We start from the raw sequence: 83237 nt of genomic DNA on the forward strand, positions 1-83237 counted from the left end.
CAATTAAGTCTATATCACTAGTAAATATTTCTGTACCTCTACCATATGACCCTACATATAAACTATTATTCAGTTCTGAGGTACTCCCCCAATAATCTATATTAATTCTTTTAGTAATTTGTTTATATCTATTTTGAATTTTATTTACAGTATTGTCACTCATTCTTAGATTTGAACAGAATTGTTTAAAGTTCTCACTGACTGACATAGTTACTCACCCTTCATTTAAATAATTGCTTATTACCCACTCCCATTCTACCATTAAAATCCATATTAAGTAATAATTCTATACTAATTCTGAATCAAAAGAAGCTTGAAGCTTCTTTATAAGACGCCGCCCATTCACTTTATTAAATAAATAGTAGATGATAAGAAGTAAGGACCCCTATATAATCGGCTTTCCAACTTTACGGCATTGGTATGAGGTTAAATAAGATATCATTATGAATAAAGAAAATCCAGTCAATATCCAGTCGGAAGACCTGCTCAAACTTTTCACGAAACGACCTACAGCTTAGAAGGCTGTTGGAGTCCAAATGCTACCCACCAAAATAATGGAGTTAAATCCCATTATAACTCTCTGTTTATCGTTTATCATTTTTTAGGTGAACTTCAGATAAATGAAAAGCGGCTGGGAAATTCCTCAGCCACTACATTTAAAAACACCGTAAATTAAGACTTACTTTAACTCATCATCCAACGGTACGATTTGTTCATCCAGTACCTTTTGCCAGTCACGCTTCATCATTTGTGGGTACTTAAACGGTTTTATGTCTGGATGATCGGCTTTAAAGGTTTCATAGTCTTTACTCTCAATGATCCTCTTCATGTTTGGTACGTCATCCATCCCGATCATGTATTGAATCGCTGAAGCGTGCAGCTCGTTAATGGATACGCACCAGTAAGCACTGAAGCCTTCGACAATCTGCTCTTTTTTCTCGGTGAAGAACCGACGCTTCACGGCAAAGATATCTTCCTCTTTATCCACTTCCTTTTCATCGATGGCATTCAAGATACCCCGGTACACATCTTTAACCGTTTCCGATTTGTTTAATTTCTTCAGCGCATTTTCGATCTCTTCACGTACATCGGGATTGTTCGCCTCGTATGTCCCGAGTAACTGATCGATATAGCTTGAGTCAATGTCATACAGTTTCGTCGTCGCATCACTGAAGAACGTCAGGTCAGAAAAATCTGGTTCATCATCAGGATCCTCTTTACCGGCATCCTCCACCAACGAACCTTTCACCGTTTCATACACACCGACTTCCTCTTTCAAGATATTCACCTGTTCCTGCAGGGTTTTTGATGTGTACATGTCATTGTTATAGCTGTCATAGGTTATCAACGCCTCGTAGGAATTATTCAACTCCTGAAAGGCTTTTACATAGTCCACACGGGTTTCAAGAGGCGTTTGTTCATCGACCTCTCCCTCGTTCTCAATGATCGCCAAAAATTGTTTATGTGCCTTCTTGAAGCGTTTCTTGGCCGTATCATAGCTTGGATAGATTAAACCTGATTCTTCTTTCACTTCCGAATACAGCTTCGTTGCTTTCGTCACATTCTCTTCCATCTTAAACGGCTTACGAAACGTGACGATGAGCCCCTTCGTCTTTTCGGGATACGTTCGATTTGTTCTGGAAAAAGCCTGAATTAATCCAGCGTATTCAAGGTTCCTGTCCACAAATAACGTTTGAATGGTTGGGGCATCAAATCCTGTTAACAAGCGATCCACGACAATGACGAGATCCACCTGACGCCCGAGCTGTTTGAACTCTGCACGCTTTCTTGCAAGCCGATTGTTAATGTCCCCGTTGTAACGTTCGATATCTTGCAGTGACCACCCCGTCTTGTAATACCGGTTGTAGTCATCGATGATGTCCTGCATTTCCTGCTGCTGTTCCATAGCATTTCCCGTATTTTCGTCAAGTGAGTATGTAATGGCAATCCGTGGAAAGTCAGGATCATCCATCGTCCGGCCTTCTCGAATCGGTCGATCAGGGAAGACTTGCTCCATCCAGTTCCCCTCTTTCGTCATGGCTTTAATAGCCTGATAATAGCGCTTGGCCATGTCAATGGAACTGGTAGTAAGGATAGCTGATTTGGTCGGCTTTCCGTTCTTGAAATCGAACTTCGTATAAGCATTGTCAGGACGGAGAATTTTCTTGATGACTTTATCTATATGTTCATCCTTCTCATACATCGTTTTGTCTATGTAAGCTTCCTTATCCATGCCTGTCATCTCATCAATCTCCGTATTAATTTCTTCATCTGTCATATGAGCATAGTTTTCATTAATCCGGAGCTTTTTAAAAATCATATTGTCCAAAGAAGTCGGTTCAATGGTCGTTTCGTGTTCCACTTGAAAGCCGAGAACAGAACCATCTTCCAAGGCATTTTTAATCGTATACGTATGGAGGACTTCCCCGTACTGATCAAAGGTCGTTCTCGCCAATTTTCCTTTCGCCTGCTTCTTATTCTCTTCAAAGATGGGCGTACCGGTAAATCCGAACCACGTGGAATTCGGGAAGAATGCTTTGATATCTTCCATGTTCTCCGCACTCAATGCACGGTGGCACTCGTCCACGATAAAGACAATATGCTGCCCCATCAGTTTTTCGTATCGGTTGGATCCTTTTTGTTCTTCCTGCTTCTTTGCATGCTTTAACGCCGCATCCAGCTTTTGACGCGTTGTAATGATAACCACGTTTGAATTGGCATCGGCAAGGAGTGTTTTACTTAATTCCTGAGCACTGCCCGTTCCGACAATTAAGCTGTTGGCAGGAGTATTTCCTGACGAGATGCCCGTATTAAATTCCGATGCGAACTTTGTAAATTCACTTGTTGTCTGGTTGTCCAAGTCTTTCCGGTCAACGAGCATAATCGTGCGATCAATGCCTGACTTCTTCGCAAGGAGTTTCGTCGAGACAAAGCTTGTGAGCGTCTTCCCTGAACCTGTGGCGTGCCAGACATACCCGGACTGATGTTTGTTCGCTGCGGTAAATAACGCTTCAATGGCGTGAATCTGATAGGGATGCAGTACCATCAAGGTTTTGTTGTCCTGATCTTCACTGACGATCGTATAGTTGGCAATCAACCGGTGGGCATCCGGAATATTCAGTGCCTGTTTACAGAACTCATACAGGTTTTCCACTTTCTTATTGACCTTCGTTCGCCAACTGAACATGAACTTCCTGTACAAGTTTTTCGGCATGGCATTGGCGAAGTACCGTGTCGTCTGTTCATTCGATACGACGAATAATTGCAGTGTGGAGAAGATATTGTTTCGGAACATGCCTTCTTCGGCATATTTCTTAATCTGATTAAAGGCTTGATAGACACCGTCTTTTGCCGTTACCTTCTTCAGTTCAATTTGCACAATTGGCAAGCCGTTGATGAGTAACGTCACGTCAAAACGCCGGTCCCGTCCTTCTCCAGTGGCACTCTGTTTCGCAATCTGATTGACGACTTCATAGCTGGAGATCCCGCCCCCGATATCTTGATTGGAGTAGAGAACAAGGGAAACAAATCCCAGGTTACTGTCCTCACGTTCAATGGTGATCCGGGCAATGCCGTTCTCCCCTTTTAACCACTTCGCCGCATCAAAAGGCGTTTGTGTGCGGAAAAGCAGTTCCGTTTTAATCGCTTCAAATTCTTTATCTGTTAATGGCGTGTCACCGAGCTCAGCCAGATTGTTTTGTGTGATTTTTTGACGGAGGTTTTGCCAGAGATCAGCTTCGGATTTCAAATCATCACGAAACGTCCACTGGTTATGGCCTTCTCCTAACACTTGAATCAGATGGTTCTCAATTTCAGCTTCCGATCGATGAGATTGGCTCTGCACATGAATCACCTCCTAGACGAACATTTTTTGCAGGAATCCTTTTTTTGTCTCTTTTAAGAGTTCGAGTTCTTTTTCATGAGTAGCGATGGAATCATCAATCTTCTTGAAGAATTCGCCGATTTTTCGTTGTTCTTGAATATCAGGAATTTTAAATTTTAACGTTGAAAAGTCACTAAAACTTATACTTTTCCCATCTCTTATACCATAAGTTACTGTTTCTAATCTTTTTATAAAAGTCTTACTTGTCAAAACATATTTCCAAAATAGAAAGTTTTGTGACTCCTTATTTTGAAAGTCTAAAATAGTATAAGCCGGAGAGGTAATTCCCTCTATATTTGAATATGCAAATCCACCTTGAAAGGACCTCAAATGAATTACAAATTGACCAGGTTGAACACGTTTATATGTTTTAGTCGATTTTGCTTCATATTTTATATTAATACCAATATCATCACGAAAAACCATACCCTCTTTTTGTGATGCAGAAAGAACTGGGAGATCAGTATGATTTTTATCAGAGATGCTCTTAAAAATAGAATCAGCTTTTATATCATCCCACTCCCCACGAAACCCATCAAACCGAACTGCCGGCACACGTTCGCCATCCTTCGGAAACATCTTCTGCAAAAAGCCTTGTTTGCTTTCTTCTAATAATTCGATTTCGCGTTGCTGAAGAGCGATTCGATCGTCGAAGTTTTTAAAGAATTCTCCGATTATGGTTTGCTCTTTTAAGGATGGAAGATTAATAGGAGTATTTTTAGCCGGCTTTAAAGTAAAATGTTTTATTGTTAATCCGGTCGAAGCCCCTTCCATATATTTTGTCATCGAAGGAGAGGAAAAGAACACATTAAGATAAATACCACTAAGTTTTTTGGATGTTGATGTTTTAGCGTATAAAACACTTCCACCTTGAACATAAACTGGATTATCATCAATTTTATGATAAGTGACACCTACTTTCCCACCACTTGTAAATAACACATCACCTTTTTCAGGTGCACCTGTTTTATCCTTATACGATTGGTATGTCTCCTCAGAAATAAAGAGCTTCCCTAAAACCCCATTGTTTACCATGTCGCTTGAGCGTAAATATGGTACTCCCTTTGATAACCACAAGGTGTTTGGAATCCTAGCACTATCTTTAATTTCAACAACTTCTCCTAATTTATTTTGCACCCATTCTCCACTAAACCCATGAAATCGAATAATTGGTGTACGTTTATTTTCCATCAATAAACACCTCTAATGCACCTTGAATCCATTCCGCGTCTTCTTCGCTGTATTGCAGGGAAGAAATATCCTCAAACAAACTTTTTTGCAAGGCCTGTTTATTCTGTTGGATCTCTTTCATTTCGATGCCAACTGCTTTCATATCCACAGGTTCTTCTTCTTCAAAGGTATCCACGTATCTTGGAATGTTTAAGTTATAATCGTTCTCTGTGATTTCTTCAAATGTTGCAAGATGAGCATACTTATCGACAGTTTCACGACTATTGTAGGTATCAAGGATCTTCTCAATATTCTCTTTCGATAGTTTATTTTGATTTTTCCCTTTGATATATTCACGGCTAGCATCGATAAACAGGACATCGCGAGTACTTCGATTCTTTTTTAGAATTAAAACAGTCGTTGGAATCGATGTCCCAAAGAACAAGTTCGGTGGCATCCCGATCACTGCATAAATGCTGCCGTCTTCTAACAGCTTTTTACGGATGACACCTTCCGCAGCCCCTCTAAATAAAATCCCATGTGGAAGAACAATCGCCATCGTACCTGTTTCTTTTAAGTGATAATACCCGTGCAAGACAAAGGCAAAGTCTGCTTTTGATTTCGGAGCCAGCTTCCCGTAACGGTTAAAGCGTGAATCATCCAGGAATGTGTCATCCGCAGACCATTTAGCAGAATACGGAGGATTCATGACGACAGAGTCAAACGTGTAAGGTTCATCTGTTGGCCAGTCCTTATTCAGTGTATCCCCGTTACGAACTCTCATTTCTTCCGGATCAACGCCATGCAGGATCAGGTTCATCTTGGCCAAGTTAAACGTTGTTGTATTCAGTTCCTGCCCGTGGTATTTCACTTTATCCGGGTGATTGAGATAATTCCGCACATTTAACATCAGTGAGCCTGATCCCATGGTCGGGTCAAACACACTGAACCATTTCTTGTCTTCCTGACCAATGGCCACAATCTGTGACATCATGTCGGATACCATATGCGGAGTATAGAATTCACCGGCTTTTTTCCCTGCTTCAGATGCAAACTCGCCGATCAAGTACTCATACGCATCCCCAATGACATCACCTTCGTAATCAATAAGGTTCACATCATTCAACTTCTTAACTACGTCTGTGACTGTTACGTTACGTTGCTGATCATCAGAACCCAGTTTCTTTGACTGCAGATCTACATCGTCAAATAACCCACTGAAGGCATCATACTTAGTGGATAGCTGAATAAAAGCTTTGTTCAGATCATTTAACTGAAACACATTCTTCTTCGCTTGTTCTGCAAGTACGTTGAACAGATACCGAGGTTCAATGTCATACCCAAGCGTATCCACAACCGTTGCAACCAGATCTTCCTTTGTATCTTCATCTGACAAGAGCTCCTCATAAAGCTCCGTCTGTTTTTCTGGCGTATTATATGTATCCATCGATTCATCTGCCAGCTCAATGACTTTCAGTAATAACTTATCCGACAGATATTTATAGAAGATTAACCCCAATAAATAGTTCTTATACTCTGAGGCATCCATTTTGCTGCGAAGGTTATCCGCAGCACTAAATAATTTTTGATTTAATTCTGCTCCCATACTCACACACACTCCTATGTCTATTTCTTAAATCTAGTTTAATTCGATCAGTGACAGTCATTGTCAGCGTTCACACGTTATCATCACAAATCACTAACCTACATAAATTGTACTTCAATTCTATCAGATTCTAATCCTATTTTCCGTTCATTCTCCTAGTTATTCAAGTCTTGCCATATTCGAAAAGATGAAAGCAAGTTTGAAAGAAAAGGAGATCCGGTCATCTATGTGCCCCGAAAAAATCATAACTAAAGCATGCTTCAGTTTATGGCGGGGCGTTTGGCCTCATTCTCAATGGAAAAAACTAAATTAATTCATAAAAGACTAACTGACACTATTAAGTGGTTAAAAAAAGACCAATAGTAAAAGCCCTACCTCTGGCGGAAGGCAGGACTCTTTCATTACTTTGAAAAGTAAGCAAGCAGCAAGGATTCCATTATATTGATACTTTGAAAATATGCCTTTGCATCTTTGTTTTTTTTTTGCTAGCTTAATCTAACCTGATTCTTCTATAAGAAAAGTTTCATATTCTTATAGAAGAAAACTCCAATTTAAGCTTTTTTCCTAATGTCAGTACACCAGCATTAGTTCCACCTGTCCATACTCTTTCATAAACCTAATCTCTTCCTTTCAAATGATGATTCAAATACAACTTGTCCTTCTCTCCATTCTTAAAAGTGAATCCTAATTCTTGGCTACTCTCTTGAAGAATCCTTGTTCCGCCCTGATGATAATGTAACCTCATGTGATGTTGCGGACAAACAACAATTGTATTCTCATAAGTATCAATGTTTTCGATGTCTTCTTTTTGCTCAGCAGAGTTCAAGAAACTAATACTAGTGATATGATGGACCTCAACATACTTGAGTCTGTTCTCCTTGACAATCGGGAGAACTGGATTCTCTGGGTCACAAAGCTGACACTCGTGTTTATATAATGACTTAAGTTTGTTTACCAGTTGTCTTGAACGTACAATTCTTTCTTGTTTAACGCTTGTACGTTCTAATGAGCCTTGAATCATTTTAATTTCAATAAGCAATTCTTCTTTTAATACATCATCGTCTAATTCGTTAGTTTCGTACATGTCTGGTAGCTTTTTCTGTTGTTTATCTCTAATGGTATCTAACTCAACTTCTAATTCATCTACTTTGTTTTCGTTACCTAATTTTGAAAGTTTCATAAGGTTTTCAGAGTTCAAATGATAATAGTCCAAGTAAGATATATCGAAGACATTTATTTTAGGCATTATCTACACCCTTTTGAACACAAGACTTACAAACTAGCCACTTTGTCTCGTTCTCATCAATTGACATAAGAACCCAATTATCAGCCTGAAGTTCAACCTCTCCTTGACATCTTGGACAAGAAACAAAGTGTTTATCATGCGTATCATCTATATCAATCCATCTTACAACACGTCCTAACAACTCCCCCATATCATTTAATCTATATCTATGACCAGGTCTGACCGGACTATTAATGATTGAAGGGGCTTTTTCAATGAGAGAAGCTATATAATTATCAATGCGAAGTTTTTTATTTTTACCAATCCTAAATTCTTTAGTATTAGAATCATAGTTTTTGTTTGTACACTTCGCTAATTGGTTCCACTTTGCTGCGTGTCTATAAATCATTTCAAAAGTGAATAGCCTTTTATAATCTTGGTTCCGTTTATAGGTTTCCCTAATTAATACCACTTGTTCAATAGATAAAGGTACTGCACCTCCCTGAGTACTTTTTCGTACTTCACGAGTACTGAAAACTAGTGATCTAACTTTTTCTACATTAATTTTTAATGAAATGTTTTCGTGATTAACCAAGAAGTCAATGAAACTTCCCATCACATATACACGACCATTATAACTACTCTCAGTTTCAGCAATTCCTATAAAATCCTCGACTTGTGAAAAAGATAATTTATGTATGAGCTGATCTCGTGGGAGTAATTCCAAAAAGTTCAGCACTTTATTAGAATAGACATTGATTGTGCCTTTACTTTTACCAGACTTTTCTAAGTAATTAATATAACTTAAATATAAAGCTCTACTTCTATCATTCATCTTGTTCAATCTCCTACTCACATTTGCACTAACTTCTGGCATTACTTCTCCCCCTTATGTGTTTATTCCATATATTTCTATAAGTTTTATTGAAACCCCTCCATAAGAATGTAATTGCAAGTGATTTCTGGCTTAAGTATTTAGATTCCATTACCCAGGCGCAACTAATGATGGGCCACTTATTTCGATCTCGCCCATTTGGCCTTATGAAAAGAAGAGAAACAATTCCTACAAATAATCTTGGTGGAGATTGGTGAGAAAGAGATGCTTTTGATTTTCATACAAGTTAAAGAAAAACATGCTGAGACTATTAAAACATTAACAAACATAAGTATTATAACCACAACTACAAAAAGCACAGGAGTTTTAACAGACTATATCACAAAGAATCAAACTTGCCCCAGTACAAAGTATTTAATTATGGTGGGGTAAAACTAACACTCCGTATAAGACCAGTTTTAGTCGTGTTCATTAGACAAAAACTATGATTCAAATGAACACGAAGGTTCTCACCCCTTAATTTTCATTTGGTTGGTCGCTCACTCTACCTTTCTATTACTAATTCATTCTCTTTTCTAATTTCTCTATTCCAATCTTTATTTGTAGGTAAATCAATTTTAGATACTTCTTTACTCATTAACCTTCGAAATTTATTAGCAAACCCCCTCCCAGCCTTATCATTATCCGTACAAAACGTTATTTGCTTCACTTGATGACCTTCCTTGCCCATCCGTTTGATTTCATCAATCATGGTTTGCCGCTTAAGCCCAGACATGGAAACTAAGCGAGTATCTTGTAACTTCCCTTTCTTAATACTCCAGTACGACAACGCATCAATAGGGCTTTCAAAAAGATAAATCGAATTAGGTTTACCTATATCAACCGAGAAACCAGCCGAACCGTGGCTATTCCTATCAATACCTTTAAACATTCGCCCATCTTTCATGGGAGAAGTACCCTGTCGATCTGCCCCTACGACCTCTCCCTGGTGCTTCCACTTAAACACCACATTCCCAAGCTTGTCTTGGGCAATTAAATCCTTATTGGCCAACCAATCAACAATCTTAGGATGAATCTTCCGTTCTTTTGTAAGATAATCTTTAGCTTTTGTCCTATTGTTTACTTCATAATCAGAGGGATATTGATAAGGCTCCTTAGGCTTTTGCTCTTGGGCGTTGTCTTTCACTTTATAACCTTGCTCATTCAGATCAAGAACAGCTTCCGGAAAGCTCATGCCATAAAACATTTTGGCAAAGTTAATGACTCCAGCCCCTTTTTCGTCTCTGGAATTCCAAGCGTACATTTGGTCTTTAATCACTAAGCTGTCATGCACTTGGTGTCGGTAATATCTTCCCTCTTTCTTCAATGGCTCCCCTTTACGCTCAAGATAGTCTATGAGATCCACATTACGAGCAATCTCCACTTGGTCCGCGCTTACATGTTTGGCCATGCAGCACTTCCTCCTTTCTAAATTAGGTATAAAAAAAGACAGGGAGAAAACTCCCTGTCTAACGTTCAATCTCTACTTTTTCTTTTTGCTTTTCCTTCTGCTGAAAAGCCTTCTTATCCTCATTTCCATTCTTCATTTCCGAAGTGTTGCTTTCTTTTTCTTTCTCTCCATGAAACTCTCGATCCAGTTTACTTTCGATTTGAGATAGACGCTGCTTTCCACGATCTGTTAAAGGTAGCTCTTTTAATTCTTGAAGAGATTCCTTTTTAGTTTGGTACACCTCTTCTTTACTGTGAGTCTCTTGAAAAGCACGCATCTGATTCAAACGTTCTTGACGGTCATTGTTTTCTTCTTTGTCCAACTCTTTTCCGACTGTTGGTTCAATAAAGTTCATGAGCTCCTTTTTGTAATCGTCTTTGAAATCTTGATGAGAATATTCGTCATCGGCCTTTTCTTCCTTACCAAACGGCCCGTTATCCTTTTCAGCCTTGCTCACCTGGCTTCGGTACATCTCTCGAAGCTTTTCTGAAGGTAATATCTCTCTTTCTTGTTTCTCTTCTTCCATTTCATGTTTGTGTTCTTTAACACTCATATCTTTCTCCCCTTCCTTTTCTTGGCCCATAGATTCTTCAATGGTTGTAATAAACTCTTTAGCTGTTGACTGAACTTCTTGTAATAAGCTCTCATGGTCTTTAAATTCATGATCCTTGGTCCAGTGATGCAGATAGTCTAATGAGTAGTCACTGGTATCAATATTGAAATAAGAAGCAACCGTATAAGCTGTCATTTCCGCTTGAAATTCTTTCTCTGGTTTGGTGTAGTCATTCATATTTTCCTTCGTATGAAGCTTGGCGTGAGTCAATTCATGCAACAGAGTCTTTGTGTCCTGGCGTTCCGAATTACGCGGATTAAGAGCTACTTCTCCTAGCCCGGTATAACTCACTCCTTTGGCTGCTCCTAACTCTTCATAAGGCTCCACAATTTGAATATTGTTTTTATCAGCTATAGCCTTCATTCCTTCTCGAAGCTGACTGTAGTTTTCAATCTCCCCATCGATCCATTTGTTAGGAAAGATTTGAGGCAGATCTTTTTGAGTGGCGTTTGTCTGCGAAACATCGAAAACACTTCCAGTAGAATAAACAAGACGGCCATCTCGTTTATCGAGTTGACCGTCTTTGACTTGTTGCTTTTCTGTATTCGTCGCATATTTCAAAGGTTTCCATTCGCCTTCTTCATCTTGAAACTGTTTGCCTAACCGATTAGGGACGAGAACCTTTAAACTTTTCTCTCCTTTGTTTACGGAAAAACCTTTGTCTTTCCAGAAGGCGTAAGACCCTACAGCTTCTGCTCCTGGAAACTGTGAATCAATCAAGGCCGTATTACGTGGAGAATACCGGTGAAACTTTCCCATAAAGTCTAGATACTCTTTCATTTGTTCAGGAGAATGAAAGTGATTCGTAATACTCTTTTCCATCCCCTCTGTCAGTTGATTGATCTCCTCCTTGACCTTTTCTGGTGATTTCTGTTTATAAGATCGTTTAGTCTTCGCCATAATCCCCAGCTCCCTCACTAATGTTCATGAGTTCTTCCATTTCTTCCTCATCGTAATTGGGTTCTGTATTTAATATCAGTTCTTTTGTTTTCTTATGAAAAGGAATGAGTAGGTTCTCTTGATTCACTAAATGATGTTCAAGATCATCCATTTCCCCATCACTTAACGTTAAGGTATATTCCTCTTGTCCCACGTCCATCACGAGCTCATTATTTTCACTTAAACGCTTAAACACGCCTACTTCATAATTGCTATTAATCAAAAGCATCTCCTCACTCCTTTGTGAACTAATTCCTCATTATAACCCTCAGCTAGATGCTCGTTGAGTCTCTGTATCACTTATTCTCTTTTGGCGCTGATGACTGATTCTTTCTTCGACTGCTTCTCTCGCATCCTTCATCGCTTGGCTCTCAAAGATTGGGGTTGTAACACAAATTTCTAAGTTTTGATCCATCGCAAAACCGTTCATTAATTCCAGAAGGACTTGTGTATTTTTATCGCTTCGATTGGCTGCTAACCGCAACCGTTTCATTTCTTCAGAAAACACGTCTTGAAAATGTTGAGCCATCAAACTCATTAGATATTCTTGTGATTGTTCCTTCGCATTCTGTGCTTCCCATTCCTCAATCATACGATCCAAAGCTTCACCTGGATAACGAATATGGTACTGTTCCTGATACTCTTTAATTAACGCAATTGTCTCTTCATGCAACGTGACATTTTGACGTTTTCTCATTCATGGCCCCCTACCTTTCTCTTTCGATTTCTCGTTCCAACTTCTGGTGATCCAAGTCATTGATAAACTGGTCATACGTTTGCCCCAACGAACGTTGAATGCTTCTCAAGGAACGTTGCAATTGAATCCCTGAAGGCATGGACTTATAAGGGGCATTTGTATTGGTAGTTTGTCTAGGATACTGCTGACGATCGTACCGTTTCATTTCTTGTAAGAAAGCATTGCCCATTCGTTTATAGAGGTCATCCAACTTGTTTTGTTTGTAATGCTGATATCGCTTCTTATCCTTAGGTCCATCCCCAAAGGCTTGTTTTAATTCGTTGACTTCTTGATCCAATTTTTCATGTAGCTGGTTCATATCTTTGGCGTGATACTTATCTAAATACCTTGTCGTTAGTTCATCAATCTTCGATCGAATAGGATTCAGCGTTTGATAGCCATAGTGCCACTGTCGCTTATCCTTAGGCAAGTGATTATACACATCGAGGAACAGAGGTTTTATTTCTCTATTGCTCCACTTCATGATGCTATTCTCTTTCTTTGCATTCACCATATGGTCACGGATCAACGAATTAATTTGATTTCTTTCCTGCGTTCGATCTAACAATCCATTCACGACTTCACTTTTCATCGCGTCTAGCGTTTTCGGCTTTCGCTTTCCACGTTCACGAGTCGGGTTGGGTTCGACAGTGGCCACATGTATATGAATGTTATCGGTGTTATAGTGAATGGCCGCTGACCAAATAGCACTCTCTTGTAATCCCTCTTTTTTCATCATCGACTGCATGGATTTTCTTGTCACTTGCTTCAAAGCATCTTCATCTAAGGTGTGTGTCTTTGAATCATAAACACCTCGGTTTTGAAGCCAATCATTATCAAAGGTAATAACATCTTGCCACATGATACTATTCTTCTTTTGAGCTTGTTCAAACAAGGATTTAACGCCCTGCTTTCCTTCCACCAATAAATGGTCCGACTGCTGAGTAAACAAAGCAGATGTTTTATCTGGATCGTCCATATAGTGATTATATAAACTAAACATGGACCGATGACCATCGCCCTTTCCTTTGGCCTCTTCACGGTCTACGTATTGCACATAATCTTGGAATCCTTTTTTATTTGCGGTCACGAATTTTGTTTTTAAAACCACTCCAGGCGTTACCGTTTCACTCATGCTTCTTCACCTGGTTCTTCAATCTGCAAGAGATCATTCATTTCTCGAATGGCTGTGTAACAATGAGCCATCGTTTGAATGTTTCGATCCACTAATTGTTGGAGTCTTTGTTCACGATGGTTCTCTTCTTGATAGACAGCTAACTGTTGCAACTGAGCATGTAAAAACTCCTGTCGACTTAATCCTTTTTCTTCCGCAAGTTCGTCAATTCGTTGAACGGTTTTCGGATCCATATAACGAATTCTTACTTCCATTACAATCACTCCTTTTGATAAAGACACTAACACTAGTGAATAAAGAGAAGAGCATAAGGGGTTTTTGTTCCCACTTGGCGTGTGAATCCCGGCAGAGCCGGGCAAAACGAGGGAACAAGAAAATCTCCAGATGTGCGGTCGCTGTGCGGCTAAAACAGGAACGTTTATTCGTGTATTCGCCGTGATGTGTGGTCCCTACACAGGAGATGTGCGGCCTCTGTGTTGTACTTAATAACAACCTTAGTCCTTTTTAGTTCGAAATCATTTCTCTTTTTTCTTCTAACATCTCAATCTTTTCAACAATAGTTTGAATAGTTAGTTCATGTTCAGCTGCCTCTTGATTGATCTGGTCTTTCTCATTTTCCAGGTGATGAATTCTAGCCTCCGTTTGCTTTTTCTCTTCCTCCGTTTCGTAAAGAAGCTCTGATTCCAATTCAACGGTTTTCTGTTCAATTTCTTTGATTCGTTCATCAATCATTTGAATACTTTCCTTCTTCTCTTTTATTGTTTCTTTCGCTTCTTCGATCTGTTCAGATACAACAGCCACTTCATATTTCTGCTCCGTTAAGATGGTTAATTGTTTGTCCATTTCCACTCTACGTTGATCTGTATAAATACGTGCCAGCTCTTTCTTTTCCTCACCCCCTTTCAAGGAATTTTGAGTACTCTCTTGCGTTAAAAGCGTATTGGCATTTTCCTTATTTAAATCTAAGGCCATGACATCAAAGGAAGGACTTACCTGTTGGATGCTAATGACATATCTGCTTTCATCCTTATACTCAACGTGCGTTGGTAAATCGCGTTTTGGATGCTCTTTTTCCTGAGCCGTGAAGCTTAACTTTTCATCTAATAAAGTGGTTGATTTATTAAGGTTTAAGGTGACAACCATCAACTTTTTCGTTGGATTATAAACCCAGTCTTTTATTGTCAGTTCGCCTGATCCTTGTAAGTTCAGAGGTTCATTGATAGGCGTTTGTTGAACTTTACTCTGCTCTTCATCACCAAATATAAAACCAGAAAACAAGAAAAAAAGAAGCGCCATAGCCATGACGCTTAATCCAATAAGATATTTTTTTGAGGTTCCTTCCGTGATGTGTTTCGTTTGTTTCTTCATGAATAGCCCTCCTCTTCTACGTCTTGAAAATCTGTTATCATCCATTGGCCTTCTTCTCTATGAACATTTATTCTGAGAAACACAGGAGACACTTGTTTTTGATCGCTCTGCAAAGAATAGAGCGTGTGTTTAAACTTAACTAATACGCTAGCTTGATTGTTTGTGAGATTACCTGTTTTGATGAATATTTCTACTTCATCCACCTCCGTTTTCCTTTCTCCTTTATAGTTCTCTGTAGGAAAGAAGGTTGCTGCTAAATCTTTGCTCATCACCTTGTGTGCGTCTTTTTCCCTTTCTTGATAGGTCTCTTTATCCTGTTTAAAAGCAACCTCTATAAACGTAGAAACCTGCTTCACTAAAGCGTCATATCTCGCTTGAATGTCAGCAGGTTCCTGTTTTTGTAACGTCATTTCTAATTCAGTTTTTTCTTCCATAATCTTTTCGTTTTTCACTTCCAACTCGTGCAAGCCTTCCTGCAGATCGTCATTCGATGCCTGGCGTGTAGCATATATATTAACCGATGTGAGAACGATTAACAGAACGACAAACAGGACAAAAAGAACACGTCTATTCATCAACGTTCTCCTTTCTTAAAGTCCAAGATATGGGGCAGGATTCACATCAGAACGATACTGTTTTTTGGTACGAACTTCGAAATGTAGATGGGGACCTGTAGAGTTTCCTGTCGAACCACACTTGCCTACTTTTGTTCCTTTTTGAATCATCTCCCCGTTTTGTACACTTATCGTATACAAATGAGCATAGTGACTATAAAGTCCCTCTTCATGTTTCACAAGAACGTTATTTCCATATCCTGAGTTTTTTCTTACCACCTCAACCACTTGACCGTTATCTACGCTTTGAATAGGCGTTACGGCGTTCGTACAAGCAAAATCAATACCTCTATGCATGTCCGGTGTTCCATCAAAGGGATCTGAGCGCATTCCGTAATCAGATGTCTGTGTGAGTGCTCCTTCAATGGGCATAACCCAATCTCCCGTTGGTTGTAAATCTGCTTCAATAACTCCGCCTTTAAGGTAACTTAAAACGGCCTCAACATAACCAATATCCCCGTAACAAGCTCCTGTTTCTGCCGACTCAGGTCGAATGCAGGAATACATGCCTGTATGCTTCAATTCCTGGTACTTCATTCTTGAAAATTCGATTGCTAACTCTTTGCTGTATTCTCCATTATTGTGTTCGTTTGCGTAATCAATGAACCCTCCACCGAAGTTATAAGCTTGGAGTGTTAGCTTAATATCTCCCCCTGCTTTCTCCAGCATTTCAGAGAAGTATCGGATCCCGACATTAATACTTCTTTCAGGGTCCTCTATCGTGTTTGGAGGTAGACCGAGAGACTCACTTGCTTGCATCACATCATCCAAACGTCCACCAGATTCCTGCATCGTTTTGGCCAAGAGAAGCTCCACATACTTGGACACCCCATACTTTTCGGCATATTCTTCAAACAGAGGACGGTACTCTTCCAGTGCAGCTGAAACTTGCGCAGTTCCATTTACCACATCAACGGACCTCATATCCTCACTGGAGGAAGACTTTTGATAACCGATCAGCCCTGTAATGACAGAAGCATATAAGAGCATTTGTAGAAGGAAAAGAGCTACCAGAACACCAATTAACCATAGCCATACTTTCCGAGGGACTAACCCCAGGAGAAGGGACCAAGGCATCCTTATGCACCTCCTCCAAACAAGGCTAATTCTTCGTCCGATACCTCCACCTTGAAACGAATGTTTTCAACCGCACGGATGCTTAACATCGTCTCCCCTGTTTGTAGGTAAGGGATATCTTTTAATTCACTTTGGCTTAATTGCCCCATGAATATTTGCTGCATCATCTCTAAGTTGTTACTATCTTGCTGCATAATAATTTTGTATTGGGTCAGTTCAAAAAGCTTCTTGATTTCCTCTACCATACTCTGATCCGAACCCTCAGGAACAAAATCACGAATGGTGTGACTGGCATAGAGAAGAGCACCAAAATACTTCCTGGCCTCCCGGCTAAACTTTGTAAGAAAATCAAGAGCACTCTCACTTTTCTTCTTTGTATTAATGATGTGGTGAGCTTCATCCATCAAGATGAGATATCGTACAGCGTCTTCAAAAGCTAATTCTCCTCGATTATAAGCATCAAACTGAGGTGAGCCGTTCGTTAGCATGGAGTCCCATAGGAGGTTGAGTACATTAAACAATTGCGCTTGGAATACCTCTGCCCTCATTTGCGATAGGCCCCTCAGGGTAAAAGTAACGACCTGTTGTTCATCAAAGTGTTCGATGGTTGATACTCCATTGAAGAGATGCGCGTAAGTCTCTACAAGGTTACGAATGTTTAATTCGATGCTTTCCAGGCGACGTTTCCTTTCCTGACTCAGTTTCTCCTTTTGCTTTCCTTCCTTGATATTTTCATAGAGTTGTTCTTCGATAAAGGTAAGAAAATCGGTGAAGATAGGGTACTCATGGACAGATAGTTCGGTTATATTTGATTTTGAATCATCGTTCCATAAGCCAAGCTTTTCATAAAGCTTTCTTAATAGATTTTCATATTCTTTCAATTCACTATCATTCGCTTCAGGTGCTAAGAATTTATAGAATGTTGTCAGCTTGGATAAATGCTGAGTAAAGGACGTATATTCGTCCTCTGCCGTTCGATATACCTGCAAAGGGTTTATGACCCCATCTGAACCATCGAGTGCAATCTGCTTACCGCCTAAAGCTTCCGTTAACTCCACAAATTCTCCTGTGACATCAAAGGTCCGGACCTTATATCCTTTAATGGCATTATCCAGCATAATTTTCTTAAGCGTAGTAGATTTCCCTGCTCCCATCGCTCCGACCATGACTCCGTTATAACTTTTACGCTGCTGATCTCTATGAAAAAGATCAAAGACGACGTTTCCTCCGGTAAGTGTCGTGCCATAGAATGTACCGTAAGGATCGTTTAAGCTAGTAAAATGAAAAGGAAAGCCACCTGCTAACCCTAGTGCGGGTATCGGATGACCTTCCCTCTTGTTTCGATAAGTGGATTGTTCTGTATAATTCGTGAGTAGTGATTTCCATTCATATTCCTGTTCGTTTAAGAAGATGGATCCTCGAAAATTCTCGTCCTGTAACGTCGATAAGACGACTTTCACTTTGTCTTCCAGCTCTTCTCTTGTTGGTGCACTTACATAATGCCTAAGGTGAACACGTTTAACGATCTCTCCTTCTTCAGACACCTGATTGTACAGCTGCCGTAAATCATCGTAGTTATTTTGCGCTTCTATAATACCTGCATTATCTTTTTCATTAATAATTCTGGAACTCTGTTCAGCCATTCCTTTGTTTAAACCATCTCGGACTTTGTAACGATCGTCAGAGACAATATCCATCGTAGTAATGACATTCTCCATATTGAAAATAGGCTCTAACCAAAAGTTTGAAACATTTTTAGGGAAGGAATAGACATGGACACAAACTTCATAACCGTCTCCTTTTCGAGTAAAGGTTTCGTGAAATTTAATTCCTCCTTGCGGTTGGATATGGGCCAGTAAAAAAGGGTTATATCCTTTTTCTTGTGTTTCTTCGGCATCACTTTTCTTTTTTAGAAATGAGAACATTCCTTAACCCCTCTTCTCTAATTTAGAATTTTGATTATATAGCTTATAGAGCAAATCTAGCTTCTTTTCATCAGTTAACTCAATGACCGGAGCGACTCGACCAAGATAGCGCCGACAATTGTTTCTATACTCAGCAAGCTGTTTAAGGCTAGTCGCGTAAATGTATAAATAAAATTCTCTGTTTGTACGGTAGGTCTCTAAAAACTGCAGTTCCTCCCTTTTTCTAATTAAAAAACGTTCATAAAGAGGCGCCTTGTTCTGTGCAATCTTGTAATTAATCGCATCCAGTTGCTTTTTCATGTTAACCGGAAAATTCATAGACACGATCTTGATATCGGGTGCATACGATTGAAAGAACTTGGCCATTTTCATGATGTCGTATTCGGTTTCCTGGGTGGATGGAGAATAAATATCCTTACTCAGAAGTTGCACCACGTCCAAATAGCCCCCATCTCCTTTTAATTGAAAGGATCCTTCCTCGGTCATGTCCTGAATGGGAAGAACTTCAGCTATGGATGGAATGGCCACCTCTCTCTTTTTCTTTTTAACTTTCGACCTTTGCTGCTTCTTGTTTTTCTCAGTAGTATTTCGTTCATCAAAAAGAGCCATTTTTTCGGAACTGTCTTCTTTAAAGAAAGAGTGGTCTTTCTTATTCTTCTTCATTTAAAGGCCCCCTCATTTTTCTTTCCTGCTACTTCATGAATCAGGTCAAAAAATACGCCGACCGTCTCATGCTCCCATCCAGACAACCACCGAATCTTCCGTGCTTCTATTTGTGTTAAGTCTCGTCCAAGCTGTTCTTCAAGAAGTGCCTTAAATTTTTGAAACGCATATTCTTCATCATTTAACCCTTCATCTTTGATCATCATTCCTACCACCCTCCCCTTCTTTTTTATCGATAGCACAATAAGCAATTCGTTCCCTTGTGACAGCTAAGAACAAAGCTTTGGACATACGCAGTTTGGGGTTCGTTTTGGGCCGGATCAACCAAGCAACCATCAATAAGATCCAAAAGATCGCATAGTACCAAACGAATGAAGAATGAACGACATACCGGAGTGTAAAGCCTATGCCGCCCAGGATGAGGACCACAAGTAAGTCTGTAAGGTAAAATAGACGGTTGATCTTCAACTCACTTCCAATTTCAGATGGAATCTTGTATTGCAATAAAAACACTCCTTCATAACAAAACGCGGACCAAGTTAAGACTCAGGCCCGCGTTTCTTGATTTTATTTATCCAGTTCTCCGTAGTGTTTCGAGATAAGTTATACGTCCGTTTTGCACTTTGAACCTTAGGATTATTAGTAAATCGCTCACCCAATCGATCTTTCATATATCCTCCTAAAGTTCGCTGCTCTGTTCTATATTGATTCGGCATAGATATATCATTTGTACTTTCTGGAGCTTTCATATCTGATGTTTTTGTTTTTGTGCTTGCAGCTATTTGGTCTGTCTCTTCCTTAGGTTCATTATCGTTCGCATCTAAACGTTCACTTCCTTTTTCACTACTACCTATATTTCCTTGTCTTGTTTCTTTCATAGGTTTATTAGACAAAGGTTGCTCATAGCTGTGGTTTGAAGATGGGACATCCAATCCTCCTGGGAAGCCTTCTTGTAGAGATGCCATAGAGGATCCCTTCTCCGGAGAAGGCTGTGATTGCCCCTGATTTTCATGGGTAGCAGGAATATTTATTTCCTCAGATCTTCTGGTTTCCTTTCCTTCCAAAGAACCTTTTTGGCTTTTCTGATTGTATGTCATTGGACTTGGCTCTTTCTTTTGCGAGTTTCCTTGAATTCTATTTCCTTCTTTTGAAGAGAAACTAGATGACGGATCACTTTTTCCATTTGTCTGCGCTTTTCCTTCACCTTTGCGCCCATAGATACCAGCGGGTGCTCCAGCTGTTCCGGCACCTGTATTCATCAAGGCTGATACACCACCACTTGTAATAGCTCCTGCAGCTTTCTTCACGGGAGGTCCGAGTGTTTTAGAAGCTAGGTAACCACCCATCGCAACATGCCAGGCATTTTTCAATCCAGCATCAATTCCAAAGAGTTTTTGCACGATGTTAGGACCATCAATGACAGCCAAACTTCCTGCAATTAAAGCAATCAGATACCCAAGTCCTTCAAGATTATTATTTATAAAAGTTGTGTAATACATATACACACGTAAGCTTAAGAAAATCATGATAAGCGAAGCAAAAATGCTTCCAATATTCCTAATGATCGCTTTCAATCGCTGACCCGTGGATATATCCGAATACGCCATAATTAGCGCCACGATATGATTAAAGCCAAGCTCAAAACAGAGCTTGGCTACTTTAATCGATATTAATATCATGGTAAAAGCCATAACGGAAAGGGTTACGATGGCAGTAAACCAATCCACATGCCACCGGTAGTAATTTTCTGGAAGGAAATCAAACAGACCACTTTTCCCTAACTCAACAAGCCCTTCTTCGCCATTTGATTCCAATCCTACTTTGTTCATTACAAGCCTTTGTCCTTTATTTGATAGGCTATCGCCATTAGATTTTTCAAAACTATCGTCAATCGTTTCATTAATGGATATTTTATCAATTGAGTCTGGGCTTATATGATGTTGTTCTTCTACATCTGGATCTGTCCATTCTGTTTCTTCATAAATGACTATGTCTGTAATATGGTCTTCCATTACTCGATCGGAGGTGGTAAAAGAATCTGTTTGTACTTTCGCTACGTCCATCGCATCTCCAGTAAAGTCATTCACTTTCCCCATTCCAAAAGACAACAGAGTAATCGTCATTATAGATATAAATAGATTCATTGGAATGTCAGATCGATTCTTTTCTTTATTAAATATTAATCGAAAGCCGATCATTCCCAATGAGATGGCGAGCATAATGTAGAGAGCAGGCTGAATGGTTTCGAGAAAGTTAGTCACGGGATCGCTTGAAAAGAAATCCGTTAAGGTTAAGACCTGATCAACCATTCCTTCCAGACCATCAACAATCATTTTCAAGAATAATATCGTTCCCCACCCTACGATCCTTAACCCAGATGTAAAGATATTATTCGTTGATAAGACTTCGGAAAACCTTAACAATATCTCTAACAGTTCTTCATCGGACACTCCATCACCACCTTTATTATTATTCCCTTTTTCATCCCTGCTCTACTGGTGTTTCTTGTTCTTCAATTAACTTATCTATTTGTTTGCGAATGTGACTATACACTTGTCGGTTAATTTCTTGATGATCGCCTAAAAGCTTTAAGTTATAAAGAAAAGCTTCCATAGGTTCATCATTCATTTCCTCCTCACTGTGTTCTAAATGAGGAGCAATTTGTTGATGGATCAGGGAGAATGTGCTTTTATCAAAGAACTCACCGACTTTTTCCTTCCTCCACCATTCCATAGATTGTTCTGAATCACTGAATGGTCCATTTTGCGAGTGATTTTCCACATCCTCTACCGGCTCGTCTGTCTGTGCTTTATTAGAATAGCCAGTTTGAAAATCAATAACTAAGTCTGCTGGATGAACATGGCGGTGTGGGGTAGAAATCTCTTCTTCCGTAATTGATCTACCTGGACGGAATTCTGAACTAAGATACGTGTGAGCATATTTCATACTGTATTTTCCTGTATTATAAATAGGAAAGGCACGAATCTTTCTTCCTTTTTTATCACGACGTAATAGCACACGTCGCACCACCGTATCTCCTTCCTCCAATTCCTGCAGTTCATTAGCCGTTAGAAGGTCTCTTCCTTCCGTACTTTCTGTTTTCGACTTATCCAGGGAAAAGGTAGATCCAGACCGTGTTTCAGTATTTAACGTTTTCTTTCCTAACTTGGAAGAAAAATAGGAAGCAGAATCATAGTCAGCACTCAATATATAAATTTCATTTCCGCAGTTACCTCGGATTGTGGCTTGCCCATCTTCTCCATACAAATCTTTTAATTGAGCATAGGATTGAACAACTAAGTGAAAGCGAATGTTTCTTCCCAAACATACCGTAATTTTATTTTCCATATCTGCTATCGCAGGCATATTCCCAAACTCATCTAACATAAAGACCACTTCACGCAAGCATTTTTGCCCTTTAGCAATGGCTGCATTCTTGGATAGTACATAATACAATTGGCTAACGAAAATAGACGGTATAGCATGAGTAGACGTATCATAATCGGGTGTAACCATAAACACAGCAATAGGCTTAGTGGAGTAAGTAATTTCTTTCACTTCCATAGTGCTGCTGGCAGACGAGTAAGAGAAGTAAATCTTGCCCGTCTCCTCATCCACTTTGTCAATCCGAATGGTTGATCTATCCTTTTGAACTTCTTCATCTTCAGAAGAAGCAGGAGTGGATTCCTGAGACACAATTAAATGATCTCCTGCCCCTAATGAAGTTTTAAAGTTGATGGTCCATGTCCCACTCTCTCCTGCTTGATTGATCTCGGTTGATCCATCTGGAAAGGAAACCTTTACTTTGGAAAAAGCATGACCACGCCCCTTAATACTTTGACCGAAACCCACTCTTTTTAAATCTAAAGAGTTTTTAGCTGTCATCTTAGCTGTTTCACTCATTGTAAACTTCGTCAATCCATTCATAGCTGTCGTGAAAATGCTTGAACGAGTATTTCCTTTAGAAAAATTACTCGTGGCGTACTGACCTTTCGCTACATGGGATTGGGGTAGTTCTTGGAAGAATTGATCCAATGCATTGTACTCTTGGCCATCTTCATCCATTTCATTTCTAGTCCCTAACTCTGAGAGCATGTTGGCGACCGTGTACATCGTAATTTTCTCTTCCATCCCTTCGGTTATGCTTTTCTCTGTAACCGCAAGGATCATAGCATTCACAAGTGATTTAGCTGAATCATCCCACATAGGTTCTTTAGCATTCGGATTGTGGTAAAGCATATGAGTAATGGTTTCGCAAAGAGTTTGAGCTGTAGAATAATCCCCATCCTTATAAGATTGTTTAACCAACTCTAGCAAATTGAAGCTCATGCTTTGCATGGGATTCATTAAGTTTAAGACCTCAACCTCATAACCTCTTCTCTCCAGCGTCTCCCGGCTAGAAGCAAATAACTCGCCTTTAGGATCATTGATGACTAAAGAGGGCTGATATTCAGCACGAGAGTAGGCATCTATGGTTGGAATAACATAGGTTTGGCCCTTACCACTCCTTGTCGTACCAATAATTAGATTATTGACAGGTGACGGATCAATAAAAGCTTTGTCCCCTTTTCTAGATAACACAGGGCCTCCTTTACCTTTATATGGTTGTTTTCGATCAGGAATGGCCCTGTACTGTTGTTGAATTTCTTTTCTCGTTGCAAATCTCTGGGAACCTTTTTCGTCCGTGCCTACGGGTTTAAAGTTACTTCTAAGTTTGTAAATCATGTTGGCTATACCGACTAAGCCGATTAAGGCCGCTATTCCATAGTAGAGAGGTTGTTCTTGCATATGAAAATCTGTCAAAAATGAAGCTTTAATTTCTATTGGTTTACTGAATTCTGGGAAAGTCTTTAAGGTTGACCACATGGCATATCCCAAATTCCATACGAAAGTACTGACCAGCATCGTGGATATAAAAAAACAGATGCTTAGGAGAATAAGCACCTGTTTTTTAGCAATGACTGATTTCAAATGAATCACCCTCTTATATATTGTTCTTTTGGCCCTCCAGCTCATCTTGTTGTTCCTTAAGCGAATCGATTTTAGATTGATTTTGATCTTCCGATTTTTTCTCTGTTTCTATTTGGCTGTTTATCTTCGTCAACTGTTCCTCAATTTCTTGATACTCATTAATCTTTTTATTCAGTTCATCATTTTTCGCTTCACTGGCCATCTTTTTTGCATCTTCCAATTGACCAAGCCTCAAATAAGCGATCCCCTTTTGTTTATACAGTTCAGGAGACATCGCCATATCTTGAATATCCACCGCCTGTTTGTATTCCCCATTATGAAAGGCTATTTTAAATTCACCCAAAGGACTTGGATAAGCTTCTTGAAAGGAAATCAATTCTTCCAGACCATGAACTTTCATGACTTGCTCAGCCAGTGAAGAAGAGTTTTCCTTGCCTACATATTGCAAAGCTTGATCATACTTTTTAAGTTCCACCAGAAAATGAAGCAATGTTTTGCGCTCCGATTCCGTTAAGGTTTCCATTCCTTGTAACTGATCAACAGCTTTTTTCTGCTGACCTGTCCAATAACCTTCATAAGCCGTTTTTACATTCTCCGTTTTTTCCAGCTCTTGTGTTGTGGCTCTTAGATCTTTGCCTTGATTGCTTAGAAGTATAAATAGAGTGATGGATGTAACTATGGCTACCACTAATGTGGTACTGATCATACTCACAAAAAATTTGCCACGCTTACCAAGTTGCTTCCAACTCGATTTTTGTACTTCCTTTTCTTTCAATACTCCTGTCATATCAATTTGATAAGATGCTGGTGTATTAGAAGTTAATTGTTGAAGAAAGACATCCCTTTTTGTTTCTTCATTTTTATTTTGCATGGGTAACTCTAAAAGCTTTTGACAAACATGGTCATAAATATTTGATGTTCCTTCTGCTCCCATTTCATATGAGCCGTTGTACAGCTTGTCTCCTTCTTCATTAAATATCATGAAATCTAGCAGAATTGGCTTGGCATTTTTCTTCTTTAATTTAGCATCCAATTCTGCTGTTAGAACGACAATTTCCTGGAAGGAATAAGGGTGAAAGCTCGAAATTTCACCATCCATTTTTGATGTGAATAATACCCTCATAAACCTACACTCCTTTAAAAGATCACCTGACTGTCAATGTATTCAGCGATAGCTGTAGCTCCCATTAGAACGACAAGTCCAACGGCACCACCAATAAACCACACGATAGAGCTTTGGCGGCCTCTAACTCCACCCCAGATAAGATGGTAGGCTCCTATACCAAAAGCAATGGCAGCCGAGATAATACCCAAAAGCTGCATGGCGGTTAAAATTGATGCCCCTGTAGATTGTAAATTACTAATGGCAGCAAGCATGGAATAATCTGCAAAGTACTTCATTAAAATCTCCCCTTATTAAATATTTTTGTTTTTGTTTTCTTCATCCGCCCCTTTGTAATGGAGCAATGACTTCATAACGACATCTTGGTTTTGTTGAATGTAGTCTTGATGTTTTTCATGAAGCCACTCATTGTAAGAAATGTCTTGGATGGTTAGCAGTGTCTGAACTAAGTCTTTTGATTGCTTAAGTTCACGATTAGTAACGCCCATTCACCTTCACCCCCTTTCAAGGTTTTTATCCATAAAAAAAGAAGCGATCTATTAAAGATCACTTCCATTAGGATGAAGTTTCGTTGATGAATTTTTGTATAGCTTGATCCCTATCTTCAAGGGTTTGGTATTTCTGTGTTTTTAAGGAGATACGGTTCTGTAATTGTCCACCCTCATAATAACTTAGAGATTGGAAGAGTTCACTACCTTCCAAACCTATTTCATTCAGATCCATATCCCCATCAAGAATTTTTTGATTCTGAGCATTAATTTCTTTCACATTAATTTCTTCAATATTCTCTTCCACTACCTTGATATATTCATCTCTTTTTTCTTCCTCAGACGCATCAGTTACTAAAATATAAACATTGTCACTGTCTTGCAGAGTTTCTTTCATCTCACCTGGTGATAATGACTCGACTTGACCTGTGGCTCCTTGAGATCCGCAACCAACTAGGATTAAAACTACAACAAATCCAGCCAAACCACCGACCCAACGCTTTGCCATCAGATCAATCTCCTCTCAAGTGATTTGTATAACGATTCTAACACCTACTCAAATATAAATCCACATTATGGAAGATAGATCTTTATTATTAATGATTGTTTATGGCGAGATACAATCAACCCTATGTAGAAGGATTATTCTTTCTACAATGCACAACGTTTCTAGCCTATACGAAGAACTTTATGTATCTAGGATAAACTATACAAAGCTTCATCAGTTTATACCTCACTTTATATAAGTAAACCATAATAGATACAACGCTTACCGGGTCACAAGATGCGTTTCACGTAACACGCATCAAACGGTCATCGACTGTTAGGAAAGTTCTATGACCTTTCAGTTTCCTAACGTAGATATATAGTTTTCAATGTTCAATATGTGCTATTTAAGCACGTGTTAAAATCGTTATATTTACTTCACAGGTTTCAGCTCACTCATAGGGTTTTTGCGTTTAGCAATGGTTCTGAATTGATCATCTTTTACGGTTCGAATTCGATAATAGATACTAGCCAGCTTTTCAGTAGTACCATGACGATCAACCGCCCAAATACCACGCACATCATATCTTTTTCCTTCAAAGGTTTTTACATTGTCAGCTTGTGAAGCAATGTCATAATAAGCAAAGTGCTTTTTATTTGATTTCACCTTATCTTACCTCCCAAGTTTATGGTTCTCCCGCCACACTAAGCTTCAATTGTTCTAATAAAATGTCTATAGCTGAGCATTTACCATCCCTGATAGAAGCTATATCTTCTTCGGAAAGATTATATCGATCATCAATGGATTCAAGAATATTCTCTCTCGATCTTTTTAGCTTAATCGCTAACTCAATGGTTCGAGCTGTATCTTCGATGCTAGGTTTTTTATTTATATGATGCTTTTCTTGTTCATCACGGTTTTTAAACCATTCCGGTAATACCTCCTGACTTTGTGATTGTTTGGAATACGTAGCTTTATTAGCCTGCTTGTTCTTATATTCAACTTCTTCAGCATCCGCCTGTTCTACTGTTCGTATCCCTTTATTTATCCAGGATTGAAGGATGCTCTTAACGTAGCCCCATGTCGGTTTATTTCGGTCCAAGGAACGCTTCATAGCCTCCACAATTAATGGATCCCCAAGGTCTTCAACCCATTTCACTATTTCTTCTGAGATTTGAGGACGTATAATCCCAAAGTTGTTTTGGTAAAATTGAATGCTGTCACAATCCAATCGTTCAGAAGTTGTTGTAGTAATGAATTCTTTTACATTCTTAACTTCTTTAAGTTCTCTGCCATTCTTGTATGTGTCTTTCTGCTGTCTCTCTGATGACGAGGAGTTGTCGTCTTGTTGTTTTTCTGCTGTTGTTTTGTTGTCGTATTCTTCATCGTTAGATTGATAAATCCCCCAGTTTTCAACGGTTATTACACTATATTTGTTGGTGGTATTTATACTAATGACACTGTCTTCCTGAAGTATTTTTATATAGTCACGAACGGTGGATTCATTCATACTTAATTCAGAAGCAGCTTTTTTACGGCCAAATATAAATTGTCCAGGTTTAAGAGTAACCTTTTGCCTCCCTACTCTCGATTCTGTACTTTTATGGCTTGCCTTCGTCAGACAATAAATGAACACTTTTAACAACTTCTCATTTTCGAAAATTTCACTATGAAGAATTTTACGATGAAGCTTTAACCACCCCTGCACAACCTCACCTCCTAATTTAATAATCTCTTAGAATATAGAGTTTGGTGATGATTCTTCCAAAGCTTTAGCCAATTGATTTCATATCTTTCACAAACAGTAGCTAAATACAGGGTAGAGAAATGAATAACACCAGTCATAATTTCAGCTGATTTCCGTATGTCATGAATCTTAATAGAGTGCTTATCGTGTAATTTTGCAGTTAAATTTACATTAGCTAATACATTAATAGCCTTCTGTAGTTCTTCCTCTAATAGAAGTTGTAAGAGAAAATCATCCTCTTCTACTTCCGGTCCCTCTAAGCGAGAGATCCCCCACCCAACATATTCATTAACAGCTTCAAGTGCTAACCAAGGATTGTTATACTTCTCAATAAAATATTTAGTGGATACAGGAGGAATCTTCCGTTCTCCCCCTTCCTGTTTAGAGATATACTCTCTTGACTGAAACATATCTACAGCTAACTGTTGCTGGGTTTTATTTTTGTTTTTCCTTAAATCCTTCATTAACTGCGCTGATTTGCTTTTATTAATAGTTTCCCCCTCCTTACTTATTGATTTGTACCATTGATTGCTTTCTCAGAGGTATATACTAGATTCATAGAGTCAAACAACACCAAAGTTTCTTTCCGGAGCAATATCATCAGATACATCAACATGATTTCTAATCCATGTAATGACTAAATCCTTGGGGTAAAGTGTCCGGCCACCTACATGAACTTTTGGAAAGTCCTTGCGCTTTAATACGTGAGCATCAAGAGATTGTACACTGACATTAAACACACGCTCAGCTAATTTTGTTCGATCAAGTAAATAGGGTAATTCCATTTCTTTCTGAACATCTTCTTGTGCTTTTTTAGCAATATCATAAAAAATATCATAAACCTTGTTATTAAAATCAGATTCGGGTTGCAGTTTAGCTTCAAACATCTACAACATCTCCTTATAAGTTTTTTGTTCCTTTAAGGAACATTGGTTTTCAAAAAAATTTGTCCACTTGAACTCTAGGGCAAAAGCTATGTCCTTGGCTGTTTCTACTGTAGGATTTTTAACTCCTGATTCAATATGGGTATAATAGCTTCTCGATATGTTTGATTTAATAGCTGTTTGTTGTTGCGTTAAATCCTTCTGAAGTCGAATCTCTTTTAACCACATCCTCAATTTATTCACCTCCTAAAGTTCCTTTAAGGAACATCTTACAATGTATTATAAGTTCCTTTAGGTAACATTGTCAACAATATCCATATAATTCTTTTACACTTTTAGGAACTTTTCTTTAAGTTACTTTGAGAAACATTTATAATGAATACATAACACACTATAATCTAGTGAAAAGCATGGTGGTATTAACATGAATTTTTCAGACAGGCTGAAAAGATGCCGACAAATAAAAAAAGAGGAAAATCCAAATTGGACCCAAGATTATATTGCGAGGCAAATTGGAGTAGCTCGAACAACTTACACAGCTTATGAAAGAGGAACTAAAATTCCTACTTTAGATACTGTGAACAAAATAGCTGACCTCTTCGATGTATCCACTGATTACCTTTTGGGCCGATCAGATATTTCAGATCATCAAGTGGATAAAAGCAATGAATTTGATTCCATAAAAGAAGTGAATAAATTGATGGACCAATACGGAATCGAAGATGCAGCTTTTTTTGACTTGGAAAAGTGGAAGTCAATGAGTCCAGAGCAGATAAGAGAATTAGAAAGTTATTTTCAATATTTAGTGAAAAAATCTAAAGAACTTGAAGAAAAAGAAAATAAATAAAAAGCAGGGAACTTCACTTATAGGAAGTCCCTGCTTTTATGTTTAATCAGGATAGAGTGTACGAATCTCCATCTTCTCCCTTACTTTTAAGATTCGAAATCGAGATTACACGTTAAGTTAAAACTTTCAATAATTCAATTTCATCTCTTATTGGAATACCATCATTACCAATAAAGGGGATCTCTGGTTTAATTTCTCTGGCCTTCTTAACTGCATCGCTTAAAAGCTTAGACAAAACAAAACCTCGTTTTTGATAGAACTTTAGCGCTAATAAATTGTCGTTTGTTGTGATAAGTCTAACGAGTTTACACTTTTTCTTAATAGCGAAACTTTCCACTGCTTGTACTAACGATGTTCCTATTCCTCTTCCCTCTTCAATACTATCTAAGGATATAATTTCACATTCGTTATCTCTGATGATGTAAGTAATTAAGCCAATAATTTCATCTTCTTCATTTATAACAGTAAAGCCCTCTAATGTACTGCAATCATAAATTCCACTGGTAATTACCATTTCTGGACTTCCCCAATGCGAATTTAAAAATTTTTTCACTTTATCTTTTGATACCTCTTCAATTGCGGTTATATTCAAATAGACCACCTCAATTGTTATTACTGCTTTTTCCATAATCTAAAAGAGTCTGTCTGCCTTATTAAAAAATGCATCCATAATAATTTCCGTACTGCAAATTTTTTAGTGAAACTCAGTAACCAGTATCACTGTTTGAAGGACCGATAACTGGATCTAGTTCTCTCTCTAATATCTCCACTGGGATAGAAGTCATTGTATTAACTCCTTTCATATTATTTAAACACACTTTAGTTAGCTGTTTTCACCGCCGGTGTATCTTTTTGTGTTTTTTCCTTTAACCTAGGAACAATTGAATAAATTATTAAGGCAGGTGCAATACACAAACCTGCTGCTACAAAGGTTATTGCTAACCCGAACTGTGCTGCAATTAGTCCAAAAATTATACCTGATGAAATTTCACCTAGGGCACCGACACCGGCATTCAATGAAAAGAGTGTAGTTTTATAGGAGTCAGGGAAAAATTTATTCAAGTAACTTGTCTCAATTGGGTGTCTAATATCTTCCATTGCTAATACCATAGCTACTGAAGCTAACCCGACTGATCTAAAACCAGTAGCAATGATAATGGATAATACCATCCCTAAACCATCGACTATTGTCAGGGCTTTATACGGACTCTTCTCTATTTTCTTCTCTAACCTTATTGTTAACATCAGTAATAAAAACGATATAGCACCAGCAACTGCAAAAATGTATCCAAGGGTTTTTTCAGATACACCTATTTCTCCCATATAAGGTTGCCAATACCTGGAAATAGTGTCATATACTAAAGCTGTGAAAAATCCAGCTATCACAATCAAAAATACACGCCTTTGATTCATCATTATTTTCAGGCTACTTTTAAGAATATGGACAAACGAGGTGTTCTCCTGTTCCAAATCAATCTTAGGTACAGAAACGAAAAGTAACATCCACACAAATAAGACAAGATAAACTGTTACTACCAAGACAAATGGTAGGTAGGGGTTAACGGTATATAGATAACCACTAGATATACTTCCTAAAATTATTGTTAAAATCATTAATTGAGTGTTTTTCATTATTTCCTTTCCGAATTGTTCCTCTCCTGCTACTCTACTCATCCAAGTTTCATAAGCACCTGATATCAATGAGTCAGAAAGGGCCCACGCTACCAGTGCTGCAATACACACTATTAAGGATTCTATAAAAGGGAAAAACCCCCATGTAAGAATAGAAAATAGAAATGAACCGACTATAGAAACTTTTATACCAAACCGATCTGCAAAAGTGCCTGATGGTACTTCAAAAATGAACTTAGCTATCTCGAATAATGCTCCCAGTAAGCCGATTTCAAGTAAGCTATATCCCTGATGGACTAAGTAAATTATCCAGATAGGAGAGAAAATCCCCATTGCTAGTCCTCGTAAAACCGAAAATGAATAAAATATTCGCATCACAAGTTCCTTTCCAATAAAGCCTCTTTCACACAAATAATATTGTATTCTAAGGCTTCTAATAAATGATCTTCAATGTCTTCCCGCCCTAAACCTAAGGTGTTAAGAATCTCACTCATAGTGTTTTCACCATTTACTTTTAAAAGAAATTCAAACCAGAGTCCTACGTCTTCTCTCAAAAGTATGAATTCTACTTGTTCATTATTTAGAATATACATCTTTTGATCATTGGATTTTATTATTTCTATTCCTGGAGATAACTCAAAAACATCTTCTTCAATAATCTTAATTTGTTTAATCCCCAACTCCGTAGCTATTAGCCTTTCTTCACTAGACCAATCTTCAATTTCTAGACTGCTTAAGACAATAGATTCTCTTTGAAAGCTTTGAGTGTTTTCAGCAGCCATGCTCGACAATAACCCCATATTCACAATTCTTAGTAAGAATTCAAAATTCATTAAACTAGGGTCGTCATCCATGGATGAAAATATTGAATAAAGATGGTCAGGGTTAAGGATGTCTGTTGATCTACTAAGTGATTCACTAAGTAATTGATAGTCATTTGCCTTCAAAAGGTTATACATCATTCGGTGAGTCGACTTTACATCTTTACCATAAAAGAATGGAACTTTTTCTCGGAATCTATATGCGTCTCTTACTTTAGAAACTAAACCCTTTCTCAAGATTTGCTTATCCCATAATAATTCGCTTTTTAGCTCCTCGGGAATTTTTGCTAGAAACTCTACAATTCTATGATCTAAAAAAGGTACTCGGTTTTCTATGTTGTTTACTGCAGCAACTCGATCTTCATGCCAGCAATTGTACATCTGAAGGTCTCTATATTTGGTGAGTAAATATGAATCCAATGGACTTCCTTTAAACTTGTCATTACTAACCTCTTTTAAAAATGACTTAGCTATCGGTGATATCCCAAGGTTCTCCTCCCACACTCTTAAATTGGAAGTATCAGAATTTCTATAGATACGATTCTCATCCATCATGTCCAGAGATGATAAAAAACCTTTCCAGTCGTTTTCGTAAGCTGGCGACAATATTGTACTGTATCCCCCATTAAACTCATCACTGCCTTGGCCAGTCAGAATCACCTTTAAATTTGGATATAATTTTTTTGCAAATTTATGTAAGTGGAATTTATAAACTTGTTCGGGACCACAGTATGGCGTTTCACAAACCCACAATAGTTTTTTATAAGTATCGGGTTCAATAATAGAATAGTCGTCTTGGCGAAATAAGACTTGATGGTTTGTTAATCCCATTTCTTTTGAAATCATGTGAGCATATTTCGCATCTTCATTCGCATATGTGCTGGGGCTTAATACTGTAAATGTAGGTATATTTTTATGGGTGGATGCTAGTGCAGTAACTGCTACAGAGTCAATTCCTCCACTTAAAAAAGAGCCTACTTGTACATCACTTTGAAGGCACTTTTGAACTGAATCTTCCAATAGCGCGTGATACCCCTCAATCCAATACTTTTTGTCGTGTGCACGATCGGAACCAGAACGTAGAATTTCTTCTAAACACCAGTACCGCACTTCATTAAGTTCGTTGTTAAAGAGATTCACTTCAATGAATGAACCTGCTTGCACTTGGTGAATTCCCTTAAAGAAGGTAGAGGCACCACTCAAATGAGAAGAGCCTGCACCGCTAATCCATGGGTCGGTAAGTGCCTCTCTCCAGTTGAATTCTTTAGGACATTTAGGATGTTTCAATAAACTTTTTATTTCCGACCCAAAGACAAGTTCTTCAGGGGAATTATGATAAAATAAAGGTTTAATACCGAATCGGTCTCTAGCCAAGAAAAACTTATTTTCGTTCTGATCATAGAGAGCAATTGAATACATCCCAACCAAGTCATCTAAGAAGGCAATCCCCTTCTCTTCATATAAATGAACTAAAACCTCACAGTCAGAAGATGATCTGAAGGTGTGGTTTGATCTTAGTTGCCTTATTAATTCTTTAGAATTGTATATTTCCCCATTAACAGCGATAATAATGGATTTATCTTCATTGTAGATAGGTTGGGAGCCATTTTTTATGTCTATAATGGATAAACGTCTAAATAATAATGCAACTTTATCGTTAACAAAAAATTGTTCGTCGTCTGGGCCTCTGTATTCGATTTCATTTATCATATTCCTTACAATGTTTAGTCTGAATTCTCTAGAACTATTTTTATTATGGCTGATTATGCCTGCGAGTCCACACACTCCATTCCCTCCCTGATCATTTGAATATGTAGGCTTTTTCTAAGCCATCTTCTTTCTCAATTGTCATTTTAATTCCTATTTTTTTCGCATTTTGAATAGCTAAATTTGCTGCATAACTTCCAAAATCCGAAGGGTCTATATCAAAAAAGAAGAAGGACTCAGGTAATTGTTTTTCATACCATGTTTCAGTAATCACAATGTACATATCTTCTTCTTCTTTGAAGCTGATCTTATCGTAAAGTAAATTTCTCCCTCTTATAAAAAGTTTCACGAAGTTTTCAACCTTTAATTCATTGCTAAGGTTTGACCACTGTTCGTAATAACCTTTCTCTTCATATTTGCCTTGGACCCAATCAACCAAATTATCATGCGTCATACCCACTTCATTTGCCAACGATAGTAAGATCCCTATGTAATTAACTATTGAGTGGGCACGTACAGTAACTAATTCTTCCCCTTCTAACAGCGATATGTTTTCTTTTATATTCATAAAAAGTCACTTCACTTTTATCGCTTCTAGTTCTATAAGTTCTTTTACTAGGCCAGTCACATCGTTAATGCATTCATCCATTTCCACATTGTATTCACTAGTTATACGTTGGCATATTTCCTCTAAAGTGTTCTTTCCATCAATATTATTATAAACATCCGAAGCAAGTTCATTGAGGGTAATTCCGGCAGGCTCAATAATAGTACTCTTTAGATATTTGCGTGATTTTTGTTCATTGTTTTTCTCTAGGATTAAAGTTTTTTCAATCATTTTTTCACCTCATTTAGTAATAGTTAAGATCCATGTAACTGAAGGGGTTTCTTCCTTATCTTGGTCTCCTACCCATAAAGACTCCTGGTCTTCCAGTTCATCCATAGCTTCAATGAAATCTTCTGGTGTGAATTTGAAAGGTTCTAGAGTGTATTCAGTTATCTCAGCCTGCTCTAAGAATTGCTCGATTTCTTCAAAAGTATAACTTTCATCAAATGCTTCTTGTACGAATCTAAAATATTCGTCTTCCTTGATATTACGCTTCATATTCTTAAGATGGCTTTTATCGACTGGAAGTGTGTCTAGAATGACTATCTTACCTTTCGGCTTTAGAACACGGTAACATTCCCGTAACCCTTGAGCTACATCTTCCCAGTGGTGAAGACATGAATAAGAAACAATCAAGTCAGCGTAATTATCATCATATGAAAGGTTATGGACATCGTTTATGTCAAAAGAGATATTTTCTGCTAAACCAGCTTTATCTGCTTCATCTTTAGCTATAGAATGCATAGCAGGGTTAATATCAACAGCATGTATCCTAGCCCCCGTACGGTTTGCTAATTGGATACTTAAGTAACCAGGACCTGTGCCCATATCCAATATTACTTCATTCATTGGATTATAATATTTGCTAATATTAGCGCCCATTAATGGATATAAATATGATTGGTACTTATCGACAAACTCTTTATAAAGAATACATTCATCCGATGTGATCATTACTTTTCACCTGCTTGTATTATTGAAATAATAGGCGCGATAGCCTAGTTATTAATCTGTATTTAATTATTGATTAATGACCTCCTGCAACGATTGCACGACGCAGTTCAAAAACGCGTGGCTTTTTATAAGCTTTTTTCATATAAGTAACCCCCTTTCTCTATGTATTTTCGTCGGCTTGAATTAATGACCTCCTGCAACGACCGCACGACGCAGTTCAAAAACACGTGGCTTTTTATAAGCTTTTTTCATATGAGTAACCCCCTTTCTCTATGTATTTCCGTAGGTTTGAATTAATGACCTCCTGCAACGACTGCACGACGCAGTTCAAAAACACGTGGCTTTTTATAAGCTTTTTTCATGTGATTAGCCCCCTCTCTCCCTTGCTACCGCGCTTCATAAATAAATTATATTTTTTGACAATTTAAGTCAATAATTAATCTTATGCGCAAACGCATAAAAATTACAAAGAGAGAAGAGAGCACTCTGTTTAGGGTAACAATACTTCTGAGAAAAAAATTTGATTTTTTCGTTGTAATAGACAAAAGCCAAACAATCGTATAGGGTAAGCTTTAGTTTTATTTACCGGGAGGGATTTTAATGTCTATAAAATCAGAAGTGTCTATGTTAGAAGAAATTATTTCTCCAATCACATTAAGGGAATTTAAGGAGAAATATTGGCCACTGAATCCACTAGTATCACCAGGGAATTTGGAAAGGTTTAAAAGAATTAATGGTTTTGAGAAAATAACTTCCATTGAAGAAGCACTAAAAATATACTCTAATCCTGTAATGGTTGTTGGAGATGCAGTTATCGAGGAATTGGAAGGAATCTCAGATCGTATGCTAGTACCGCCTTCTGAAGCCTTAGAATGGTATGAGAAGGGTGCTGCATTAGAATTAGACTTTACGGACTTATTTATACCTCAGGTGAGACGGTGGGCTGATAAGCTGAAAGCTGAACTGGATTTACCTTTAGGCACAGGGGCTAAAGCTATTGTGTATGCTGCAAAGAACGGTGGTGGTTTTAAAGCTCATTTTGATGCTTATACAAACTTCATATTCCAGATTAAAGGGAAAAAAACGTGGAAGTTGCAAGACAATGTTAATGTGAACTATCCTGTTCAACATTATGATTTAGTAGAAGCCCCTTATTTACCCGAAGAATTAGATTCCTACTGGGACGGGTTACATCCAGAAGAAGAATTGCCTGAGGCTGATATAGTTGATCTAATACCTGGTACAATGTTGTACTTACCTAGAGGTATCTGGCATTCTACAGAATCTAATGAAGAGACCCTTGCCTTAAATATTACTCTAGGCCAGCCAACTTGGATGGATTTATTTTTGAGTACCCTTAGACAAGAAATGGTCAAAAACGAAGACTTCAGAAAACTAGCGTATAATTTTAATACTGTGCAAGATACAGATAAGGAAAAAATGAAAAAAAATCTAGAGAAAATGATTGAACAATTAGGCGAAATTGTTAATGGACTATCCTCTAGAGAAGTATTTCATAATCAAGATAAAGATTTTGACCCCTATCAAACTACTCAATTAGTTTTCAGGCAATTACTTACTGATTACAAGGAATAAAAAATGAAAAAAGGACGCTAATTTTCAATTAGTGTCCTTTTTTCATTTTTGTTTAAGCGATTTATTGATAGGAAAGTTATCTTTAAAGTAGTTTATTTCTTCATTTACTATACTTTTCAAGTGTTCTTTTGATTGTAAACTGTAGATCGTTTTTGCTTTTTCCAAGTAAGATAATCCATCCTCTATAGATAATTGGAAAAAATAATTACGCCCTATTTGATAATGAAATTCCGCAAATAAAAACATATCTTCATTCTTCTTACATTCAATGATTCCTTTTTCACAAACCTTCAAAGAGTCAACATACCTCTCTAGGTCAGTGTACACTTTAGAAAGATTATATGAGACCTTACTAAAAAGCCTTCTGTCTCTAATAGATGGAACCCTACCAACCATTTGGTAAGCGCTTCCCAAATGTTCAAGAGCTTTTTCAAGTAATGATTCATTCCTATAGATTATCCCTATGCTGTTTAATAGATTAATATCTAGTTCAGTAAATAATAAGCTTTTGTTTTGGTGTGAAAGACATGATAAGAGAGTTTTTATGGATTTTTCAAATTCCTTATCCAAATGATACTGATAGATACCTTTATGCCATAATAAGTAACTTCTTATAGGACCTTTTTTAAATAGAGGATTTTTTATTTCGAATTCCACAATGTTCTTAAGGAGTGAGTAATCTCTTTGCCTTCTGGCTTCAGCTAATTGAGACTTAACCTCAAGAAGGTAATCATTTCTTTGACTCTCTTCTTCATTCTCAAGAAAGTAATTTATATCAACGCCTAATCTATTGCTTAGTCTTAAGAGGACATAGTACGAGGGCAAATGTGTATTACTTTCTATTCTGCTTACTTCTGATTGAGAACATATGTTTTTAGCTAGTGCTTCTTGTGAAATCCCATATAATTTTCTTACGGTTTTAATTTTATCTCCGATTTTTTCTTCCATCTCATAATTCCTCCTTATGCATAAACACATAAGTTGTATCAAAAAAGTTAAAAACTCCCTCATAACTTCCAAAAATCTACTTTATCCAGGTGTATTGTACCATAATATGTTTTGTTTGCTCCAAAGATTTCATCTAATATTGGTTTGTAAAAATAAATAGAGGTGATTCCATTATGAAAAAAGTCTTAATAATCTTAGTGCTTGGATTAAGTTTATTGGGGGGCTTCTTGCAAGCTAATAATACCCATCAATCATCCGCTGACGAGATAAGCAAACAGGACTTACCAGATCAGCATTAAAAAATTATTGGGGGGATTGAAGCAGGAATTATTGAAACATGTGTCCTCCCCAATACTTTACCACTGCAAATGATGAGCGGTCAGTTACCACTCTTTTGTCTTTTAAACAGAACCTTCACTCTCTCCGGAAGTAGCAGCAGATAGTCCCCCTATAATATAGGATCCCTTAAAGACTATTTTTGAACCTTTTATGTAAGACATACTGATTAAATCCCTTCGGTTAACCCTCTCATAGTACCGATTCCTCTCTGATATCTAATATTTTATATCTAAGTTAGGTTGTTTCCAGGTATCTTGATTTTCTTCAAAAATATTGTAAAGAGCTTGATTGGGACTCCAAATTTTTGAAAAGTAAAATCAATAAAAAGGAGAGAAGATATGAAGTAGTTGGCATCTTCTCTCCTTTTCTATTTGCGAAATTTCACTTTTTAGAATGTTAGTTTAAAATAAACTAGAACTATATGAAGAGAATTACTTCATACCAATTCGTTCATAGATACCATTTAACCCTTTTTATTAGAATTGGAAATCACCATCTTTCATTAATAAAACTTCCGTTCCGTCTTCTTTCATCCCTACCACGTTCATATCTTCGGTACCAAAGGCAACATTGACTAACAAGAGGGACGTATTCAGTCCTGCTTCCTTCAACGCTTTCCCAGATAGGTTGTTGCCATGTTGTAGGTTGGAAGGAGAAGCGTTGCCGATGCCAATATGGCAGGTCGTATTTTCATCAAACAATGTGTTGTAAAAAAGCATATCCGCATTAGCAAGTGGTGAATGGTTAGAGACCAAGGCAATTTCCCCTAGATAATGGGAGCCTTCGTCTGTTTCGATCAAACTTTGTAACGGTTCCTGGCCAGTGGAGGCATCATAGGCCGTAATCCGTCCCTCTTCAAAAATGAGGGAGACATCATCGATGACACTTCCTCCATAGACAAGCGGTTTTGTGGCTACGAGTTTGCCATTCACCTCATCTTTATGGGGGGCTGAAAATATCTCCTCTGTGGGAATGTTCGGAAAGAAAGGGATTCCCTGGTTATCTGTCACCCCCCCGCCAATAAAGACGTGACTGTTTGGCATACCGACGACTAAATCCGTTCCTCGGCTATTGGTAAAATGCAGGGTGTCAAACTGGCAATCGTTTAGAAACGTTTTCCGAGACTCGAAGGCTTGGTCATGATTTTCCCAGTCTTTGATAGGATTTGTTCCATCTGCCCGCGCTCCACGTAAGATGGCTTGCCATAACGATTGCACGGCTTCTTCTTTACTTATTTGAGGAAATACCTTCGTGGCCCATGCGAAGGACGGGACAGCTAGAAGACACCAGCGTACCTCGTGGGACATAATCTTTGCATAATACTCCTCCAACTTGGTGCGGGAGGCCTTTTGAAAACGGCTGATCCGTTCTGGGGAAACATCCTTAAAGACATCGAAATCTTCAGAAATAACATGGATGTAAGCAGCATCCGCATTGTCCCATTCCTTAAAGCGGGCATGCTTCCAGTCTGGAAAGTGATCGATGGCAGCATCAGCGGCATGTATATAAAATGCTTGGGTAGACTGTTCGTCTGTCCAGTCCATCACCACATTTGAAGCCCCCGCTTCATAGGCTGCAGTTTGGATAAGACGAGCAAAAGTTGCGTTTTTTATGTCACTATGAATAACCACAAATTGATTTTTCTGTACATTTACACCAATTCGCACCGCAAGTTCGGCATACTTTTGCAATTGTTCTTCACTAACAAGCTCATATATTCCTTTCGTCATCACATATTCAGCTCCTAACTTTTTCCTTGATAGAATGTTAAATCGATGAAAGTAATTACACTCAAATGCTTTAGACCTTTTATGCACCCTCATTCTTTAAGCCAGACACTACAAGGATTTATTTAAGAAGGAAGCACTCCAGAAAGAATAGTGCAGCGCATTTCCTGGAAAGGTTCTTCTTTCCTTTCATCCATCCAAAAAAAGGATAGCCCTTCAGATTAATGAGGCGGTATCCTTTTCGATAGGCTCTGATAAAAGAGTTTTACCTGCAAAGGCACATTCGCAAATGGGTATTAATCGTCTAACGAAGAAGATGTTGTTACGTTCATTTGATTTATTCTCTCTATCCTATAAGCTTACTCTCCAACCATCCCATCTCCATCATTATCGCGAATATAAGGGTATAACCAATGTTATATTTTAGGTTAAAGGCTGTTACGCTTGGTATTAAAAGAACCACACATATTAGACATGTCTAACATGTGTGGCCTTATTTCGATCTCATCTTCAACAAATGCACCCGTTACTTGAAGACTTGATTTCGAGATGATTACACGAAAAAATATATCCATAACCATTCACTTTTTCTCTTTGCAACAGTTCTTGTTCGACTCTACCTCAGATGGTTCTTCTTTCTCTTCTCTGATCTGCACTTCACAACAAGAGTTTCCTTTCTTAGAGCCCATCAGTTTTTTCAACCATTCCATAATGGATCATCTCCTTTCATATTAAATAAAATAGGAAACCGGAAATCGTGGACATCATCAAAACGGAGCTCACGAACGCAATGACAAGTTTTCGTTTGAAGATACTGTGGAGAAGAGTAATTTCTGGTAGGCTTGCGCCAGCTGAAGCAATCATGAGCGCCATTACAGGTCCGAGAGCCATTCCCTTCGTGATGAGTATTTGAGACAATGGAATCATCGTAGCCAAACGGATATACAGAGGGATTCCGATGATAGCCGCAATAGGCACGAGCCACCAGTTCTCCCCTCCCATATATGTAGATATCCATTCACTCGGAATAGATCCATGAATAATCGAGCCGATTCCTGCTCCGATAATCAGGAAAGGATAAACGGTTTTCATCAATGATAACGTTTCTGCTAGAGCACATTTAAAATCGAACCTCTTTCCTGCCTCAGGATATGAAAACCCATCAACCATCACATTCTTCAATTGATTCTGGAAACCAAGTGAGCTTAAAGAGAATCCGATTATGACGGAAAATAAAACCGTCACCATGGTGTATGTTAGTGATACCTTCCAACCGAGTATTGCCGTCATTAAAGTGATGATCGTGATGTCCAAGACCGGGGATGCGAATAAGAAAATCATGACAATCGAAAATCTGACTCGATTACGTAGTAAGTTCACAACAATTGGAATGGTCGAACAAGAACAAAAGGGAGTCACAAAAGCAAAACCAACGGCAATCACGGCGCTGACAAGCGGATGACTCTTATCCATAAGCTCTTCCATTCGTCGATACGGAATGAAACCTTGCAGCAAATTGATGGCGAAAGATACGACCACAAACAGCAATGTCAGTTCTAGAGCAATACTCAGAAAGCTTTTTAATATATCCTCCATTACACACCTCCTTCATCAACCTTTTTTGATTAAAAACCCATATTGAATGAATCTTCAACAGCAACAACAAGCTTCTTCACTCTTTCTCTTGAAGAAGTCAGTCAAATGGGGATAGAATCTTCCTCTTTCGGATTTTTGAGTTTGAGTATCTGGTGGCTGACGGTAAAAGTGTATAGATTTTTTTATTTGTTCTCTGTTCATCTTCAGTAAATAAGGGTTCATCCTTCGACACACCTTTCATCAATTTTTTTTGATATATAGTGCAAAAAATTTATCTTCTGAACAAACAACAAAGCTCTTCAGACAATAGGTGGTTGATTTCGGAGTGATTCAACTTGTAATAACTCCAAGTTCCACGCGTTTCTTTCAGGATTATGTCTGCGTCCATCAAGATTTTCAAATGGTATGAAAGCTTTGACTGGGGTAAATGTAGCTTTTCCGATAGATCACAAACACAGACTTCACCAGACTCAGTAATTTCATGAAGAATGTGCAACCTCTTTTCGTCTGCCAGTGCTTTAAATTTTTTTTGATAGGTAAGAAATGTTGAATCCAATGAAATGTCCTTGTTCGCTATTTCTTTCTTCATATTCTCGCCTCCTTTAAATCAATTTTTTTTGATGTATAACAAGGATAAACTTTCCATAAGGAGAAGTCAATCGATAAATCAGTTTTTTTTGATTAATAATTCATTGCAGCACTCTTTATCAATCTTTGGGATTGCAAAAAGGACTTGAACAAATTAAACATCTTATCCGGAACCAGAGAGAAAAGCTTCATCATTTACAAAAGCCACGAAACTCAACTTTTTCTTTAGCTTTTCTGCACCGTTACTTTAACAAGAAGACAAGAAGAACTAATTTCCCTTATTGAAGTAAAGCCCCCGTTACTTGAATACTCGAAACTGAGATATCTTTAGACTATTTGTGCATCACACATTGAGCTTTAATGTGTTTAAACTTATTTCTTTCGTAAAAAGGAATTAACTCCTCTTCACAAAACAGGCTGATGACATCAATGTGAGAAAGCTCTTTTAATAGCCGTGAAACAATTTCCGTTCCAATACCTGACTTTTGAAATTTTGTATGTATTACAACATCTTCTATATAAGCCCTAAACTTTCCGTCTGAAACAGCCCTTGCAAAGCCTATAAGAAGATCTCCATCCCACGCACCAACGGATATTTCACTTTCTAAGATATTCTCTATGTCCTCTTCTTTTCTTTTTTCCCACCAGCCTGCCTCATTATAAAGTCTTTTAAGTTCAGCTGCTTTTATTGGTTTTTCTGTATAACTTTTAACTTCTATTTCCATACTTTCACCCGTTCATATTAAGATTCCCAAAAGTATTCTTAACCTTGGAAGGTATATGGTGCAGACGATTCCAGCAAACTTTCTACTCCACCATCATGGTAAGGCATTAGTTGGTTTGCGGTATTTATATCCATCCACTTAATATCATCTACCTCATCTTTATGTATTATTTGTATAGCACCTTTTACAATTTTCGCTTTGTAAGTAATGAATAGAGCATGATGGCCCTTATTTTCAAAAAACGCTTCATTTATAGCGACTATGTGTTCAGTTTTTATTATTAAATTTGTTTCTTCCTTACTTTCTCGCATAGCTGCTTGTTCAAATGTTTCACCTTTTTCAACAGCACCGTCAGGAAGGGACCAACCACTACTTTTATTCTTCACCATCAAATCTTTCTGTTCAATTTCATTAAAGATAAAGGCATAAGCTACGTCAACTCGTTTCACTTCAAATCACTCCTACTTAATACATTTGTTTCCGTCTAAATAATAATTGCTTATAGGACAAACGCCCCCGTTTCAGGAAGACTTGAAATCAAGATAATTCTGAGGTAACATTATGTCTCTATCAAGTGAAAATATGTAGTATCACTTTACATCACTCGTATATTTTTCAGGTAAAAGCTCTAACGAATTACATTTAACTAATTCTCCATTATACTTCAATATAACGTCCGTATCTTTACCATAATCACTAATTAATTCTCTGCACATTCCACAAGGAGCAACCACCCAACAGTTTTCTATATCCTCATGTGGGTGAGGATGAGCAACAGCAACAATCGTTTCAAATTCGTGGTCTCCCTCTGAAATAGATTTACCTATTACCATAGCCTCTCCACATACTGTAATTCTTCCAACGCCTGCCTCTACGTGAACAGATGAATAAACATTGCCGGTCTTAGTTCTAACCGCAGAACCAATGTGGTGTCGTCCATATCTGTAATTATCTTCAATCACCTTCTCTGCTGCTTTAATCAAATCAAAATCTCTATTTTCCAATGGTTTTGTCTTTAACATAACTATTCCCCCTATAATTTTCCACCTTACAAGTATTTCAAAATGAAGGTAATAACTCAATTACTATTTTCTAAAAAACTCAAAACCCTATTTCAGAATAGCCCCCGTTTGTGGACCAATTGAATTCAAGATAACCTTCTTAAACACCTCTAATTTGCTTCAATATAATGGTTGATAATTTTCAGAAGTCGATCAGAGCTTTCCGTTGGAACATTTTCAGAAAGCCTGGCTGCAGCAATAATAGGGGCCCATTCTAAGATTTCAGCTTTTGAGAGGCCGTTCTTCTTACAATATATATTCAAATACATTTCCGCCATCTCGCGCGAAAACTGAGTATATAAAAGATAAGTCCTACATACATCAGCCCGGATATTTCCAACACTTGCATCCACCCAATCTATAGTTGCCGCTCTATTGTCAGATATGATCACATTGTATATGTGATAGTCTCCATGACAAAGTCTACTCTCAAAGGGCATGGAATCTAACTTATCTAGTAACTTGGCTTTGAGGTTCATATTTAAATTTGGTGCATGTTCTATTTGTCGTTTTAATTTTGAAGACATAAGTTCAATAGTGGGACCTTCATATTGATGTATTTTTTGTTGAATATCTATAGAAATATCCAGATAATATTCTCTTTGATCCGGGTTGCGTGATATAAGCCCACCTATTGTCTCCCCAGGGATATACTCCATTAAAATAGCTTGCTTTCCACTTAATTGAGTAACATCCAATACCTTTGGAACCTGAAGTCCACATGAGTAAGCATAATCTTGCTTATAAGCTTCATTTATCGATTCAGTCTCAGGTAAATTGTCATTGAATACTTTAAATACCTTGTTCTCAAAGAGATAAAGCTTTGCTGTATTACCTACTGCTAATGGATCCCCTAAATCATCTATGTTCATATGGCACCTCTATTTTCGGTTTCGATATTATTAAACTAATGCCCCCGATACATGAAGACTTGATTTCGAGATATCTTAAGGACTTTCTAATACGGGACTAATAGATGAATATACTAAGTTACCTCTTCTACTTCAAATTCTAACTTATCTAAATCCCATACATCTTCTTCATATTTTTTTATAACTTTTGCCTGTACTTTTTGTCCTTCCTCATATTCTTTGGGATTGGAAACTCTTATAGTTAGTGACTTTGGTTGTTTTTCAAATTCATATAACTCTGTTAAGGATTCTGCATCATCAACTGTAAACGATCCTTCAATTTCGATTTCCATATTCCCACTTTTATCGTTAATTTCTGTTATATTCCCAAGAAGAAAAGTTCCTTCTTTATTTTGGGAACACCCCATCAAAGTAATAGCTAAAATCACAATAATGAAAGTCATCTTGCTTTTAGACATTAGGCAAACCCCTTGCAATTATTCTATAATCGCTCTTTTAAGCATTCGCCCCCTATACTTTAAGACTCGATATCAAAATATTATTCTAAAAGCTACGTAATTAATGGCACAACATTAATTACAGGTTCCTCATATGGATGAATACTTTTTATAATATTTCTAATCTCCTCTATTCTCTTGTAAGGCGACTTAAACTCCATTTTGCACTCTAACCCAAATGCTACTTTATTCTTTTCACCTGAATAAGGGTCTGAAGATTCTAGGGGCCTCCAATACCCTTTGGTCTCAGTATAAGAAACCACATGATCATACTCTCCAACAGTTAATACTCTATTTTTGTTCAATTGGTCACGTAAAGGTACTATGTATTCTTCTGGTAATAACACTTCAAACTTCACATAACTGAAATTCATTAAAATATCCTTTCCTCTATAATAATAAAGCCCCCGTTTCTATAAGACTTGAATTCAAGATATACTGAAACAGAACGTCCCTATCTAAAGCACTTAGTAGTACAAATATTCCTATTTAAAATAAAGATATATAAGAGAATAAAAATACCAAAACAATATACTTATAATCTATAAGGGATGATTCCTTTTTAGTCGAGCCATTCTTAAACACCCCTTCAATATAAAATGATACTTTCACTTTAATGGAAATTCCCACACCAAATTATATTTTTATTGAATAATCGCCTCCTTGAACAGAAAAATTGATCTCGAGATATCTTTTAGTAGGCCTTTAACTAAAGCAACCTATAACGGAACAATGGGCATACTCCAAATATTCTTGAATTGCGTCCGTTATTGAAATAGTAACCTATTTTTCCTTCTTCAATTTCTGAATTTAAGAAAAATAGCGTATAAGCCAATAATTAAACCAGGAATTCCATACAGAAGATTTTGGTTAAATGCAGAAAAGCTATATGAAATAAACATCAAACTATACATAACATGAATCCAGGATAAATGCTTATCTTCATTTTTAAAGGCTACTATTAGTTCAACAACCGCCAAAACAATGTTTAAAAAACCTATTATCCACCAAAACACCCCTAAACCTCCCTATAAATATCCTTTTATCCATTCTCACAAACCTGCTCCATTAGTAAAAAAGGGAGCGTCCATATTGAAAAATCGCCCCCGTTAGTTTAAGACTCAAATTCAAGATACCTTGTAATAGATCTCTAACTATCAAAGCACCCTTTAGTTCAATAAGCTATTTGTTTAATTTGGTTAATATTGTTTGCAGCTCTGTCAAATCGTCAATGACCATATCAGCCTGAGAAAGTTCATCTTCTCGTGCAAAGTCAAAGTTGCATCCAATTGAAACTAAACCATTATCTTTGGCTGCATTTATATCTGAAAGTCGGTCTCCAACTACTGCTCCATTAGTGATACCGTATTTTTTTATAATACTTTGGACTAAGTCCGATTTATTCAACGATTCTATTTGTTGGATACTGAATGTTTCCGTAACCCATTCATCCAAATGATAATAACTGACAATCGCTTTTAAATATTCCGTTAAACCATTACTTGCTATGTATATTGAAAAATCATTCTCTTTTAAGTAACTAAAAACTTCTTTTACGTTAGGATATAAAGCACCTTTACCACTGCTTATATTTTCAATTAGTCTATCTAGGAAATAAGTATCCATTTGTTCTCTTTCCTCAACGGAATGATTAGGTAACAAAGTCTCCCATACTTTCGGTAAAGGAACCCCCATAATTTCACGGTATTTACCAATAGGGGTTTCCTCATTCCATTTATTTAGTGATCGTAAACGCTTAAAAGCATCATCTAGTGATAATTCAAGTATCTTGTCTGTTTGAAATAGTGTTCCATCCATATCAAAGATTAGTGATTGTGCCATTATTTTCTCTCCCTTTTTAAAATCCTTAAACGCTTACCGTTTTTATCCTTGGAATATCATAACTCAAAAACAACCTCTTGTTGACTATCCTGCCACGTTAGTAAAATAGCGATCGTCTATATTGAACAATCGCCCCTGTTACTTTAAGACTTGAAGTCGAAGTGTTATTAGTATAATCATCGTTACAATACGACCTTTTTCACCAATACCATCTTATGATATAGCATAATGGTTACCGGATATTTTGAACTTTTATCAATTCTATAATTCCTTCATTTATTGTTGGATCAACTTGAACTAGTTCTGTATTTTCAATAATATCTTCGTAAAAATCTTTTCCAGCAGGGTATTTACCATCCCATCGTAAGGGAACCTTATATACATTAATTGTTCCATCTCCATTTCCACTATATGTAACGGATCCTTCTACCAATCGACTCCCTGCTAGTTGGATAACACCTTCTGGATAGTTAGCACTAGTTTCATCATCAGAATTAATCGGAGTACCAGCTGGTATATGTTTTATATTCAATTCATCAACTTGTCTCATTTCTCCAAGTTGCCACCATATTCGAGCATATTCAATCTCCTCAGAAGAATATGTATTCAATAAATCATCTTCAGGATTTGAGGTTTCTGTAGTCGTAGTTTTCTTAGAACCTTTATCTGCCGATTTATCTAAATCTGTAGTAGATTCCGATTGATATTCCTCATCCTCAATTTCACTGTTTTCTTTTGTCTGATCAATATCTTTGGAATCTGAAACATCATTATTACCAGATTTATCTAATTGCGCTTCTGACTTACCGTTAGCACTACTTGAACACCCTACGAGCAATAAAATAAGTATGAGTATGAAAGTGTTACTATTGAATTTTTTACCAAAATTATCCATCATACAGAGAACTCCTCTCAGAAACATATTAAATTTAGAATAATGAGCTTAAAATAGAACCTTTCATGAATTGGTTTTAGAGGTTTATTAATTGATTTTTCGCCATAAAATAGGCATGTGCTGTAAACAACTGAGTTTTCACTTTGTTAGTTGTTATTAACACTCCAAAATTATTAAAATCGTATAAATGTACCCCGATTTCTTCAGTTTCATCTAGAGTCTGCGTAGTTACTTTGGTTGCTTCTTGAATTAAATAGGTTTTCACTTTGTTATTTTGTGTTGCTGGATTGACCATAAATTCACCTAACAACACAGGTTTTATTGAAGAAACATATCCTGTTTCCTCTCTAACTTCTCTAATCAGTCCTTCCTCATGAGTTTCATTACTTTCCTTTTTTCCGGCTGGAATTTCTAAAAAGAAATCTTCCGCTGCATGACGATATTGTTCCACTAGTACCATTTGTTTTTCCTTAGTTATGATCACCCCATTTACCCAGTCAGAATATTCATTAACGAAATAATCATCAATCACTCGACCATCCGGTAGTTCACAACAATCTTTTCTAATATTACCGAAGGCACTTTTATGTAAATACTCTGATTGTAATGTTACCCACTTGTTCATAATATTCTCCTCGTCTATTTTCCAAATTATAACATAAAAGGGTTTGTTTCGAGTTGAAGTTTCTAACTTTCTGTCAAATTTTTAATTAAAAAAGGCGACTATTCTTATTGAATAATCGCCCCCTTTACTTGAAGACTCGAAATCAAGATATGTTATGTGTAATTTTCTCAAAGCATCTCAATTTCGCTTTTGTTTTAATGCGAGAGCTTTTTCTCGACGTTCCTTTAATTCTCTAATAGTTGTGTTGTTTACGCTATCTTCACGTTCAATCGCTTCATTAATGACTGCAACTTCATTGTCATAGTCTTTGAGTTTTCGATATGCCATTGCATATGATTTATATAATGCAGGTGCATTGTAGCCGTGGTATCGTGCTATATCAAATAACTCAATTGCTCTTTCAAGATTGCCAGCTTTTCGTTCCTGATCGCCTTCTTCCCAATGCAGCATCCCTTCATCAAACCCTTTTTCCCAATCGTAAAGATTCATTATTTCTTTAAGTGGAACTCTATTGTGGACTGGGTTAATCAAGATCTTATCTTTTGAGTCTGTTTTAACTTCACCAAACTTTTCTTTTAAAAACTTCCACAAATCAATTAAATGATAAGTTGGTATGTGCCGTCCCAGCTTCTCTAATGCTTGCTTTTGGTCATTCTCATAATTTGTGACGTAATCGTCACCAATATATATCCAAGCAGTAACAGATTTTGCATATTTGCTTTTAATTATTTTAATCCCGTTTGTGGACAATAATAACCTTGTTTCATCTTGATACTTGTCTAATTTCCCATCATAAATAACATTGACTTCATCCCTTATATTTCTATTAATAAATGCTACCGCTTTTAAGTTTTCGGACCTAACTTTATCAAATGAACGTGATTTCACTCCAAAATAATGTTCTTCTATCTCACTTGCATATAGAGTTGGAGCAGTTTCAAATTGCAATTCAGGGGTTTCAGGGCTACGGTCATATCCGTTACCTCTTTTAGAGAAGAGTGGTATTATGCGATTTGTTAGTCTGTCGTTTGTTTCATTTAATATCCGTGACATTTCTTTACTCTCTAACTCTATTGCTTGGTCTTCGGTTAATCCAATTCCAACAAAACGATATGAAGTATCAAACATTTCACGAATTTTTTCAGCTTCATATGCTCGTTCGTGGAACGTTTTATAACGGTTGCCACGCCCTTTTCCGACATAGAATATTTCGCCAGTATTTTTAATAAACCATTCATACACATAAAAATCCGTGACTGTACTACCAGTAGAAACGCCCACAGGGGATGAAGAAATAGAGATCCCATAGTTTTCATCAGAGGAAATATTGAAATTCACACCTAAACCTACATCGTTATCATGTTTAGGTGGTCTATTTTCTTTTTTTCGATTTAGTAATTCACCAATATCATTGAGCAATCTCATTTAGACATCCCCTTTTTACTTCTTAATATTATTAAACTAATGCCCCCGTTTATGTAAGACTTGATTTCGAGGAAATCATTATGATCAATAAAGGATTCCATATAGGTACGGTATACCGTTTTTGTTCTCTTGATCTTGGATAGATCAGGTCCCACCCAATCCTTACTAGAAGAAGTAACATTACAAGAATCATCCCATAAACAAAAGGTTTATTTAATATTTTAGAACCAATCAAAACTGAAAATATTCCGATGAAAGTCAAGATATTGTCAATCCTTTTATCGACCTCTTCGTCTATTGCATGTAAATATTTCTTCAAGAAATGCCCCCGTTTCTATAAGACTTGATTTCGAGATATCGATAATGAAAAGATAAAACTTCCCAATTAAGAAGGCAGTGTCTGCATTAAATCGTAGAAATATTTAGGGTCACCCGTATTAAAGTAGCTATACCACGCCTCAAGGGTCTCCTCAGAGAACACATCTAACTTAGCTAGTATAATTTGAGCGAATGGCAGCGCACCTGCAGAACTAGCTGTTATCAAGTTTTGGTCCGAAATAGCTTTAACATCTCTATAATAGGATCCTCCTTTATAACTCGGGCTTACCATCTTGAGATAATAAAGACTGTTGCTAGTATGTACACGTTTATTAAATACACCAGCTTCGGCGAGTACAGTTGTAGCACCGCAAATTGCAGCAACAATTGCTCCACATTCTAACAGTTCAGTTGCCTTTTCTATAATAGGTATATTCATGAATTGCGTCCGTCCGTTATTGAAATAGTAACCTATTTTTCCTTCTTCAATTTCTGAATTTAAGAAAAATAGCGTATAAGCCAATAATTAAACCAGGAATTCCATACAGAAGATTTTGGTTAAATGCAGAAAAGCTATATGAAATAAACATCAAACTATACATAACATGAATCCAGGATAAATGCTTATCTTCATTTTTAAAGGCTACTATTAGTTCAACAACCGCCAAAACAATGTTTAAAAAACCTATTATCCACCAAAACACCCCTAAACCTCCCTATAAATATCCTTTTATCCATTCTCACAAACCTGCTCCATTAGTAAAAAGGGAGCGTCCATATTGAACAATCGCCCCCGTTTGCAGAAGACTTGAATTCGAGATAATTTTATTTTTTACAACTCAATTTATATAAAATAGAAACAGTAATTATATTATCAAAGTGGTAGGTGCATTGCCCTTGTTGGATTATAAACGTCGAGCCACTTTTCTGTTTCCTTCTCTATCCAATTTCCAAAGTGATCCAAGAATTTCAATATTTCTTCTGGGCTTGATAAGGGATTGATTGCGTACCAAAGGGCTGTTCTCATCTCTTGCTCTTTTTCAGGATAATGCTTCGAAAATAGTTCATAGGCTGGGAATAAATCTCTTGTATACGACTGTTCTTGAACAATAACAAGCGCACCACCAGCCCTCACAACAATTCTCATGATCCATGAACAACAATCTTTAATGTCCTCAATGTCCTCATTTCCTATTAAATCATGCTTGGCTTTATCAATCAGAGATGTTAAGTGGATGAGGTGTTCATTCGCCAAGGAGCTGTTGGGTTTATAATCAGGGAGCTTGCTTATTAAGTTATCGCCATAAACACAAATACCATAGGTTTTTAGAATAAAAGGAATCATGGAGCAATATTGTGACTCCTCTACCTCACTTAAAGGGCTGAATCCTAATTCTACACCGTTAATAAAAGAGAATTTCTGATCAATAAATTTTTCTGTTCCCTCTACCCAATCAAGGTCAAGCTCTTCAGGATTGGAATAGGTGACGATTATTACGTCCACATCCGATACACCTTCAATGTCTAACCCTCTTGGCACAGAACCTCTTATGTAAATGCTGTGAATTTCCTTTGGTAAAGCAGAAATACAGCTTTCATTTATAAGTCGGATAACTTCTTGAAATTTATTATTGATTTTATTGTGATTTGACTGGTTTATGATATAGCCATTTTCGTCTAATGAACATAAAGATCCCATTCTTTTAATTTCAGCCATACCTTATTGATCCCCATTTCTAATTTTAATTGTAATTATTAAAAAAATCAGGTTTCACTTATAAAGAAGGCAAGTCTTATTCAAGATTTGACCCAATAGCAGAAGACTTGAATTCAAGATAAATTAAGAAATATTTTGGGAAGTTCTATATGTCTCTCATATTGCTGATTGTGTCATTTTGTTCATCTAAGATTTTAATGTTTTTTAACTCCTCATTGTCTTCCCAATTAGAAAAATAGAAAATTTGATTCTTCGTAATTACTTGCCTCTGTTCAGATCCATTTTCACCTATTGCTACAATACTGTCACCGTTTTTAGATAAGTTTTCACTAATCTTAATTATAAGGTAACTATTAGGCTGTTTTTTGCCCGCTGTTTGTATTGGACTACCAGAGGAATCTAACACATTTTTATTGGATAAAATCCCCTCGTTGTCTTGCATCATTAAAGAATAGAACCCCCAGGAATCTACCTTTTCAAAGATAATAACTGTCTCATTATTAATGCTTTCTATAAGTGAAGGTTCAAAGTTTTGTTTGGATAGGAATTCAGTTATTTCTTTATCAGTTAAGGAACTGTAAGCTACATCATTATCATTAAAAACCTCTTTTAATTGAGTGACCATAATATATACAAGGAAAATTAGAGCGAAGATCCAAAATATTTTCTTCATAAATTCACCTCTTACAGAATAGCTTCCAAATATCTATGGGCATTATAGGTCTTATCTGCATTAAAGCCCCCCTATACTGGAAGACTCGAATTCAAGACATTCCTAGTTTCGCTAAACTTTCTCTTCTTCGTTTATGCTTATAAACAGAAGGTAATAAGAAATACATAACAAAATGTATAATTGACATCCATTAATGTTTCAGTTTAAGGAGGAGAAAATAGTGTTTAGTATAAATAAGATGAACAAGCATCAAAAAAGAGCAGGAATGATTTTATTAGCACTTCTAATTATTCTATTACCATTTCTAAGTGAAAGGGTTAACTCCCTACTAATTTTAATTATCTATTTCGCAGTATATTGTGGAGTAATGTACAGTGTAGGGAAAATTACGAATGGAAAAGACTATTCAAATTTTTAATACAGTAGATCAAGAAGGGGCTGTTATTCAATTAACGCCCCCGTTTCTGGAAGACTCAGTTTCGAGATAATCTAGATCCACTCTTCAATACAATGGACTGATTTTGTCTTTATATCTAATTTTACTTTCTTTCCTATAGCTAAAGGATGCATGGGATGAGTATGACATGTATCAAATTCACCTAAAACAGGAATCTCTTTATTGTCTAATTGTTCCATTAGAATATCTACTGGTTTCATACCAGTTCCTAAATCGTCATATCCCTCATGTTTTCCTAAAATTATCCCTGAAACCTTGTCAAAGATTCCGTGCATTTTTAACATAGCAAAATTCTTTTCCAATATCGACGCGTTTTTCGCACAATCCTCTACCAGTAAGACATCCCCATCTTTTATAGGAGGGAAATACTCTGTACCAATAAAACCATACATCGCATTTACATTCCCACCTACTAATCTGCCTTCCGCAACACCGATATTTCTTGTTATCCATTCATTTTGATATAAAGTTTTATCTTTTGTTTTGTCTAACCAATTAACAGGTTCATCAGACCAATATGTAGGCATAGGAACTTCATAAGGAAGACTACTTTCAGCCATAAAGTAGTTTACAAAGTATTGATAAGTATCATTAACTAATGGTTCAAATTCACCAAATGAAGGAATGAGGGCGGGACCATAATATGTAGTTATATTTGTTTTATGATAAAGAGCAAGAATGATAGCCGTTGCGTCTGAATAACCTACCACGATCTTCGGATTCCTTTTTAACGCTTTGTAATCTATATATGGTAAAAGGCTGTTAGAATTGGTTCCGCCAATCGTGGACATCACCATTTTTATTTCTGGATCTCGCAATAACTCATTTAATTCATTTGCACGCGCTTTTGGTGAACCAGACCGATAGACTTCAGATTTTCCCGTCAAATTTCCTTCCACTATAATTAACCCTTTGCTTTCCAAGAATGATTTTGCCCGTTCATAACGTTTTCTTGCTGTAACCGTTGCTGGCGATGAAGGAGTGAAAATCCCCACCTTATCACCTGCGTTTAATTTGTGCATTGAACCCACCGTCCTTTATTTCAGGAAAAATTTCTTGGAACAATTTAATGTGATATTAAAGAATAGCCCCCTTTACAGGAAGACTCAATTTCAAAGTGTGCTGGAATTTATTTATGTTTTTTTTGCTTATTTCATACGTTCCCACTCATTTTCTAAGACACTCATTTCCCATAAACTCCAGTATTCGTTACCAATTCTTCTTGAATCTCTTAGTAATCCCTCTCTTTTAAATCCTGCTTTTTCATAACAGGCAATTGCAGAAGAGTTGAAATCAAATACACCAAGGCTTACTCTATGTAAATCTAGTTCATCAAATGCTATCTTAAGTATTTCTGTCATCATCTGTTGCCCAATACCTTTTCCTCTTACATTTTTATCTCCAACTAATACTTTCCCTACTCTTGCTGATTTATTTGTTCGGTCAATTTTGCCCAATGAAATATGTCCTATGATATTATCTGTTTCTTTTTCGATCACACTGTAAATTAAAACCTCAGAGTCCTTATCATTCGCACTCTTAAGGTAATTTTCAAGTTGTAACTCATCTAACGGGAAAGTAAAATTAGGTCCTCCCCATTGTAGTAAAAACTCAGGGGTTTCCATCCAATTAATAAGCTGTTGAAAGTCTTTACGTTCAAAAAAATTTAACTCGATCATTAAAACTACTCCTTTAATAATTTGAATCTTTTCAGCTTTTCTCCCTTTCTTTGAGACTTTAATTCGATATAAGTATATATCCTTTTACTGCTCTCGATTATCATTTTGATCTAATATTTAATACCATTTGGTCAGTCTGTTCAAAACCAAATGACTTATATAATTCTTTAGCATCGTTGCTAGCCAACAACCTAACTGTTTGGATCCCTTTTTTTGAGAACCAATCTATAGTTTTATTGGTTAGGGCTTGAGCATAACCTTTCCTTCTGAATTTATGATCAACATAAACATCACCAATAAACCCATATTCCGACTGTTCATAAAAGCAATATGGTAAGTCTTCTTTTATAAATGCGCCTGCGCAAGCAATGATTTTATTTTTGTCTTCTATAACGTAGTGAATAGCTTTTTTTCTTTTATATAATTCGCCATACTTCTTTTCAACCTCTTCAAGAAAATCCTCTCTAAGTAAATTTTCCTTTCCTGAATCTTGGAACATTCCTTTGCAATTTTATTTAGAGGTAGGAATACCGTACACCTTCAATCTATCCCACCTTTCACTCCAATTTTTTGTTATAACTCTATGTATGTAAAATTCTTTTCTTTCCTTTGTATCATAAACTGGTGTCGGTCTTACTTCTAAATTTATAACATCATCCATTCCCCAAGGAGCTGCTAATATTACATCATTATTTTCGTTAATCTTCACTCCCAAGGATGTTACTGTTTCAGGAAAATTCGAGATGCCGTCAACTGAAGAGGAATAGGGAGGCATACCACTTTTAGTATGCATTCGAGCCTGATTTTTTACTGACCAAGGGATACTTGTAATAATAGTTTTCAGCTTTTCCTCGATTTTTTCCTCCTCTGCTTCACATAAATTATTTGGATTAAAGTAAATCACATCAACATCTGGTAACGGAGTTCTCAAATTATAATTATGAATGACATCCCATATCTTTGAACGAACAAACCCTGCACAGATCCACCAATCAGGCAAATTCAACGTTTTTACAGCCTGTAGTATATCCATCATCCATTCATCTTCTTTTATCAATTTAATTACATCTTCCTCGTTCTTGATTCTCAATGACTAACCCCCAATTATTAATGATTGTATTCGCTTTGGCTGCAACTTCCTCTATTACTTTTTATTACTATTATTAATGGTTTGCCCCCGTTTTTATAAGACTTGAATTCGAGATAATTATTTTTTATACTTCAAAATGTTAAGTGTCAAACTTTAGTATTTTAGTCCTTGCCAACTAACTCCACTACCAGCTTATTCAAAAGAAAAACGCCTCTAAATAGACAACCGGCAACAATTCCAAAAGCAATAATTCCCCCAAATAATGGTCCAGCCATCATCAATAACCAACCTAATATTGCAGATAAAATGATAGAAAAGAATAAAAACAATTTGACTCGATCCTTTCTGTTCCCTAAGATTCAACTTACTCCAGTAATTAATTGATTTACTACTCAATTATTTAGCGTCACTGTTGTGGCAGTATTGCCCCCAATACTTGAAGACTTGATTTCGAGATATTTTATGCTATCACTCGGCTATTGGAAGCGTCTAATTTCCACTCTTTGTTTTTTATAAGAAAAAAAACTAAGGGAATTAATCCTTATTCTTTTTTCGTTTGAAAATTATCTCAAAAAAAGCAGACATTCCATAACTTTTAGTTCCCGGGGCAAATATTTGTACTAATTCCCAACCATCTTTCTCATGTTCATAGATGACTTCATGGTAATCTCCTTTTGGTTTATTAAAAGAAGACAATTCGATTCTCACAAATTTGTGCTCATACAAGATCAATGACCTCCTTTCATCCCTTACATTCGTTTACGTTGCTTATTCACGAAAGGTTACAAACATAAGTGATTTTGATTGCAGCTATTATGCATAAGAAAGTAGGTTTTAATCTATCGCCCCCGTTTCGTGAAGACTCTAATCCGAGATACTTTGGATTGTTTTAGAAAAGAACCCGAGGAAAGATTTGAACTCGAAGTAACTTTATTTTCTAATTTTTCTCAATGGTCTGTACCTACAATGAAAAATAATCCATAATACAGGAGATGGTTTCTATAACGATTGATCTGGATAATCCTTATATATGGAATGGAGGGAGTTCACAATGATGGCTTATATTCATAAACGTAAGAATAATAGAAGGCACAAAACATTCTATAACTATGTTGAATATCATAAAGATATGGTCTATCAGATTTGTTTTAGGATATTAGGGAGTCCTTTGGTTGCTGAAAAAATTTCTATTTCAGTTTTTCACCAAGCTTACATTGATCTAAGCTATGAAGAATCTCCTAGTGTTCAAAAAGATTGGTTACATAAAGAGGTTATATATCAAGTTTTTGATTATTTCGAACAAGAAAAAATGAGCAAAAAACATCCTGTTGAAATAAATGAATATAATAATACCACCTTATCAAACGAAAATCTGTCAAAAAATGAAGAAACGTTACGCAACTCTTTATTATCACTGCCACTTACTGATCGGATATTTGTTGTGTTGCGAAACACTTGCAGCTTATCTGCTAAAGAAGTCAATATAATTATGAACAAAACGGCTTGTTAACATTTTTTTATTGTTCTAACAAGAAGTTAAGAAAACCTAATCAAACAGTCAACATCTCCATAAGGTTAGGAAATGAATAGCATTGCATTTACTTTCTAGAAAGATACATAGAAAAATCGGTTCCCTTACAACATTTAGGAACCGATTTTTGATTTGCTTATTCAACTAAAGCCCCCTAATCAGTAAGACTAGGACTCAAGATAAACACTAGGTCTTATCCCACAAATAGTATTAATTTAGATTGATATTCCCTACATACTGGACATTTCCGCTGTCAGTAGAAAGATTCACTTCTAAGGTGTATTTTCCTTTTGAATCTGGGAATTTAAATTCGTTAAATTGATTAACATATAACTTAATTTCTTCATTGTCTTGCCATAGAGAGGCTTGAAGTTCTTCTAACTTAAAATCAGAATGTCCTAATATTAAAGATCCCTCAGAACCAGCGTTGACCTCAGTTTCCTCCTGGTCCCTACCAAGTGATTGGAAGTCATCCACGGTCTTTTTGTACTCTTGGTTGGCCCCTTCCCAATCCACGGAAGCTTTCTTTACCTCATAAGTATCATGATTCATTAAATAAGAATAAGAAACTGTCATCGTTGGTGGGGAAAAGTCGTAATTTTCTCCTATACAGGCGGTTAGTAATAAGATACAGCATAAACTTACCATAGATAAGAATGAACGAATCAATATACAACCCCCCTTTTAAATTAGATGCAAAAACCCACTTTTTATTGAATAATCGCCCCCGTTAGTTTAAGACTCAGTTTCAAGATACTTTTAGAAAGAGCTCTTTATTCATTGATTAACACACACCGGAACCGTTCAACTCCTGGATAATTTTTGTATAAACCAGGTTTAAGAGGAATTCCCATCGCTTCTAAACCGTCTTTATTCCCATCAGATACGGTTTCAAAGAATTATGAATACACTACACACTGATAGACCGATTCAACTAAAGAGTTTGTTTCTAGTGATATTATTGAACTACTCTTTTAATTCACTTTAATATTTATGGAAGGGTGTTTTTTTAAATCTTGTAATGCTTCATACATAGTTTCCAAAGAGAAAGATTCAGGGGACATTTTTGAGGGGTCTTTTAAGTCTTCTTCTTTTTCCACTTCTATCAACAAGAAGTCTGATTGTACTTCTTTATAAATTTTATTTACAGATCCAATTGCTTTAGTGAGCTTTTCACCGTATTCCACCATTAAAAGAAGATAAATTGCATCAACATTACCACGATGTTTTTTTACCATAGGGACAATATTTATATATTCTTGATCTATCTGTTCGATATCCTTTTTCACTTTCGCCCATCCATCTTTAAAAGTAAGTAAGTTGGACTTTGACATTAAAATAAAAGCCCCTTGATCATTTTCTATGTAATAATTAAGTGGGAACCCATAATGAGAAATGAAATTTCTCAACTTACTCATAAAACGATATTCAAAATTTTCGTGATCATCATAAAAGGTGCTTAAAAGGGCTTCCCAGCTCTTTCTCTTTTCTTCACCATAAAACTTCCCTATATTTTTTTTTGATTGATCCACATAAGATGAAAAGCTAGCAAGGAAATTAAGTAAGAGTCGATTGGCTTCCCAGAGAGCTTTTGTTTCATCATCTTCATTTGCTTTTTTATTGCGATAATCTTCTATAAAATTTTCTAATTCCATACCGTTTTTTTTGACCATTTCTTTGGTCTTTTTGTTGAACTCGTGAAATTCAAATATCTCTTGAGATAAAATAAGGTTTTCATATTCTTTGTCAGTAAATATTCTTATTATTTTTAAATCATGCTTTCCTTTGACTGATTGAATTTTTTCAGCTAAATATCTCAAATTCAACACTCCTCTTTCAATATTTTACCATCTTATTCGCAGGAAGTGTTTAAAGTAAGACATCTTTTTCGTTAACTGTTATAACAAAAGTTGTGTTTGGCATATATTCCATATATAAAATGGCAGTATGTTCCTTGAATATAAAAAGACCTTAAATATTATCATCAATGTATAAAATGATGTATAATAAAGGTCTTTTTGTTCGCGAAGTTTATTCAAGTAAAGCCCCCGTTAATTGAAGACTCGATTTCGAGATATTTTTAATTAATTTTATACTTAATGCTCCCTAACTCATTAAGTATCCTTCCATATTCTTTTACACTCAACTAAATTATTGTCATTGAAAGAAAGTCTAAATATATCTGGCATAGCAAGCTTTTTCCAAAATTCAAATCCGTATTTTTCATCAAAGTAATTCATTATAAGCACCATAATATTACCGTGGGTACCTATTACCACATTTTTGTTTTCGTATCTTCCTAACACGGTTTTAATTCCTCTTACTCCTCTTTGTTGAGCGACCTTGTTTGATTCTCCTCCATCCCAACTAAAACTTGGATCCCCCCATACTTTCCTAATAGCTTCCTCAAAGTCACTAGCAGCACCTTCCGTTAACTTCCTTTCCTTGAACTCATTAAAGATATGTATATCTTCACCTAGAGCAGAAGCTAATCCTTCAACAGTCTGCACTGCTCTTAAGTAAGGACTTGAAATAACGTTTTCTACGTTCTCTTCTAATAGTAGTTCTTTAACTTTGTCAGTATCTTTTAGCCCTTTTTCTGATAAAGGTCTCTTTAATTCCTCAGGTGTATATGTAGAATTGTCAAGGACGTTTAATTATATACAAAATCGTCGGGTTAAAATTATACAAGTCTGCCACCTTATTCGGCAGACTTGTTTTTCATCCGGAAGCTTGGACCGTCAATTGAAAATACTCTTGAATGATGAAGCAGCCGATCCAATATTGCTGTCGCAATAATCCCATCTCCCAACACTTCTCCCCACTGGCTGAACGTCTTGTTCGAGGTTAAAATAATAGAGCTATTCTCATATCTCCGGCTGATCACTTGAAATAAGTAATGGCCGCCGTTATCCGATAGATTTAAGTATCCCATTTCATCGATAATCAGGAGGGAGGGCTTAGCGATTCCTCTCATTTTCTTATCTAATTTCCCTTGGGCATCTGCTGTCTCTAGTGACGTAACGAGCTCCTGTGCTGTCATGAAATATGTCTTCAAACCTTTACTGATTGCCTCGAGGGCAATTGAAACCGCAAGGTGTGTCTTTCCTACTCCCGGAGGCCCAAGAAAAATTAGATTCTGGTTTTGTTCGATAAAGCTGAGATTCATGTATTCTTCGATGTCCCTTTTGGAAACACCATTAATACGTTGAAAGTCAAACGTATCTAAAGTTTTCTTAAAAGGTAAGCGAGAGAGCTTAAGTAGAGTTTGTCTACTTCGCTCTATTCGTGCTTGATTCTCCAATTCCAATAGTCGCTCAAGAAAGACGTGATATGGTATATTATCTTTAGAAGCTTCTTCCGTGAGGGTACGCCACTCTGATTGAATGGTAGATAATTTAAGTGAATCACAGTATGTATCAATGACTTGATTCATCACTTTCACTCTCCCTCTCGAAGAAATTGGTCGTAAACGCTTAGTGGGCGAACAGCGACCTCTATATCTGATGCAGCGTGGAAGGTGCCAGCCTTTGAACGCTGCTTTTTTCTTATCTGTTCGGAGAGTGGTAGGATCTTATCATCCTTTGTATAAGTTAATATGGCCTCCCCACGATGATGAACAGTGATCTTTCCATCTAGTGTTTCCTTAATCATTACTTCTTGTCCCGCATAAGGGGAGTTCATGAGTATTTTCCGAGCGTGATAATTCATGACGCCGTCTTTTCCTATCTTTCGATAGGTTAGATAACTCACTTCATATTTTGTTGGAAGAGAATCGAGAGATTCTTTCATCCAAAGTTCCACAGGCTTTCGTTCTGTTGTAGAGTGAACACGCTGGTTCGCTCTTTCTTCAACCCACCTCATTAGTGTACGATTCAATTCCTGTAATGATCGGACGGAAGACGTCTCTAACCAGCCATTCATATACCCTATGAACCGTTCCACTTTCCCTTTGGTTTGAGGGCGATAAGGTCGGTGGACCTTCGGTGTAAATCCATAATGATCGACGAAATCTAAGAACTTTTCATTCCACTCAACTTCAGAACCACTTCTTCGGTTTATTATTGTCCTCATATTATCGAACAGAACCTTTTCAGGAACACCTCCAAAGTATTCGAAAGCATCAACTAGACAGTGAAGCAGATGCTCTCGGTCCTGCCTTTCCGCAAAACAAACATAACTCATCCGTGAATAAGACAGTGTAGCCACAAATATCATTAACGGAATAATATCTCCATCAACCTGGTAAAGGCCAGCTTCTTTCCAATCCACCTGCATTTGTTCTCCTGGTTCAGTCTCATACCGTCTGGTATAACTTTCTTTAAAGGATTTGCGATATGGTTGTACAAATTCTTTAAGGATCGTTTTGCCTCCTGAATATCCCTGTTTTCGAATTTCCTGATATAGCTTTTCACAATTGAATACATGGTCTTCGAGTACTCGCCTTAATAGGTATTCTTTATAGGGATCTAATTTTGACCCTTTCTTCGTACGTTTCTGTACATGATTTCTTTCTCTTTCACTTAGAGCTTTCACCGTATGGCGATGCATTCCCAACATCTGTGCAATGTCCGTATAGGACATCCCACGTTCCAGGTATTCTTTCACTTTTCGTCGCTCTCCCTCCAGCTTCATGAACTAAATCTCCTCCCGTATGGATTCAATTTAATTATGAAGCTTGTCGAAATTTAAGGCGACGATTTTGTATGTTTTTATCCGGCTATATTGTCCATTTTATATGCGACTCTTTCAAGAATGAGCGTGACGCACTAAAAATATGTTTGTTGTCATACAGACCTCCTGGAATAATAAATAATTAATCTTCAAGAAATTAATTTTCGTCTTTTATAAAGACTTTCTTGAGTTTATCTAGAATTACTATCCCAATCACCCCGCCAATGCTCAATCCTGTAAAAGTTGCCCAATCAATCCCTTTCTCTGTCCATAAACTTAAGGCAATTTGGATAATGTATAGACTAACTATGTAGTAAGAAATATATTTTAGTGGATCTTTAATTGTTATACCCTCCAATAAATTTTCTTCAACCACCCTGCCCGTTAGCATAAAGGTAATTGCTCTTATTGAACAATCGCCCCCGTTACTTGAAAACTCAGTATCGAGTCTTTTTCAAATAGAGCTATGTACTAATTAACTGTATTAAGTCAACGTGTAAACCACCAAACAAAAAATAAAATTACTGCGATGATAAACCAAGTAAGTGCAACTATATGTTTTCTTTCAGTCTTCTTCTTAGAAGAGTTAGAAAAAAGTATTCCACTGATCAAGGCGATAGCAATTGCTATCCAGGTCCAAAAGCTCATAAAATCCTCCTTTCACCACCATTTAAGACATAATTTGCGATAGACATTATTTAATTTAAGCCACCATTACTTGAAGACTTGATTTCGAGATGTTTTGTATAAAACCTTTAAACTACAGCCTCTGGACCACTAATTTCTACTCGATAATTTCTATTTTTGATGCAGTTGCTTGTGATGGATTACTTTCAAGGGGTTGGCTAGCGTACCAAGTCTTAACCTTATCTCCAATAACAAATTCATTACGCTCTTTACCGTTGAAAACTGTATCACTTGTGTATTTCAAGTCTACTTCAATATCACTACCTTGAATTAAGAATGAATCATCCTTAATTTCTTCAATTTCACCAGTGACCCCTTCAATGTTTACGTTATCCTCGTCAGAAGAACAACCAAAAAACAATAACAAACCAAGAACAGATATTCCACTTATTAAAGTTCTACGCAGCATTATATCCTCCTTGAACTAATACCCAGTTTCCCTAAATCGTCTAATCTTTAAGGGTAACCACTTTGCAGCTATCGCCCCCGTTTACGTAAGACTCGGATTCGAGATATATCTTAACTGGTCTTTTACTTTAGCACCTGACACAATAAGCTAAATTTAAATTATCCTACGGTAGTTAGAGAATAATATGCAATAAAACCTATCACTGCAAAAATTTGAATAATAATTCCAACTGAGCTACAAACCAAACCCGAAGTCGCTAACCCTCTACCATCCTCATTAGTTTTTTCAATTTCTTTTATTGCTTTTCTTGATAGCACAAAACCTATAACACCAAGGACTAAACCAACTACCGGTATTAAAATCGAAAGAATTCCTAATGTCAAAGAAATTACTGCATTACTATTTGTATTAGCTTTTCCTACCATTTGAATCCCCCCTCACCTTATAACTTTACTACAAAACACCAGACTTCTTTCTAAACAAACCTGCTCCGTCAGTTAAATAGTTAATCCACTGATATTACTTATGCTTATGTAATAAAGGGCTAATACTCTATTGAACAATCGCCCCCTATTCATGAAGCGATAGCCACTGTGCAGCTATCGCCCCCGTTTGCATAAGACTTGATTTCGAGATATTTTATATAAACCAGCATTAAAAAGTTCGATTCCTACTCTATACTATTACTACCTTAATATTTCTAAGGTATAAGTCTCGCACAGAAAAGTAAGTCAATATCCAAATAAATAAGTAACAAGCAAGGTAAGTAATTTTAAACGTACTCAAATCTCCTGTCTGCATTATATTTATAGAAAAAAATGCAAATGGGAGTGCTAACACCGGAATCATTACTCTTCCTATTTTCCGAAGAGTATCTCCTCTTTTGTTTGTGAGTCTTGTTTTATAAAAACCAAACAATACACCAGTCCCTACTATGAATTGTAATAAAAACGGTAAATACAAACCAATGTCAATGTTCTCCATAATAAGTGGTAGAGCTAATGCACCAAAAGGAGCCACTACTGAAACAACTGTAACTCCAAACCAATAATCAGGTAATTCAAACTCTGTTTTTTGCTTTGAGGTTTGTTCTTCCAGTAGAATGTCTCTACTGAGTTGTTCAGGAGAAATAAATGAGTCGACAATTTGATCCTCTGTTTTTCCTTCTTCTGTGACTAATTCTATGAGATGATCTCTAATTTCATTAAGATGGGTACGTCTTTCATTTGCTGGCAAATCTCTTAATTTATGTTCCAACTGGCTTAGGTAATCCTCCAAGGCATGCCTTTTACTCATTCCCTTCTCCCCCTCCAGATTTCAAGTTATTTAAAAACGAATAGACACTTAGAAACTCCTTCCACCGAGCTTCTAAAATCTCCTTTCCTAAATCAGTTAAATAATAATACTTTCTGCTCCTTCCTTCATATTCTTCTTTAAATGAATCTATCCATTTGTTTGCACTCATCCTTCTCAAAATAGGGTAAATTGATCCGTCTGCTATTGGAAAACTACTGTCATCTTGCATTTTTTTCGTTATTTGATACCCGTACATGGAATCATTCTTCAGAAGCAATAGAATAGCTAATTCAAATGTTCCTTTTCTTAACTGAGTGTGCCATTTGTCATTTTTTGTATCCATAGCTATATGCTATATCAATGATATATATGTGTCAATGACACATATTAGTTTTTTTAAATCCCCGCTACTAATCATTCAGTGCAGGGAATAAAGTAAAGCTATACTTCGTTGAGGTAAATGTTAATCATTTAATTTCAGAATAGCCCCCGTTAGCGTACGACTAGGTTTCGAGAAACCTCTTACTTTTCTTTTACTTTAGCAGCCGTTAGTCTAGATGTTCCTTATACACATGCTTTATGTCCCAAAATTTCCGGAAAAAATCATTAAAACAATATACATCACTATGCACACAAAAAATACCATACCAACGGAAGAAATAATTAAAGCAATTATTTTTAAAAAACCTCTCTCGCTTTTCAGTGCAGTAATAAAAGAGGCTAGTAAAAGAGAACCCAAAAATAAAAATGACAAAGGTCCAAGTACCATACTCAATAGCCATGTATAAACCAAAAGTGCAACTATTGCAGCGACTATTAATAATAAAGAGACTAGAGCTAAATTTTTTTTCAACAAACACCACACCTCGCTATCATTTATTATGAGGGAACAATATACAACATTCTATTCTTCTTGTTCTTTTCTCTTCTTCCGTTAGCACAAAAAACGATGTCCACTATTACCTACCACCGTTTCGTTTAACTCTACTACATATACGATAAATGCCTGCAATAGTTTCAGTAACGTGTATTATCTTGAAACTGAGTCTTCCACAAACCTGCCCGTTTCTTGAAGACTCAGTTTCGAGATATCCCACCCAACTAATAATTACAATTATTTCAAATCATGTTCTTTTCCACAAACTTTTCTTACAATAAATAGGAGCCATGTCTTTTAACAAGCACGGCTCCTAAAAATATTTACTATAGAAATCTTGTCTTAACTTACCACTTAATTGAGCATATATCTTCGTTGTTTCACTTTTCTCATGCCCTAACAAGCTTTGGATTACTTCAATTGGCGCTCCATTATTAAGCATATGGGTAGCATAACTGTGTCTTAATTGATGAGGGTGTATTTCTTTATTAATAGCAGCGCGTATGGAGATCCGTTTAATAATATATCGGATAATTTCGATACTCATTCTCTTTTTAGGTCTTCTCTCGGTAATAAATAAACATTCATCATGATCCTTGCGTTCCTCTATATATCTTTGTAGCCATAGAGAACAACGAATACTAAAGTAGACTTCTCTTTCTTTATCTCCTTTTCCTTTTACAATAACCGATCTTGCAGAGAAATTGACATCCTCTCTATTCAGATTCACTACTTCTCCGATACGGCACCCTGTTGAATAAAAAAATTCGAAAAGTGCCTTTTCCATGGAAGTTAAGCATGAATCTCTAAGTTGTTCAATTTCCATCTCCGTTAGAAACTTTGGGATTCTCTTGCCAACTTTAGGTTCTTTTAATTTTATAGCTGGATTTTCGTTGATAACACCCTCTTCATGTAGCCACTTGAAAAAAGATCGAAGGAACCGAACCTTGCTTCCAAGACTAGAAGGCTTCAAATGTCCGCCCACCTCAACCAGGTAGCTCTTTAATTGATCAATAACTACCTCTTCTGTATCAACGTCTCCAAAGTATTTCACCAACATATTGAACTGTAAGCAATAGGTTTTCAAAGTTAGCAACGAATAACCTTCAATCTTTTTATCGACATAATACTTTTCCCAAGCTTCTGATAGGAACATCTTCTATCACTCTCCAAAACTATGAATCTTAATTTCATTATGGTTCTGAAGATGAATTCCTATACTTTAGGCTCTTACAGAAAAAGAATTCCAAATTCCCTTTACATTAACCCTACATATATCCAATTATTGTAATTAAACATTGATTAATAGAACATATGTTCGTATAATGCATGTAAGGATGGTGATTAGTTTGAGGTTTCCTTACTACACAACCACAATTCTAGAAGACCTAATAACTCAATGGTATAAAAACCACAAATTTACAGAGCCGGGCGATTTAAATGTTTACAGCATTGGATCCGAGTCTCAAATATTTGTGACTTGTAGACCTACTCAAGCTAGTTACATGAAGGTAGGGAAGTTTCAAGAGATCGTATTAGATAGTCGCCTCCCTTATATACACCAACGAGAGCAATTCTTTCACGAGCTTTGTCATGCTGTGAGGCATGCAGGTCGACAATCTTTCATGCCTTATTCTTTTTATGAACTTCAGGAAAGGGATGCTAGGCACTTCACTCTATACGCTTCGCTCCCCACTCACATGATCAATGATTATAACCTTTCCAATCCGGCTATTATCGATCAGTTGTCATATGACTTTATGATTCCAAGAAAAGTTTGTATTGAGCGATTAGAAAAAATTAAGAGTCGAATTGTACCGTCGGATAAGTCTAATTTGATTAATCTAAGGAAGGAGGGATAAATATGGCTAATTTCCGGAAAAGAGGTAACAAATGGTATTTCCAAATATATACGGGAGTAGATCCGTCTACTGGGAAAAAGAAATTCACATCTAAAGGAGGGTTCAAGACAAAAAAAGAAGCTCAGATGGCCGCAGCTGAAGTAGAAAAGGAAGTATTTGAAAACACATATGTTCAAGAGCAAAATATTACCTTTCAAGAATTTACTTTAGAGTGGCTTAAGACCTATCGTGATACCGCTAAAATTAGTTCTGTGAGAAATCGACAGCATAACTTGGATCACTTAAATAGGTTCTTCGGAAATAAAAAAATAAAAGATATCACGCGTAAACAGTATCAAGCCATGCTTGCTTCGCTTCATAATGCAGGCTATGCGTTTAATACTCTAGATGGTATTCATGCAACAGGTAGAATGGTTTTTAGGAAAGCTGTGGAATTTAACATAATTAAGGACAGCCCTAGCGACTTTGCGAAAATTCCACGCAAAGTTGAAACCGTTGAGGAGGTGGAAAGCAGTAAAGGTGAAATTAAATTTATGGAAAAAGAAGAACTTATTCGTTTTCTTAATGCTGCCAAAGAAAGTGGCATTGATAAAGACTACCCCATGTTTTTGACACTTGCTTATAGTGGGTTACGAGTAGGTGAGCTGATCGCCTTAAAATGGTCGGATATAGATATGTATAAAAAAACCTTAAGAGTAACAAAAACGTATTACAACCCCAACAATAGAACAAAAGAGTATCAACTCCTGACTCCCAAAACTAAAGGATCGATCAGAACGCTAAAAATGGACGCTGGAGTTATTGAGGTCCTTAAAAGACACAAAGAACACCAAGATGATCTCATTGATAAAATGAAGAACGAATATACTCAACTGGATTTTGTCTTTGCTAAGGAAGTTCAGAACCTTGGATACCCTGAGTTTTTAAAGACCGTAAACACCCATATGAGACGTTTATTAAAAATTAGTGGTATCCATAAGGAACTTACCCCTCACTCCTTGCGACACACCCACACCTCTCTATTAATTGAAGCAGGAGTAGGAGTTAAAGAAATTCAACAACGATTAGGTCATGGAGATATAAACACAACCATGAATATATACGCGCACATTACTGAAAACATGGAAGAAAAAGCCTCCCAAAAGTTCAGTGAACTTATGAGAGGCTCATTAGATTTATAGTGTTTTCCCCGCCAGGTATGTCAAAAGTATGTCATTTTGACTTTTGGGGTGAAGCTAAACCCTTGATATCAAGGGTCATGGGGGCATGATTACATCATGCCGCCCATTCCGCCCATGCCACCCATATCAGGCATGCCGCCGCCATTATCCTCTTCTGGATGATCAGCGACTACCGCTTCTGTTGTCAAGAACATAGCGGCTACGGAAGCTGCGTTTTGAAGCGCAGAACGTGTAACTTTAGTTGGGTCAACGATTCCTTGTTCAACCATGTTCACCCATTCGCCTGTTGCTGCGTTGAAGCCTACGCCAACTTCTTCTGCTTTCAAACGCTCAACGATGATGGATCCTTCAAGACCTGCGTTGTGAACGATTTGGCGAACTGGCTCTTCAAGCGCACGTAGAACGATGCTCGCACCTGTTGCTTCGTCGTCTACAAGACCAAGGCCTTCCACAGAGTTGATGATGTTTACAAGGGCTGTACCACCACCGGCAACGATTCCTTCTTCTACTGCTGCTCGCGTAGAGTTCAGGGCGTCTTCGATGCGTAGTTTACGCTCTTTCAATTCTGTTTCTGTTGCCGCACCGACTTTAATGACAGCTACGCCGCCAGAAAGTTTTGCAAGGCGCTCTTGTAGTTTTTCTTTATCGAATTCAGAAGTTGTTTCTTCTGCTTGTGCGCGGATTTGAGCAACACGGGAAGAGATCTGCTCAGGGTTTCCTGCACCTTCGACGATTGTTGTGTTTTCTTTTGTGATGACTGCTTTAGACGCGCGTCCAAGCTGGTCGATTGTTGTATTCTTCAGCTCTAGCCCAAGATCTTCTGTGATTACTTGGCCTCCAGTAAGTGTTGCGATATCTTCAAGCATCGCTTTACGACGGTCACCGAATCCAGGAGCCTTAACAGCTACAGCGTTGAATGTACCGCGAAGTTTGTTCACAACAAGTGTTGCAAGCGCTTCGCCTTCAACATCTTCAGAGATCAATAGAAGTGGCTTGGATTGTTGAACCACTTGCTCAAGTACAGGAAGAACTTCCTGGATGTTGTTGATCTTCTTATCTGTAATTAGAATATAAGGATCTTCAAGAACCGCTTCCATCTTATCTTGGTCTGTGACCATGTAAGGAGAAGCATAACCGCGGTCGAACTGCATACCTTCAACCACTTCTAGTTCTGTGTTGAAACCTTTAGATTCTTCGATTGTGATAACACCGTCGTTACCTACACGCTCCATTGCTTCAGCGATCAGCTGGCCAACTTCATTGTCAGCAGCAGAGATGCTTGCCACTTGTGCGATAGAATCGCGGCCTTCGATCGGCTTGGAGATTTTGCGAAGCTCTTCTGTTGCTACGGCTGTCGCTTTCTCGATTCCTTTACGGATACCTACTGGGTTTGCACCAGACGTTACGTTTTTAAGACCTTCACGGATCATCGCTTGTGCAAGAACCGTTGCAGTAGTCGTACCGTCACCAGCGACATCGTTTGTTTTAGAAGCTACTTCAGAAACGAGTTGTGCACCCATGTTTTCGAAGTGGTCTTCAAGTTCGATTTCTTTAGCGATTGTCACACCATCGTTTGTGATGAGTGGAGAACCGAACTTCTTATCAAGTACGACGTTACGTCCTTTTGGTCCAAGCGTAACTTTAACAGCATTTGCTAATGTATCTACACCACGCAGCATAGAGCGGCGTGCGTCTTCACTAAATTTGATTTCTTTAGCCATTTAAAATGCCCTCCTCATTAAAATCGTATCTCTTAAGTATTTTTATAGAAAAAAGTGACTACTGGATAACAGCTAGTACATCAGATTCGCGCAGAATCAAGTATTCGCTGCCTTCATACTTCACTTCTGTACCTGCGAATTTAGAATAGATCACTCGGTCGCCTTGTGCGACTTCCAGTGCTACTTTTTCACCGTTGTCTGTAATGCGGCCTGTGCCGACAGCAACAACTTTACCTTCTAGTGGCTTTTCTTTCGCAGAGTCAGGAAGTACGATTCCGCTCGCAGTAGTTTGTTCTTCTTCAACTAGTTCAATAACAATACGATCACCAAGTGGCTTTAACAATTAGGACACCCTCCTTGATATGGTTGTTTCAAATTTTTCTCGGTTATTAGCACTCGTCGATGATGAGTGCTAACACAATTATTATAATAAGCAATTCGCTATCGTTTTTCAAGTAGAAACTATAGAAATTTTGCACTTCTTTTTCGACAAAATTCTTACACTGACCCTTATTCCTTACGTCTGGTTTTGAAACTGTGATAGAATACATAAAGTATGTATATTGAAGCAATTAAAAGGGATTTATAAAAGGAGTCGTGCCTTTATGCCGAAACATTATTGGTACATTATCGTAACCTATCTCATCGCACAGATTTCTGCGATTCCAGCTGTCTGGTTAATTGTACAGGCGTCGGAAATTTCACGTTTTGATGCGATTGCCATATGGTCTGTGTTCAGCTTTACCATCGCGACCATCATCATCCTTCTCCTGCTCCGGCGGAATCCACAGGATGCTTTAGCCCGAAGCGGGGATAAAGCAGGACCGGGAAAAGTCGTGCTCTGGTCGATCGCCGGTGTCTTTTTAGCTTTGTTCGCCCAGGCCATCGCCGCGACCATTGAACGTGAATTGTTCGGTGTATCACCGGGATCTGAGAATACGATGGGATTGATGGAAATCGCCCGTGAATCGCCGCTGTTCATTCTCCTTCCTGTCGTGTTTGCACCGATTACGGAAGAAATTATTTTCCGTAAGATCATTTTCGGTACGATTTATAAGCGAACGAACTTCTGGCTGGCCGTTCTCGTATCCGCTCTCTTCTTTGGAGCATTCCATTTCGATTTCAGCCATATGTTAGTGTACTTCTCCATGGGAGTCGTCTTCGCCTTCCTATATGTCAAAACAAAACGAATTATTACACCAATCGTGGCTCATATGGCGATGAACTCGTTTGTTGTCGTTTCACAGTATTTCCTCACCGAAGAGGATATCCGCCGCATGCAGGAACAGCTGGAGACCATCTTTATTGGAGGCTTTTTATAATATGAGAACATCACCCTTATTCATGGCTTTTCTTTACATGATGATGGGCGTGGCATTCACCTACATCGCCGCACAGTCGGCAGAAGAGACGGTGTGGAATGCGATGACCATCATCCTGGCCATTGTCGCGACATTCAACATTGCCGTAGCGATTCGGCTTTTCAATCTACACAACAAGATTAAGAATGCAAAAAAGAAATAATGTCGCAAAAAAGCAGGTCCACGAGTGTGGGCCTGCTTTTTTCTATGCTTCCTGTTCCTCTTTGTCATCCTGTACACCTTTCAATATGAACGAAAATGGAATCGCGATGATCAGCACAATTGCAGAGACGAGAAATGCTTCATTAAGCGTCTGCAGGGTGGCTGCCTGCATATCGATATCCGGGTTCGCTGAAACCTGAGCGCGTCTCACTTCATAATAAATGGAGAAAAAGACGATCCCCAGCGATGAAGAAATCTGCCGGATGATGTTGTTCATCGCAGACCCTTGAGCAACCAGATGTTCCGGAATGCTGTTCATGCCTGATGTCGTCGCCGGCATGTTCCCCATTCCCATCCCAAGGCCTCTCACCGTATTCAACAAGAGAATCAGCCAGTATGGTGTTGACAGCTGTAAAAAGCTTAAGCCTAAGGTTGCGAGCGCCATGATCGTAAGGCCCGGTGGCACGACGTATTTCGGTCCTTTTTTATCGAGGATGCGTCCACCGATGGACATGAATACCCCACTCGCAGCGGCTGCCGGCAGAAACAACAGTCCAGTCATGACTTCATTCAATCCGTAAACGTTTTGAATCAATAACGGCAAAAGAAATATCCCTGAGAACAGACCAATGGATGCGGCTGAAGTGACGACGATTGAAACGGAATAGGTCGGCACTTTGAAAACAGACAAGTTCAGCAGTGGATCCTCCTGGCGGTTTTCGTAAAAGACGAAAAGGACGATGGCGATCAATCCACCTACAATCAATGCGATGTTCAAAGGGTCGAACAACGTCTCAAGCGTCCGCCCCCTCCCCAGGGCAAACAGCACTGAGCCGATCCCGGTCGCGATGATCAGGAAACCGACCAGGTCAAACCGCTTCGTCGGATCCGTTTCGGTACGTTCAAGAAATTTCGAAGATAAAATGAGTCCAGTCAAGCCGAATGGAATGTTGAAGGCGAACAACCACGGCCAGTCAAAATATTGAATCAGAAAACCACCAATCGTCGGTCCGATGGCCGGTGCAACCATAGCGGCGACTCCGTACACGCCGACCGCAAGTCCTCGTTCATAACGAGGAAACGAATTAAAGATGAGGGCCATGGCGATCGGCATCATCAATCCGCCGGCCATGCCCTGAATCGCCCGGGATAAGATGACCATACCGAGCGTCGATGAAAAGAATCCGAGTGTGGAACCTGCAAGGAAAATACAGAGCCCGACGAGGTACACTTTCTTTTTCCCGAACCGGTCACCGAAATAGCCGGTAAGCGGCATCGTCATCCCCATCGATACCATGAAGATCGTTAAAATCCACCCGACCGCTACGGCATCGGATTCAAAAATCTCGATGAACCGCGGCAGAATCGGGTTCAGCATACTATTGTTCAAAATGACCGTGAACGTCCCGAACAGGACAGACACGACCACGAGCCATTTATGAGGCAGTTTACTCAATCGTCTCACCCGCTTTCTTTCGATACACGAACTAGTATTTACTATACCACCTCCACTGTTCGTTAACCATGATTCCGCATGTTTCGACTGTAAGCGCCTTCTGTGCTGACAAAGGTTTACAACGATTCTAGAAGGGGGTAAGAGTCATACCAACGAACAAAAGGAGGTTCTATTTGATATGGGACGTTTAGATAATAAAACCGCCGTCGTCACCGGATCTGCAACAGGGATCGGTGCGGCGACCGTCAAACGGTTCGCAAGTGAAGGAGCAACTGTCATTTGCGGTGATATTAATGTAGAAGAAGTACAGAAAACGGTGGATGAAGTGAAGTATGAAGGTGGTCAGGCCGAAGCCGTCGAGCTTGATGTTTCCGATGTGGACAGTGTCCAGAAGTTCGCCAATTACGTAAAAGAACATTACGGGAAGGTCGACATCCTGTTCAACAATGCCGGCGTCGATCAAGAAGGCGGCAAAGTGCACGAATATCCGGTCGAACTTTTCGATAAAATTATTGCGGTCGACTTGAGAGGAACCTTTTTAACAAGCAAATACATCCTCCCGCTTATGCTTGAAAATGGAGGTTCTGTCATCAATACGTCGTCCATGTCCGGTCAGGCAGCGGATCTCGACCGCTCCGGATACAATGCAGCAAAAGGCGGTATTACCAATTTCACAAGAGCGATGGCAATCGACTATGCGCGCGAAGGCATCCGTGTCAATTCGATTTCTCCAGGTACCATCGAAACTCCGCTCGTCAAAGAGCTGGCAGGGACGAAGCAGGAAGAAGAAGGCAGAGAGTTCCGTGAAGCGAATAAGTGGGTCACGCCGATGGGACGCCTCGGACGCCCGGAGGAAATGGCGAATGTCGCTCTTTTCCTCGCTTCTGATGAAAGTTCGTATGTGACGGGGGAAGACATTACCGCAGACGGTGGCATTATGGCCTACACGTGGCCTGGGAAGATGCTTATGGACAAAAGCTGGAAAGAGAATACCGAGTAACATTAAAAGAAGCTCAGCATTGTGCTAAGCTTCTTTTTTATTCTGCATTTTTATAGTAGATCAAGTTGTCCGTCCATTCACCAAACTCGTGGATGAACCCTTTTCGGGTGCATTCATACACAAGACCTATGCTCTCTGCCATCTTGATGGAAGGCTCATTATCCAAATTGATATGGGCCTCTACCCGGTGGTAACTCAGTTGATCAAAAGCGATCCTTAATGCTTCAGCCACCGCTTCCTTCCCATAACCCTTCTCCCAATGCTGGTTATGCAGCGCATACCCGATTCTTCCCCACTGGAAGTCATATCTTACTAAAGTAGAGAAATCAATCATTCCCACGTGTGTTTGATCTCCTTTTAGAAAAACACCGAAGATATACGCGGTATCCTCCATCGCTAACTGTTGATGTTTCTCCACCAGCTCATCAAACCATTCTTTCGTACAAACACTCATATCAAGACGGCCTTCATCATGACGGCGCTTTGACGGAAAACGCCCCTCATATCCATGAAGCCAGCTTTCATAATCACTTTTTTCAAGCGGTCTAATTACCAATCTTTCTGTTTCTGAACCAAACGATAACGTTTCCAAAACCTTTCCTCCTAAAAAAAGAGTGAGAAACCAAAATGATTTCACACCCGTTTGTCTTTCTTATTGTTCTTCCTCTGCTTCCTCTTCGTTCAGTGGGTAATGCTTCAGGAAATAGACGAGAGCCTGCAGTTCGATGGCAAGGTCGATATGATGGACCCTGACATTCGACGGCACGCTGATCCTCGCTGGTGTAAAGTTAAGAATCCCTGAAATCCCCGCTTTTACAAGCCTGTCCGCGATCCCTTGAGCGGCAGAGGATGGAACGGTGAGAATGGCAACAGAAATGTCACCGAGCTTTTCTTCTAAATCGTCAATGTGCTCGACACCGACGCCACCGACCTCAGAACCGACCCTTTCCTCGTTGGCATCGAAGGCGATTTCGATTTTCGTATTGTTGTTTTTCGTAAAGTTGTAGTTCAAAAATGCCGTACCCAAATTCCCGACACCGATCAACGCGACACGTGTCGTTTCATCCTGGTCGAGCGTTTTTCTGAAAAAGGAAAGCAAATACTCGACGTTGTAGCCGTACCCTTTTTTGCCGAGTGCTCCGAAATAGGAGAAATCGCGGCGGATCGTCGCTGAATCGACTTTGACCGCATCGCTCAGTTCCTTCGATGACACACGCAGTTTGCCCTGGGTATGGAGGTTGTTCAAAAAGCGATAATAGAGCGGCAGCCGCTTCGCTGTCGCCTGTGGAATCTTCGTTTGTTCGATATCCATTAGCACCGGACTCCTTTACCTGTTTCTCGTATAGTCGCCGTTTTTCCCGCCTGTCTTTTCTTTCAAATAGGTCGGGCCGATGACCATTCCTTTATCTAACGCTTTGCACATATCGTAAACCGTGAGGGCTGTGGCTGAAGCGGCCGTTAGCGCTTCCATTTCCACCCCTGTGCTTCCCTTCGTCTTGACAGAAACCTCGATGTTTAATGTCGGCTGGTCTTCTGTTTCCCAATCGAAGGACACATCGATTCCTTTTAATGACAACGGATGGCACATCGGAATCCAGTCAGATGTCTTTTTCGCTGCCATAATCCCTGCGACCTGGGCCACAGAAAGCACATCCCCTTTTCCAATCTCATGGTTCGTGATTTTATGATAAATCTCTTCATTCACTTGTACACTCGTTGCTGCGACGGCCGTCCGCACGGAATCATTTTTGTCTGAAATATCCACCATACGGGCGCGGCCCTGGTCATTAAAATGACTGAACTCCGCCATTTTCTTCTACCCCTTTTTGTTAACAGTACTGATTGAAACACTACTCTTATTCTACCAAAAAATCAAACGTTAGTCGTTAAAGATTTCACATACTTGGAGACCATTGTGTTGCTAGGGGGCGCGCCTATGAGATACACTGATTTTATTGAGGTGAAACGACATGATTCTCATGCAATTGAACCAATTGACGAAGCGTTTCGGCGCCGAGTTGATTTTATCGAATATCAAATTGGAAGTGCAGATGAACGACCGGATCGCCATCGTCGGTCGGAACGGAGCAGGAAAATCAACCTTGCTCAAAATGATGGCTGGTGAAATGAGCCACGATGAAGGCAATATTTTCAAACCGAAAGAAACAACGATGGGCTACCTGGCCCAAAATACAGGGCTGCAGTCTGAGGAAACCATTTGGAACGAGATGGAGAAGGTGTTCACCCATCTGAAGGACTTGGAAAAAGAACTCCGCTCCATGGAAGTGCAGATGGCGGACCCAGACTTGCTCGACGATCAGAAACGTTACCAGCAGCTGTTGGCGGATTACGACCGCAAACAGGAATACTTCAAGACCGCAGGCGGGTATCAGTATGAAGCGGATATCCGCGGCGTATTGAACGGGTTGAATTTCAAAAACTTCGACTGGGATACACCGATCAACTCCTTGAGCGGCGGGCAGAAAACACGCCTGGCACTCGGAAAGCTTTTGCTCACAAGTCCTGATGTGCTCATCCTCGATGAGCCGACGAACCATTTGGACATCGATACGCTGAGCTGGCTTGAAGGGTACTTGCAAGGCTATCAAGGAGCGGTCGTCATTGTCTCCCACGACCGGTACTTCCTGGACAAGATCGTTAACACCGTGTATGAAATCGCGTTCCAATCATCCAAGCGATACCACGGCAACTACAGCGATTATTTGAAAAAGAAAGAAGCGGACTATGAGCAGGAACTCAAACGCTTTGAGAAGCAGCAGGAAGAAATTAAACGGATGGAAGATTTCATTCAGAAAAACATCGTCCGCGCGACGACAAGTAAGCGGGCACAAAGCCGCCGCAAGCAGCTGGAGAAAATGGACAAGCTCGAAAAGCCGAAGGACGACAACCAATCGGCGAAGTTCAGTTTCCAGACAGCGAAACGAAGCGGGAACGATGTGCTGAAGCTGCGTAACTACGCGTTCCGTTACAATGACAGCAAGGATTATCTTTTTGACAATGTATCCCTTGATTTGAACCGTGGCGATTCTGTGGCGCTCGTCGGACCGAACGGTGTTGGAAAGACGACGTTATTGAAGACACTCATCGGAGACTTGGAACAATCGAAAGGTGAAAAGCTGATCGGAACGAACGTGCAAATTGGTTATTACGATCAGGAACAGACGAAGCTGAACTCAACGAAAACCGTCTTGAACGAACTTTGGGACGAATATCCGATGAAAAATGAAAAAGATATCCGCACCATTCTCGGTAACTTCCTTTTTTCAGGAGAAGATGTGCTGAAGCCTGTCTCTGCGCTGAGTGGTGGCGAAAAAGCGAGACTTTCTTTAGCGAAACTGATGATGCAGGAAGCGAACTTTTTGATTCTCGACGAGCCGACCAACCACCTCGATCTCGACAGTAAAGAAGTGTTGGAAGCAGCGCTTGTGGACTATCCAGGCACCCTCTTGTTCGTCTCCCACGACCGTTACTTTATCAACAAGATCGCGACACAGGTTGTGGAAATGAATCCTGAAGAGACACGACTGTTTCTTGGTGATTATGACTACTATGTAGATAAGAAGCAGGAAGAATACGAGTTGCAGCAAATCGAAGAAGCAGAACGACTGCAAAACGAACCAAAACAGCAGGAAGTGCAGCAGAAGAACAGCTTTGAAGAAGACAAAGCGGCAAAGCGTGAAGAACGAAAGAAAAACCGCCGCATTGCTGAGATCGAAGAAGAAATTGAACAGCTGGAAGCGAGACTCGAAGAAAACGAAGAGCTCCTCTGTGACCCGGACATCTATCAGGACCACGAAAGATCACTCGAGATCACAGAAGACAACAACCAGCTCCAAACCAAACTCGAAGCCCTCATGGAAGAATGGGAAACCCTCCATGACTGATACTGAAAGAAACAGGTGTACCAGGTCATCCAGAATATGGATGACCTGGTACACCATTTTTTCCCAAACAGATAGTGTTAGAACGATATTCCGCTTTTAATGAACGGAAGTAAAGGTTTATTAATATCTACTTTTAATGATGAACCTAACGCAAATGCATAAGCGTGTATGAATGATGATTCAGTATCCACATAGTTTTCAACAGTTGAATAGCTTTATTAACAGTTTTCAACAGGGTTATACACATTATCCACAAAAATAATGAGATTTATCCACAAAATTGGTACCGTTTTCTTTACCATTTCTACTTATCCACTAATAAATTGTCCACTGTATGTTTATACACATGTGGATAAATCATTTTCTTAATCCATCCTCACACTTATACACACTCCCGTTAATAAAAGGGAAAAGCCCTCCTTATCTATAAAGGAGAGCTTTGATCGTTCTTGTTCACGACCTTATTTTTTTCGTCCACCAAAGAGTTCAAGATCCAGCCCTGGATTGGCATTCAAGTCCCATCCAGCCCGGTGTCCCTGATTGTACGCAACAGCTCCAGCTGCAGCAATCATCGCGGCATTATCTGTGCACAAATGAAGCGGTGGAATGAGCAATTCTGTTTCGCTGCCTTCAAACTTCTCCTGAAGCGCAGCTCTCAGTCCTTTATTGGCAGCTACACCACCTGCGACAATCATCTGCTTCACACCATACTCCTCCGCAGCGCGAATAGCTTTTGTGGATAGCACGTCCACAACACTTGCCTGAAAGCTTGCGGCTACATCCTCAGGTTTCAAATGTTCATCCCGCTGCTTCGCTTTGTGAAGACGGTTGATGACTGCTGACTTCAATCCGCTGAAACTGAAATCATAGGATCCATCTTCAAGCCAGGCACGAGGAAAATCGATTGTTTCTTCCCCTTCTTGAGCGAGACGGTCAATTTGAGGACCTCCTGGATATGGAAGCTTCAGCGTCCGTGCTACTTTGTCATACGCTTCCCCTGCGGCATCGTCCCGCGTTTCACCGATAATTTCAAAGGATCCATGTTCACGCATCAACACAAGCTCCGTGTGCCCGCCGGAAACGACGAGAGAAAGGAGCGGAAATTCAAATTCCTTTTCCAAACGGTTCGCATAGATGTGACCGGCAATATGATGCACGCCTACGAGCGGCTTTTGTTTTGCAAAAGCGATCGATTTCGCGGCATTGACCCCGACAAGAAGGGCGCCGACCAGTCCAGGTCCCTCCGTCACCGCAATGGCATCCATATCGTCTAGTGTCATCCCCGCGTCTTCCAGGGCTTCTTCAAGTGTAATCGTCATCTGTTCGATATGGTGTCTGGAGGCAATTTCCGGTACCACCCCTCCGAAACGCTTATGACTTTCAATTTGAGAGGCTACGATGTTCGTAACCAATTCTGTTTGGTTTCTTACAATTGCCACGGCCGTTTCATCACAACTCGTTTCAATCGCTATAATGTATTGATCTTCCTTCATTTTAATCCCACCCACATCACTAACGCATCTTCACCGTTGTCCGAATAATACCTTTTACGGATGCCTCCAGGTACCATGCCGAACTTCCGGTACATATGCTGCGCGGCTGTATTTGAAACTCTCACTTCAAGCGATAGTTGGATCGCTCCATGCTCGATCGCTTCGTTACACGTATGGCGGAACAATCGCTCTCCATACTTATTTCCTCTATGGTCCGGATGAATGGCGATATTCGTGACATGCGCCTCATCAATGATCAACCACAGACCACAGTATCCAATGATTTTGTCTGCTTTTTCTACGACATAATAATGCGCATAAGGGTTGTCTTCCATCTCTTTTTCAAAGGTTTCCCCGGACCATGGTACGGCAAAAGAAGCCTTTTCGACTTCCATAACAGCTTCTACATCATCCTTCGTCATTCTCCTGATCGTCGCCATTCTATTACTTCTCCTGCTGCTCCAGCCATTTGGCTTCCGCCTCAGGGATCCGCAAGTAGTTCGGGACAAGGTCATGCAACGGACCTGGTTCCTTTTCTTCTGCTACAGAAGCGATGATGGCAGGCCGTGCATAGTGGTAAGGAGCTTTCGGAAGAACCGCCTGATCACCAAGAATCTCGACGATCTTCTCTTCATGTACAGCTATATCCTGACTGAGGAAGAGAACGGGTTCGTCCAGTTCCTTCAATTGATGAAGCCAATCCTCCATTAATACGTTCGTCTCATCCTTTTCAATCGTCATGTCTGACCGATACAGACCTGTGTAGACGAGTCCCCGCCGCGCATCAAAGAACGGACAGACATATCCTTGGAAAAAGGCTCCCTGGCGTGCTACAGCTTCCAAGCTTGAGACACCTACGATAGGAATTCCGAGCGACCATGCCATCGTCTTTGCTGTCGTTAACCCGATCCGGACCCCCGTATATGACCCTGGACCATGAGCAACCGCAATTCTGTCCAAGTCACTCGGCTTCATCCCCGTCTCCTTCATGACCTGATCGATCGCAGGCATCAAACGGATGGAATGATTCTTTTTAATATTCGTCACATATTCACCGGCTACAGCCCCATCTCTAATGACCGCAACCCCCATGACATAATTCGAAGTATCTATCGCCAGTACATTCATTCTAAAATCTCCTTACATAACGCTTCATAATGACCAGAGGCAGCCTTTAATGTGAACAACCGCGTCGAGTCATCCAAATAACGAATCGTAATGTCCAACCGTTCATCAGGTAAAAACTCATGTATGAACTGAGCCCACTCCACGACCGTCACACCATCCCCCTCAAAGTACTCGTCGAAACCAAGGTCCTCATCACTCTCTTCCAGACGGTACACATCCATATGATAAAAAGGGATACGCCCCTGATATTCTTTCATAATCGTAAAGGTCGGGCTGTTGATTGTCCGTTTCACACCCAGTCCTTTGCCTAGACCCTTCGTGAACGTCGTTTTACCTGCGCCCAAATCTCCCTCTAACGTCAGCACATCTCCTGGCTGCAATCGTTGCCCGAGCTTTTCCGCCATCTGCTGCGTTTCTTCCGTAGAGGAGCTTCTCCATTCAAATGTCGTCATTCAATCACCCTTTTCCTTCAAATGAGTATAACCGGAAGAGGTTAAAATTTCCCACTCTCCGCTCTTGTTAACCTTCACCACTGGTTCCGGTCCCTCTTTCGTTTTTACATAGCCTATTTTACTTGCGGTCACACCTGCTTGTTCTGCAGCTTCTATCACTTGTGACCAATCCTTTTCTGGAACCGATCCAAGCAATTCAAAATCTTCTCCTCCTGATAATCCCCAATCTACATACTGCCCGGGAAATACCTTTTGAATCGCTTCAGAAAAAGGGAGAGCTTTCGAATCAATCCAAAGGTCAACTTCCGAGGCTTTTGCGATTTCATTCGCCTCATTCGCAATCCCGTCACTTACGTCGTTCAAAGTCAAGCGTTCCAGATGAGACAAATTAGAAGCAAAGGCTACCCTCGGCACGGGGGATTGATGTCGCTGCACCAGATATGTATGATCCTCGGATGCTTGCCCTTTTGGATTCAATAACCATTCCAGACCTGCACGGGAGTCTCCGAGGGTTCCTGTAACAAACAATACATCTCCCGTCTTAGCTGTCGATCGATATCGGGCCTTCCCTTTATGAACCATCCCAATGACGGTGACACTTATCGAAAGCTCACTTCCGGAAACAGTATCACCGCCGATTAAATCCATCTGATAAGAATCCCCGAGTCTCTTCATTCCCTCATAAATACGTTCAAGTTCTTCCTGACTCCAATCAGAAGGAATGGTAATTGAAACCATAAAAAAGGCAGGCGTACTTCCCATCGCGGCAAGATCGCTGATATTTGCAGCCAGGACACGGTAGCCGATCTGTTCAGGAGCCATCGTCTGTCTCGTAAAATGGACTCCCTCCACCATCGTATCCACAGCCGTAACGATATCATGACCCGATGGTCGGAAGACAGCTGCATCATCATCGATCCCTTTTATTAAAGAAGATTGCCGGTAATACTCCGGCTTGATCGATCGTATAAATGAAAACTCATCCATGTGTAATATCCCTTTCTCTTATGACCGCTTTCTTAATACGAAACCAGCCGAACGTATAATCGTAGTATTCCTATTATACCAAGAGAGAGGCATATTTAAAAAATTCCATAATAAAAGCCTTAGGAAAGGTTCCTAAGGCTGAACGTTTAATTTTAAGTAGTGGCGGTCCGGACGGGACTCGAACCCGCGACCTCCTGCGTGACAGGCAGGCATTCTAACCAACTGAACTACCGGACCAAAATTTTTCATAAAAAAAGAAAGTCTAATGACTTAAATAAAAATTGGTTGCACTTATTAGTACTACGATTTTCATTTAACTTGGATGATTACTCGACGTAGTTAAATGAAATTTGGTTGCGGGGACAGGATTTGAACCTGTGACCTCCGGGTTATGAGCCCGACGAGCTACCAGACTGCTCTACCCCGCGATAATGTGGGATTACTTTGATAAGTTCCCATAAGATTTAATTGTGTTCTATTTCCTATTGTACTACGTTTTAGAAAATAAATCAATGTGGCGGCGTCCTACTCTCACGGGGGTAAACCCGACTACCATCGGCGCTGAAGAGCTTAACTGCTGTGTTCGGCATGGGAACAGGTGTGACCTCTTCGCCTTCACCACCACATCAATATAAAGTTTGAGGTGAACCCTCAAAACTGGATAAGGAAACATCTTGTTTGAAAAAGGACAATCTTTTCACGAATGATTTGAATCAGATAGATAAGTCATCGATCCATTAGTATCCGTCAGCTCCACGTGTCACCACGCTTCCACCTCGGACCTATCAACCTCATCGTCTCTGAGGGATCTTATTTGCTTAAAGCAAAGGGAAATCTCA

General features: G+C 38.5%; 90 protein-coding genes, 2 tRNA genes, 2 rRNA genes and 2 pseudogenes. 9 read left to right on the forward strand and 87 right to left on the reverse strand.

Going from position 1 to position 83237, the window contains the following annotated elements:
• The 30 genes from DYE48_RS14815 to DYE48_RS14960 form a co-directional block, all read right to left on the reverse strand.
• A partial coding sequence (locus DYE48_RS14815) for an SMODS domain-containing nucleotidyltransferase (protein ID WP_425269305.1) occupies window positions 1-208 on the reverse strand: 208 nt, incomplete at its 3' end.
• 471 nt (window positions 209-679) lie between these two features.
• Window positions 680-3844: a type I restriction endonuclease subunit R gene (locus tag DYE48_RS14820; RefSeq protein ID WP_115824300.1), complete on the reverse strand. Its 3165-nt coding sequence runs from the start codon at window positions 3842-3844 to the stop codon at window positions 680-682.
• Between the two features lie 12 nt (window positions 3845-3856).
• A complete protein-coding gene (locus tag DYE48_RS14825; RefSeq protein ID WP_115824301.1) occupies window positions 3857-5074 on the reverse strand; it encodes a restriction endonuclease subunit S in 1218 nt (405 codons plus the stop codon).
• On the reverse strand, window positions 5064-6659 hold the full coding sequence (locus DYE48_RS14830; RefSeq protein WP_115824302.1) for a type I restriction-modification system subunit M: 1596 nt from the start codon (window positions 6657-6659) through the stop codon (window positions 5064-5066). The genes DYE48_RS14825 and DYE48_RS14830 overlap by 11 nt, the downstream gene beginning before the upstream one ends.
• Window positions 6660-7275: 616 nt before the next feature.
• On the reverse strand, window positions 7276-7905 hold the full coding sequence (locus DYE48_RS14835) for an HNH endonuclease (protein ID WP_115824303.1): 630 nt from the start codon (window positions 7903-7905) through the stop codon (window positions 7276-7278).
• Window positions 7898-8761 (reverse strand): hypothetical protein, encoded by an 864-nt coding sequence (locus tag DYE48_RS14840; protein WP_115824304.1) that lies wholly within the window; start codon window positions 8759-8761, stop codon window positions 7898-7900. Before DYE48_RS14840 ends, DYE48_RS14835 begins: the two co-directional genes overlap by 8 nt.
• Window positions 8762-9263: 502 nt before the next feature.
• Window positions 9264-10169 (reverse strand): toprim domain-containing protein, encoded by a 906-nt coding sequence (locus DYE48_RS14845; RefSeq protein ID WP_115824305.1) that lies wholly within the window; start codon window positions 10167-10169, stop codon window positions 9264-9266.
• 58 nt (window positions 10170-10227) lie between these two features.
• On the reverse strand, window positions 10228-11721 hold the full coding sequence (locus DYE48_RS14850; protein WP_115824306.1) for an ImmA/IrrE family metallo-endopeptidase: 1494 nt from the start codon (window positions 11719-11721) through the stop codon (window positions 10228-10230).
• Complete coding sequence (locus DYE48_RS14855) at window positions 11708-11989, reverse strand: hypothetical protein (RefSeq protein ID WP_115824307.1); 282 nt, start codon at window positions 11987-11989, stop codon at window positions 11708-11710. Before DYE48_RS14855 ends, DYE48_RS14850 begins: the two co-directional genes overlap by 14 nt.
• 39 nt (window positions 11990-12028) lie before the next feature.
• The gene (locus DYE48_RS14860) at window positions 12029-12457 is read right to left on the reverse strand and encodes a hypothetical protein (protein WP_115824308.1); all 429 of its coding nucleotides are present in this window, start codon (window positions 12455-12457) and stop codon (window positions 12029-12031) included.
• Between the two features lie 10 nt (window positions 12458-12467).
• Entirely contained in the window at window positions 12468-13631 is a 1164-nt protein-coding gene (gene mobP2 / locus DYE48_RS14865; protein ID WP_115824309.1) for a MobP2 family relaxase, read from the reverse strand.
• Complete coding sequence (locus DYE48_RS14870; RefSeq protein WP_115824310.1) at window positions 13628-13885, reverse strand: hypothetical protein; 258 nt, start codon at window positions 13883-13885, stop codon at window positions 13628-13630. Before DYE48_RS14870 ends, mobP2 begins: the two co-directional genes overlap by 4 nt.
• 250 nt (window positions 13886-14135) lie before the next feature.
• Complete coding sequence (locus tag DYE48_RS14875; RefSeq protein ID WP_115824311.1) at window positions 14136-14999, reverse strand: hypothetical protein; 864 nt, start codon at window positions 14997-14999, stop codon at window positions 14136-14138.
• Window positions 14996-15574, reverse strand: a complete 579-nt coding sequence (locus tag DYE48_RS14880; RefSeq protein ID WP_115824312.1) for a hypothetical protein — start codon at window positions 15572-15574, stop codon at window positions 14996-14998. Before DYE48_RS14880 ends, DYE48_RS14875 begins: the two co-directional genes overlap by 4 nt.
• A gap of 15 nt (window positions 15575-15589) precedes the next feature.
• The gene (locus DYE48_RS14885) at window positions 15590-16690 is read right to left on the reverse strand and encodes a lysozyme family protein (RefSeq protein WP_115824313.1); all 1101 of its coding nucleotides are present in this window, start codon (window positions 16688-16690) and stop codon (window positions 15590-15592) included.
• 2 nt (window positions 16691-16692) lie between these two features.
• Window positions 16693-18615, reverse strand: a complete 1923-nt coding sequence (locus DYE48_RS14890) for a VirB4 family type IV secretion system protein (protein ID WP_115824314.1) — start codon at window positions 18613-18615, stop codon at window positions 16693-16695.
• A 3-nt stretch (window positions 18616-18618) separates the two neighbouring features.
• The gene (locus DYE48_RS14895) at window positions 18619-19278 is read right to left on the reverse strand and encodes a hypothetical protein (RefSeq protein ID WP_115824315.1); all 660 of its coding nucleotides are present in this window, start codon (window positions 19276-19278) and stop codon (window positions 18619-18621) included.
• On the reverse strand, window positions 19275-19484 hold the full coding sequence (locus tag DYE48_RS14900) for a hypothetical protein (protein WP_115824316.1): 210 nt from the start codon (window positions 19482-19484) through the stop codon (window positions 19275-19277). Before DYE48_RS14900 ends, DYE48_RS14895 begins: the two co-directional genes overlap by 4 nt.
• Entirely contained in the window at window positions 19468-19791 is a 324-nt protein-coding gene (locus DYE48_RS14905; RefSeq protein ID WP_244199443.1) for a DUF5592 family protein, read from the reverse strand. The genes DYE48_RS14900 and DYE48_RS14905 overlap by 17 nt, the downstream gene beginning before the upstream one ends.
• A 26-nt stretch (window positions 19792-19817) precedes the next feature.
• On the reverse strand, window positions 19818-21728 hold the full coding sequence (locus tag DYE48_RS14910; RefSeq protein WP_115824318.1) for a pLS20_p028 family conjugation system transmembrane protein: 1911 nt from the start codon (window positions 21726-21728) through the stop codon (window positions 19818-19820).
• Window positions 21729-21759: 31 nt separating this feature from the next.
• Window positions 21760-24249, reverse strand: coding sequence for a VirD4-like conjugal transfer protein, CD1115 family (locus tag DYE48_RS14915; protein WP_115824319.1), 2490 nt, complete (start codon window positions 24247-24249; stop codon window positions 21760-21762).
• Between the two features lie 13 nt (window positions 24250-24262).
• Window positions 24263-25348, reverse strand: a complete 1086-nt coding sequence (locus DYE48_RS14920) for a hypothetical protein (protein WP_244199444.1) — start codon at window positions 25346-25348, stop codon at window positions 24263-24265.
• A gap of 38 nt (window positions 25349-25386) precedes the next feature.
• Window positions 25387-25650 (reverse strand): hypothetical protein, encoded by a 264-nt coding sequence (locus DYE48_RS14925; RefSeq protein ID WP_115824321.1) that lies wholly within the window; start codon window positions 25648-25650, stop codon window positions 25387-25389.
• Window positions 25651-25665: 15 nt separating this feature from the next.
• A complete protein-coding gene (locus DYE48_RS14930) occupies window positions 25666-25860 on the reverse strand; it encodes a hypothetical protein (RefSeq protein ID WP_115824322.1) in 195 nt (64 codons plus the stop codon).
• Between the two features lie 67 nt (window positions 25861-25927).
• Window positions 25928-26368: a hypothetical protein gene (locus DYE48_RS14935; protein ID WP_115824323.1), complete on the reverse strand. Its 441-nt coding sequence runs from the start codon at window positions 26366-26368 to the stop codon at window positions 25928-25930.
• A 411-nt stretch (window positions 26369-26779) separates the two neighbouring features.
• Window positions 26780-27013, reverse strand: coding sequence for a hypothetical protein (locus DYE48_RS14940; RefSeq protein WP_035551829.1), 234 nt, complete (start codon window positions 27011-27013; stop codon window positions 26780-26782).
• Window positions 27014-27032: 19 nt separating this feature from the next.
• Window positions 27033-28055 carry a DnaD domain-containing protein gene (locus tag DYE48_RS14945; protein ID WP_115824324.1) on the reverse strand — a complete coding sequence of 341 codons (1023 nt, stop codon included), beginning with the start codon at window positions 28053-28055 and terminating at the stop codon, window positions 27033-27035.
• Window positions 28056-28066: 11 nt separating this feature from the next.
• The gene (locus DYE48_RS14950; RefSeq protein WP_115824325.1) at window positions 28067-28558 is read right to left on the reverse strand and encodes a helix-turn-helix domain-containing protein; all 492 of its coding nucleotides are present in this window, start codon (window positions 28556-28558) and stop codon (window positions 28067-28069) included.
• 99 nt (window positions 28559-28657) lie between these two features.
• Window positions 28658-28981 carry a hypothetical protein gene (locus tag DYE48_RS14955; protein WP_008590613.1) on the reverse strand — a complete coding sequence of 108 codons (324 nt, stop codon included), beginning with the start codon at window positions 28979-28981 and terminating at the stop codon, window positions 28658-28660.
• A complete protein-coding gene (locus tag DYE48_RS14960) occupies window positions 28982-29212 on the reverse strand; it encodes a helix-turn-helix transcriptional regulator (RefSeq protein ID WP_035546713.1) in 231 nt (76 codons plus the stop codon).
• 190 nt (window positions 29213-29402) lie between these two features.
• On the opposite strand from DYE48_RS14960, the gene DYE48_RS14965 reads away from it, so the two are divergent.
• The gene (locus DYE48_RS14965) at window positions 29403-29825 is read left to right on the forward strand and encodes a helix-turn-helix domain-containing protein (RefSeq protein ID WP_115824326.1); all 423 of its coding nucleotides are present in this window, start codon (window positions 29403-29405) and stop codon (window positions 29823-29825) included.
• A 112-nt stretch (window positions 29826-29937) separates the two neighbouring features.
• Here the strand turns inward: DYE48_RS14965 and DYE48_RS14970 are convergent, their stop codons facing one another.
• The 6 genes from DYE48_RS14970 to DYE48_RS14995 all read right to left on the reverse strand — a co-directional run bounded on the left by DYE48_RS14970 (window position 29938) and on the right by DYE48_RS14995 (window position 35546).
• The gene (locus DYE48_RS14970) at window positions 29938-30417 is read right to left on the reverse strand and encodes a GNAT family N-acetyltransferase (protein WP_115824327.1); all 480 of its coding nucleotides are present in this window, start codon (window positions 30415-30417) and stop codon (window positions 29938-29940) included.
• Window positions 30418-30644: 227 nt separating this feature from the next.
• Window positions 30645-31832, reverse strand: coding sequence for an MFS transporter (locus tag DYE48_RS14975; RefSeq protein ID WP_115824328.1), 1188 nt, complete (start codon window positions 31830-31832; stop codon window positions 30645-30647).
• Window positions 31832-34063, reverse strand: a complete 2232-nt coding sequence (gene asnB, locus DYE48_RS14980) for an asparagine synthase (glutamine-hydrolyzing) (RefSeq protein WP_115824329.1) — start codon at window positions 34061-34063, stop codon at window positions 31832-31834. The genes DYE48_RS14975 and asnB overlap by 1 nt, the downstream gene beginning before the upstream one ends.
• A 16-nt stretch (window positions 34064-34079) precedes the next feature.
• The gene (locus tag DYE48_RS14985; protein WP_115824330.1) at window positions 34080-34553 is read right to left on the reverse strand and encodes a hypothetical protein; all 474 of its coding nucleotides are present in this window, start codon (window positions 34551-34553) and stop codon (window positions 34080-34082) included.
• 6 nt (window positions 34554-34559) lie between these two features.
• The gene (locus DYE48_RS14990; RefSeq protein WP_115824331.1) at window positions 34560-34823 is read right to left on the reverse strand and encodes a PqqD family protein; all 264 of its coding nucleotides are present in this window, start codon (window positions 34821-34823) and stop codon (window positions 34560-34562) included.
• Window positions 34824-34832: 9 nt separating this feature from the next.
• Window positions 34833-35546: a class I SAM-dependent methyltransferase gene (locus tag DYE48_RS14995; RefSeq protein WP_115824332.1), complete on the reverse strand. Its 714-nt coding sequence runs from the start codon at window positions 35544-35546 to the stop codon at window positions 34833-34835.
• 600 nt (window positions 35547-36146) lie between these two features.
• On the opposite strand from DYE48_RS14995, the gene DYE48_RS15000 reads away from it, so the two are divergent.
• Window positions 36147-37142: a JmjC domain-containing protein gene (locus DYE48_RS15000; protein WP_115824333.1), complete on the forward strand. Its 996-nt coding sequence runs from the start codon at window positions 36147-36149 to the stop codon at window positions 37140-37142.
• A 42-nt stretch (window positions 37143-37184) separates the two neighbouring features.
• Here DYE48_RS15000 and DYE48_RS15005 read toward each other — a convergent pair whose 3' ends face one another.
• The 25 genes and pseudogenes from DYE48_RS15005 to DYE48_RS15130 form a co-directional block, all read right to left on the reverse strand.
• A complete protein-coding gene (locus tag DYE48_RS15005) occupies window positions 37185-38090 on the reverse strand; it encodes a helix-turn-helix domain-containing protein (RefSeq protein ID WP_167449520.1) in 906 nt (301 codons plus the stop codon).
• 815 nt (window positions 38091-38905) lie between these two features.
• Entirely contained in the window at window positions 38906-40159 is a 1254-nt protein-coding gene (locus DYE48_RS15010; RefSeq protein WP_115824335.1) for an aminopeptidase, read from the reverse strand.
• 578 nt (window positions 40160-40737) lie between these two features.
• Window positions 40738-40866, reverse strand: coding sequence for a hypothetical protein (locus DYE48_RS21495; RefSeq protein ID WP_279629302.1), 129 nt, complete (start codon window positions 40864-40866; stop codon window positions 40738-40740).
• A 16-nt stretch (window positions 40867-40882) separates the two neighbouring features.
• On the reverse strand, window positions 40883-41752 hold the full coding sequence (locus DYE48_RS15015) for a permease (RefSeq protein ID WP_115824336.1): 870 nt from the start codon (window positions 41750-41752) through the stop codon (window positions 40883-40885).
• A gap of 271 nt (window positions 41753-42023) precedes the next feature.
• Complete coding sequence (locus DYE48_RS15020) at window positions 42024-42341, reverse strand: ArsR/SmtB family transcription factor (RefSeq protein WP_115824337.1); 318 nt, start codon at window positions 42339-42341, stop codon at window positions 42024-42026.
• A 331-nt stretch (window positions 42342-42672) separates the two neighbouring features.
• Window positions 42673-43065 carry a GNAT family N-acetyltransferase gene (locus tag DYE48_RS15025; RefSeq protein ID WP_115824338.1) on the reverse strand — a complete coding sequence of 131 codons (393 nt, stop codon included), beginning with the start codon at window positions 43063-43065 and terminating at the stop codon, window positions 42673-42675.
• Between the two features lie 38 nt (window positions 43066-43103).
• Window positions 43104-43514, reverse strand: a complete 411-nt coding sequence (locus DYE48_RS15030) for an NUDIX hydrolase (protein ID WP_115824339.1) — start codon at window positions 43512-43514, stop codon at window positions 43104-43106.
• Window positions 43515-43655: 141 nt separating this feature from the next.
• Window positions 43656-44087 carry a cytidine deaminase gene (locus tag DYE48_RS15035; protein ID WP_115824340.1) on the reverse strand — a complete coding sequence of 144 codons (432 nt, stop codon included), beginning with the start codon at window positions 44085-44087 and terminating at the stop codon, window positions 43656-43658.
• A gap of 149 nt (window positions 44088-44236) precedes the next feature.
• The gene (locus DYE48_RS15040; RefSeq protein ID WP_115824341.1) at window positions 44237-44998 is read right to left on the reverse strand and encodes a phosphotransferase family protein; all 762 of its coding nucleotides are present in this window, start codon (window positions 44996-44998) and stop codon (window positions 44237-44239) included.
• 113 nt (window positions 44999-45111) lie between these two features.
• Window positions 45112-45456, reverse strand: a complete 345-nt coding sequence (locus DYE48_RS15045) for a hypothetical protein (protein ID WP_115824342.1) — start codon at window positions 45454-45456, stop codon at window positions 45112-45114.
• 92 nt (window positions 45457-45548) lie between these two features.
• Window positions 45549-45869 carry a YqfO family protein gene (locus DYE48_RS15050; RefSeq protein WP_115824343.1) on the reverse strand — a complete coding sequence of 107 codons (321 nt, stop codon included), beginning with the start codon at window positions 45867-45869 and terminating at the stop codon, window positions 45549-45551.
• A 423-nt stretch (window positions 45870-46292) separates the two neighbouring features.
• Window positions 46293-46511, reverse strand: coding sequence for a hypothetical protein (locus tag DYE48_RS15055; protein ID WP_115824344.1), 219 nt, complete (start codon window positions 46509-46511; stop codon window positions 46293-46295).
• A 166-nt stretch (window positions 46512-46677) separates the two neighbouring features.
• A pseudogene (locus tag DYE48_RS15060) lies at window positions 46678-47352 on the reverse strand (HAD hydrolase-like protein); the annotation flags it as partial.
• 217 nt (window positions 47353-47569) lie between these two features.
• Window positions 47570-48235: a hypothetical protein gene (locus tag DYE48_RS15065; protein ID WP_244199446.1), complete on the reverse strand. Its 666-nt coding sequence runs from the start codon at window positions 48233-48235 to the stop codon at window positions 47570-47572.
• A 73-nt stretch (window positions 48236-48308) separates the two neighbouring features.
• Window positions 48309-48857, reverse strand: coding sequence for an NUDIX hydrolase (locus tag DYE48_RS15070; RefSeq protein ID WP_115824346.1), 549 nt, complete (start codon window positions 48855-48857; stop codon window positions 48309-48311).
• Between the two features lie 177 nt (window positions 48858-49034).
• The gene (locus tag DYE48_RS21430; RefSeq protein ID WP_244199447.1) at window positions 49035-50282 is read right to left on the reverse strand and encodes a GIY-YIG nuclease family protein; all 1248 of its coding nucleotides are present in this window, start codon (window positions 50280-50282) and stop codon (window positions 49035-49037) included.
• Window positions 50283-50667: 385 nt separating this feature from the next.
• On the reverse strand, window positions 50668-51039 hold the full coding sequence (locus tag DYE48_RS15085) for a DJ-1/PfpI family protein (RefSeq protein WP_115824348.1): 372 nt from the start codon (window positions 51037-51039) through the stop codon (window positions 50668-50670).
• A gap of 46 nt (window positions 51040-51085) precedes the next feature.
• On the reverse strand, window positions 51086-51304 hold the full coding sequence (locus DYE48_RS15090; RefSeq protein WP_115824344.1) for a hypothetical protein: 219 nt from the start codon (window positions 51302-51304) through the stop codon (window positions 51086-51088).
• Window positions 51305-51474: 170 nt separating this feature from the next.
• On the reverse strand, window positions 51475-52317 hold the full coding sequence (locus tag DYE48_RS15095) for a nucleotidyltransferase domain-containing protein (protein WP_115824349.1): 843 nt from the start codon (window positions 52315-52317) through the stop codon (window positions 51475-51477).
• Window positions 52318-52462: 145 nt separating this feature from the next.
• Entirely contained in the window at window positions 52463-52990 is a 528-nt protein-coding gene (locus DYE48_RS15100) for a hypothetical protein (RefSeq protein ID WP_115824350.1), read from the reverse strand.
• Between the two features lie 489 nt (window positions 52991-53479).
• On the reverse strand, window positions 53480-54469 hold the full coding sequence (locus tag DYE48_RS15110; RefSeq protein WP_115824352.1) for a S66 family peptidase: 990 nt from the start codon (window positions 54467-54469) through the stop codon (window positions 53480-53482).
• 126 nt (window positions 54470-54595) lie between these two features.
• Window positions 54596-55126 (reverse strand): GNAT family N-acetyltransferase, encoded by a 531-nt coding sequence (locus DYE48_RS15115; protein WP_115824353.1) that lies wholly within the window; start codon window positions 55124-55126, stop codon window positions 54596-54598.
• 100 nt (window positions 55127-55226) lie between these two features.
• Window positions 55227-55625 (reverse strand): GNAT family N-acetyltransferase, encoded by a 399-nt coding sequence (locus DYE48_RS15120; protein WP_115824354.1) that lies wholly within the window; start codon window positions 55623-55625, stop codon window positions 55227-55229.
• Window positions 55626-55637: 12 nt separating this feature from the next.
• The gene (locus tag DYE48_RS15125; RefSeq protein ID WP_208639664.1) at window positions 55638-56216 is read right to left on the reverse strand and encodes a nucleotidyltransferase family protein; all 579 of its coding nucleotides are present in this window, start codon (window positions 56214-56216) and stop codon (window positions 55638-55640) included.
• Window positions 56217-56750: 534 nt separating this feature from the next.
• Window positions 56751-56942, reverse strand: coding sequence for a DUF4177 domain-containing protein (locus DYE48_RS15130; RefSeq protein ID WP_115824355.1), 192 nt, complete (start codon window positions 56940-56942; stop codon window positions 56751-56753).
• Between the two features lie 325 nt (window positions 56943-57267).
• Here DYE48_RS15130 and DYE48_RS15135 point away from each other — a divergent pair, with 325 nt between their 5' ends.
• Window positions 57268-57726 carry a hypothetical protein gene (locus tag DYE48_RS15135; protein ID WP_115824356.1) on the forward strand — a complete coding sequence of 153 codons (459 nt, stop codon included), beginning with the start codon at window positions 57268-57270 and terminating at the stop codon, window positions 57724-57726.
• A 231-nt stretch (window positions 57727-57957) separates the two neighbouring features.
• Here DYE48_RS15135 and DYE48_RS15140 read toward each other — a convergent pair whose 3' ends face one another.
• The 11 genes and pseudogenes from DYE48_RS15140 to xerA all read right to left on the reverse strand — a co-directional run bounded on the left by DYE48_RS15140 (window position 57958) and on the right by xerA (window position 66846).
• Window positions 57958-58416, reverse strand: coding sequence for a hypothetical protein (locus DYE48_RS15140; protein ID WP_147299287.1), 459 nt, complete (start codon window positions 58414-58416; stop codon window positions 57958-57960).
• A 305-nt stretch (window positions 58417-58721) separates the two neighbouring features.
• The gene (locus tag DYE48_RS15145; RefSeq protein WP_115824358.1) at window positions 58722-59567 is read right to left on the reverse strand and encodes a hypothetical protein; all 846 of its coding nucleotides are present in this window, start codon (window positions 59565-59567) and stop codon (window positions 58722-58724) included.
• Window positions 59568-59861: 294 nt separating this feature from the next.
• A pseudogene (locus DYE48_RS15150) lies at window positions 59862-60389 on the reverse strand (histidine phosphatase family protein); the annotation flags it as partial.
• A 59-nt stretch (window positions 60390-60448) separates the two neighbouring features.
• Window positions 60449-61183, reverse strand: coding sequence for an IS21-like element helper ATPase IstB (gene istB / locus DYE48_RS15155; RefSeq protein ID WP_115824383.1), 735 nt, complete (start codon window positions 61181-61183; stop codon window positions 60449-60451).
• 5 nt (window positions 61184-61188) lie between these two features.
• Complete coding sequence (gene istA / locus DYE48_RS15160; RefSeq protein WP_115824359.1) at window positions 61189-62382, reverse strand: IS21 family transposase; 1194 nt, start codon at window positions 62380-62382, stop codon at window positions 61189-61191.
• Window positions 62383-63205: 823 nt separating this feature from the next.
• Window positions 63206-63517, reverse strand: coding sequence for a DUF3221 domain-containing protein (locus DYE48_RS15170; RefSeq protein WP_115824361.1), 312 nt, complete (start codon window positions 63515-63517; stop codon window positions 63206-63208).
• 158 nt (window positions 63518-63675) lie between these two features.
• Window positions 63676-63942 carry a DUF4190 domain-containing protein gene (locus DYE48_RS15175; RefSeq protein ID WP_115824362.1) on the reverse strand — a complete coding sequence of 89 codons (267 nt, stop codon included), beginning with the start codon at window positions 63940-63942 and terminating at the stop codon, window positions 63676-63678.
• 250 nt (window positions 63943-64192) lie between these two features.
• A complete protein-coding gene (locus tag DYE48_RS15180; protein WP_115824363.1) occupies window positions 64193-64813 on the reverse strand; it encodes a DUF1700 domain-containing protein in 621 nt (206 codons plus the stop codon).
• A complete protein-coding gene (locus tag DYE48_RS15185; RefSeq protein ID WP_115824364.1) occupies window positions 64806-65156 on the reverse strand; it encodes a PadR family transcriptional regulator in 351 nt (116 codons plus the stop codon). The genes DYE48_RS15180 and DYE48_RS15185 overlap by 8 nt, the downstream gene beginning before the upstream one ends.
• Window positions 65157-65390: 234 nt before the next feature.
• Window positions 65391-65666, reverse strand: coding sequence for a hypothetical protein (locus DYE48_RS15190; RefSeq protein WP_115824365.1), 276 nt, complete (start codon window positions 65664-65666; stop codon window positions 65391-65393).
• Between the two features lie 337 nt (window positions 65667-66003).
• Window positions 66004-66846, reverse strand: coding sequence for a site-specific tyrosine recombinase/integron integrase (gene xerA, locus DYE48_RS15195; protein ID WP_115824366.1), 843 nt, complete (start codon window positions 66844-66846; stop codon window positions 66004-66006).
• Between the two features lie 349 nt (window positions 66847-67195).
• Here xerA and DYE48_RS15200 point away from each other — a divergent pair, with 349 nt between their 5' ends.
• Together DYE48_RS15200 and DYE48_RS15205 are read left to right on the forward strand one after the other, a co-directional pair.
• Window positions 67196-67552, forward strand: a complete 357-nt coding sequence (locus DYE48_RS15200; protein ID WP_244199448.1) for an ImmA/IrrE family metallo-endopeptidase — start codon at window positions 67196-67198, stop codon at window positions 67550-67552.
• Window positions 67553-67554: 2 nt separating this feature from the next.
• On the forward strand, window positions 67555-68733 hold the full coding sequence (locus DYE48_RS15205; protein ID WP_115824368.1) for a site-specific integrase: 1179 nt from the start codon (window positions 67555-67557) through the stop codon (window positions 68731-68733).
• A gap of 89 nt (window positions 68734-68822) precedes the next feature.
• Here DYE48_RS15205 and groL read toward each other — a convergent pair whose 3' ends face one another.
• Both groL and groES read right to left on the reverse strand, forming a co-directional pair.
• Entirely contained in the window at window positions 68823-70454 is a 1632-nt protein-coding gene (gene groL, locus DYE48_RS15210) for a chaperonin GroEL (protein WP_115824369.1), read from the reverse strand.
• 58 nt (window positions 70455-70512) lie between these two features.
• Complete coding sequence (gene groES / locus DYE48_RS15215) at window positions 70513-70797, reverse strand: co-chaperone GroES (RefSeq protein WP_089654972.1); 285 nt, start codon at window positions 70795-70797, stop codon at window positions 70513-70515.
• Between the two features lie 262 nt (window positions 70798-71059).
• Here groES and DYE48_RS15220 point away from each other — a divergent pair, with 262 nt between their 5' ends.
• Window positions 71060-71776 carry a CPBP family intramembrane glutamic endopeptidase gene (locus DYE48_RS15220; RefSeq protein ID WP_115824370.1) on the forward strand — a complete coding sequence of 239 codons (717 nt, stop codon included), beginning with the start codon at window positions 71060-71062 and terminating at the stop codon, window positions 71774-71776.
• Between the two features lies 1 nt (window position 71777).
• Complete coding sequence (locus DYE48_RS15225; protein ID WP_089654970.1) at window positions 71778-71978, forward strand: YdiK family protein; 201 nt, start codon at window positions 71778-71780, stop codon at window positions 71976-71978.
• Window positions 71979-72020: 42 nt separating this feature from the next.
• Here DYE48_RS15225 and DYE48_RS15230 read toward each other — a convergent pair whose 3' ends face one another.
• Entirely contained in the window at window positions 72021-73433 is a 1413-nt protein-coding gene (locus tag DYE48_RS15230; protein ID WP_115824371.1) for an MDR family MFS transporter, read from the reverse strand.
• A gap of 178 nt (window positions 73434-73611) precedes the next feature.
• Here DYE48_RS15230 and DYE48_RS15235 point away from each other — a divergent pair, with 178 nt between their 5' ends.
• The gene (locus DYE48_RS15235; RefSeq protein WP_115824372.1) at window positions 73612-74433 is read left to right on the forward strand and encodes an SDR family oxidoreductase; all 822 of its coding nucleotides are present in this window, start codon (window positions 73612-73614) and stop codon (window positions 74431-74433) included.
• Window positions 74434-74470: 37 nt separating this feature from the next.
• Here the strand turns inward: DYE48_RS15235 and DYE48_RS15240 are convergent, their stop codons facing one another.
• Genes DYE48_RS15240 through moaC form a run of 3 tightly spaced genes read right to left on the reverse strand, consistent with a single transcriptional unit; the run spans window position 74471 to window position 76243 of the window.
• Window positions 74471-75025: a GNAT family N-acetyltransferase gene (locus DYE48_RS15240; RefSeq protein ID WP_115824373.1), complete on the reverse strand. Its 555-nt coding sequence runs from the start codon at window positions 75023-75025 to the stop codon at window positions 74471-74473.
• 60 nt (window positions 75026-75085) lie between these two features.
• Entirely contained in the window at window positions 75086-75745 is a 660-nt protein-coding gene (locus DYE48_RS15245) for a redox-sensing transcriptional repressor Rex (RefSeq protein WP_089654966.1), read from the reverse strand.
• Window positions 75746-75760: 15 nt separating this feature from the next.
• Window positions 75761-76243 (reverse strand): cyclic pyranopterin monophosphate synthase MoaC, encoded by a 483-nt coding sequence (gene moaC / locus DYE48_RS15250; protein WP_115824374.1) that lies wholly within the window; start codon window positions 76241-76243, stop codon window positions 75761-75763.
• Between the two features lie 160 nt (window positions 76244-76403).
• On the opposite strand from moaC, the gene DYE48_RS15255 reads away from it, so the two are divergent.
• Window positions 76404-78338, forward strand: a complete 1935-nt coding sequence (locus DYE48_RS15255; protein ID WP_115824375.1) for an ABC-F family ATP-binding cassette domain-containing protein — start codon at window positions 76404-76406, stop codon at window positions 78336-78338.
• Window positions 78339-78799: 461 nt separating this feature from the next.
• Here the strand turns inward: DYE48_RS15255 and tsaD are convergent, their stop codons facing one another.
• From tsaD to DYE48_RS15300, 9 genes are all read right to left on the reverse strand, one after another.
• A complete protein-coding gene (gene tsaD / locus DYE48_RS15260) occupies window positions 78800-79831 on the reverse strand; it encodes a tRNA (adenosine(37)-N6)-threonylcarbamoyltransferase complex transferase subunit TsaD (RefSeq protein WP_115824376.1) in 1032 nt (343 codons plus the stop codon).
• Window positions 79828-80271: a ribosomal protein S18-alanine N-acetyltransferase gene (gene rimI / locus DYE48_RS15265; protein ID WP_115824377.1), complete on the reverse strand. Its 444-nt coding sequence runs from the start codon at window positions 80269-80271 to the stop codon at window positions 79828-79830. The genes tsaD and rimI overlap by 4 nt, the downstream gene beginning before the upstream one ends.
• A gap of 4 nt (window positions 80272-80275) precedes the next feature.
• The gene (gene tsaB, locus DYE48_RS15270; RefSeq protein ID WP_115824378.1) at window positions 80276-80959 is read right to left on the reverse strand and encodes a tRNA (adenosine(37)-N6)-threonylcarbamoyltransferase complex dimerization subunit type 1 TsaB; all 684 of its coding nucleotides are present in this window, start codon (window positions 80957-80959) and stop codon (window positions 80276-80278) included.
• Window positions 80956-81411 (reverse strand): tRNA (adenosine(37)-N6)-threonylcarbamoyltransferase complex ATPase subunit type 1 TsaE, encoded by a 456-nt coding sequence (gene tsaE, locus DYE48_RS15275; protein ID WP_089654960.1) that lies wholly within the window; start codon window positions 81409-81411, stop codon window positions 80956-80958. Before tsaE ends, tsaB begins: the two co-directional genes overlap by 4 nt.
• A complete protein-coding gene (thiL, locus tag DYE48_RS15280) occupies window positions 81412-82398 on the reverse strand; it encodes a thiamine-phosphate kinase (protein WP_115824379.1) in 987 nt (328 codons plus the stop codon).
• 160 nt (window positions 82399-82558) lie between these two features.
• Window positions 82559-82635 (reverse strand) — tRNA-Asp (locus DYE48_RS15285).
• 114 nt (window positions 82636-82749) lie between these two features.
• Window positions 82750-82826, reverse strand: a tRNA-Met gene (locus tag DYE48_RS15290).
• A gap of 84 nt (window positions 82827-82910) precedes the next feature.
• Window positions 82911-83024, reverse strand: a 5S ribosomal RNA gene (gene rrf / locus DYE48_RS15295).
• A 91-nt stretch (window positions 83025-83115) separates the two neighbouring features.
• Window positions 83116-83237 (reverse strand): 23S ribosomal RNA (locus DYE48_RS15300); the annotation flags it as partial.

Source organism: Halobacillus trueperi (assembly GCF_003386945.1).
Lineage (GTDB): Bacteria > Bacillota > Bacilli > Bacillales > Halobacillaceae > Halobacillus > Halobacillus aidingensis.

What these genes read in the sequence shown, in the direction of transcription:
- DYE48_RS14825 (WP_115824301.1), bottom strand. Translation starts at nt 5,074, where the DNA reads ATGGAAAATAAACGTACACCAATTATTCGATTTCATGGGTTTAGTGGA.
- DYE48_RS14830 (WP_115824302.1), bottom strand. Translation starts at nt 6,659, where the DNA reads ATGGGAGCAGAATTAAATCAAAAATTATTTAGTGCTGCGGATAACCTT.
- DYE48_RS14835 (WP_115824303.1), bottom strand. Translation starts at nt 7,905, where the DNA reads ATGCCTAAAATAAATGTCTTCGATATATCTTACTTGGACTATTATCAT.
- DYE48_RS14840 (WP_115824304.1), bottom strand. Translation starts at nt 8,761, where the DNA reads ATGCCAGAAGTTAGTGCAAATGTGAGTAGGAGATTGAACAAGATGAAT.
- DYE48_RS14845 (WP_115824305.1), bottom strand. Translation starts at nt 10,169, where the DNA reads ATGGCCAAACATGTAAGCGCGGACCAAGTGGAGATTGCTCGTAATGTG.
- DYE48_RS14850 (WP_115824306.1), bottom strand. Translation starts at nt 11,721, where the DNA reads ATGGCGAAGACTAAACGATCTTATAAACAGAAATCACCAGAAAAGGTC.
- DYE48_RS14855 (WP_115824307.1), bottom strand. Translation starts at nt 11,989, where the DNA reads ATGCTTTTGATTAATAGCAATTATGAAGTAGGCGTGTTTAAGCGTTTA.
- DYE48_RS14860 (WP_115824308.1), bottom strand. Translation starts at nt 12,457, where the DNA reads ATGAGAAAACGTCAAAATGTCACGTTGCATGAAGAGACAATTGCGTTA.
- mobP2 (WP_115824309.1), bottom strand. Translation starts at nt 13,631, where the DNA reads ATGAGTGAAACGGTAACGCCTGGAGTGGTTTTAAAAACAAAATTCGTG.
- DYE48_RS14870 (WP_115824310.1), bottom strand. Translation starts at nt 13,885, where the DNA reads ATGGAAGTAAGAATTCGTTATATGGATCCGAAAACCGTTCAACGAATT.
- DYE48_RS14875 (WP_115824311.1), bottom strand. Translation starts at nt 14,999, where the DNA reads ATGAAGAAACAAACGAAACACATCACGGAAGGAACCTCAAAAAAATAT.
- DYE48_RS14880 (WP_115824312.1), bottom strand. Translation starts at nt 15,574, where the DNA reads ATGAATAGACGTGTTCTTTTTGTCCTGTTTGTCGTTCTGTTAATCGTT.
- DYE48_RS14885 (WP_115824313.1), bottom strand. Translation starts at nt 16,690, where the DNA reads ATGCCTTGGTCCCTTCTCCTGGGGTTAGTCCCTCGGAAAGTATGGCTA.
- DYE48_RS14890 (WP_115824314.1), bottom strand. Translation starts at nt 18,615, where the DNA reads ATGTTCTCATTTCTAAAAAAGAAAAGTGATGCCGAAGAAACACAAGAA.
- DYE48_RS14895 (WP_115824315.1), bottom strand. Translation starts at nt 19,278, where the DNA reads ATGAAGAAGAATAAGAAAGACCACTCTTTCTTTAAAGAAGACAGTTCC.
- DYE48_RS14900 (WP_115824316.1), bottom strand. Translation starts at nt 19,484, where the DNA reads ATGATGATCAAAGATGAAGGGTTAAATGATGAAGAATATGCGTTTCAA.
- DYE48_RS14920 (WP_244199444.1), bottom strand. Translation starts at nt 25,348, where the DNA reads ATGGATGGTGAAATTTCGAGCTTTCACCCTTATTCCTTCCAGGAAATT.
- DYE48_RS14925 (WP_115824321.1), bottom strand. Translation starts at nt 25,650, where the DNA reads ATGAAGTACTTTGCAGATTATTCCATGCTTGCTGCCATTAGTAATTTA.
- DYE48_RS14930 (WP_115824322.1), bottom strand. Translation starts at nt 25,860, where the DNA reads ATGGGCGTTACTAATCGTGAACTTAAGCAATCAAAAGACTTAGTTCAG.
- DYE48_RS14935 (WP_115824323.1), bottom strand. Translation starts at nt 26,368, where the DNA reads ATGGCAAAGCGTTGGGTCGGTGGTTTGGCTGGATTTGTTGTAGTTTTA.
- DYE48_RS14950 (WP_115824325.1), bottom strand. Translation starts at nt 28,558, where the DNA reads ATGAAGGATTTAAGGAAAAACAAAAATAAAACCCAGCAACAGTTAGCT.
- DYE48_RS14955 (WP_008590613.1), bottom strand. Translation starts at nt 28,981, where the DNA reads ATGTTTGAAGCTAAACTGCAACCCGAATCTGATTTTAATAACAAGGTT.
- DYE48_RS14965 (WP_115824326.1), top strand. Translation starts at nt 29,403, where the DNA reads ATGAATTTTTCAGACAGGCTGAAAAGATGCCGACAAATAAAAAAAGAG.
- DYE48_RS14975 (WP_115824328.1), bottom strand. Translation starts at nt 31,832, where the DNA reads ATGCGAATATTTTATTCATTTTCGGTTTTACGAGGACTAGCAATGGGG.
- DYE48_RS14985 (WP_115824330.1), bottom strand. Translation starts at nt 34,553, where the DNA reads ATGAATATAAAAGAAAACATATCGCTGTTAGAAGGGGAAGAATTAGTT.
- DYE48_RS14990 (WP_115824331.1), bottom strand. Translation starts at nt 34,823, where the DNA reads ATGATTGAAAAAACTTTAATCCTAGAGAAAAACAATGAACAAAAATCA.
- DYE48_RS14995 (WP_115824332.1), bottom strand. Translation starts at nt 35,546, where the DNA reads ATGATCACATCGGATGAATGTATTCTTTATAAAGAGTTTGTCGATAAG.
- DYE48_RS15000 (WP_115824333.1), top strand. Translation starts at nt 36,147, where the DNA reads ATGTCTATAAAATCAGAAGTGTCTATGTTAGAAGAAATTATTTCTCCA.
- DYE48_RS15005 (WP_167449520.1), bottom strand. Translation starts at nt 38,090, where the DNA reads ATGGAAGAAAAAATCGGAGATAAAATTAAAACCGTAAGAAAATTATAT.
- DYE48_RS15010 (WP_115824335.1), bottom strand. Translation starts at nt 40,159, where the DNA reads ATGACGAAAGGAATATATGAGCTTGTTAGTGAAGAACAATTGCAAAAG.
- DYE48_RS21495 (WP_279629302.1), bottom strand. Translation starts at nt 40,866, where the DNA reads ATGGAATGGTTGAAAAAACTGATGGGCTCTAAGAAAGGAAACTCTTGT.
- DYE48_RS15015 (WP_115824336.1), bottom strand. Translation starts at nt 41,752, where the DNA reads ATGGAGGATATATTAAAAAGCTTTCTGAGTATTGCTCTAGAACTGACA.
- DYE48_RS15020 (WP_115824337.1), bottom strand. Translation starts at nt 42,341, where the DNA reads ATGAAGAAAGAAATAGCGAACAAGGACATTTCATTGGATTCAACATTT.
- DYE48_RS15025 (WP_115824338.1), bottom strand. Translation starts at nt 43,065, where the DNA reads ATGGAAATAGAAGTTAAAAGTTATACAGAAAAACCAATAAAAGCAGCT.
- DYE48_RS15035 (WP_115824340.1), bottom strand. Translation starts at nt 44,087, where the DNA reads ATGTTAAAGACAAAACCATTGGAAAATAGAGATTTTGATTTGATTAAA.
- DYE48_RS15040 (WP_115824341.1), bottom strand. Translation starts at nt 44,998, where the DNA reads ATGAACATAGATGATTTAGGGGATCCATTAGCAGTAGGTAATACAGCA.
- DYE48_RS15045 (WP_115824342.1), bottom strand. Translation starts at nt 45,456, where the DNA reads ATGTCTAAAAGCAAGATGACTTTCATTATTGTGATTTTAGCTATTACT.
- DYE48_RS15050 (WP_115824343.1), bottom strand. Translation starts at nt 45,869, where the DNA reads ATGAATTTCAGTTATGTGAAGTTTGAAGTGTTATTACCAGAAGAATAC.
- DYE48_RS15065 (WP_244199446.1), bottom strand. Translation starts at nt 48,235, where the DNA reads ATGATGGATAATTTTGGTAAAAAATTCAATAGTAACACTTTCATACTC.
- DYE48_RS15070 (WP_115824346.1), bottom strand. Translation starts at nt 48,857, where the DNA reads ATGAACAAGTGGGTAACATTACAATCAGAGTATTTACATAAAAGTGCC.
- DYE48_RS21430 (WP_244199447.1), bottom strand. Translation starts at nt 50,282, where the DNA reads ATGAGATTGCTCAATGATATTGGTGAATTACTAAATCGAAAAAAAGAA.
- DYE48_RS15085 (WP_115824348.1), bottom strand. Translation starts at nt 51,039, where the DNA reads ATGAATATACCTATTATAGAAAAGGCAACTGAACTGTTAGAATGTGGA.
- DYE48_RS15095 (WP_115824349.1), bottom strand. Translation starts at nt 52,317, where the DNA reads ATGGCTGAAATTAAAAGAATGGGATCTTTATGTTCATTAGACGAAAAT.
- DYE48_RS15100 (WP_115824350.1), bottom strand. Translation starts at nt 52,990, where the DNA reads ATGAAGAAAATATTTTGGATCTTCGCTCTAATTTTCCTTGTATATATT.
- DYE48_RS15110 (WP_115824352.1), bottom strand. Translation starts at nt 54,469, where the DNA reads ATGCACAAATTAAACGCAGGTGATAAGGTGGGGATTTTCACTCCTTCA.
- DYE48_RS15115 (WP_115824353.1), bottom strand. Translation starts at nt 55,126, where the DNA reads ATGATCGAGTTAAATTTTTTTGAACGTAAAGACTTTCAACAGCTTATT.
- DYE48_RS15120 (WP_115824354.1), bottom strand. Translation starts at nt 55,625, where the DNA reads ATGTTCCAAGATTCAGGAAAGGAAAATTTACTTAGAGAGGATTTTCTT.
- DYE48_RS15135 (WP_115824356.1), top strand. Translation starts at nt 57,268, where the DNA reads ATGATGGCTTATATTCATAAACGTAAGAATAATAGAAGGCACAAAACA.
- istB (WP_115824383.1), bottom strand. Translation starts at nt 61,183, where the DNA reads ATGAATCAAGTCATTGATACATACTGTGATTCACTTAAATTATCTACC.
- istA (WP_115824359.1), bottom strand. Translation starts at nt 62,382, where the DNA reads ATGAAGCTGGAGGGAGAGCGACGAAAAGTGAAAGAATACCTGGAACGT.
- DYE48_RS15170 (WP_115824361.1), bottom strand. Translation starts at nt 63,517, where the DNA reads ATGCTGCGTAGAACTTTAATAAGTGGAATATCTGTTCTTGGTTTGTTA.
- DYE48_RS15175 (WP_115824362.1), bottom strand. Translation starts at nt 63,942, where the DNA reads ATGGTAGGAAAAGCTAATACAAATAGTAATGCAGTAATTTCTTTGACA.
- DYE48_RS15180 (WP_115824363.1), bottom strand. Translation starts at nt 64,813, where the DNA reads ATGAGTAAAAGGCATGCCTTGGAGGATTACCTAAGCCAGTTGGAACAT.
- DYE48_RS15185 (WP_115824364.1), bottom strand. Translation starts at nt 65,156, where the DNA reads ATGGATACAAAAAATGACAAATGGCACACTCAGTTAAGAAAAGGAACA.
- xerA (WP_115824366.1), bottom strand. Translation starts at nt 66,846, where the DNA reads ATGTTCCTATCAGAAGCTTGGGAAAAGTATTATGTCGATAAAAAGATT.
- DYE48_RS15200 (WP_244199448.1), top strand. Translation starts at nt 67,196, where the DNA reads ATGAAGGTAGGGAAGTTTCAAGAGATCGTATTAGATAGTCGCCTCCCT.
- DYE48_RS15205 (WP_115824368.1), top strand. Translation starts at nt 67,555, where the DNA reads ATGGCTAATTTCCGGAAAAGAGGTAACAAATGGTATTTCCAAATATAT.
- groL (WP_115824369.1), bottom strand. Translation starts at nt 70,454, where the DNA reads ATGGCTAAAGAAATCAAATTTAGTGAAGACGCACGCCGCTCTATGCTG.
- DYE48_RS15220 (WP_115824370.1), top strand. Translation starts at nt 71,060, where the DNA reads ATGCCGAAACATTATTGGTACATTATCGTAACCTATCTCATCGCACAG.
- DYE48_RS15225 (WP_089654970.1), top strand. Translation starts at nt 71,778, where the DNA reads ATGAGAACATCACCCTTATTCATGGCTTTTCTTTACATGATGATGGGC.
- DYE48_RS15235 (WP_115824372.1), top strand. Translation starts at nt 73,612, where the DNA reads ATGGGACGTTTAGATAATAAAACCGCCGTCGTCACCGGATCTGCAACA.
- DYE48_RS15245 (WP_089654966.1), bottom strand. Translation starts at nt 75,745, where the DNA reads ATGGATATCGAACAAACGAAGATTCCACAGGCGACAGCGAAGCGGCTG.
- moaC (WP_115824374.1), bottom strand. Translation starts at nt 76,243, where the DNA reads ATGGCGGAGTTCAGTCATTTTAATGACCAGGGCCGCGCCCGTATGGTG.
- DYE48_RS15255 (WP_115824375.1), top strand. Translation starts at nt 76,404, where the DNA reads ATGATTCTCATGCAATTGAACCAATTGACGAAGCGTTTCGGCGCCGAG.
- tsaD (WP_115824376.1), bottom strand. Translation starts at nt 79,831, where the DNA reads ATGAAGGAAGATCAATACATTATAGCGATTGAAACGAGTTGTGATGAA.
- rimI (WP_115824377.1), bottom strand. Translation starts at nt 80,271, where the DNA reads ATGGCGACGATCAGGAGAATGACGAAGGATGATGTAGAAGCTGTTATG.
- tsaB (WP_115824378.1), bottom strand. Translation starts at nt 80,959, where the DNA reads ATGAATGTACTGGCGATAGATACTTCGAATTATGTCATGGGGGTTGCG.
- tsaE (WP_089654960.1), bottom strand. Translation starts at nt 81,411, where the DNA reads ATGACGACATTTGAATGGAGAAGCTCCTCTACGGAAGAAACGCAGCAG.
- thiL (WP_115824379.1), bottom strand. Translation starts at nt 82,398, where the DNA reads ATGGATGAGTTTTCATTTATACGATCGATCAAGCCGGAGTATTACCGG.